This window comes from Sabulibacter ruber, assembly GCF_017355955.1.
GTDB lineage: Bacteria > Bacteroidota > Bacteroidia > Cytophagales > Hymenobacteraceae > Nibribacter > Nibribacter ruber_A.
In genome coordinates this window covers 1-115,343 of sequence record NZ_JAFFID010000002.1, presented here as the reverse complement: position 1 = coordinate 115,343, position 115,343 = coordinate 1, and the positions used below count along the sequence as shown (strand labels likewise).

General features: G+C 50.7%; 91 protein-coding genes and 1 tRNA gene (1 of these 92 running past the window's edge). 54 read left to right on the top strand and 38 right to left on the bottom strand.

The window, feature by feature from the left end; genetic code table 11:
- The 9 genes from JT719_RS11850 to JT719_RS11810 all read right to left on the bottom strand — a co-directional run.
- Positions 1-91: the beginning of a tetratricopeptide repeat-containing sensor histidine kinase gene (locus tag JT719_RS11850; RefSeq protein ID WP_207433522.1), read on the bottom strand. Its footprint begins 1,877 nt before the window's first position; the window shows 91 of its 1,968 coding nt (coding positions 1-91); it begins with the start codon at positions 89-91; its stop codon lies beyond the left edge, outside the window.
- 247 nt (positions 92-338) lie between these two features.
- A complete protein-coding gene (locus JT719_RS25525; protein WP_207433520.1) occupies positions 339-2,321 on the bottom strand; it encodes an OmpA family protein in 1,983 nt (660 codons plus the stop codon).
- A gap of 93 nt (positions 2,322-2,414) precedes the next feature.
- Positions 2,415-3,368, bottom strand: a complete 954-nt coding sequence (locus JT719_RS11840) for a PorP/SprF family type IX secretion system membrane protein (protein WP_207433518.1) — start codon at positions 3,366-3,368, stop codon at positions 2,415-2,417.
- A gap of 11 nt (positions 3,369-3,379) precedes the next feature.
- Positions 3,380-9,310 (bottom strand): ice-binding family protein, encoded by a 5,931-nt coding sequence (locus JT719_RS11835; protein ID WP_207433516.1) that lies wholly within the window; start codon positions 9,308-9,310, stop codon positions 3,380-3,382.
- Positions 9,311-10,158: 848 nt separating this feature from the next.
- Positions 10,159-11,178: a PorP/SprF family type IX secretion system membrane protein gene (locus JT719_RS11830; RefSeq protein WP_207433514.1), complete on the bottom strand. Its 1,020-nt coding sequence runs from the start codon at positions 11,176-11,178 to the stop codon at positions 10,159-10,161.
- A 10-nt stretch (positions 11,179-11,188) separates the two neighbouring features.
- The gene (locus tag JT719_RS11825) at positions 11,189-17,695 is read right to left on the bottom strand and encodes an Ig-like domain-containing protein (RefSeq protein WP_207433512.1); all 6,507 of its coding nucleotides are present in this window, start codon (positions 17,693-17,695) and stop codon (positions 11,189-11,191) included.
- Between the two features lie 829 nt (positions 17,696-18,524).
- On the bottom strand, positions 18,525-20,411 hold the full coding sequence (locus JT719_RS11820) for a gamma-glutamyltransferase family protein (protein WP_207433510.1): 1,887 nt from the start codon (positions 20,409-20,411) through the stop codon (positions 18,525-18,527).
- A gap of 225 nt (positions 20,412-20,636) precedes the next feature.
- Positions 20,637-20,709: transfer RNA gene (locus tag JT719_RS11815), tRNA-Met, on the bottom strand.
- A gap of 62 nt (positions 20,710-20,771) precedes the next feature.
- Entirely contained in the window at positions 20,772-22,565 is a 1,794-nt protein-coding gene (locus JT719_RS11810; RefSeq protein WP_207433508.1) for a BamA/OMP85 family outer membrane protein, read from the bottom strand.
- Positions 22,566-22,651: 86 nt separating this feature from the next.
- Here JT719_RS11810 and hemW point away from each other — a divergent pair, with 86 nt between their 5' ends.
- From hemW to JT719_RS11765, 9 genes are all read left to right on the top strand, one after another.
- A complete protein-coding gene (gene hemW, locus JT719_RS11805) occupies positions 22,652-23,791 on the top strand; it encodes a radical SAM family heme chaperone HemW (protein ID WP_207433506.1) in 1,140 nt (379 codons plus the stop codon).
- A 158-nt stretch (positions 23,792-23,949) separates the two neighbouring features.
- Positions 23,950-24,654, top strand: coding sequence for a hypothetical protein (locus JT719_RS11800; protein WP_207433504.1), 705 nt, complete (start codon positions 23,950-23,952; stop codon positions 24,652-24,654).
- A 176-nt stretch (positions 24,655-24,830) separates the two neighbouring features.
- Positions 24,831-25,952: an MBL fold metallo-hydrolase gene (locus tag JT719_RS11795; RefSeq protein WP_242693225.1), complete on the top strand. Its 1,122-nt coding sequence runs from the start codon at positions 24,831-24,833 to the stop codon at positions 25,950-25,952.
- A gap of 141 nt (positions 25,953-26,093) precedes the next feature.
- Positions 26,094-26,420 (top strand): hypothetical protein, encoded by a 327-nt coding sequence (locus tag JT719_RS11790; protein WP_207433501.1) that lies wholly within the window; start codon positions 26,094-26,096, stop codon positions 26,418-26,420.
- A 162-nt stretch (positions 26,421-26,582) separates the two neighbouring features.
- Positions 26,583-27,674 carry an SGNH/GDSL hydrolase family protein gene (locus tag JT719_RS11785; protein WP_207433499.1) on the top strand — a complete coding sequence of 364 codons (1,092 nt, stop codon included), beginning with the start codon at positions 26,583-26,585 and terminating at the stop codon, positions 27,672-27,674.
- A 128-nt stretch (positions 27,675-27,802) separates the two neighbouring features.
- Complete coding sequence (locus JT719_RS11780; protein ID WP_207433497.1) at positions 27,803-28,303, top strand: hypothetical protein; 501 nt, start codon at positions 27,803-27,805, stop codon at positions 28,301-28,303.
- A 69-nt stretch (positions 28,304-28,372) separates the two neighbouring features.
- On the top strand, positions 28,373-28,945 hold the full coding sequence (locus tag JT719_RS11775) for a pentapeptide repeat-containing protein (protein ID WP_207433495.1): 573 nt from the start codon (positions 28,373-28,375) through the stop codon (positions 28,943-28,945).
- 118 nt (positions 28,946-29,063) lie between these two features.
- A complete protein-coding gene (locus JT719_RS11770) occupies positions 29,064-29,747 on the top strand; it encodes a 2'-5' RNA ligase family protein (RefSeq protein WP_207433493.1) in 684 nt (227 codons plus the stop codon).
- Positions 29,748-29,809: 62 nt separating this feature from the next.
- Entirely contained in the window at positions 29,810-30,616 is an 807-nt protein-coding gene (locus tag JT719_RS11765) for a cyclase family protein (RefSeq protein ID WP_207433491.1), read from the top strand.
- Positions 30,617-31,263: 647 nt separating this feature from the next.
- On the opposite strand, the gene rpmA is transcribed toward JT719_RS11765, so the two are convergent.
- Together rpmA and rplU are read right to left on the bottom strand one after the other, a co-directional pair.
- Positions 31,264-31,542, bottom strand: a complete 279-nt coding sequence (rpmA, locus tag JT719_RS11760) for a 50S ribosomal protein L27 (protein WP_207433490.1) — start codon at positions 31,540-31,542, stop codon at positions 31,264-31,266.
- Positions 31,543-31,611: 69 nt separating this feature from the next.
- Positions 31,612-31,920, bottom strand: coding sequence for a 50S ribosomal protein L21 (rplU, locus tag JT719_RS11755; protein ID WP_207433489.1), 309 nt, complete (start codon positions 31,918-31,920; stop codon positions 31,612-31,614).
- A 953-nt stretch (positions 31,921-32,873) separates the two neighbouring features.
- On the opposite strand from rplU, the gene JT719_RS11750 reads away from it, so the two are divergent.
- The 4 genes from JT719_RS11750 (at position 32,874) to JT719_RS11735 (ending at position 38,510) form a co-directional block, all read left to right on the top strand.
- Entirely contained in the window at positions 32,874-33,833 is a 960-nt protein-coding gene (locus tag JT719_RS11750) for a ribonucleoside-diphosphate reductase small subunit (RefSeq protein WP_207433488.1), read from the top strand.
- Between the two features lie 292 nt (positions 33,834-34,125).
- Entirely contained in the window at positions 34,126-36,507 is a 2,382-nt protein-coding gene (locus JT719_RS11745; RefSeq protein WP_207433487.1) for a ribonucleoside-diphosphate reductase subunit alpha, read from the top strand.
- 98 nt (positions 36,508-36,605) lie between these two features.
- On the top strand, positions 36,606-37,406 hold the full coding sequence (locus JT719_RS11740) for a toxin-antitoxin system YwqK family antitoxin (RefSeq protein ID WP_207433486.1): 801 nt from the start codon (positions 36,606-36,608) through the stop codon (positions 37,404-37,406).
- Positions 37,407-37,658: 252 nt separating this feature from the next.
- Positions 37,659-38,510, top strand: coding sequence for a DUF3298 and DUF4163 domain-containing protein (locus JT719_RS11735; RefSeq protein ID WP_207433485.1), 852 nt, complete (start codon positions 37,659-37,661; stop codon positions 38,508-38,510).
- Between the two features lie 120 nt (positions 38,511-38,630).
- Here the strand turns inward: JT719_RS11735 and JT719_RS11730 are convergent, their stop codons facing one another.
- From JT719_RS11730 to JT719_RS11720, 3 genes are all read right to left on the bottom strand, one after another.
- Complete coding sequence (locus tag JT719_RS11730; protein WP_207433483.1) at positions 38,631-39,431, bottom strand: hypothetical protein; 801 nt, start codon at positions 39,429-39,431, stop codon at positions 38,631-38,633.
- Between the two features lie 362 nt (positions 39,432-39,793).
- A complete protein-coding gene (locus JT719_RS11725) occupies positions 39,794-40,141 on the bottom strand; it encodes a histidine kinase (protein WP_207433481.1) in 348 nt (115 codons plus the stop codon).
- 43 nt (positions 40,142-40,184) lie between these two features.
- Complete coding sequence (locus JT719_RS11720; RefSeq protein ID WP_207433479.1) at positions 40,185-41,444, bottom strand: PAS domain-containing protein; 1,260 nt, start codon at positions 41,442-41,444, stop codon at positions 40,185-40,187.
- Between the two features lie 303 nt (positions 41,445-41,747).
- Here JT719_RS11720 and JT719_RS11715 point away from each other — a divergent pair, with 303 nt between their 5' ends.
- Positions 41,748-42,218, top strand: a complete 471-nt coding sequence (locus JT719_RS11715; RefSeq protein ID WP_207433478.1) for a hypothetical protein — start codon at positions 41,748-41,750, stop codon at positions 42,216-42,218.
- 6 nt (positions 42,219-42,224) lie between these two features.
- On the opposite strand, the gene JT719_RS11710 is transcribed toward JT719_RS11715, so the two are convergent.
- The 3 genes from JT719_RS11710 to JT719_RS11700 all read right to left on the bottom strand — a co-directional run bounded on the left by JT719_RS11710 (position 42,225) and on the right by JT719_RS11700 (position 44,193).
- Entirely contained in the window at positions 42,225-42,734 is a 510-nt protein-coding gene (locus JT719_RS11710) for a DUF421 domain-containing protein (protein ID WP_242693224.1), read from the bottom strand.
- Positions 42,735-42,916: 182 nt separating this feature from the next.
- On the bottom strand, positions 42,917-43,333 hold the full coding sequence (locus JT719_RS11705) for a hypothetical protein (RefSeq protein WP_207433476.1): 417 nt from the start codon (positions 43,331-43,333) through the stop codon (positions 42,917-42,919).
- Positions 43,334-43,758: 425 nt separating this feature from the next.
- Positions 43,759-44,193, bottom strand: a complete 435-nt coding sequence (locus JT719_RS11700) for an STAS/SEC14 domain-containing protein (protein ID WP_207433474.1) — start codon at positions 44,191-44,193, stop codon at positions 43,759-43,761.
- Positions 44,194-44,783: 590 nt separating this feature from the next.
- On the opposite strand from JT719_RS11700, the gene JT719_RS11695 reads away from it, so the two are divergent.
- Together JT719_RS11695 and JT719_RS11690 are read left to right on the top strand one after the other, a co-directional pair.
- Positions 44,784-45,164, top strand: coding sequence for an Hsp20/alpha crystallin family protein (locus JT719_RS11695; protein ID WP_207433472.1), 381 nt, complete (start codon positions 44,784-44,786; stop codon positions 45,162-45,164).
- Positions 45,165-45,327: 163 nt separating this feature from the next.
- Positions 45,328-45,885 (top strand): Hsp20/alpha crystallin family protein, encoded by a 558-nt coding sequence (locus tag JT719_RS11690; protein ID WP_207433470.1) that lies wholly within the window; start codon positions 45,328-45,330, stop codon positions 45,883-45,885.
- 93 nt (positions 45,886-45,978) lie between these two features.
- Here the strand turns inward: JT719_RS11690 and JT719_RS11685 are convergent, their stop codons facing one another.
- On the bottom strand, positions 45,979-46,230 hold the full coding sequence (locus tag JT719_RS11685; protein ID WP_207433468.1) for a hypothetical protein: 252 nt from the start codon (positions 46,228-46,230) through the stop codon (positions 45,979-45,981).
- A 167-nt stretch (positions 46,231-46,397) separates the two neighbouring features.
- On the opposite strand from JT719_RS11685, the gene JT719_RS11680 reads away from it, so the two are divergent.
- Positions 46,398-47,168 (top strand): hypothetical protein, encoded by a 771-nt coding sequence (locus JT719_RS11680; protein WP_207433466.1) that lies wholly within the window; start codon positions 46,398-46,400, stop codon positions 47,166-47,168.
- A gap of 86 nt (positions 47,169-47,254) precedes the next feature.
- On the opposite strand, the gene JT719_RS11675 is transcribed toward JT719_RS11680, so the two are convergent.
- A complete protein-coding gene (locus tag JT719_RS11675; RefSeq protein ID WP_207433464.1) occupies positions 47,255-47,569 on the bottom strand; it encodes an SH3 domain-containing protein in 315 nt (104 codons plus the stop codon).
- Positions 47,570-48,330: 761 nt separating this feature from the next.
- Between JT719_RS11675 and JT719_RS11670 the strand changes: the two genes are divergently transcribed.
- The 3 genes from JT719_RS11670 (at position 48,331) to JT719_RS11660 (ending at position 49,957) form a co-directional block, all read left to right on the top strand.
- Positions 48,331-48,774, top strand: coding sequence for a GNAT family N-acetyltransferase (locus JT719_RS11670; protein WP_207433462.1), 444 nt, complete (start codon positions 48,331-48,333; stop codon positions 48,772-48,774).
- Between the two features lie 87 nt (positions 48,775-48,861).
- Positions 48,862-49,554, top strand: coding sequence for an alpha/beta fold hydrolase (locus JT719_RS11665; RefSeq protein WP_207433460.1), 693 nt, complete (start codon positions 48,862-48,864; stop codon positions 49,552-49,554).
- Positions 49,547-49,957, top strand: a complete 411-nt coding sequence (locus tag JT719_RS11660) for a septal ring lytic transglycosylase RlpA family protein (RefSeq protein ID WP_207433458.1) — start codon at positions 49,547-49,549, stop codon at positions 49,955-49,957. Before JT719_RS11665 ends, JT719_RS11660 begins: the two co-directional genes overlap by 8 nt.
- Before the next feature lie 593 nt (positions 49,958-50,550).
- Here the strand turns inward: JT719_RS11660 and JT719_RS11655 are convergent.
- The gene (locus JT719_RS11655) at positions 50,551-51,483 is read right to left on the bottom strand and encodes a 1-phosphofructokinase family hexose kinase (protein ID WP_207433456.1); all 933 of its coding nucleotides are present in this window, start codon (positions 51,481-51,483) and stop codon (positions 50,551-50,553) included.
- A 233-nt stretch (positions 51,484-51,716) separates the two neighbouring features.
- Here JT719_RS11655 and JT719_RS11650 point away from each other — a divergent pair, with 233 nt between their 5' ends.
- Both JT719_RS11650 and JT719_RS11645 read left to right on the top strand, forming a co-directional pair.
- Positions 51,717-52,313: an RNA polymerase sigma factor gene (locus JT719_RS11650; protein ID WP_207433454.1), complete on the top strand. Its 597-nt coding sequence runs from the start codon at positions 51,717-51,719 to the stop codon at positions 52,311-52,313.
- 11 nt (positions 52,314-52,324) lie between these two features.
- Positions 52,325-53,653 carry a T9SS type A sorting domain-containing protein gene (locus JT719_RS11645; RefSeq protein ID WP_207433452.1) on the top strand — a complete coding sequence of 443 codons (1,329 nt, stop codon included), beginning with the start codon at positions 52,325-52,327 and terminating at the stop codon, positions 53,651-53,653.
- 68 nt (positions 53,654-53,721) lie between these two features.
- Here the strand turns inward: JT719_RS11645 and nagA are convergent, their stop codons facing one another.
- From nagA to JT719_RS11595, 10 genes are all read right to left on the bottom strand, one after another.
- Positions 53,722-54,873 carry an N-acetylglucosamine-6-phosphate deacetylase gene (gene nagA / locus JT719_RS11640; RefSeq protein WP_207433450.1) on the bottom strand — a complete coding sequence of 384 codons (1,152 nt, stop codon included), beginning with the start codon at positions 54,871-54,873 and terminating at the stop codon, positions 53,722-53,724.
- A 201-nt stretch (positions 54,874-55,074) separates the two neighbouring features.
- On the bottom strand, positions 55,075-57,504 hold the full coding sequence (locus JT719_RS11635; protein WP_207433448.1) for a TonB-dependent receptor: 2,430 nt from the start codon (positions 57,502-57,504) through the stop codon (positions 55,075-55,077).
- Between the two features lie 481 nt (positions 57,505-57,985).
- On the bottom strand, positions 57,986-58,696 hold the full coding sequence (locus JT719_RS11630; protein ID WP_207433447.1) for a DUF4097 family beta strand repeat-containing protein: 711 nt from the start codon (positions 58,694-58,696) through the stop codon (positions 57,986-57,988).
- A gap of 29 nt (positions 58,697-58,725) precedes the next feature.
- A complete protein-coding gene (locus JT719_RS11625; RefSeq protein ID WP_242693223.1) occupies positions 58,726-59,598 on the bottom strand; it encodes a DUF4097 family beta strand repeat-containing protein in 873 nt (290 codons plus the stop codon).
- Between the two features lie 22 nt (positions 59,599-59,620).
- On the bottom strand, positions 59,621-60,583 hold the full coding sequence (locus JT719_RS11620) for a HEAT repeat domain-containing protein (RefSeq protein ID WP_207433444.1): 963 nt from the start codon (positions 60,581-60,583) through the stop codon (positions 59,621-59,623).
- Positions 60,573-61,082, bottom strand: a complete 510-nt coding sequence (locus JT719_RS11615) for an RNA polymerase sigma factor (RefSeq protein WP_207433441.1) — start codon at positions 61,080-61,082, stop codon at positions 60,573-60,575. The genes JT719_RS11620 and JT719_RS11615 overlap by 11 nt, the downstream gene beginning before the upstream one ends.
- Positions 61,083-61,344: 262 nt before the next feature.
- Positions 61,345-62,160, bottom strand: a complete 816-nt coding sequence (locus tag JT719_RS11610) for an EamA family transporter (RefSeq protein ID WP_341350761.1) — start codon at positions 62,158-62,160, stop codon at positions 61,345-61,347.
- Positions 62,161-62,362: 202 nt separating this feature from the next.
- Complete coding sequence (locus JT719_RS11605) at positions 62,363-62,695, bottom strand: hypothetical protein (protein ID WP_207433437.1); 333 nt, start codon at positions 62,693-62,695, stop codon at positions 62,363-62,365.
- A 4-nt stretch (positions 62,696-62,699) separates the two neighbouring features.
- Positions 62,700-65,108, bottom strand: a complete 2,409-nt coding sequence (locus tag JT719_RS11600) for a penicillin acylase family protein (RefSeq protein WP_207433435.1) — start codon at positions 65,106-65,108, stop codon at positions 62,700-62,702.
- A 197-nt stretch (positions 65,109-65,305) separates the two neighbouring features.
- On the bottom strand, positions 65,306-65,737 hold the full coding sequence (locus JT719_RS11595; RefSeq protein ID WP_207433433.1) for a hypothetical protein: 432 nt from the start codon (positions 65,735-65,737) through the stop codon (positions 65,306-65,308).
- A 213-nt stretch (positions 65,738-65,950) separates the two neighbouring features.
- Between JT719_RS11595 and JT719_RS11590 the strand changes: the two genes are divergently transcribed.
- The 9 genes from JT719_RS11590 (at position 65,951) to JT719_RS11550 (ending at position 79,248) form a co-directional block, all read left to right on the top strand.
- Complete coding sequence (locus JT719_RS11590; RefSeq protein ID WP_207433432.1) at positions 65,951-67,276, top strand: M16 family metallopeptidase; 1,326 nt, start codon at positions 65,951-65,953, stop codon at positions 67,274-67,276.
- Positions 67,277-67,309: 33 nt separating this feature from the next.
- On the top strand, positions 67,310-69,385 hold the full coding sequence (locus JT719_RS11585) for an insulinase family protein (protein ID WP_207433430.1): 2,076 nt from the start codon (positions 67,310-67,312) through the stop codon (positions 69,383-69,385).
- A 545-nt stretch (positions 69,386-69,930) separates the two neighbouring features.
- Positions 69,931-71,181, top strand: a complete 1,251-nt coding sequence (locus JT719_RS11580) for an efflux RND transporter periplasmic adaptor subunit (RefSeq protein WP_207433428.1) — start codon at positions 69,931-69,933, stop codon at positions 71,179-71,181.
- A gap of 12 nt (positions 71,182-71,193) precedes the next feature.
- A complete protein-coding gene (locus JT719_RS11575) occupies positions 71,194-72,678 on the top strand; it encodes a TolC family protein (protein ID WP_207433426.1) in 1,485 nt (494 codons plus the stop codon).
- Positions 72,679-73,054: 376 nt separating this feature from the next.
- Positions 73,055-73,747 carry an ABC transporter ATP-binding protein gene (locus JT719_RS11570; RefSeq protein WP_207433424.1) on the top strand — a complete coding sequence of 231 codons (693 nt, stop codon included), beginning with the start codon at positions 73,055-73,057 and terminating at the stop codon, positions 73,745-73,747.
- Positions 73,748-73,758: 11 nt separating this feature from the next.
- Positions 73,759-75,003, top strand: coding sequence for an ABC transporter permease (locus tag JT719_RS11565; protein WP_207433423.1), 1,245 nt, complete (start codon positions 73,759-73,761; stop codon positions 75,001-75,003).
- On the top strand, positions 75,000-76,181 hold the full coding sequence (locus JT719_RS11560; RefSeq protein WP_207433422.1) for an ABC transporter permease: 1,182 nt from the start codon (positions 75,000-75,002) through the stop codon (positions 76,179-76,181). The genes JT719_RS11565 and JT719_RS11560 overlap by 4 nt, the downstream gene beginning before the upstream one ends.
- 402 nt (positions 76,182-76,583) lie before the next feature.
- Complete coding sequence (locus JT719_RS11555; protein ID WP_207433421.1) at positions 76,584-77,966, top strand: sigma-54-dependent transcriptional regulator; 1,383 nt, start codon at positions 76,584-76,586, stop codon at positions 77,964-77,966.
- Positions 77,950-79,248 (top strand): sensor histidine kinase, encoded by a 1,299-nt coding sequence (locus JT719_RS11550; protein WP_207433420.1) that lies wholly within the window; start codon positions 77,950-77,952, stop codon positions 79,246-79,248. Before JT719_RS11555 ends, JT719_RS11550 begins: the two co-directional genes overlap by 17 nt.
- 363 nt (positions 79,249-79,611) lie before the next feature.
- Here the strand turns inward: JT719_RS11550 and JT719_RS11545 are convergent, their stop codons facing one another.
- Both JT719_RS11545 and JT719_RS11540 read right to left on the bottom strand, forming a co-directional pair.
- Entirely contained in the window at positions 79,612-81,162 is a 1,551-nt protein-coding gene (locus JT719_RS11545; protein ID WP_207433419.1) for a tetratricopeptide repeat protein, read from the bottom strand.
- A gap of 111 nt (positions 81,163-81,273) precedes the next feature.
- On the bottom strand, positions 81,274-82,182 hold the full coding sequence (locus JT719_RS11540; RefSeq protein WP_207433417.1) for a DUF72 domain-containing protein: 909 nt from the start codon (positions 82,180-82,182) through the stop codon (positions 81,274-81,276).
- A 421-nt stretch (positions 82,183-82,603) separates the two neighbouring features.
- Between JT719_RS11540 and JT719_RS25420 the strand changes: the two genes are divergently transcribed.
- Positions 82,604-83,455, top strand: a complete 852-nt coding sequence (locus tag JT719_RS25420) for a septal ring lytic transglycosylase RlpA family protein (protein ID WP_207433415.1) — start codon at positions 82,604-82,606, stop codon at positions 83,453-83,455.
- A gap of 239 nt (positions 83,456-83,694) precedes the next feature.
- On the top strand, positions 83,695-84,612 hold the full coding sequence (locus JT719_RS11530; protein WP_207433413.1) for a toxin-antitoxin system YwqK family antitoxin: 918 nt from the start codon (positions 83,695-83,697) through the stop codon (positions 84,610-84,612).
- A 111-nt stretch (positions 84,613-84,723) separates the two neighbouring features.
- Here the strand turns inward: JT719_RS11530 and JT719_RS11525 are convergent, their stop codons facing one another.
- A complete protein-coding gene (locus JT719_RS11525) occupies positions 84,724-85,077 on the bottom strand; it encodes a YraN family protein (RefSeq protein ID WP_207433412.1) in 354 nt (117 codons plus the stop codon).
- Positions 85,078-85,230: 153 nt separating this feature from the next.
- Here JT719_RS11525 and lipB point away from each other — a divergent pair, with 153 nt between their 5' ends.
- From lipB to porN, 10 genes are all read left to right on the top strand, one after another.
- Positions 85,231-85,965, top strand: a complete 735-nt coding sequence (gene lipB, locus JT719_RS11520) for a lipoyl(octanoyl) transferase LipB (protein ID WP_207433411.1) — start codon at positions 85,231-85,233, stop codon at positions 85,963-85,965.
- A complete protein-coding gene (locus tag JT719_RS11515; RefSeq protein WP_207433410.1) occupies positions 85,949-86,353 on the top strand; it encodes a hypothetical protein in 405 nt (134 codons plus the stop codon). Before lipB ends, JT719_RS11515 begins: the two co-directional genes overlap by 17 nt.
- A gap of 70 nt (positions 86,354-86,423) precedes the next feature.
- On the top strand, positions 86,424-87,458 hold the full coding sequence (locus JT719_RS11510; RefSeq protein WP_207433409.1) for a glycosyltransferase family 4 protein: 1,035 nt from the start codon (positions 86,424-86,426) through the stop codon (positions 87,456-87,458).
- Between the two features lie 6 nt (positions 87,459-87,464).
- A complete protein-coding gene (locus JT719_RS11505; RefSeq protein WP_207433408.1) occupies positions 87,465-88,592 on the top strand; it encodes a DUF4271 domain-containing protein in 1,128 nt (375 codons plus the stop codon).
- Between the two features lie 64 nt (positions 88,593-88,656).
- The gene (locus JT719_RS11500; protein WP_207433407.1) at positions 88,657-89,448 is read left to right on the top strand and encodes a uroporphyrinogen-III synthase; all 792 of its coding nucleotides are present in this window, start codon (positions 88,657-88,659) and stop codon (positions 89,446-89,448) included.
- Positions 89,449-89,576: 128 nt separating this feature from the next.
- Positions 89,577-90,554, top strand: coding sequence for a PorP/SprF family type IX secretion system membrane protein (locus JT719_RS11495; protein WP_242693222.1), 978 nt, complete (start codon positions 89,577-89,579; stop codon positions 90,552-90,554).
- Between the two features lie 199 nt (positions 90,555-90,753).
- Entirely contained in the window at positions 90,754-91,776 is a 1,023-nt protein-coding gene (porK, locus tag JT719_RS11490) for a T9SS ring complex lipoprotein PorK/GldK (RefSeq protein ID WP_207433406.1), read from the top strand.
- A 72-nt stretch (positions 91,777-91,848) separates the two neighbouring features.
- Complete coding sequence (gene porL / locus JT719_RS11485; protein WP_207433403.1) at positions 91,849-92,646, top strand: type IX secretion system motor protein PorL/GldL; 798 nt, start codon at positions 91,849-91,851, stop codon at positions 92,644-92,646.
- A 65-nt stretch (positions 92,647-92,711) separates the two neighbouring features.
- A complete protein-coding gene (gene porM / locus JT719_RS11480) occupies positions 92,712-94,307 on the top strand; it encodes a type IX secretion system motor protein PorM/GldM (protein WP_207433402.1) in 1,596 nt (531 codons plus the stop codon).
- Positions 94,308-94,322: 15 nt separating this feature from the next.
- Entirely contained in the window at positions 94,323-95,381 is a 1,059-nt protein-coding gene (gene porN, locus JT719_RS11475) for a type IX secretion system ring subunit PorN/GldN (protein ID WP_242693221.1), read from the top strand.
- A gap of 200 nt (positions 95,382-95,581) precedes the next feature.
- Here porN and uvrC read toward each other — a convergent pair whose 3' ends face one another.
- The 3 genes from uvrC to porW are packed head-to-tail and all read right to left on the bottom strand — an operon-like array spanning position 95,582 to position 102,295.
- Entirely contained in the window at positions 95,582-97,387 is a 1,806-nt protein-coding gene (uvrC, locus tag JT719_RS11470; RefSeq protein WP_207433401.1) for an excinuclease ABC subunit UvrC, read from the bottom strand.
- Between the two features lie 20 nt (positions 97,388-97,407).
- Complete coding sequence (locus JT719_RS11465) at positions 97,408-99,699, bottom strand: penicillin-binding protein 1A (protein WP_242693220.1); 2,292 nt, start codon at positions 99,697-99,699, stop codon at positions 97,408-97,410.
- A 10-nt stretch (positions 99,700-99,709) separates the two neighbouring features.
- The gene (porW, locus tag JT719_RS11460) at positions 99,710-102,295 is read right to left on the bottom strand and encodes a type IX secretion system periplasmic lipoprotein PorW/SprE (RefSeq protein WP_479725265.1); all 2,586 of its coding nucleotides are present in this window, start codon (positions 102,293-102,295) and stop codon (positions 99,710-99,712) included.
- A 327-nt stretch (positions 102,296-102,622) separates the two neighbouring features.
- On the opposite strand from porW, the gene JT719_RS11455 reads away from it, so the two are divergent.
- The 11 genes from JT719_RS11455 (at position 102,623) to JT719_RS11405 (ending at position 111,968) form a co-directional block, all read left to right on the top strand.
- A complete protein-coding gene (locus JT719_RS11455) occupies positions 102,623-102,859 on the top strand; it encodes an AtpZ/AtpI family protein (protein ID WP_207433399.1) in 237 nt (78 codons plus the stop codon).
- 30 nt (positions 102,860-102,889) lie between these two features.
- The gene (locus tag JT719_RS11450; RefSeq protein WP_242693219.1) at positions 102,890-103,249 is read left to right on the top strand and encodes a hypothetical protein; all 360 of its coding nucleotides are present in this window, start codon (positions 102,890-102,892) and stop codon (positions 103,247-103,249) included.
- Positions 103,250-103,293: 44 nt separating this feature from the next.
- Positions 103,294-104,379: a F0F1 ATP synthase subunit A gene (gene atpB, locus JT719_RS11445; protein WP_207433395.1), complete on the top strand. Its 1,086-nt coding sequence runs from the start codon at positions 103,294-103,296 to the stop codon at positions 104,377-104,379.
- A 38-nt stretch (positions 104,380-104,417) separates the two neighbouring features.
- Complete coding sequence (gene atpE, locus JT719_RS11440; RefSeq protein WP_207433393.1) at positions 104,418-104,678, top strand: ATP synthase F0 subunit C; 261 nt, start codon at positions 104,418-104,420, stop codon at positions 104,676-104,678.
- A 119-nt stretch (positions 104,679-104,797) separates the two neighbouring features.
- Entirely contained in the window at positions 104,798-105,295 is a 498-nt protein-coding gene (locus JT719_RS11435) for a F0F1 ATP synthase subunit B (RefSeq protein WP_207433391.1), read from the top strand.
- 68 nt (positions 105,296-105,363) lie between these two features.
- Positions 105,364-105,921 (top strand): ATP synthase F1 subunit delta, encoded by a 558-nt coding sequence (atpH, locus tag JT719_RS11430; protein ID WP_207433389.1) that lies wholly within the window; start codon positions 105,364-105,366, stop codon positions 105,919-105,921.
- Positions 105,922-105,923: 2 nt separating this feature from the next.
- Complete coding sequence (atpA, locus tag JT719_RS11425) at positions 105,924-107,504, top strand: F0F1 ATP synthase subunit alpha (protein ID WP_207433387.1); 1,581 nt, start codon at positions 105,924-105,926, stop codon at positions 107,502-107,504.
- Between the two features lie 76 nt (positions 107,505-107,580).
- Entirely contained in the window at positions 107,581-108,471 is an 891-nt protein-coding gene (atpG, locus tag JT719_RS11420) for an ATP synthase F1 subunit gamma (RefSeq protein ID WP_207433385.1), read from the top strand.
- Between the two features lie 195 nt (positions 108,472-108,666).
- On the top strand, positions 108,667-110,334 hold the full coding sequence (gene pafA, locus JT719_RS11415; RefSeq protein WP_207433383.1) for an alkaline phosphatase PafA: 1,668 nt from the start codon (positions 108,667-108,669) through the stop codon (positions 110,332-110,334).
- A 42-nt stretch (positions 110,335-110,376) separates the two neighbouring features.
- On the top strand, positions 110,377-110,940 hold the full coding sequence (locus tag JT719_RS11410; RefSeq protein WP_207433381.1) for an inorganic diphosphatase: 564 nt from the start codon (positions 110,377-110,379) through the stop codon (positions 110,938-110,940).
- A 179-nt stretch (positions 110,941-111,119) separates the two neighbouring features.
- Positions 111,120-111,968 (top strand): UbiA family prenyltransferase, encoded by an 849-nt coding sequence (locus tag JT719_RS11405; RefSeq protein ID WP_207433379.1) that lies wholly within the window; start codon positions 111,120-111,122, stop codon positions 111,966-111,968.
- Between the two features lie 104 nt (positions 111,969-112,072).
- Here JT719_RS11405 and JT719_RS11400 read toward each other — a convergent pair whose 3' ends face one another.
- Together JT719_RS11400 and JT719_RS11395 are read right to left on the bottom strand one after the other, a co-directional pair.
- On the bottom strand, positions 112,073-113,581 hold the full coding sequence (locus JT719_RS11400; RefSeq protein ID WP_207433377.1) for an NAD(P)H-hydrate dehydratase: 1,509 nt from the start codon (positions 113,579-113,581) through the stop codon (positions 112,073-112,075).
- Between the two features lie 137 nt (positions 113,582-113,718).
- Complete coding sequence (locus JT719_RS11395) at positions 113,719-114,315, bottom strand: phosphatase PAP2 family protein (protein WP_242693218.1); 597 nt, start codon at positions 114,313-114,315, stop codon at positions 113,719-113,721.
- Between the last annotated feature and the right edge of the window lie 1,028 nt (positions 114,316-115,343).

The following is a 115,343-nucleotide window of genomic DNA, read 5'->3' as shown; positions in this document are numbered from 1 at the left end:
CAGCTAAGAGTTGCATCTGGGCCTGCGCCTGTAACGTGCCGGCCAGCCACAGGAAAAACGCACAAAGAAGACGGAAGATGTTTATCTGCATCCAGAGTGGGGTTTAGCAAAGAAAGCGAACGGTAAAGAGCTGGGTATAAAAATCCTATAATTTAGAAGAATAAACAAATAGAATTCTCCTAATGCTGAGTCAGGAAATCTGATGCGCTCTCCACTACTCGTTTCGCCACTTTGAGCAGAGCCATACTAAGCAACCGTAACAGAAATGCCATCCTGATTTTGGGCTGTTTTAAGTAAAACAGCCCAAAATCAGGATGGCTCCAAAGGAAAGCGGGTGATTATTTGATGATCTTGAACTCAGTGCGGCGGTTGAGCTGGTGGTCTTCCTCAGAGCACGGTACGCCATCTTTGCAGCGGTTCAGGAGCCGGGTTTCGCCGTAACCTTTGGCCACCACGCGTTTAGAGTCCACGCCTTTGGAAAGAATGTAGAGCACCGCTGTAGACGCCCGCAGTTGCGAAAGCATCTGGTTGTAGCGGTACGTCTGGCGGCTGTCTGTGTGGGAGCTGAGTTCAATCCTAATCTCGGGGTTATCGCGCAGCATGTCCACCACTTTGTTTAGTTCTTCCTTGGCCTCGGGCCGAAGGTCGTGCTTGTCCAGGTCGTAGTAGATGTTCTCCAGCACAATGGCCTGGTCCTGGATGTTGCGGTCCAGGACCATCTCAATGTGAACCGTGTCTGTTACCTTGCGGCAGTCTGGCGCCACCTGAATGGTTTTGGTAAGATAACCTTTTTTGCTGCCTTTGATGGTGTACGTCTGATTGGCTTTGGCGATGAACAGGAACTGTCCGTCCTCGTTGGAAATAATCCGGAAGGTGCTGTTGGGGTCTCCGTTGGTAGTCACATCCAGATTCACGGCCTCTACGGGCACTTTCACAAACCGGCCTTTGGTACGGGTGGGCACCCGCGCAAACGTGGCTCCCGCCAACTGGCAAGGCGTGGTAGACGGACCTACCCGGTAGATATCATCTGAATTGCCGTCGCCGCCCCGGTTAGAAGACAAGAACCCGTTTTTGCTGTCCTTTTCGAAAATCAGGCCGAAATCATCCCTTGGCGAGTTGTACGGGTAGTACAGGTTTTTCACTTCCACCCAGGCATCACCGTTGCCGGTTGCCGAGAAGATGTCCAGGCCGCCCATGCCCAGGTGCCCGTCTGAGGAGAAGAAAAGCCGGCCGTCTGGCTGCACCACCGGAAACACCTCTTTGCCCGGCGTGTTGATGGTGGGGCCGGCATTGATAGGCACTGACCAGTCTCCGGGCCCTTGCCGCACGCTGTAGTAGATATCGGTCTGGCCGTAGCCGCCGGGCATGTCTGAGGCAAAGTACAGAATGGTGCCATCTGGCGAGAGCGCCGGGTGCCCTACCGAGTAGGACTCGCCTTTGCTGTGCGGGAACAGCTTCACTTCTTTCCACTTTCCTTTTTCCTGAACGGCCGTGTAGATCTCCAGCCGGTCAATGAAGTCCTCGGTTTTAGAGTAGCGTTGCCAGTTAAATTCCTCGGCCAGTTCCTGGGGCAGCACGCGTTTCTTAACCCTTTTGGTGCGGGTGAAGAATATCTCCTCAAAGCTGGGGGAGAACGTGGCCGTGGCGTTGTGGAACTGGGTGTTAATGCTTTTCTCCAACGGTTTTATATCGCCCCAGGTGTTGTTGCTTTGCCGTTGGGCCTGGTAGAGCTGCAGGAAAGGTGCGCCGGTCCAGCCGTAAACTTTCTTGCTTTTGGAAGTCTGGCCCCGGTCAGAGGAAAAGACCAGGTTTTCTTTATAAAACGTGGGGCTGAAATCTGAGAACTTTGAGCTTAGCGTGCTGTCAACGGTTACATCCACCGGCAGAGGGCGATTAATCCAGCTCATGGCCATGTCACAGGCCTGAACCAGTTGCTGCGCCTCGGTTCTGCGCGAAGGATCACGCTGGGCAAAGAGCTGATAGGCTTGCTTGGCTTCCTGGTACTTCCCGTTCTGGCGGCAGGCGTTGGCAAAATAGTACAGATTGCCAGGAGCCGAGGTAGGGAAAAGCAGGGTTTGCCGGTACCAGAACTCAGCCGCCCCGGGCTGATTGATGAGGCGGTAGCAGTGCGCAATCCGCTCAGTGATGTGCAAGGTAGGCTGGCCTTTGTCCAGAAGTTTGAGGTACTCTTCCAGCGCGAGCGCGTAATCAAAGTTACTGTAGTGCTTGTCTGCCTTGGTTTGGTTTGCCTGTGCCTGCAAGGCGGCCGGCTGAAAGCAATACGTGAGACAAACTACAAGTAAAAGGTAAATAATCTTCACAATTCCAGTTCTTGCACCAAGCGGTGCGCTAAAAAATCAGTTTTGCTGTCCTTTTGCCAAAACGGCCCTAAAACAGCTTAAGCGGTTGCTTCCTCAAAAATAACGCGGCGTTAGCATACGGCCATATTTCTTTTTCAGGAAGTTGTATCCCAGAGAAAGCTCGTGGCTGGAGTAGCTGCGCAGCTGGTTCAGGGAGAAATCATACGAATACCCCACCCGCAGCACCGGTGATGGGTGCAACTCCAGCAATACCGCCAAAGCATTTCCTATGCGGGTAGACGTGGCAAAAGACCGGTTGTTGAAAATGTTGAGGGTAGTACGGAAAGAGGTACCCAGCCAGATCTGCTCATTAAACAACAGGAACGTGTTCAGATCAAGCGCCGCCGGGCCGTTGAAATCTTCTTTCAGCAAGATGCTGGGCCTGAATTTCATTTTCCGGCTGATGTCAAACACACCGCCCGAGGTAAGAAACAAGTGAGGCTTGGGATCTGTGGGCAGGCCATCCTGAAAGAAAACCATGTTGCCTAACGAGACCCCGGTGTAAAACCGGTTGTTATACAGGTAAGCGCCCACTTTGGCGCTCGGTTTCACGGCCCTTTCTATGGTCTGCGGAATGGCGTTATCGTTTTGTTCATCGGGTTTGAGCATGGTGCCATCCAGCGTCTGCTGGGTTACTCCTAAGGCAATACCTACCGCCAGCTTAGTGGCATGAGACAGAGAGATGCGCACCGCCGAGTTCACCGATACCTCTGTGAAGCGCTGGGCCCCCAGGCGGTCATTGGTGATGATGACGCCTCCGGCCAGTTTGCGGTTCAGGTTCCCGTCCAGGCTCAAGGTCTGGCTCAAGGGGGCACCCTCCAACCCGGTCCACTGGCTTCTGTGTGATCCGCTCACGCTGGTGAATCCCTTGCTGCCGGCGTAGGCCGGGTTCAGCAACAGACCGTTGAACATGTACTGCGTGAACTGCGGGTCTTGTTGCGCCAGGCTTATCCTGGGCATGCAAAGCCACGCCGCCAACGCTATTACTCCTAGTATCCTTCTCTTCATCCCTCTTGGTTTTAGCGCATCACGGTTACGTAACCCTTGTAAGTTTTCTCCTCGTTATCGCAGAGGCGCACGCGCAACACATAATAATAAGTACCCTCGGCCAGGCCGCTGCCATCCCAGTTGTTGCGGTATTTCTTCATGCGGTACACCTCGCTGCCCCAGCGGTTCAACACCACCAGTTCATTTTCTGGGTATTCCAGTAGATTGCGCACTACCCAAAGATCGTTCTGGCCGTCATGGTTAGGCGAGAACACGTTAGGGATATTCAGTTCCGGCGCCAGGTATCTTGGGGTAATGTCAAAGCTGCCCGAAGATACCGAGCAGTTTCCGTTGCTGGCTACTACCGAGATTCTGGCCGGAGACAGAGAGGCATTAGCGGGAGCAAGCACGGTCACTCTGCTGGTACCCTGACCAGAAGCGATAGACCAATCTTTATCGTCGGTGAGGATGGTCCAAGTATAGGTGAGGCCCGGCTGACCGGCCACTGAGAACTGGTTGCCCACGCACGGAGAGCTTTCATCTATGATGGACAGAGCTTTTTCCAGCGGCGGGGCCACCGATACCGGCAAGTTAGCCACTACGCTGCTGCACCCGTTGGCGGCTCTCACGCTTATTTCCCCATCGCCCGCTTTAGAAATGACCTTGATGCTGGTAGAGCCTTGCCCACTGATGATTTCCCACCCTATTGGCACATTCCAAACATAGGAGGAAGCGCCGGTCACTTCAGGGATTCTGTAGGTTTGCTGTTCGCCGGTTACACAGAAGGTGGTTGGGCCATCTATATGGGTGGGGCTTAGTAAACTGGTAGCGCTTGGCATTACACTTAGGCTTTTCTCTGTTCCTACTCCGCAGGTATTAGTAGCTTTTACTTTGATGGTGCCGCTGTTAGTAGAAGGAATTACGGTGATGGCGGTAGTGTTCTGACCCGATACCAAAGTCCAGCCAGAAGGGATGGTCCAGGTATACTGGTCTGCCCCGGTGGCTCCACTAATGCTGTAGATCACTGATCCGCCGTTGGCGCAGACCATGGAATTGCCGTTGATGTCGCCGTTGATCACCGGAACCCCGTTGCTTGGCGTTACTGCTACCGTGCGGCTCTCGCTCTGTCCGCAGGCGTTCTTTGCCACTACGCTTACCATCCCCGCAGAACTTCCGGCAGTTACGGTAATAGTGGTAGTGCCCTGACCCGATTCGACTTTCCAATCGGCCGGGAAAGTCCATGCATAGGAAGTGGCCCCGGCTACAGCATCAATCCGGAACACCAGGCCTTTTTGTCCTGCGCAAGGTTTCAGGGCCGATGCCGCAACTACAATAGGGTTTGGCTTAAGCAGTAAAGTGCTTTGAATCTGTACCGGTAAAGAACTTGGAGTAGATTTAAGCCCACATCCGTTCACTCCTGTCACGCTAATGGTTCCGCCGGTGCTCCCTGAAACAACGGTGATGGTGTTAGTGCCCTGCCCAGCCTCAATGGTCCAGCCGTTTGGCACGATCCAGGTGTAGATATTCACCCCGGCTACAGCCGCCACGGTGTAAGTGCCGCGAGCATTACCGCAAGCACCGGTCTGGCCGGTAATAGCGCCCAGAACAGGAGCAGAGCTTGGAGAAACGCTAACGGCCAGAGCGGTGGCGGTGCTGGTGCTACAAGCGTTCTTTGAAGCTACTGTCACCTGACCAGAGGCAGAACCCGCCTGAACAGTAATAGTAGTAGTTCCCTGGCCGGAGGTAATGGTCCATCCCGCTGGCACTTTCCACTCATAAGAAGTAGCACCCGCTACTGGCTGAACGGAATACGTAATCTGGTTCGCCTGCGCACAAACTCCGCTGTTGCCTGTGATGGCCAAAGGGGCAGACAGGTTGTTTGATCCTGCCGTTACGCTCAGTGTTCTTCTGGTTCCGGTGCCGCAGGTATATTGGGTTGTAACCGCTATTTCTCCTGATCCTGATCCTACTCTTACCTGAATCTCACGGCTACCCTGACCGCTGACGATGGTCCAGCCGGTGGGTACTTGCCACTGGTAGCTAGTTACACCAGCCAAAGCCGCCACTGAATACGTCTGCACCGTGGTAGCGCAAAGAGCAGTAGAGCCCTGGATGGGATCAGTGGCTGGCGTGATGGTGGTTGGGGCTACTACTAATACCTGCGCTGCGCTGCTTCCACAAGCATTGCTGGCTTTTACGGTAAGGTTTCCGGCGGCATTCCCAACTTTTACTATTAACGTACTGGTGTTCTGGCCTGAAACGATGGTCCAGCCTGTTGGCAGGGTCCAGGTATAGGAAACTCCCGCTACCGGATTCTTGATGGTATAGGTTTGCTCTGTTCCGCCTCCGCAAGGCATTGCTTCGCCAATGATTCCGGCTGGCAAGATAGGGGCGCTAACTGGGGCCACCTCTAACCGAACAGCGGCGCTGGCGCCACAGGCATTGGCGGCTGCCACGGTGATAGCTCCTGCGGCTGGTCCTGCTTTAACCTGAATGGAATTGGTGCCTTGCCCGCCTACAATCACCCAGCCGGCCGGAACTGACCAGGTGTATTGGGTTGCTCCTGAAACGGCCTCAACTGAGTAGGTAAGAGCCGCGTCAGATACGCAGGGGGCTGTAACTCCTTTGATTGCCGTTGGGGTGGCAGACAACGGTTGAGAAATGGAGATGTTGGTAGAGTCTGCCCGGGTTCCGCAGTAGTTAGCGGCCACCACTTTCACGTATCCGCCGGTATTGCCTGGTTTTACGCTGATGGTTCGGGTGCCTTGGCCTGACACAATGCTCCAACCAGCCGGTACCGACCAGGTGTAGGTTTTAGTGCCTTCCACTTCGGCTACAGAATACGTGCGTGGAGCTGTAGACACGCAAAAGGCTTTGTCACCAGCTATCGCGCCTATGGCTGCCGGAGCTGAGCCAGACATGTTCACGTTGAGCGCCGAGGCAGTGCTGGTACCGCAGGCATTAGAGGCAGTTACGCTTACTTGTGCCGTAGACCCACCCACGCGTACCACCAAGGAAGTGGTGCCCTGACCGCGTACAATGGTCCAGCCAGTTGGTACCGCCCAGGTGTAGGAGGTAGCGCCGGCTACGGCAGCAATGGAGTAGGTAACTTCGCCTTGGTTCGCGCAAAGGTTTGCGGGACCTGTGATTTTGGCCGGAGTTGGCGGAATTGCGCCAGAAACAGAAACCGCCAGGCTGCGCGAAGTGCTTTGGCCGCAGCCATTCTTCGCTGATACCTGGATAGTTCCGCTGTTACTGCCTGCCTTCACGGTTATTTGGTTTGTTCCCTGACCGGAAGTGATAACCCAGCCGGCAGGCACCTGCCAGGTGAAGGAAGAAGCGGCGTTGGTAGAAGAAATGCTGTAGGTGAGTTGATCTGTGTTGGCACAAACAGCTGCTTGCCCTTGAATAGTGGCGGTTAACGCCGGGATTCCGGTGGTGGGGCTAACGGTTAGTTCAGTGGCCGTGCTCTGACCGCACGCATTGCTGGCGGTAACTTTTACCTGGCCTCCATTGTTGCCTGCTTTCACGGTTACGCTGGCAGTACCCTGGCCAGAGACAATGCTCCATCCTGCTGGTAGTACCCAGGAATAAGAAAGACCAGCCACTGGATTGCTGATGGTGTAGGTTGCCTGGCCACCCACGCAAGGGGCTGTTTCACCTGAAATGGCAACCGGGGCTACGGGCAGAATAGTAACAGGTGCTACTGGCAGAAGCTTGACAGGGCTGGTGCCGCAGTCATTGTTGGCAGACACCGAGATGTTACCAGCGTTTTTCCCCGCTTTTACTGTGATAGAAGCGGTTCCTTGCCCTGAAACAATGGCCCATCCTTCGGGCACCGACCAGTTGTAGCCAGTTGGTCCGTTGGTTGCAGTCACAGAGTAGGTAAGGTTTTCCTGTGAAAAACATGGGGCGGTAGGTCCTGAGATTACTCCGGTGATGGTTGGCACGTTGGTGCTAACCGATACTCTTAGCTTCACCGTGGCACCTTCGCCGCAGGGGTTGGTAGCAATCAGTTTCACCTCACCGGTAGATCCTACTTTCACGTTGAGCCGCCGGGAACCTTGCCCGGAAAGAATGCGCCAATCAGCAGGAACGCTCCAGGTATAGGTGACGCCCGGCGTGTCTTCCACGGAGTACGTTTGCTCCGCATTTGAGAAACAGATGGAGGTATTGCCAGAGATAGCGCCAACCGTAGGAACACCCGTGAAGATTGAGGCTCTGAGAGACGTTTCAGGGCTGGTTCCGCAAATGTTTCCCGCTTTTACGCTGACCTGGCCGCCTGTACTGCCAGCACGCACCACCAGAGTGGCGGTGCCCTGACCACTAATGATGCTCCATCCGGCAGGTATGGTCCAGGTGTAGTTGGTGGCGTTGGCTACCGCTGCCACCTGATAGGTGATTCTGTCTGTGTTGGCGCAGACCTGCTCCGGTCCGGAGATTAGCCCGGGCTTTTGAGGGGCCGAGGGCGATATGTTCACCTGTACTTCACTGCTGGCACTCTTGCCGCAGCTGTTCTCGGCGGTCACTTTCACTTTGCCGCCTGTTGTGCCGGTGTTCACCGTTACAGAAGTGGTTCCCTGTCCGCGCACCACGGTCCAGCCAGCAGGCAGCTCCCACTGGTAGGAGATGGCCCCTGCCACCGGATTGATGGCGTACGTGATTTCTCTTTGGCCTGCACATATTTCCTTAGGACCGGCAATGGTAGAAGGCATGGGCGGCGGGGAGGAAATTGTGCTTACCGGCAGGGTGCTTTCCGGGCCTTCGCCGCAGGCATTGACCGCCCGTACAGAGATGGTGCCTTGCGTCTCGGTGCCTCCGGTAGAAACCGTGATGGTATTGGATTCGCCTCCAGACACAACAGACCAGCCGGCAGGAAGGGTCCAGGCGTATTTGCGGGCTCCTGAAACTGCCGGTACGGTGAACGTGCTGGTGGTATTGATACAAAGCGCTGTTTTCCCGCTGATCTCGTCCAGTTTGGAAGGGGTGGCGCAGATAGATAGCTCAGAGGAGTTGTTCTTGATGTTAGGGTCGGTGCCGTCTCCGGTGACAGTAGCTACCGTGGTGGAAAACTCGGTCTTCAGAATGCTGGCTTTCACTACCATGGTAGCGGAGGCTCCGCTGGGAAACTTCTGGATGAGCCACTCTCTCCGGATTGGGTCAAACAAAGAACCCAGCGAGGTAACGGCGCTTAGGTAAAGGAGACCAGAAGGTGTTTCAAAGTTTACCACCACATTGGTTTCGGGGTCTGGGCCCAGGTTCTTCAGGGTGATGGTGTACGTCACAAGCAGGCCTACTCCAAAGGGGCCTTCGCTTACCACGTGCTTAATCTCCAGATCAGAGACGTTGTCTGAGCCCAGTTCGGTCACATCGGTTTTGGAAACCGTCACGCTGCCGCTCTTGCTCAGCAGTTTTCCCTGTACCGAGGTATTGGTTGCTGTGATGTTGCCCTCAGATAGAATTGTTCCTTTGAATGCGCTCTCGGGTGCCAAGGTCACGTTTCCTGTTACTTGCCAGAAAACATTTTTGGCGCGTACGCCCTGGCGCAACTCAATCTTCACGTGGGGATCTACCTGCAGATTGCCGTCTATTTGAAATACAAAAACGGCGTTAGGGTGCTTGCTTCCTAACAGCTCAATGGATTTCCGGAGGTGGGCGTTCCCTTTCACCCGGTACACGCCTGGCTGCAGCTTGCCACCCGACAGCGCTTCGCTTGACAGTGTGGTGGTAGGCTGTTGTTTCTGCAATTCTGCATACACTCTGTCCAAGTCTGAGCTTACCTCAGAGTTCCTGGAAACAGCCGGGAGAATGCCTTTTGCTATTTTGCTGTTGCCCGTGTTTTTAACGCCAGCGCCACCTATTACAGACAGCCGTTGTAAAGACTTTAAAGCGGGAGATTTTTGTGCAATCGCTTCAGATACAAATAGAAACGAAAATATAATTAGCAGTAAACGTATTTTCATGTAACTCCTCCGGGCAATCTAAAGAATCACTCCTTGAACTATTAGTCCAATTAAGTTTATTAAATATATAGCGTATTTTATATTATACATAATGTTATGTTAACCCTAGAGGAAAATAGTTTCTAAGCAAAATGAATAAGAGAATTCCATTTCGGTTAAATGTCTTTCTGCTTTTTTTAATGCTTAGGTAAATTGATATAGTACAAGATTCTGTGCTTGCACAAATTTATTAAATAAAATGTGATATCTGAGGGATTTAGTAAGATTGTTTTGCTGTGGCCCTAAGGGAGCCACATAAAGTAGTTGGCTGATTTTGAAGAATATACTTGCTTGTGGAAGTCTGTAGGGTGGTAGATAAGGTTCATTCTCAAGAAAAGCTTCTACAGGAGTGCCTTTCCAGAAAGGGAATAAGAAGAATCAAGGAGCGTTTTTTGCTTCTTTTAGCGAAATCAGACCTAAAACTCAGGCACAGGTTCTGCCCCTGCTTCAAGGAATGCAATTCTCACGGTTAAACAAGATTCTGGCAGGAGAGCTTGAAGCACCTGCAGTCGCCTTTCCGGAACCCGAAATAGAGGTGCTCAAATGCTAGGTAGATTCGTCTTTTTAAACTGTGGACAACCTGCGATTTAAGCCTATTTTCCTTAAAACAAGCCTAAAATAAATCGGTTCAGGTGAGCCGTTCTGCTTTGCTGTTGAAGGAAGTGCCGGGCTTCCCTGGCAAGCACTAAGCTTAGACATAAAAGGCCAGCTAACTTCTGAATAAGAGTCAGCTGGCCTTTTATGTTTTCGTTCTATCCCAGAATGTGAACTGTAGTGTGAGTACCGATTATGCCATGCAGGAAGACAGCTTACCAGATCCAGCGCGGGCAGAGGACCTTAAGTTTGTTGTTTAGTTTGAATCCCACCATGAATTCATGGGAGCCCGCACTGTTCTCACTTTGCCCCGAGGTGGTGAGGTCATAAGAGTACCCAAAGTCTAGCACATGGCTTACGTACAGGCCAAACAGAAAAGAAACGGCATCTTTGTCGCGGTAAGAGGCGCCTATCCAAACCCGCTCATCATACATGGCTTTCACATTCAGGTCAATGGCTCCGGGGCTTGGGCCTGCCTTTTTGTACAGCACCGAAGGCGTGATCATCAGGTCATGCACGCTAAAGCGGTACCCAGCGGTGACAAAGTAGTGCGGGATCAAACGAGCCGATATGCTAAGGTCCAGCGGGGTTTTGAAGTCGCTTTTGCTGTTGAGCAACTGCGCCCCAGAAATCCCCAGAAAAGCTTTGGGCGTGTAGAGCCAGGTGCCAACGCTTACATCGGCTTTCGTCAGGTTCACCTGGTCTCCCAGCAAAGCGGCATCTGACGGATTAATGGCCCGTGCCCTGTTGGTGTTGAAACTGTTCTTCAACACCCCGGCCGAGATGCCGGTAGAAAGGTTGATACTCTTCGTCAAGGGAATATGGAAGGCGTACATCAGGTTCACAGAACTGGTTCTAAGCAAACCCGCCTGGTCTACCTGCACCATGGCACCCACCCCGTGATGCGGATTTACCCGATGGAATTTGTTGTTCCGGTTCACATGGCTTTTGGAGGTTCGGTACTGAAATTTTCCCCGGCCCTGCGCATTGCGGTCATTCTTGCCAATGGAGGCGTGTGCACTGGTGTAGAAAGTGGTAGGGGCGCCCTCAATTCCTATCCATTGCTTCCGGAACGAAGACCGCACATCCATGTAATTCTCTATGCCCACCACCGCCGGATTGATCACCAGGCTGTTGGTCATGTACTGGCTGAACTGGGGCATCTGCTGCCCTGCTGCGGAAAAGGAAGCCATCCAAAACAATGTCAGGCTCACTAAAACTAAACTCTTCTTCATATTCATGGCCTTACTTGATGATGGTGATGCTTCCTGAAATAGGTTCTTCGTCTTTGTCTAGGTGGATGATGTAGTAATAGGCGGCAACTGGCAGAGGCTGGCCCTGGTAAGTGCCATCCCACCGGGTTTTGTACCCTTGCGAAGAGAAGAGCTTAGTGCCCCAACGGTTGAACACTTCCACTCTGCAGTTAGGGTAATTCTCAATGTTCTGGATTTCCCAGTCGTCATTGATCCCGTCTTTGTTAATGGTGAGCACATTGGGGATGTTGATTTGAGGCAATACCGTCACGGTTACTTCATCTCTGGAGGTGCAGCCTTCCGCGGAGGTGACGGTTACCGTGTAAGTGGTGGTTTCTTTTGGAGTAGCCGTGGTGGAAGCTGTATTGGTAGAAGAAAGCCCCGTAGCTGGCGACCACTCATAGGTTACCCCGCCCGTAGCAATCAGCTGAGTAGATCGTCCGGCAATGATGGTCACATCGGGGCCGGCGTTGGCTGCAGGCGGCACCACTTCTACTTTCACCGGGGTTCTGGTGCTGCTGAAGCAACCTTCGCGGGAAACTGATTGGACGTAATAGGTAGTGGTTTGCGTAAGGGCAGGAGTTGGGAAGGTAACGCCCCCGTAAATAAAGGAACCTCCCTGCGGCTGATCATACCATTCCACCCCAAAGGCTGGGTTGGTAACCGTCACATTGGTTCTTTCTCCCGGACAAACCTTTGGGTTGACCGTCACTAGCGCAGGTGGCGCAGGCAGCGGATTCACTTTGATGCGGATGGCGTTACTTGCCTGGTTTTGGCAAGGAGCCGAAAGAATGACTCTTCTGAACCATGAAGTCTGGCTAAGAGCCGCCGGCTGGTAACTGATGCCCGTATTGTTACCCGGAGCCGGGCTGAAGGTTCCGGCAGGGCCATCGGTGCTAACTTCCCACTGATACGTAACGTTAGGGCCACCTCCGGTAGGCACTGAGCCTCGTAATAAGACTGGAGTTACGCCGGCGCAAATCTCCTGCTCTGCGCTGATGAGGTTGTTGGTGATAGGCGGAATAACAGTGATCTTAATTGGTGCGCTCTTGCTTTCAAAACAAGGGAATGAAGTAACGGAGCGTCTGTACCAGGTGGTGACTTTAACTGCTCCGGGAGCATATGTAGCCTTTTTATTATCGCCAGGGGCAGGAGTAAACAACACGCCATCGGTGCTGCTTTCCCATAGGTAGGTGTAGGTGCCACTTCCGCCGGTTGGGGAGGAGCCGGTAAGCGGTTGGGCCATATCGCCCTGGCAGATCGTCTGATCAGCGGTGATGTCATTATTACTCACCAGCGGCACCACCGTTACCTGTACCACGGCAGAAGTGATGGAGCATCCGCCGGATAAAACAGTTCTTCTGAACCAGGTGGTTTGGGTAAGGTTCGCAGGCTGATAGTTTCTCTCCTGAAAGTTGCCACTGGCCGAGGTGAACCCGCTGGTAGAGCCTGTAGTGCTGCTTTCCCAGATATAGGTGTACGTGCCATCGCCGCCCTGTGGTTGAGAGCCGGTCAACGGAGCCGGCCGGCTGCCCGCGCAGATAGCCTGCGGAATGGAAATCTGGTTATTAGTGATAACAGGACTGATGGCAATACGCACGGCGGCGCTGATGTTGGGCGCGCAAGGCCCTGCAGTTACTGTTCGTCTGAACCAGGTAGGAGCTGTAATATTGGTAGGCATGTAATCCATGCCGGTGTTGTTTCCAGGAGCAGGGCTAAACCCAGCAGTTGGCCCCTGGGTACTTCTTTCCCAAAGGTAGGTATAGGTTCCGCTTCCTCCGGTTGGAGTAGAGCCCGTCAGAAGGCTTGGGCTGGAGCCTGCGCACAATGCCTGGTCTGAAGAAACGATGTTATTGGCTATGTTCTGGTTTACGGTTACCTGAACGGCTGTTCGGGGGCTTATACAACCTTTGGCATCAGTGATCTGAACGTAGTAAGTTGTGGTAGCTGTGAGAACCGGGGTGGTAAAGGCAGCCCCTTGCCCCAGGGCGGTTCCGCCGGTCTCTACATCAAACCACTGGTAGGTTCCCGCTCCGGAGCTTGTCACGGCTAACGTTGCTTTGCTGTTTTCGCAGATTACCTGCGCGCCTACCGCTGGAGAAGCTGGCAAAGGCTCTACGGTGATCTTTATTGCCGCCGAAGCGCTGGTACAGCCTCCAGTGGAAACCACTCTCCTGAACCAGGTAGTTTGCGTAAGATTGCCGGGAGCGTAGTCTATTTCTTCTGCACCAGAGATCACCGTAAAGTCTGTGGCCGTAGCAGAGGTGGTGCTGCTTTCCCATCTGTACGTAAATACCGCTCCGGAGCCGCTGGCTGGAACCGAACCTGTCAGTTTTGCAGGAACTGTATTGCTGCAAATAGTTTGCGAAGCACTAACGGTATTGTTTGTGATAGGTGCGGTTACGGTAACCTTGATGACGTTGCTGAAACTGGGTGCGCAGGGGCCGCCTTGCACCCTTCTTCTAAACCAACTAGTTTCAGTTAGCCCAACAGGAGCATAGTTTTCCTGGGTGGCGCTAGCTATTGGAGTAAACGTGGTACCATCGGTGCTGGACTCCCATTGGTAACTGTAAGTGCCGGAGCCTCCACTAGGTTGTGAACCGGTCAAGGTCTGTGCGGCAGAACCTGCGCAGATGGTCTGTTCTCCGGTGATGGTATTGTCAGCAATAGGCTGCTGTACCTCTATTTTTACGGCCGGACTGGTAGACGTACAGGTTCTGGAGATTACTTTTCTTCTGTACCAGGTGTCCTGCGTAAGTGCGGTAGGAGCATAGTTTTTTTCGGTTGCGCCAGAGATATCAGCGTAGGTGGTGCCGTCAGTGCTTTGCTCCCACTGGTAGGTAAAGATGTTGTCTCCTCCGGTAGGCTGCGCGCCTAATAACAAAGCAGGAGTAGAGCCTGTACAGATAGCCTGGGTTTGGCTATTCGTGATAATGTTATTCTCCAGAGCAGGGCTTACAGTGATCTGCACCACGTTACTTACGCTTGGCGCACACGCTCCTGCGGTAACAACACGTCTGAACCAGGTAGTGGCAGTGAGCGTTCTGGGATCCAGATTCCTGGCATCGGCATTCGGAATTGCACTGAAGCCGGCAGTAGCAGACGTGGTGCTTTGTTCCCAGACGTAGGTATAGGAGCCGCTGCCTCCGGTAGGGTCTGCTCCCGCAAGAACTTGCGTTAATTCTCCTGCACAAATAGTCTGATCTGCGGAGATAGAGTTATTGGCAATAGGTTGCTGTACCTCCACCAGCATAGCAGCGCTTTCACTTCTTTGGCAAGCCCCCGATTCCACCACGCGTCTGTACCAGGTATTCTGAGTAACCGCCTCAGTGGGAGTATAGTCTTTGGTGGTGGCTCCTGCAATTGGGCTAAAACCAGTAGTGGCAGAAGTTGTGCTGATTTCCCATTGATAAGTGTAGGTGTTGTTGCCTCCTACCGGCTGCGAACCAGTGAAAGCCGCAGGGGTGCTACCTACACAGACTGTCTGGTTAGAAGAAATCGTGTTGCCGGTGATTTCAGGACGTACCGTAATCTCTATGGCTCCGCTGGTGGTAACACAGCCGGCAGAGCTAACCACCCGGCGGAACCAGGTAGTGGTAGTAAGGGCCGCCGGCGAGTAGTCTTTGGTGTTAGAATTAGGAATAGGGGCAAAGCCGGAGGTCCCAGAGGTTGTGCTGCTCTCCCAGGCATAAGCAAAGGTGCCGTTTCCTCCCGTTGGCTGGGAGCCTGTGAGTACGCTTGGGGTTTGGCCGGTGCAAATGTCCTGGCTACCGAGCAGGGTATTATCCGCAATGGCAGGCGCTACTTTAACCCGAATCTCAGTGCGAGTGGCGCTTACGCAGTTGTTGCCGTTTATCGCCTCCACATAATACACCGTGTCACGGCTCAGGACAGCTGTTTTGAACGACTCTCCAGTAGCTACTGCGGTCCCTCCGGTGCTGGCGGTAAACCATCTGTAGGTGAAACCCGGTTGCGCATTCACCACTAGGGTTGCCTGCTGTCCTTGGCAGATAGCCATTTCGGACTGGGCAGTTGGGGCTGCCGGAGTGGGGCTAAAGGTGAAGGCCACCGCGTTACTCTCATGCGCCGGACAGCTTTGCGATACAATTGTTCTCCGGAACCAGGTGTCCCGGGAAATAGTGCCTGGCGTATAGTTCTGCTCCGTATTGATGCCCGGAGCATCTGTAAACGTTACCCCATCTGTACTGATCTGCCATTTATACTGGAAAGGACCGCCGTCTCCGCCAGTTGGTAGGGATCCATTTATGGTTTTGATCGCTTCTCCTTCGCAGACGGAAGTAGGGGCCTGTGCCGTAATGCTGTTATTGGTAATCCCTTTGATAACCGATACGGTGACAGGGGTTTTGGTAGCGCTCACGCAGCTAAAGCCGCTCACAGTTTCCACATAAAAGGTGGTAGTGGTAGTTAGGGCCGAGGACGGAGTGAAGCTTTCGCCAGTAAACAAGGGGTTTCCTCCCGTGGCAGCAGCGTACCAACGGTAAGTATACCCGGCAGCAGCATCGCTTACAGTAAGCGTGGTGGGTTGTCCCTCGCAAATGGTAAGGCCCGCTACTGTTGGAGGCAAAGGCAGGTCTCTGATGGTGATTTCCTGCGAGGCGGTAGTTGAGGTGCCGCATTCATTTGTGGCGGTAACGGTAACCAGATACGTCCCTTTGCCCGGAAAATTGATGCTGGGGTATTGAGAATTCTCAGAGGTGCCAGCTACAAAGGTAGCGCCCGGTGTTCCTGTGATGGTCCAGTTATAGGCTGAGATGGTGCCAAAGTTGGCCTCGTACACCGGGAAGTGAGCTGTATTAGAGGCTGAGAAGGAAATTGCCTGTGGTTCGCAGTATTCCCGTGCGCTTGGTAAGGTAACGGTAGGGGCAGCATTCACCTTCACCTGGGTACTACTGGTAGAGGTTCCGCAGGGGTTTACAGTTTCCAAGGTGAGGGTGTAAGTCCCGGCGGCAGTAAAGTTGAAAACAGGATCTTTACTGGCGAGAGACCCAGACGTGATGGTATAGCCGCTGTTGGGAGAAACCGTCCAGTTGTAAGAAAGCTGTTCGCCGACAGAAGTGTTATTGGTGGCTACCTCCAGGTTGGTACAGCCGGTAGTAGGGTTCAGGCTGGTTGTGAAGCTGGAAGCCGGTGCATCAAGGATGGTGAAGACCTGTGTGGTGTCATGCTGGTTACAGCTGTTGCTTACTTTGAGTTTGATGCTGTAGCTTCCTTTGGCCGTAAATTGAATAACCGGACTAGCCGAGGAAAGCGTGCCAGAGGTAAGTGACCAGCCGGTAGCGGGGCTTATCTCCCATTGGTAGTTGGCATTGGTGTTACATCTGCCAATGCCCAGCATGTTGGCCCCGGGGTCTGAAGTGTTTTTGAGGGTATAAGGTGTATTAAGACATCCAACCGGGCTTTTGGGCTCTATTTCAAACTTCGCTTTAGGCGTGGCCGCAATGTTGATAGAACTTACGGATACATTGGTAATACCACAGGGGTTGGAAGCAATGGCCGTTAAAGTAAAGGAGTCTCTATTGTTGTTGTTGCACGAACTCTTTCTGAACGTATGGGAAAGGCTGGAAGGCACATTGTCCTGCGTGAAAGTGTACGCTGGCGTTCCATCATCAAATTGGAACGTGTAGGTAGTAGAGGGGCTGTTATTGGCCACGCCCGTGATAGGGAAGGTGTAAGTAACGGGCGCGCAACCAACCGTGTTTCCGGGGCTACCTACCGAAAGGCTGGGATTGCTTCCGTTGAAGACCAGTATATTTCTGGTGGTGGTGCAGCCGTTTGGCCCCGCAATGATGAATTTGAGGTTAAAAGCACCCTGGCCCGTGTACGTGTGCTCGGCTTCTTCAAAGGAGGCCGGAAAATTCTCCACTTTTCCATCGCCCCAATCTATGGTATAGGCTCTGTTGGTGCTCTTGGTAGAAGAGGTATTCCTGACTTTCAGCAGATAATTGGAGGCAACAGGGGAACAGTTGGTGAAGGGTAAGGTGAAGTTTTGGGTAGCCAGCACGTCTTCCAGCGATGGATCTGCCCGCTGTATAATGGTGATATCCTTTTTGATTTCACTTGTACAGCCCCCTGCGTTGGTGACTTTCAATGTAACCGTGTAGCTAGTGGTGCCAGTGCCGTTTGAGATAAACGTGTGGCTAGGTTCAGCGGCAGTGCTGGTGTTGTTATTCCCGGCGGTTGGATCGCCAAAGTCCCATTCATATTTGAAGCCTGTACCAGCCGGAGCGCCCGAGAACTTGACGCTGTTGCCGGAACAGACATTGTTTGCAAAGGTGAAATCTGCCACCGGATTCTGGCTTGTAGCTACAGAGAAAGGCGAAGAAACCTTTTCTGTGCACGAACTGCCTTTGACCAGGACAGTGTAATCGCCCGGAGAGGTTACGGTTAACCGGTTGGTTGTTTGCCCGGCAAGGTTAGCTCCATCCTTTTGCCACTGGTAAGTGGCGCCGCTGTTTGTAGAGGAAGCTTCTAGAACCACCTGCCCACCTGGGCAGAGCGCATTAGGTCCTACTGCTGCTATTGAAACCTCGCATTCCTCTGCAAACCCCTGTGCACTCAGGAAAATAAAGAAAACAAAAGATAGTATGTGGCTACGGTAGAACTGTGCCATAGAATAAAATAAAATGATAGAATGTAGTATTTACCTTTATGAGAGAGGGGGTATTCTCAGTATATGTGACAATACAAGTAATAAATAGCATTAGTTCCTGAAGCAGAGCTGAGTTAAGAATATTTTAAATTGGAATAGTTATATATAATACATCATTATGGAGATTTTAAGGCGCTGAGTGTAGGAGGAAATATGAATAGTAGCTACGGAAAATTTTAATTCAAGAGAAGGTAAATATTATTCAATGAATGAATGAGAATAATCTAATAATACGAATTAATAACAAAAGTAAAGGCACGTGTCACATTTGTTTGTGGTGATGTGAAAAGCAGAACCTTAATAAATGGCTGAATTTTATGTTTTAAGCCTATTTTTCTAAAATGAGACTCAAAGTAGTTGCTTCAGTAATAACGAGTTGGGATTTAGCCGAGCAGCCGAGCTAAATATAAAGATAGTAATACAAAGGATGAAGCCATTTTGATTCAGAAGGTTCTATTTGGCTTGCCTCCCTGACAGGAAAGACACAGGCTACTTAGAAAAAGTAATAAACTACAATGGTGTTAATGAAAACGGAGGCTGCTAATAAAAAGCAGCCTCCGTTTTCATATTTATGCTGTAAGATGATTGAAAAAACTCACAAGCTCACTCCCAAAATTAGGTAAGCTTAAGCAAGATGCAGCATCAGGCTGATATCAGATCACCATCCAATGCCATAGTCCTCCCCGTGGTTACTAGAGCCGCCCCAGAAAGTGCCGTGTTTCCAATCAAAATAAATGGCGTTGATGGGCCCGCTGGTTCGGTCATCAAAACTTAGGATGTAGCCCATCTTTTTCAACTGGGCGCGTACTGCCTCCGGAGTGCTGTCATGCAATAGAATCTGTCCTGGTTTTGGTTGCCGGTCCTCGGTTTTGGTGCCGCCAAGTGACAGCCAAAGTTGGTTTGTGTTGAAGTTAGCCGCCTCAGACGCTTGCTGCACACTCATGCCAAATTCGGCTACGTTCAAAAAGAACTGAAGCAGGTTCTGGTCTTGTGTGTCGCCGCCCTGTACCGCGAAGGACAGGAAGGGTTTTCCGTCTCTCAGGGCCATGGAGGGCGTTAACGTAACCCTGGGCCTTTTACCCGGTTCCACCACGTTGAACGGGTTCAGCGCAGCGTCCAGCACAAAACTTTGCATGCGCTGGCTCATGCCAATGCCGGTATTCCCGGCGATGCACGCCGGGTTCCAGCCGCCGCTGGGCGTAATAGAGACTACCCAGCCTTCTTTGTCGGCGGCTTCAACGGTAGTGGTGCCCAGCCATAGTCTTTGCTGATAGTCTACCATGGAAGAGCCGTTCCGGATATCGTGGGTAGGTGCGAAGTTGCGCTTGGTGGTATCCATTTCATAGCCTCTTTCCTTCAGGAGCTTCAGATACGGGTTTTTGGCCCCTTTTCCTTCAAACGGGTAAGGATCACCGGGGCCGATGCCAGGGTTGTTTTTATCAAATTGGATGAGTGCGGCCCTTTGTTTCGCATATTCCTTGCTCAGCAACCCTTTGATAGGTTCCTGCGGCCCGAAGGCAGGGTCTCCGTAATAGAAATCCCGATCGGCGAAGGTGAGGTTCATGGTCTGGTAAAGCGTGTGGATGTATTGGGCGCTGTTGTGGCCCATGCTCTTCAGATCGAAGTTCTCCAGGATGTTCAGCGCCTGCAGCATTACCGGGCCTTGCGTCCATTGCTTTAATTTGTAAACGTCTACACCTTTGTATTTGACACTAAGAGGCTCCTCCTCCAGGGGTTTCCATTTAGCCAGGTCCTGCATGGTAATCAGGCCGCCTTGCTCCTGACAGCCGCGTACAAATTCTTTCGCGATGTCACCGGTATAGAACCTATCATACGCCGCCATGATGGCTTCTTTACGGCTCTTCCCTTTTTTGAGAGCTGCTTTCTCGGCCTCCACCAGTTTGGTAAGGGTAGCCAGCAGGTCTTTCTGCACAAAGATTTCGCCGGCTTCGGGGGCTTCCCGCTTCTCGCCCAGGTGCGTCAGGAACACTTTCTTGCTGTAAGGCCATTGCTTCAGGCGCTCTTTCTCCCGTTCAAAGCTGTTAGCAGTTTGCGCTTCTATGGGGTAACCCGCGGCCATTTCCATGGCTGGGGCCAATACTTGCTCCAAACTCAACGTGCCGTAGTTGGCCAGCATGTGCAAAAGTCCGCCGGGAGTTCCGGGCGTAGTAGCGGCCAAAGGACCGTATTCGGGCGGGAAATGATAACCTTTGCTTTTGAAGAATTCTACAGTGGCACCTGTGGGAGCCACGCCCATGGCATTAATGGCTATGACTTTCTTGGTTTTGGGATTGTAGATCAGGGCCTGGGTTTCACCGCCCCAGCTCAGGACATCCCACATGGTACAGGTGGCGGCCAACATGGCGCAGGCGGCATCCACGGCATTACCTCCTTTCTGGAAGATCATGGACCCGGCAGTGGCGGCCAAGGGTTTTCCGGTGATGGCCATCCAGTTCTTGCCGTGTAAAGGAGGTTTTTGCGTCTGCTGCGCTGTAGCCGTTAACATAGAGCTAACGCAGAGGAAAAGAGTTAAAAGGCGCTTCATTGCTTAAGTACTTAGATGACTTAAGTTAAGTAAAAAAGCGCAGAACGGCTGAGAAGTTGAGGTTTCCTGGGATGAGATTTGCGCCAGGTGCTTCAGAGAAGCTTGCTGTTTAGGAAAAACGAAGCCCTTGCAAGACAGAAAACGTTTATGCTTTCTACCTGATTTCAAGAAAATGGCCCAAAAACGAAAAAGCCTTGCAAGTTTCCTTACAAGGCTTTTCTGAGGTAGCGGGAACAGGACTCGAACCTGTGACCTTTGGGTTATGAGCCCAACGAGCTACCAACTGCTCCATCCCGCACTGTTTGTAATACAAATGTAGGGGCTTTTTCAATACGCTCCAAATAGTTTGTGAAAGTTTTTCTAAAAACGGCCCGTAATCCCGAAGTGAATCTTGCCTCTGGAGAGGCTGAAACCCTCTTGCGAGGTCCTTCCCACGGAGTAAACTAGCTGAAACACACCGGCTCCCGTGGAAAAGCTGATGCCGCCGCCCACGCCACTGGCCCACTGAATATTTTTTTCATTTTTCAGGTCGCGGCGAAGATATCCCTGGTCATATAACAGGAAAACGTACGAGTCTTGCCCGGTGTAGAGGCGGTACTCCAGCGTGCTGATGGCATACGAAGAGGCATAAAACGCGTAATCGTCAAAGCCGCGGAGCGAGTTCAGGCCCCCTAAGCGGTACAGCTCGTTCAGGTACAGACGCTGGTTCACCAAGACCTCAGACCGAAGTCTTGTCAGCACCACTCCGTTTTTAGAGATGGGCCAGTAGCGCTCCACCCGACCCGCCAGCGAGAGTTGGGTGGTTTTCATCTGCAGCGTGTCATAGTAACTGGCTTCTACGCGGGCGTTCCGCTGCACCCGTTTGTTGCCCACCGCTCCCTGGAAATACGCCTGCGCTCCCCGGCGCGGGAAGAACAGATCGTCCAGGTTGCCCCAGGTATAGGCCAGGCCATATGAGGTGAAGTTGGCGTCAATGGCCGAGGAATCTGAGGTACGCTGCCGAAGCGCCTCGGGGGAGAGCAGCTGGGAGCTGAGGACTTCGGCAAAGAACGTAACCCGACTGGTGGTGGAAAGCGGATAGGCAATCTCCAGCCTCGGCCGTAGGTTCAGAAAAGAAGTATCCTGTTTATAAAGGTGAAACAAACCCGCCACTTCAAACGGCGAGTTGAAAAAGTGCGGGTGCCGGTATTCTATATCCAGAATCTGGGAGTTGCGCTCCACCTTGCGCCAGTGCAGGCCAATCTGTTTGCCACTGCCGCGCAGGTTGCGCACCTGCAGGTTTACCTCGCCGGTAATCAGCAGTTTGTTCGCGGATGAGTTGGGATCAGGCAGGAAGCCGATGATGCCGTCAAACTGGTTCGCTTTCTTCTCGTCCAGAAAGAAATACACGCGCGCCTGGTTTTTCGCGAACAGGACCTGGGGTTCGCCGGTAATCCGTACGAAGGGTAATTGCCGAAGCGCCCGCATGGCCGCCTCCACGCGCTGCTGGGAGAACGGTTGCCCCGGCGCCAGTTGGGTGTAACGGTAGAGCGTGCGCAGCTGCATGCGGCTACTGCCCACAATCTGCACCGAGTCAATGAGCATGAGAGGCCCGCGTTTAACCCGCAAAACCCCGCTGATGGAATCATTGTAAAGCCGCAAGGAGTCAATGTTGACGGATGCGTAAGGAAAACCGCTGTTCTCGGCTTCTCGCAGGACCGCCTGCTGCAGTTGGGCAAACTCGGCGGGCCGGAAAGGCTGTCCGCTGTACAGTTTCTCTCTAAAACCTACTTTCTCCAGCAAACCTTCGCCCACGTTGCCGTTTTTGAGCGAGGCCCACTTGTAGGGTCTGCCCACATACACATGCACCCACAAAGAATCATGCCGCTGCTGCACGCTGTCAATGGAGGCGGTGAGGTACCCTTCTTCCTGCACGCGGGTGAGCCAAGCGCGTAACTCCTGCTGCACTCCCAGTGAATCACGGGAAGAGAGCTTGGGCTGGAGTTGCTGCCAGATTTTCACGGCCTCGGGATCAGGGGAGAGCACTTTCACTACGCGGCGGTCCTGCGCCTGCCCCACACCGCTGCACAGCCACAAACCCAGGAGAAGCCCCAGAAATGCGTATCTTTGCAGGATATTCTTTTGGTACAGACGGGAACTAGACCTCCTCTTCATTGTTTCTAAAGGTACGGCTTGCACCGCAAAGGTAACGCACCGCCGATTTTCATTATACTAAACGTTTTTCCAAGCCCTATCCTATTTTGGCCGGAATTTATCTTCATATCCCTTTCTGCAAACAGGCCTGTCACTACTGCGATTTCCATTTCAGTACGTCTATGGGGCTCAAGGAGCAGGTCTTGCAGGCCATGCACCAAGAGCTGGCCTTGCAGCAGCAGTACCTTAACGGTGAAACCATCAATACCATCTACTTTGGGGGTGGTACGCCGTCTATTTTATCCGTGGCCGAGCTGAACGGTCTTTTAGAGGCGATTTACCGAAAACACCCCGTAAACCCAGCCGCCGAGATAACCTTGGAAGCCAACCCCGATGACCTTACCCCGGAGAAGCTACAGGCCTTACGGCAAACGCCTATTAACCGGTTGAGCGTGGGCGTGCAGTCGTTCCATGATCCGCATCTGCAGCTGATGAACCGTCCGCATACCGCCTTGGAGGCCGCTGATTCCATCAAACAGGCCCAGGATCAGGGTTTTGATAACATTTCGCTGGATCTCATCTACGGCATTCCGGCCGAGGATCCCAAGCTGTGGGAAGAGGACCTGGCCAAAGCCTTCGCCCTGCAGGTGCAGCACCTCTCCTGCTACGCCCTCACCATTGAGCCTAACACCGTCTTCGGGCACCGGGTTCGGAAAGGCAAGTTTTCGCCCGCCGATGAAGAGCGCGTGGCCCATCAGTTTGAGCTGCTCATGACCCAGGCCGCCGATCACGGTTTCCTGCACTACGAGATCTCCAACTTCTGCCAGCCCGGTTTTGAGAGCAAGCACAACAGCAGCTACTGGAAGCAGGTGCCGTACCTGGGCCTGGGACCCAGCGCGCACTCCTTCAACGGCGTGAGCCGACAGTTCAACGTAGCGAACAACCCTAAATACGTACAGGCCCTGGAAGGTGGCCAGCTGCCCTGCACCGTGGAAGAGCTCTCCGTGGAAGACCGCGTGAACGAGTACGTTATGACTACCCTGCGCACCAGTTGGGGCTGTGACACGGCCTACATCCGGGAGAAATGGGGCATCGATCTCAAAGCCTTGCACGCGGCGTATCTCCAGAAAATTGAGGCGAAGGGCCTGCTGCGCCAGGAAGGAGACGTGCTCCTCTTAACCGAAGCCGGCAAACTCCTCGCCGATGAGATTGCGCTGGATCTATTCCTGCTGGAGGAAGAAGCGTAAAGGGCATCCGTTTTCGGGCTGTTTTCTTAGAACCGGCTTGAAAACGGAGGCTTTTAGGCTTTTGTGGGAGTGGCACGGCGGCCTCTTTTGCCTGGTAACTTTTCTGGCCGTTTGGAGTAGAAGACTAAGTATATCCATTTCTAACTTTCCCCTTCCTCATGAAAAAGCTTACCCTTTCTTTCAGACTGTTGACGTTGCTTCTGTGCAGTTTCCTGGCTGTTTCCTGCGGCGATGACGACGATGAGGAGCAGATAGCTCCCCTATCCAATCAGATAGAGTACAACAATACCCGGTATAATGCTGATCTGGCTCTTTCCTGGGATTTCGGCCCTATTGGCTTCTCTGAAGACGTTGAAACGCATTACGCGCAGGAATTTGCCTTGCTGGACACTGTAACCAAGACGCTGTCAGTGAAGGCTGCCTTGGATATGTTCTTGTTATCCTCGGGGACTACCACCTTCAAGACCGGTACTTTTGACTACGTTAATCTGGATGATGAAATTGATTTTGAAGATGAAGAGAGCGTAGCGGCGGCAACGGCAAAGTATAGAGATAAGAACCTCATCCTGCAGACCGCGTTCCTCTTAGACTCCAATAACGATGAAGAGTTTGACGAAGACACCGAGGTTTTTGAGGTAACCGGCGGCTCTATCACGGTATCTGGAACTGCTCCTAATTACACTATTGAGTGTGATGTGCAACTGCAGAATAACAACGGACTGAAAGCGCATTATTCAGGGGAGGTGCTTGCTCAGCCGGTAGATCCAGATGAGGAAGAGGAGGATACTACGGCTAACATGAGAAAGGCACCCAAAGCAACGTCGTTCAAACGGGATATCCCCGCATTGTTAAAGGCGAGATAAGGTAGTTTACGGCTCATTGTAGCTGTCTCTCATTTCAGGTATCCTGTGTTTTGCGGCTGATTTTAAGAAAACAGCCGCAAAACACAGGATATTCTTTTTCTTTGGGGGCGTTCAGGCAAAATCTCCTCTAAACCTTTTCGTTTCCGGGAGGTATTGCCAAAAACCGAAAAATGACAATGAAAAAGTTTATGTATACACTGCTCTCCGTAATTGTGGTGCTGGTAGGTGGAGGCATGCTGTTTATGGCGTTCGCTCCGCAGTTTGGGGCCGCGGCGCAAGGACAAAGCCTGGAGCGTATCCAGAAATCGAAACAGTACCGCGACGGTAAATTCCAGAATACTTCCCCCACGCCCATGATGGATGAGGCTCCGTTCCTGGACAAGGTAAAGATCTTCGCTAAGTTCATTGGCGGCACCGAGGGCGCCAAACCCGCTGAGGAACTTCCTATGATGACACTTCGGAAAGAAGATTTCGAGGCGGCCGGTGCCGGAGTGAAGGTGACGTGGTTTGGGCACTCAGCGGTATTGCTGGAGATTAACGGCAAACGCATCTTCGCAGATCCTATGCTGGGGCAGCGGGCCTCACCGGTGTCGTTTATTGGCAGCAAGCGGTTTAATGAGAAACTGCCCATTGCCATTGAAGACCTGCCGCCGCTGGATGTGGTGTTGCTCTCCCATGACCACTACGACCACCTGGACCACGGCTCCATCCTGAAGCTGAAGGCCAAAACCAAGCATTTCTTCGTGCCTCTGGGAGTAAGCGCCCACCTGGTGTGGTGGGGCGTTCCGGCCGATAAGATCACGGAACTGGACTGGTGGGAAACCGCCACCTTTGAAGGACTGTTCCTGGCCGCCACTCCGGCCCGGCATTTTTCCGGCCGAGGGCTCAAAGACCGTGACCAGACGCTGTGGTGCTCCTGGGTGCTGAAAAGCGGGGCGCAGTCCATTTACTTCGGTGGTGATTCTGGCTATGATACGCACTTTAAGCAGATAGGCGAGAAATATGGCCCGTTTGATTTAACCATGCTGGAGTGCGGGCAGTACAACGAGGCCTGGAGATACATCCATATGATGCCTGAGCAGACCGCCCAGGCGCACGTAGACCTGCGCGGCAAGGTATTGATGCCCACGCACTGGGGCGCTTTCTCCCTGGCCCTGCACCACTGGAAAGACCCCATCCAACGCCTCTCCAAAGCCGCCCCGCAGCACAATATTCAACTGGCTACGCCGCTCATTGGGCAGCGCTGGAGCCTGGAAGCCGAACTGCCGAAAAAGCAATGGTGGGCGAACGTGGAGTAGAAAGCCCGTACAGACAACATCCAGAGGTGCCTGACCGTAAATTATGGGTAGAAATTTCATTGTAAGAGAAGCGTTTGTTTCTGGTCGTTTTATGAAAAACAGGCCTGAAACACATCTTAGGAGAAACTAACTTTTCTAACTATGGAAACACTAACCAAACCCAACCTCTTTGGGCCTGCTCCTGTTGGAAAGGGAAACCGATCCACTTTCTTCGGGGCTGTTTTCGCCGGCTTGCTCGTCCTGTTCCTTGCAGGAGCTCTGTACTTCTTCCATTTAACCGATTTCTCTTCTCCGCAGGTGGCACCTGCCCAGGGAATTGAGAATCCGGTTACAACAGGACAAGGTACAAGAGTTGGCGAACCCGTGGCAGGTCCTTCTATTGGAACCACCGCCGACATGGCCAGTCACGCCATGTTTGCTCCGCTTCAGGAGCGACAAGCAAATGCTGTCCCCTTGATTTTAAGATAGGGAGTAATGAAACTATAGTGACGCGCTTACCTGCCTAACGTTTTGTTTACCCAAAGGCTGAAGGGTGGCAAGCAGGTTTTCTTCAAGGATGTACTTTGAAACAATCTTGGTTCTCAGCATCTTTGCCAGCACCTGTTTCTACCCTTCAACCCTCTTGGTTTCATGCGAACAAGCGCCATCACCCGCTTCTCTTCTTTTCTTCTGGTACTGCTTTTAGCTGGCTGTGCCACTCAAAAAAATAGTTCTGTTGCCCCGCAAGACAATCACCTGTCTTACATGGGGCGGGTAGGAAAGCCTTCTCCGGATGAAACAGCGTTGTATTGGTCAGGCACCTCGGTGAAGATGAACTTTGAGGGAGATGCAGTAAAAGCCCGCCTGCAAGACAATACCGGCAAAAGTTACTACAATGTGCTGCTAGACGGCCAGCAACTCTCCATTCTGCAGCCAGACACCTCTGCCAGACTTTACACCTTAGCCGAAGGGTTAAAGTCCGGTCCGCACACCATAGAACTCTTTAAGCGCACCGAGTGGGACAAAGGCACTACCACTTTCTATGGATTTGAGCTGGAAGGAGGCAAAACCCTACCGGTTTCAGCACCTAAAACCCGCACGATTGAGTTCTACGGCAACTCCATCACGGCCGGCTACGCCGCCGAGGATTACTCGGGCAAAGATTCCCCGGAGGGTACCAACACCAACAACTACGTAAGTTACGCCGCCTTAACCGCCCGGCATTTTGACGCCGATTATACCTGCATCTGCAAAAGCGGCATCGGGATTACCGTAAGCTGGGAAGCCAACATCATGCCCGATATCTACGACCGGCTTAACCCATCAGACCCCGCCAGTAAGTGGGACTTTTCCCAAAAGCAACCCGATGTGGTGTTAGTCAACCTGTTCCAGAACGATTCCTGGATTGTGAACCTGCCCAACAACGAGCAGTTTAAGCGCCGGTTCGGGACCACCAAGCCTACGGAGGAGTTCCTGATCAACGCCTACCAGAACTTTGTGCGCAGCATCAGAAGCAAATACCCCAACGCGCACATTATTGCCATGCTGGGCAACATGGACATCACCCGCGCCGGATCACCGTGGCCGGGCTATGTGGAGAAAGCCGTGACGGGCCTGCAGGATCCTAAAATTCACACGTTGTTCGCGCCGTACAAGAACACCCCCGGCCACCCGCGGGTAGAAGAGCAAAAAGCCATGGCTGATCTGCTGATTGCGTTTATTCAGAAAAAGTTGAACTGGTAATGCGGGTCCATATGAAAACACCCGGAATAGCCCTGCTCTTCGCCTTACTTTCTCTGGTAAGCTACGGACAAAGTTCTGGGGCCTCTGAAAAGTTCGAAGCCAATCTGCTGCCCAGCAAAACCGGCGCCTTGCTCACCTATAACGGGCAGAAGCATGCTTTTACCGTTACGATGGACGCTGATAGTGTCAGGCCTTCAGAGCACCCCGGATGGGTGTATGTAAACGGGCAGATTGTTCAAGCCAGCACGGTTCCGGTTCCCGAGCATCTTTATCAAGATACTCTCTCAGAGAAAAGACAGCAGGAAATCCTTCTGGGGTATATCAACTATGAGATGGAATACTTCAAGAAAGAACTGAAAATAAAATACAAAGATTTAGATATACATCCCGGTACTCTTGAAGGCGCACCAGTGGTGTTTTGGTTGTTCTCAATGCCCAAAGGTGATGATATAAGAAAGCAAATATATGTCACCCGCCTTTGTTTCAACCAGGCTCTAAGCTTGAACATCCCTCTCAGGCAGGAGGAGGATATGAAGGAATCTCTAAGGTTACTAACCAACCTGATGAAGACAGTCAAAGTATATGACCAACCTCTGGATTTGAACCAGTTGTACAAAGAGCTCAATTAGGTTTTAATTTAAGCCTGTTTCCCAAAAATCAGGCGCAAAGAGCCATTCCTTTGTGCCGTCTACTTAAATATGCAAGAAGCGCTGCACCAGAACAAGACGTTTGAGGGCATCAACTACACCGGGCAGCGCGTGGCTGGCCGCGAGTTTGACGACTGCAATTTCCGGAACTGTGACTTCTCCAATAACGATTTCTCTAACTCCAGCTTCACCGATTGTCGGTTCGAGGCCTGCAATCTGAGTCTGGTAAAACTGAACTACGCCAAACTGCAGGACGTGACGTTTACCGACTGCAAACTGGTGGGCGTGGATTTCAGCGGGTGTAATGATTTTCTGTTCGCGGTTCGGTTCAAAGGCTGCTCCCTGGATTACACCTATTTTGCCAAAAAGAACCTCAAAAAGACCATTTTTGAAAGCTGTAGCATTAAGGAAGCCAACTTCACCGATGCGGATTTAACCCAGGCCGCTTTCCTGGACTGTGACCTGACCCGAACCATCTTCCAGCGCAGCAACCTGGAGAAAGCCGATTTTCGGACGGCCTACAACTACACATTTGATCCCGAGCTGAACCGAATCAGGAAGGCGAAGTTCTCGGCGCAGGGTGCCCTGGGCTTGCTGGCCAAGTATGACATTGATGTGAAGTAGCGCTGAAACTGCGTTGTTCCACGGGGAAAAGAAGAGGCCACTTGTGTTGCATTTACTTGTTTTTGCCCTACTTTAGCAGAAACAGCTCTAAAACGAATATCCGTCAACCTCTACCCCCATGGAGTTAAGAGCCCATTACACCCAACTCTGGGAAAGCACCGAGGCCAGATTCAAGGAAAACCAATACGAGTTTGATGCCCTGCTTGACTCCCCAACCGATACCCGCCTGGGCATTACTCTGCTGGCTCGTCCCCAGGGAGAAGCGCTGGAGAACATATTAAGTTTTGTGCAGGAAATGGCCTCCCTAGAACCAGAACAATATTATTACCCAGCCTCAGACGTGCACATCACATTGTTAAGCATCATCAGCTGTTACCCGGGCTTTAAGGTAGACCAGATTGAGTTGCAGCAATACATTGATTTAGTGAAAGAGGCGCTGGTTTCCATTAAACCGTTCAACGTAGAGTTCAAGGGCATTACCGCGTCGCCCTCCTGCGTCATGGTCCAGGGGTTTCCGCAGGGCGATGATCTGCAGAACCTGCGGGACAACCTACGAACCGTTTTCCGGAACTCGGGGTTGCAGCAGTCCATTGACCAACGTTACGCCATTTCCACCGCCCATAGCACCGTTATCAGGTTCCGGAAACCGCTGCAACGGCCACAAGCCTTTCTGCAAAAACTACAAACCTGCCGGGAGCACGATTTCGGGACAGCCCTCATCAAGCAAGTGGAATTGGTGAGCAATGACTGGTACCAGCGCAAGGAGAACACCCAGTTGCTGGCCACTTTCCCGTTGACGTAAATTCCCCGCCTGATATCCTGATTCTAAGTTACTTTCGTAAAAACAGGTCTAAAACACTGCCCATGCTTTCCTCTGCTTCTATCACCTTCCGGAACCGTACGTACCAGTTCAATCCGCTGCAGCCCCTTGATATTTCCTTGCGTTTAGCACCTGGACCTGAAAACGTGAACTGCTTCTGGGCCGAGCCGGTGCAGGTAGAAACCATCACGGTAGGCAGCTTTGTGGGCAGTGTGGCCTTGGGCGGCTCCACCAATTACCAGCGCGTACACCTCACTCCACACGGCAACGGCACCCACACTGAATGTTACGGGCATATCTCTCCAGACCCAGCCGCTAAGTTAGACAATTGCCTGCACCGGTTCCTGTTTGTGGCCCAGTTAGTCTCGGTGACGCCTAAGCAGCAAGCTACTGGTGATTGGGTAGTGATGGCGCAGGATGTGCTCTCGCAACTCCCGGAAGAAAATCTGCCCGAAGCGTTGGTTTTGCGCACTCTCCCCAACTTGGAAAGCAAGCGCACCGCCCAGTACTCCGGTACCAACCCCACGTATATTGAACCCGCTTTAGCCGTATACTTAGCCCAACGTGGCGTAGAGCACCTGCTTCTGGACCTGCCCTCCGTGGACCGCGAGGAAGACGGCGGCGCTTTGCTCGCGCACCGGGCATTCTGGCAATATCCTGATTCGGTCAGAAAGAATGCCACCATTACGGAGTTGATCTTTGTGCCGGATGCCGTAGCGGACGGGCTGTATTTGCTGAACCTGCAAGTCACCAGTCTGGTGCTGGATGCCAGTCCTAGTAAGCCGGTGTTGTATGCGTTAATGCCTGTGGCGGAGGAAGGAGCTGTTTCTTTTGTGGAGGCACCGCACTAAGAGGTGTTTAGTTTAATCTGCTAACGCTGGCGAATTCCCGCTTGTCTATGGGTTTATGAGCGCTTCTTTGCATAGCTGGCGATATGCGCTCACGGCCGCGGGGCACCGTCTTCCCGCCTCGCGCTGTACCAGCTCCCTTTGCTCCCGTGGGGTCGCAATGCCTGGCGGCACCGGAACCTGCTAAGGCGCTCAACGGAAAGACTGGAATTGGTTCCTTCCTGTTGGTGCCTTGTTTAGCAGAGCAGGTGATTTTGGATCTTTTCTCTATTGTTTTCCATGGTTCAAATCTGTGACTTGGACCTACCATGATGGCAGTTTGCAACTGCCGTGAGGCATTAGCCACAAAGAAACGATTGCTGATCCGCTGGCGCGAGCCTCCGGCTCGTGTCCGCACGCATTCCAGAAAAGCTTTCCTCTGTGTCCTGGCCTTGTTACCAATAACCCCAACGGCATCACCATCCTTTTTCTTGCCAGCCACACTGCCTTTGAGGAGACAAGGAGATGATGTTTGGCGTAAAAGAGAAAAGCCTGTTTCAAGCCGGTTTCCCAAAAAACGGCCCAAAAACGTACAATAAGCAGCCAACAAAAAAGGCTGCCTGGTAGGGCAGCCTTTTGGAGATTTTCATCGGCGTGAGCCGAAAGAAAACTTATGCTTGAGCTTCAGTAGTCTCAGCAACTGGGATAACTGAAACGTAAGAGCGGTTTTTAGCACCTTTTCTGAAAGATACTACACCGTCAGTCAAAGCGAACAAAGTATGGTCTTTCCCGATACCTACGTTCTGACCTGGGTGGTGAGCAGTACCGCGCTGACGCACGATGATGTTACCAGCAATGATAGGCTGGCCACCGAAGATTTTAACACCTAGTCTCTTGGAATGTGATTCACGGCCGTTGTTAGAACTACCTACACCTTTTTTGTGTGCCATTTCTGTATTTCTATTAATTCTGGGCTTACGCCCAAGATTGGTTCAACAATTAGTTTCTGTCTCTAAAAATTAGCCAATAGTGTTGATCAACACTTTGGTGTATTGTTGACGGTGACCGTTTTTCTTCTTGTAACCTTTTCTTCTTTTCTTCTTGAAAACGATCACTTTGTCACCTTTAGCGTGGCCCTGGATAGTTCCAGTTACCTTCACACCTTCTACAAAAGGAGCACCAACAGTTAAAGTTCCGTTGTCATCAGTTAAAAGAACATTGGCGAACTCTACGGCGTCACCCTCATTGCCGGAAAGCTTGTTAGTGTAGAAGAACTTACCGCTCTCTACTTTCGTCTGGATACCAGCGATTTCTACAATTGCGTACATCAGCTTACGATAGTTTTTAAAAATGAACCGCAAAGGTAAGACTATCAACCGGTATATCCAAGTTTCCTTTCTTTAATTTTCCTCCTAATCAGTTGAGTACTTCCCTGACTTCTAACAAGTTGTGAGTTTTCCCCAGAAATGTGGATAACTCAAGTGGATAAACCAAATTTGTAATGATAGTCAAGTAGTTACGTGTGGGAAAACTCGCAGGAAAAGAAACAAGCCCGTGGAAATTGGTGGAAAACGGGCCTTAAAACCGCTGTGCAGTGGCGGTGTTTCCTAGTTTTAGAGGTAAATGAAAGTACGTTGTTTTTGCGCTAAATCCAAGAAAAACAGCGGGTTTCTTGACTAAAGGTGTTTCTGTGTTCCTGAGCGGCTTTGGCGTAGGCGGTGTTCATTGCCTGTGGATATCTGTGGGTAAAAAAAAAATCTGGAGTTTGTCTGAGTAGAACTGGCAACAGAGGTTCAGGAGGCTGAAGTGGTGTGGCAAGTATTCACGCGATTGGCCGGATCTGATTGAAGCGCAGCGCAGCGGCTGTGGTTGGAGGTGCTTTCTGCGTTTTGGGTGCCTGTGGTCTGCTTAAAACTTCTGCTTTCCTCTTCTTGTATTTTCCGTTTTCAAGGCGGTAAGCTTCTCTTTCTGTGGGTGTATTGCTATCCTTTGAGATACCAGTCTGCAGCTATAGAATTAAGCCTATATTTAGGGTTTCTAATTTTGATAAAATTTTAAGATACTGATTAACAGGACGTTATAATGTGGATAACCGCTGTATAAGAATTGGATAAATTAGGCGGTTCAGAACGGGCAAACAACGTATTTGTCCCTATATTTGAAATCTCAAGCCAAAGCAATTGCCTCCTGGGCCACCGGTTCAGGGGCTGTGGCGGCCGAGGTGTAACGCCCGCGCACCGTTATCCTCCCTTATTATTAAGAGCAATTAACCGTATAGTTTATGGAGCCCATTTTACAAGAGAACCCGAATCGCTTTGTCCTGTTCCCCATCCAAAACGATGCCGTGTGGCAGATGTATAAGAAAGCAGAGGCTAGCTTCTGGACGGCCGAAGAAATCGACTTGTCGCCGGACTTGAAAGATTGGGAAAAACTGAACGACGGCGAGCGCCACTTCATTTCCCACGTGCTGGCTTTCTTTGCCGCTTCAGACGGAATCGTGAACGAGAACCTGGCCATCAACTTCATGCAAGAAGTGCAGATGCCAGAAGCCCGTTGTTTCTATGGTTTCCAGATTATGATGGAAAACATCCACTCTGAAACCTATTCGCTGTTGATTGACACTTATATTAAAGACCCGCAGGAGAAAGACCGCCTGTTCAACGCGCTGGAGACAGTTCCTTGCGTGCAGAAAAAAGGCGAGTGGGCGCTGAAGTGGATCAACTCTGAGAACTTCACTGAAAGACTGATTGCCTTTGCCGCGGTAGAGGGTATCTTCTTCTCTGGTTCTTTCTGTTCTATTTTCTGGTTGAAGAAGCGCGGCTTGATGCCAGGCCTTACCTTCTCCAACGAGCTGATCTCCCGTGACGAGGGGCTGCACACAGATTTTGCGTGCCTGCTTTACTCTATGTTAGTGAACAAGTTGCCAGAAGAGCGCGTACATACCATCATCCGCGACGCGGTGAGCATTGAGCAGGAATTTGTGACCGATGCCCTGCCCGTGGACCTCATAGGGATGAACGCAAAACTCATGACACAATACATTGAGTTTGTAGCAGACCGCCTGTTAGTGGCGCTGGGCTACACCAAAATCTACAATGCTACCAATCCTTTTGACTTCATGGAGATGATCTCCCTGCAAGGCAAAACCAACTTCTTTGAGAAACGCGTGGGTGAATATCAGAAAGCCGGTGTAATGGCCGACCGCAATGATAACGTGTTCTCTCTGGACGAAGATTTCTAGTCATTAACCCAAGGGCAATGCCGCTCTGTTTTGGAGCTGTTTTCCCTTAAACACGGCAGAAACATCCAGCAGCCGGTTGGGTTATTCTACTTCTTAAAAATCAGAACCATAGCCTGTTTTTGCCTCCTTCCGGAGGTGAACAGGTAAAGTACGGCCTTCTGTCACGTAATCTGCCTCAGAAACAAGGCAGAAGGGCGTAGCCTAGTGTCTCCTTGTGGAAAGCGGGCGAATACATACGTAGTTAAAACAGGCCTTTCCAGCCTGCGAGTACCTTTATAAAAACAGGAAAGATATGTTAGTTGTAAAAAGAGATGGCCGCCGGGAGTCGGTCAAATTTGATAAGATCACGGCCCGCATAGAGAAACTATGCTATGGCCTGAACATGACGTTCGTAAGCCCCATTGAGGTCGCCAAGAAGGTGATTGACGGGATCTACGATGGCGTAACCACGGTAGAACTGGATAACCTGGCGGCGGAAACATCGGCGTCTTTGACCACCAAGCACCCCGATTACGCCATTCTGGCGGCGCGCATTGCCATCTCCAGCCTGCACAAGGTGACGCAGAAATCGTTCTTCAACACCATGAAGCAGCTCTACACCTACGTAGACCCCAAAACCGGGGAAAACGCTTCTCTGATTGCGAAGGACGTATTTGATGTGATCAAGAAACACGCGGCCGTGCTGGATTCCAGCATCATCTATGACCGCGACTACAACTATGATTACTTCGGGTACAAAACCCTGGAGCGCTCGTACCTGCTGCGCGTGAACGGCAAAGTGGTGGAGCGTCCGCAGCACATGCTCATGCGCGTGGCCGTGGGTATCCATAAGAACGACATTGACGCGGCTATTGAGACCTACAACCTCATGTCTGAGAAGTGGTTCACGCATGCTACACCAACCTTGTTCAACGCCGGTACGCCTAAACCTCAGTTGTCTTCCTGCTTCCTGTTAACCATGAAGGAAGACAGCATTCCGGGCATTTATGACACGCTTAAAAACTGCGCGCTTATCTCCCAGAGCGCCGGTGGTATTGGCCTGGCGGTGCACAACATCAGAGCCACGGGTTCTTACATCAAAGGCACCAACGGTACGTCTAACGGCTTGGTACCAATGTTGAAAGTGTTCAATGACACGGCCCGTTACGTAGACCAGGGCGGCGGAAAGCGCAAAGGCGCGTTTGCCATTTACCTGGAGCCATGGCACTCAGACATCTTTGAGTTCCTGGATCTGCGCAAGAACCACGGGAAAGAAGAGATGCGTACCCGTGACCTGTTCTTAGCGTTATGGACGCCAGACCTGTTCATGAAGCGCGTAGAGGCCAACGGCGACTGGAGCCTGATGTGCCCTAATGAGTGCCCTGGCTTGTCTGAAACCTGGGGGAAAGACTTTGAGCGCCTGTATGAGAAATACGAGCGCGAAGGCAAAGCCCGCAAAACCATCAAAGCGCAGGAACTGTGGTTCGCTATTCTGGAAGCCCAGACCGAGACCGGTACGCCGTACATGCTGTTCAAAGACCACGCCAACGGCAAGTCTAACCAGCAGAACCTGGGTACCATCAAGAGCTCTAACCTCTGCACCGAGATCATTGAGTACACCGATGCCGATGAGATTGCCGTGTGTAACCTGGCCTCTCTGGCCTTGCCACGCTTTATCAAAGAAGAAGGCGGCCGTAAGTTCTTTGACCACCAGAAGCTGTACGACGTAACCTACACCGTTACCAAGAACCTGAACAAGGTAATTGACATCAACTACTACCCGGTACCAGAGGCCAAGAAGTCTAACCTGCGTCACCGCCCAATAGGCTTAGGGGTGCAAGGCTTAGCCGATGCCTTCCTGAAACTGCGCATGCCGTTTGACAGCGAAGAAGCCGCTCGCCTGAACAAAGACATCTTTGAGACCATTTACTTCGCGGCCATGACGGCCTCTAAGGACCTGGCGAAAAAGAACGGACCATACGAGACCTTTGAAGGCTCGCCTATCAGCCGGGGTATCTTCCAGTTTGATATGTGGGGCGTGAAGCCAGAGAGCGGCCGTTGGGACTGGGAAGCGCTTCGTCAGGAAGTGGTAGAGCATGGCGTACGCAACTCTCTGTTGGTAGCGCCCATGCCAACCGCTTCTACCTCGCAGATTCTGGGGAACAACGAAGGGTTTGAGCCTTACACCTCTAACATCTACGTGCGCCGCGTGTTGAGCGGGGAGTTCATGGTGGTGAACAAGCACTTGTTGCAGGATCTGATTGACCTTAACCTGTGGAACGACCAGATGAAGAATGCCATCATTGCCGCCAATGGCTCGGTGCAGGGTATTCCTAACATTCCGCAGCACATCAAAGACCTGTACAAGACCGTGTGGGAGATCAGCCAGCGGACCATCATTGACATGTCTGCCGACCGCGGAGCGTACATCTGCCAGAGCCAAAGCCTGAACCTGCACGTGTCTAACGTGAACTTCGGGAAACTGACCTCTATGCACTTCCACTCCTGGAAGAAAGGCTTGAAAACCGGTATGTACTACCTGCGCACCAAAGCCGCCGCAGACGCCATCAAGTTCACCGTAGAGAAACAGGCCGCCGAAACCCTGGCCCCGATGTACAGCTCGGTAGAACAAAACCAAAGCGACATGGCCTGCTCCCTGGATAACCCAGACGCTTGCGAGGCTTGCGGTAGCTAAGAATTAGTTTTGCTTATAAATAGAAAAAGGAGGCCCGAAACGGCCTCCTTTTCCTATTTATAAGCTACTTTAGTGGAATAGCCAAGCCTCTTTCTTGAATGATTTTACTTCGCATCTTAATTACTTTACTAACCCTAACTTTGCTGTGTTCCTCCTGTGCCAAAAAGATTGAAGAAGAATATTATCCAAATGGCAAACTCAAGATGAAAGTTGAGTTAAAAGATGGCAAGCGTCATGGAGTAGCGTTCAAGTACGATTCAACGGGAACGTTGCAAATAAAGTCACATTGGGAAAATGGAATAGAAAATGGACCTGTTTTCTTCTATTACCCTAACGGAAAAGTGGAACAAGAAACTGTATTTAAGAACGGTAAACCACATGGGCAGCTAAGGGCATATGCTGAAAATGGTAAATTAGACTACATTGCAGATTATTGCGAAGGCACTCTTTGTGGTGATGAAATTAAGTACTACTACGGAACAGGTATAAAAGCTGAGCTAAACCGGTTTGATAGAAAGGGGGAGCAATTCTATGCTGAAAGATATGACACTACTGGCAAAACAGAAATGGTGTATTACATTCCAGATTTAATAGGCCGCCAATCTCCTTTGAAACTGAACAAAGCACACGACTTCACTATTGCATTTGCTGAACCTATCAGAGGAAAGATATATGCGGTGATAGGGGAATCAGACCAATACCGGAACAAACACCCAAAAATTACAACAGTAATTGACACGCTCTATTCAAAAGACAACAGAACTTTCCCATTCAAATTTGTCCCCACAAAGCTTGGTATGCACTATTTGACGGGCATTGTTTACCATGAACCTCTTGAGGGAGACTCTCTCTGGGTCAATGGTACATCAGTTAAATATGCTTTTGAAGTAGTTGAGTAATTATTCTGTTTTCGCCAATGTTGGTGTTATCACCAACATTCTAAACAGCGGCCCCTACGCGGCACCCGAATCTGCTTGTTGGTGATAACACCAACAAGGGAGAAAAAACAGTTCAAAGAAGAATTGCACTGTCAAGTGCAGAAAAAGCCGATTACACGCTAAGGACCTTCCTTTTTGAACCTGTTTTCCCAAAAACAGGCTCAAAAGGAGTGAGCATCCGTATAACTACGGTGTTACCCAATTCAGCTTTCCATGCACAAGTATTCTATAGCGCTGCTGGCGCTGGTGAGCAGCATTCTGTTCTCCTGCCGCCAATCTTCGCCAGAAACCACTAAGCCAACCACTAAAGCAGAGGAAACTTCAGCGGGCAGGGAGCAGGCGCTAACGCTTCGGTCGCAGCGCTTGCAGCGGCAGTATGATTTTTGCAAGGCAGATACCTGCGCCAAAGTGGAATTCCAGTATTTCATGGCCCAGGGCGGTCCCGCACCCCAGCGCGATTCTTTGAACCAGTACATCCGGCGGTACCTGCTTCGGCAGCAACTCACCAATAACCCAGACGCAGACCTTACCAAACAAGGCAACGCCGCAGAGATTACAGCTGAAGAGTTTCTGAAGCAGTACGCCCAGAGCAGAAAGGAATTCCCGGGGGCGGCTACCAATATTGGCTGGCAACTGACCATTTCGTCTGAAGTGCTGTACCAAACGCCAGTGCTGGTTTCTTTGAAGATGAACGCCGTGGGCTATAGCGGCGGGGCGCACGGCTATGACGTTACCACCCTGCAAAGCTTTGACAGTACGGGGCACACCCTCCGGCTTACAGACATGGTCACAGACACGGTTGAACTCAGGAACCTGATAGAGCAGGAGTTCAGAAAAGTACGGAAACTGAGTGCTAAGTCATTTGAACAGCAGGGTTTCTACACGCAGGCCGGCAAGCTGCCTTTTCCGGAGAACCTTGCGCTCACAAAGGAAGGGCTGCGGCTGTACTATAATGCTTATGAAGTGAATGCCTATGCCTTTGGCCCTACAGAATTGCTGTTGCCGTATGCGCAGATCAAAAGCCATCTGAAACCAGCGTACTTGCCTAAGGCTGGTAACCGATAGTACAGGGGAATCTGTTAATTCACGCTTAGCTAGCTTACAAAAGAAGAGTCCTCGTTTTAGGGCTGAATTCTAATATCCAGGGCTAAAACGGGGACTCTCCTGTTTATTGGCTTACCAAAATTACATTTGGTACGTGTACATGGTGTCAAACGCGTTGCCGGTAGATGGGGTGGTGGTCTTCTTCACGGGCAGATTCTGTTCATTGTACTGGTACGTGAACGTGGTAACGCGCTGCTCTCCGCTGGCCAGGGTAGTGGTCACTTTGCCCGGATTGTTTTTGTGCAGGATAATGCTGGGCGTGAACAGGAAATCGGTGAGGTGCTCTACCGCTATCTTGGCGTCATAGTTCTCATACTTTCTGGTGTGTACCAACTGCCAGGGCTGGGCAGGAGCGGCTCTGTGGTGCAGGGTTTCTTCGCTCACGTTGCCGTTGGTGTCATACGTGTAAGACAACTTATTGGCGGCGCTGGGGGCATCTGTAGTGGCCGTTTTGTAGAAGCTGGTGCGTACCGCCAGCTTTCCGTTGTTGCCGTACTCAAACGTGTGGTAACTCTCCAGCTGATCATTGATAAGCTCGTCTATCTTATAGAGCTTGTTGTCTGAGGTGTAGTAGTAAGCGTTCTCGGTGTCAATGTCTGGTCCCTCGGTTAGGACGTAGGCAATCCGGCCCCAGTTGTCATAAATCACATCGCTCTCAGAGTCTTCGTTTTCGTTCAGGGCCAGGAAGCCATGCCCCACAATACCTGTAAGCCAGCCACCGGCCGTGTACAGGAACTCCCGCTGGTCGCCTTGGGAGGTGGTCACTTTCTTGAGTAAAACAGGCGAAGGCCCCGAGTTGGGCTGAGGATCATCTAAGCTACAACCCGCCAGCAGAAGGGTGGTGGCCAGGGCAAAAGCAAGCTTGCTTAAAAAGGTTTTCATACGATAGATGCGTGTGCTAAATAGTAGGTAACAGTGATATAGGAGAGAGTCTCGCAAGCCCAAGAAGGTTGCACCGCCCCAAGAGATTTTCATTAGAGAACCGGGCAGGTTTTGCCGTGTTGCTTAACTGCTGGTAAAGCCGGGAAAAAGCTAGGTTTGATTAGGCTGATAGAGAGGAGAGTACCAATGGTTGCTGTAAAGAAATGACTGTTTCTGATGTGAGCGCGGCATGTTCCACCTGAAACCTGGTGGGCAGAACATCTGGTTGTTGCAGCAAGCGGGTACAGTTGCCTTTTGAAAGCAAGAAGGCGAAGGCAGGAGAAAAAGAAAACCGGCAGGGCGGTTAAGCCTCTGCCGGTTGCCTATACTAGTTTTTCCTCCAGAGCGGAAAGGTGTTTGTTTAGTTGCTCAGACAACTTTTCTACGTCTCGGAGGCCATCATGAGCCTCTTCAATCTTGCCGGAGCGGTATAGGTTGATTAATTGAGAAGCCGTAGCCACCAGCTCTTTGTACAGCCGGGACATGGCGGTAAATTCTGGGGCACTTGCGTACTGCGTAGCGCCAACGGTCTGGAACCACTGGTTCACGGGACCACTGGAAGAGAAGAACTCCAGGTCTGGGTTGCCGCCGTACACGGCAGAGCGCACCTTTGACTTGAAAAGAATCAGCTTTATCCTGAGCTGCTGGAAGTCACTTTGTACAGCGTTCATGTAAAGCTATGGTAAGAGGTTAATGTGATGGGTATCTGGCATCTTAGCTTTCCTGCTGAAGACTTTCCCTCAGTTTTACATGTTCTGTTATCTCGTACCCAAACACCAGAATACCAATAACGGTCATATTCTCTCCGTAAACAGGTTGGTAATTGAGGGTGAGGTACACATCTTCTACTGCGCCCGTGTCTTGCCGTTTCCGCTGAAACAGGATCTCATTGGCCGAGAAAGGCGTGCCGGTGCTGTACACATTATCCAGTAAAGCCACAAAGCCTTGCTCCACCGCCTCCGGAATTGCTTCCTGCACTGTTTTGCCCTGTAACTCACGGTCTGGGAAAAGCGCTTGGTAATAGGGGTTAATCAAGTCAAACCGGTGCTCAGGGCCTTTGAACGTGCAGAAGATAGCCGGGGCGTTCATGATCATGTTCACCAGCGTCTTGCGCTCAGACTCGGCTCTCTGCAGGGCGGCATGCACCTGGTCAGACAAGAGAGCCATCTGTTCGTTGCTTTCCAGTAACTCCTGCACCATCTGCTTGGTGGAGTGGATGTCTGTGGCGCTGCCTACCCACCGGGCGACCTTGCCTTCTGCATTGATCACCGGCGAGCATTTCTTCACAAACCACCGGTAGTTCCCGTTTTTATCGCGCAGCCGTACCTCTACCTGAAACTCTGCATTGTTCGTGAAGCTGTCTTTGGCCCTGCTGAGCAGTAGTTCTTTGTCCTCGGGGTGAATGATGCTTAGGAAACCCTCGGGTGAGGTGGTGGCTTCCTCAAAGCTCAGGCCTGTGTACCGGGTCCATTTTTCGTTCACGTAAGACACCTGGCCGTCTGGGTTTACCATGTAAATAAGCTGCGGCACCGTATCGGTCATGATCCTGAACTTATTCTCGCTCTCCTGGTGGGCTTGTTTGGCCAGCTCGCGTTCGGTAACATCGGTGGTTTTCTGGATCACAAATTCCACGTTGCCCGCATCGTCCAGCACCGGGGTGTGAGAGGCTTCCCAATAGCTCTCATAGTAGCCACCGCCTTCAGCGGCCGGGCGCGCAATGTGGTAGTGCACCAGGTCCATGTAATCTACCTGTTTTGTCTCCAGTACTTTGGCAATGGATTTGCGCACGGGGTTTTCCTCAAAAGAATAGTTCTTGTCTGGGTACGCCTCCAACAACAAATGCAGGCCCACCACATCCTCCAGGCGGCGCATGGTAGTACGCAGGTAAGCGTCTGTGGCGGTCACAATCTTAAAGTCAGGAGAAATCACCACCATGTTGTCTGGGGCGTGCTTGAAGAGTTTTGAAAAATCCATTTTCAGGGAGGGTTACGGTAGCGGAGCAAAAGTAAGGAACCAGCCAGGAAGTGCCAACTGCCTGCTCTGAGTTTAAACAACTTAAGCATGGCAAAACCTGTGCAGGAACATGTACTACGTAGGTAAGGTAGGCAAGACCAGTTAAAACCAGGGTTTATTCTGGCAAGAGAGAATTATATTTTCATCTAGTGCCCGGTAAAGCGCCTACCCATGTAGCCTCGCAAGGGGGAAAGGGACCGGAGCCCTTGAATAAAACCTCTGTCTTTTGGATATTAGAAGTATCAGAAGAGAACCTAGAAACCTATGAAAACCGCAAGGCTTTTACTGCTGCTTCTTTTGAGTTGCTACGTTTGGGGCTGCAACAACGATGATGAGGAGGACACTGCCGATCTGTTACAGACCCAGTGGGACTGGTATTCTAACAAAGTTTTGGTGTTAGGCGGCGAAGAAGCCTGTGCTTACCAAACCAAACCCTCTGATATGTATTTCAGGCCGTCTAACCCTACCTGCGAAGATGACGATGTCTATGATTTCAGAAGCGGCAGTGAGTTGATTGTTTCCACCGGCAGCCGTAAATGCGGTATAACCGAGGCCGCCACCCAAACCAAAGCGTACCAGCGGCAGGGCAACAAACTCACCATTGACGGCCAGGAATACTCTATTGTGATGCTCACCAAAGACACGCTTATTCTGGATACCTGCATGCCGCTGGGTTTAGGCGAATGGAACAGATCTCATGGTAAGCTGGGGATTAAGCTGGTGAGAAAGCAATAACCGGTTTTAGCTCTCTTTTTTATAAACTACGCTAATACTGCCGCTCCGCTCCAGGCAGGCGGTTTCTATTTTCTCAACCTCTACCGGACCGCCCTTGGTGCGCAACGCTTCCATGATGTCATTCTTGGTGACGTTGTGGGCGCGCAAGGCATCTTCCAGAAACTTACCGTCCTGCACCAGGGTGGCAGTTTTCCCCTTCAGGAAATTACTAAGGGATTCATGGTGCTGCGTTCCGGCAGCAAGGGAGGCCAGCATGCGGTGCAACACAATAAGCACCAAACCGGCCGCCAGCGTGGGGATAAACGGCGAGGTACCCGTAATGGCACGGCTCATAACCGAGCCGTACATTACCCCCAGCACAATATCAAAGGCGCTGTGCCGGCCAAAAATGCGTTTGTTGGCAATGCGTACGTACACCAAAGAAATAAAAAAGACCACCACTGCCCTGATGGACATCTGCCACCAGTTGAGGTCCTGCTGCCCAATCCCGAAGACATATTCAAGCGTTTCCATCATCAAAAGCAAACGACAGAACCAAACCAGAGTTACGCTTCTGGTGAGATAGCCTTTGCCACCCGCTTCTTCTAAAAGTAAAAAGGCCTGATGGTTTAGGGCTGAAAACCTGAAAACAGGCCAAAAACGTGGTTAGACTTAAAGGTTCTTCCTGTGGTGGTGGATAATAAGAGCGGAAAGCAATTCTAGAGCTCTCTCATGAGCCATTGAAGGGCCTCGTCTTCGTCAAAGAAACTCTTTATGATAAAATCGCCCAGATCACCGGCGCGCTGGATGAGATGCTCAATTGCTTCTACCTGCTCCTCGTCTTCTGAGGGAAGAATGGCCATGCGGCGCAAAGGACCTGCAATCATAGAGGGAGCCACATTCTCAGCAATCCATTTTTTGTCTTCTTCTGTAAACCCCTTCATTTTGCGGTCATCGGCGAGCCAGCGACTAAGGTTAAACTTATCCACCACATAGGAGCATATCAGAAACGCTTCCTGTAAGTCTGCACTGGGCAGTCTTCCCTGCCAGACAGCCATTCCTAAAGAACGGTCCAGGTCATATGAAACAGTAAAGGCATGGCTTTCATAGTAAACAGAAGGTAGTTTTAAGGGCATGAAATATTGTATAAGTTTTACGTATATATTAATTTTTTACTATGCCAACGATGGTTCCTAATATATTATTTCACAAATATATTAATTAAAATACTCTGCATGTAGCAGTAGTTTGCTCATGCCAGCTACTCACAGATGCCCGGAAAGGGTACTTTCCACAAAAGGAAGCAGGTGTTTCTGGTTCAGCGTCAGTTTTGGCCTATTATGATTAGGCTGTTCTGATTTCCGAGCAGGTAAAATCTTTACCTCTCTCAGAGAAAGTGTAGAGGCAAACTGGCGTGGGGGAAAAGCCCGTTTTAGCCCTACATTCAGAAAAACAGTGCCAAAACAGGCAAGCACTTGGTTGAGGAAAACCCTCTTACGGGTAAGCAAAGAAGAAATGCCAGGTCTTAGAAGGCCCGGGGAGTAACTTTTAGTACCGGAACTTAGCCTTTGTCTTGGTTAATTGCGTTTTCAGAGTGGGGAGCCATAAGCCAGGTCATGGCTGAGGCCTCATCTTCAAAGTCGTGCATGGCAAGGTGACCCAGGCTGCCCACACGCTGCATCAATTGCTCTACCGCCAGTTTGTTGAAGAAGTCTTCAGACACCAAAGTAGCCATGCGGCGGACGGAGCTTCTCAGGATGCGCGGGATGATCTGCTCCTGAAACCAGATCTGATCGGCTTTGCGCATCACCTTCATCTTCCGATTGTCTGCCAGCCATCTAACAATACCCTTTTCCTCCATCAGCTCAACGCATTTGGTTACGGCTTCGCGGAACTCCTGGGTAGATAAGAAACCATTCCAAACGGCATAAGCCGTTTTCTGATCCTCGTCATACGTGAGGTCTAAGTTGGCGGAATGGAAGTAACTTTTTCTCATGGAGACAATCGTACTAGTATTTACTCAGTTGAAGAACACTGTAGGTAAGACAGGCACTTCTATAGATACCACTATTCAAAATTATAAATAATTATGTTATCCTTCTATGTCTGTTTTTGCTTTCAAATTGGATAATCTGAGCATTTTCAGAGATAAGACGGAACAAGGCGCTGGGTTTAAGAAAGTTAACGTTTCTCTTGGGTTTGGCTTTTTTTCTCTGTAGTTCAATGTTTATAGGCCCTGAGGCAGCAGCAGCTAAGTAGTACTTTTCATAAGCCTTCTGTTGTACATAATACCAGTTGCCGCTGATTCTTGCAGCTGTTTAAGCATGTTCCTGCTTATACGTAGCCGGCACAGGAAAGTAGTTTGCCCGGTGTAATAAACAACATCTTTTTTACGGGTTAAACGCAAGCGATCAGGGCTAAGCTATGCCTATAGGGTGGCTGTCAAAATAGCTGTCATAATGCCACGTTTGTGTCTGCGGTGGGTTGACAAACTGTCTTAAATGCGGCGTAAAAAGGGCATTTCAGGGCTTGGTATGCCGTTTGCAAATGTCCTTCATGAAATAAGACAGGAAGAGGAGAAGAGCCATGAAACTCATTAAAGATAAAAAGTTCTTACAAAATATAGCGCACTATATAGACTTAGCCAACACGGTAGGCGGTGGGGTTGTCCAGCCGCAGGTGAACGTGCTAAAGCGTAAAAAAGACCTGGTGCTGAGAATCATGTTGCCGGGGGTTGCCCCTGAGCAATGCCAGGTGGTGCTGGATAAAAACCAACTTACCATCATGGCCCTGCACCAGAGCGAACAAAACCAGGACATGCAGATCCCTTTGTTCCACCAGAATATGCTGTTGCCCCCGTACGCAGACCTAAGCGCGCTGCGGGTGGTGCATGAAGGAAACGAGCTGCGGGTGCAGATCCCATATCTGCCACAAGGCCCCCGGTTTTTGGAAATTGAGCAACTCTAATATAAATAAGAAGACGGAGCGCCTGAGATACCGGTTGAACGTGTTTTAGGGCTCCTTTTCAGAAACAAGGCTTAAAAACGGCCCTTGTGTCAATTGGCAATGTTGTAAAGGCAGGAACAGCCTGCCAGATGTTTCATTTCACAATTTAAAAAAGATTAAAGCTATGGCTATCCAACGTTTAGGAAGCGGCTTTGACGAATTCATGCCGCAATCTTTCAGCAGCATGCTGGATCGTTTCTTTAATGAATCTGTGAACACCCGGGAGCGCTTGAGCAAGTTCAGCCCTCTGGTAGACACCTGCGAAACCGAGCAAGGGTATGAAATTGAGGTGGCATTGCCCGGTCTTAAAAAAGAAGACATCCAGATTGACTTTCAGCAAGGACGTCTTACCATCTCGGGTGAGCGCCGCTTCAGCAATGAGCAAAAAGACAAGCGCTATCACCTGGTTGAAAGCCAGTACGGTTCTTTCAGCCGTTCATTCCAGTTCCCAGATACGGTAAAGGCCGATGGCATTGAGGCGGTATTTGAAAACGGGGTTCTGCATGTACGGGTACCTAAAGACGAGCAGAAAACCGCCAAACACCGCATTGAGGTACGTGAGGGCAGCGCAAACCCTATCCAGATAGAGGCTACCAACAACAACAACGCTGATGCCAACAAGGCCAGTACCTCTTCAAAGAAGAAACAACCCGCCATGTCCAATGAAAACGGAAACCATTGAGGTAATGGCTGAGAGGTAAGATAAAGAGAAGGGCACCACTACTGTGGTGCCCTTCTCTTTATCTCTTATTTTTGTTTTATAGCTGCAAAGGCATTAGCCTTGCATACCGGTGCTCATAGCCGCATTACCATTCCCCATGTTGTTTCCGTTGCCGTCTGGAATGCTGCCTGGGTTATGGGAAACTCTGGAGGTTTGCCCGGGAGTAGCCGGTGCGTTAGGACCACCACCAGAAATACGGGTAGTGCTTCCCATTGGAGAAGAAGAAGTACCTGCCTTGTTAGCTCTCACGTAATACACGGTAACAAACAACGCAATAATCAATAAAATACACAGTGCAATGAACATGATCTAGTTTAGGTTAGGTGGAACAAATTGCCTCTTTCCCTCTCTTTTACTAAGCTTTATCTTTGTCTGTTGCGCTTATCTGGCTCATATTCAAGATTTCACGTGAGGTTCTTCTTTTTTTATATAGATTTATCATAGAGATCCTACTTTTTCGTTTTCCTTTTGCTATGATGAAAAAATTATACTTTCTGGTTTTCTTCTGCTGGGCGGCAGTTGAATGTGCCTGGAGCCAAGGTGTCTCCACTGGCCAACCATATTTTATAGAATTGCACAACGGGCAGCGCGTGTACGCCAGCAAGTTGCAATTTAAAAGCCCGGTCTTTAAGCAGAACTTCTTCCTACTGGATGATTCCCTTAAATACGCCCCTGATGCCGTGAAAGTCTTCCAAAGCCAGGAAGGATACTTTGCCCGTGTAAATGCCGGACGCCGGTTCAGTGATTTTGCGCAGCGCGAGTCTGTTGGCCGCGTATCTACCTACTTTGTGTACCGTACTGATTATAATTCGTACGCGCCGGGCATTGGAATAGGCATGGGCGGCTACGGTGGTTATGGCTACGGCATGGGCGGTTACGGTGGGTACGGGTATGGCTATCCTACCCAACGCCGGGTGTATTACTTCTCCAAAGACAACGGGCCGCTAGAGCCGCTTACCTACAAAAACCTGAGAGCCGCTTTGTCTGATAACCCGGGTAGTGTGGAAAGTCTCCAGAACTACAAGAGAGGCCAGAACATCCAGACGGGGATGTACATTGCCGGGGCGGGCTTAATGTTGGCAGGTGTTCAGCAGCAGTTTAGAGGTGGTTCATCCGGGGGCAGTGTGTCTCCGTTGCTGTTGGTAGGAGCCGGTATTACGTTGCTGCCGCAGATCATTAGGCTGGTGAAGAAAGACAAGCTTTCAGAAGCCATAGAACTCTACAACTACACTCCTAAACAATAAAAAGGAGTTTCTCTAAAAGCAGAGGGCCCGCTCTTATAAGAGCGGGCCCTCTGCTTTATAAAGCTACCAAGTGCAGCTTTTTCTCCTTATAATTTTGCGCTTTTATTAGAGGGTTCCACTTGTTTGGAGGCGGTGGCTTTTTTAGCTTTTTTGGCTTTCAGGTAAGAAGTAAGCACATAACCGGCTTCTCCGTCAATCTGCACAAGGGTCCACTCGTGGTTTTGTTTGCGCATCACAATAATTTCATCTTCAGGGCTCAACAGGCGCATCACTTCTGTGCCAATGGCAGGCTGACGATACATTTTTACTTTTTCAGTGTTTACTCTGCTGGTTGGACCTTGTGCGAAAGCAGTTAATACTTGAACACAAACTAGGGCGAAAATTAATAATGCTCTTTTCATAATTGTAATGTTTTTTTGTGGGTTGATGACGTAAAAAGACTTCTTTTTATTTCTTAATTAAGGAATATAAGCGCCTCTAATTAACTTAAAGGTAAAGTGGTTCCAGGGCAGGTATTTTGCCTGTTATTTATTATTTGTTTTTCTTTTCTGAAGTGCTTTCATTTTAATAGATGCAGAAATTAGAAGAAGGTTGCTTATGTGTTTAAAATTTTTTTAGATTTTTTTATACCTCAGCAAAAGTGTTCTTTTAAACTTCCCATCTGCTCCAAACTGCCTCTTTAGCTGTTGTTCAATTGTATAGTTGCAAGCGGTGTGCCATAGAATCAAATTGTTGATTATTAGGCAATTATGAGTTTTGTGTCTTTTCTGTACGTTCATTACCGAACACCTTATAATTCAGAATCGAACATTTTAGCAAGTGGCCTTCATTTTACATTACTGGTGACTGGTAGATCAGCTTTTAACTTTCAATAGAACTCCCAGAAACAGCTTGCCTCCTGGCGGCATTCCTGCGCCGCTTAGTTGGTTGATCCTGTTCCCTTATAAGTAGCTACATGCTTTTGAAAGTAAGTTCTAATCCGTTCTTTTTGTCTTCTAATGGATCAAATATAGAAGGGCTTTTTTCGCTAAACTAGGTGTGAAATGTTAATTAACAGATATTTAACGTTCCTCTTTTATGCGGCCTTTTTTTTAACATTTTGTTAGCATTTGTTTCGCAGCAATCTTTAGCTTCCTAGCTTTGTGGCCCAATTTCTACTTTTATGACATTACCATTTCAGATAAGGGAAATAACCGAGATGCCCGAGATGCTACAGCAACTTCATCTGATTCAGTGCCTGAACCCCAATATGGAAGCTGAGCGCTATGAAACGCTGTTGCGGCAGATGCTCCCCATTAAGTACCGCATGGTGGGCGTCTTTGATGGAGCCACTTGCCTGGGGCTGTCGGGTTTCTGGATTGGCACCAAACTGTACAGCGGCAAGTACCTGGAGGTAGACAACTTTGTGGTAGATGAGCAGTACCGCTCTCATGGCATAGGAAAACGCCTGCTGGACTGGCTCACCCAGGAAGCCCAGCAAAACCAATGCGAAACCATGATGCTGGATGCCTACGTGGTGAACAATGCCGCCCACAAATTCTACCTGCGCGAAGGATTTGCCATCAAGGGCTTCCACTTCCTGAAAAAACTGAACGAAGGCGGCTGATGCTGTGTCTGTTTTAGGTGCGGTTTCAGAAATGTGGCCCTAAAACAACGCGTTTGGGTTGTCTGCAAAAGAAGCTTAACTTCCCGTATGGAACCATTGCTGCTGCTACACGGTGCGCTGGGCGCTAAGACTCAGTTCAAACCGCTTTTGTCGTTGCTGCCTCCCAAGTTGCCAGTGTATTCTTTCAATCTGGCCGGGCATGGCGGAGAGGCTTTCCCCGAGGAGCCTTTCCGCATAGACTTTTTTGTGGACCAGCTACTGCACTGGCTTAAAGAACAGCAGTTGCCCAAGGTGCGGGTTTTTGGCTATAGCATGGGAGGCTATATTGCGTTAGAGGCAGCCCGCCAGCAGCCCAGCCGTTTTTCCAAAATCTTCACGCTGGCCACCAAGTTTAACTGGACTCCAGAGGTGGCCCAGACCGAGGTTGCGAAACTGCGGCCCGAAGTGCTTGCCGAAAAAGTGCCCGTTTTTGCCCAAACCCTTAAAACCAGGCATGCGCCCCAGGATTGGGTAGAAGTAGTGCGCCGCACCGCCGACCTGATGCGCCAATTGGGTGAGCAGCCTGTTCTGCCGGCCTCCAAGCTGGCTCAGGTTTCCGTCCCGGTCCGGATTGCGGTGGGCGACAAAGACCAGATGGTTTCCGTAGAAGAATCCCTGGCCGCCTACCGGCAATTGCCGCAGGGGCAGTTTCAAGTTTTACCTAATACCAAACACCCCCTGGAGCAACTGGACTGGCCCCTGCTGGCCCATGCCTTGCTTCACTTTTTTGATTATGCGTAAACGTTTCTTTCTGTTCCATTGGGAACTGCTCTGTCTTGCCCTGCTTGCCTTTTTGCACACCCAATGTACCACCAGCGCACCAGCCTTTGGGGAGCGTGGCTACGCTGAAAAAGGCAAAGCTTCTTTCTACGCCGATAAGTTCAGGGGACGCAAGATGGCCAACGGTGAGAAATACCGCCCCGGCAAACGTACCGCCGCCCACAAGAAACTTCCCTTCGGTACCAAGGTGAAAGTCACCAATCCGCAGAACGGCCGCTCCGTGAAAGTGCGCATCACCGATAGAGGTCCGTTCACCCCCGGCCGCATTCTGGATCTGTCTAAATCAGCCGCCCGCAAGCTGGATATGGAGAAAAGCGGGGTAGTGCCGGTGCAGATGAAAGTAGTTAAGGAAGGAAGGAAATAAGGTGTTTGTTTGCAGCGGAGGGTAAAGATGATGGTAACAAGGCTTGTAGCCTGCTGATGCTGGCGATGTGACCGCTGATCCAGGGACTCATGAGCTTGGTTGTTTCATAGGTAGCGGTATGCGCTCACGGCCGCGAGGCCCCGTCTTCCGCGCTCGCGCTGTACCAGCTTCCTTTGCTCCTTATCAGTCGCAATGCCTGCGGCACCGGAACCTGCTAAGGCGCTCGCCCGAAAGACTGGAATCGGGGAAAGAGGCAGAAGTGGCAAAAGCGATGACGATGTTGGGTCTCGTGGCCTCGTAGAGACAAGGCACTGCCTTGTCTCTACGAGGCCTTTCCTTTCCATGGTTCAAGTCTGTGACTTGGACCTACCATGATGGCAGTTTGCAACTGCCGTGAGGCGCTAGCCTCAAAACACGATTGCTGATCCGCTGGCGCGAGCGTCCCGCTCGTGTCCCCACGTATTGGGAAATATCTTACTAAGAAAACCCTATCAATCCTAAGAAATGGCTTAGCTCTACTGCAATACCAAGAAACCATGTTTCAGGGCTGATTTAAGTAAATCAGCCCTGAAACATGGTTCCAATGTTAAAGCTTACCGGCGGGCTTTGAGCCATTCGTAGATGCTGTCTACATCGGGTTTGCGGCAGAGTTCTGAGCCGGGTGTCATGGTGGCGGCGGTACCGGCGGCTACACCATAGCGGACTACATCAGACAAAGGCCAGCCTTCCTGTAGTTTCAGAACCATGGCGCCTACCATGCTGTCGCCGGCGCCTACGGCGCTTTCCTGCTTCACGGTGGGCGGTACCACGTATTCAAATCCGTCCTTAGAGGCCAGCATGGCGCCCCGTGGACCTAAGGAGACGACCAGCACATGGCTTTTACCGTCGGCGAGGACTTTGGTGGCCAGGTCTTCCTGTTCCTGCGAGGAAATCACTTCTTTATCGGCTAAGGCGGCCAGCTCGTTCAGGTTGGGCTTGAGCAGGTAAATGCCTTTGCCGGCGGCTTTCATAAGGGCTTCGCCCGAGGTGTCTACCACCAGTTTAAAGCCTTTGCGGCAGGCCATTTCCGCAATGCGGGCGTAGAAATCATCGGGGACACCGGGCGGGTTGCTGCCGCTGGCAATCACAAAGTCCGGGGCTTCCTCCAGGTCTTCCAGGGCTTGCAGCATCTGTTGCCACTCCGTTTCCCTTACCTGCGGACCGGGCATGCCAAACCGATATTCCTGCCGGGTAGATTTCTCAAACACCACCAGGTTCTCGCGGGTAGATTCCTGGCAATCGAACTTCCTGAACTGCACGCCTTCTTCCTGCAACAGGTGCCCCAGTTTCTCCCCGGTATGTCCGCCCGACAGGAACCAGGCGCAGGATTCGCCGCCCAGTTTCTTAATGGCGCGGGAAACGTTAATGCCGCCGCCGCCCGGTTCAAAGACGGGTTTTTCGCAGCGCAATTTCTTTTCGGGGGCTACAGATTCTACCCGGGTGCTCTTGTCCAGGGCGGGGTTTACGGTGATGGTAATGATTTTCATAGTTCAGGTGGTAAAGGCTCAAGCGGTCAAGAACTGCTCCCGAGGTGCTCTTCAGGAAAGATAGCCATCAGAATGGAGAAAGCCTGTTTTACGGCTTCTTTTTGAAAAACAGTTCTAAATCATCTTTTACAGGTGTATTCGCTTATCTTCAATGAAAAGTTAAAAATTTTCCTCCCCGCTGCGACTTTTAAGCCCGGCTGTGCCACTTACCGTCAAAACCAGAGGAGTACGATATGTCCCAACCGCAAGAACATACCGCCAAGCAGCAGGCGTTTCTGGCGCTTTATGAGCCGGTGCACGCGCCGTTCGCCCGGTTCTGCCAGGCCCGGGTGTTTCATAGCGCAGACGCCAAAGACCTCATCAGCGAGACGGTGCTGCAAGCCTATGAGCATTTTGATTCGCTTCGGCACAAAGAGGCGTTTCTGCATTTCCTCTTCGGGATCGCGACGCGCATTCTGCGGAACAAGAGCCGCCGCCGCAAGTTCTGGGGCATCTTTAGCGCACCCGAGGCCGAGGAGAAACACCAGGACACGCAGAATGCGGAAGTGAGTGCCGATGTGCGGTTGCTGTACGAGGCCCTGGCCAAACTCCCTGAGGAGCAGCGCGAAGCCATCATTCTGTTTGAGATTTCAGGCTTCGCCCTGAAGGAGGTGCAGGCCATCCAGGGGTGCAGCCTCTCGGCGGTGAAATCAAGGGTGGTACGCGGCAAGAAACGACTGGCCCGCCTGCTCAACGACCAGGAAACCCTGCGGGTACTGGAAAGCGAAACCACGGAGGAAGCGCAGTTTGAGAAAATCAGTTCACGGGCCCAGGTCAGCCTCACTTTTTAACCAGCAGCATCATGTCACACGCACATAAAAACCTGAACCATTACTTTGAGGCTGCCAAGGCCCAGGAACCCGTGGTGCCCTTGAGCGAGCTGAAAGAAGCCATAGGCCAACTGCCCGCCAGTAACCAACCCAATGGGAAGGCATCGGGCACAGGCAACAGCAAAACTGCCCTCTGGACCTTGGGCGGACTGGGAACCCTATTAATTTCTGTTCTGCTTTGGCTGGGTTTAAACGAAAATACCCCCAAAACAGCCCCTACCCAGATGATGGGCAAAGCTGTTGCCGGAAACGAGCAAGCGGTTTCACAGGGAACAAACAGTGAAATTCAACCTAAGACATCTTCACCTGTTCCTACATCTAAAGAAGTAACCGCGCCAAGGCAACAAACACTTCAGAAACCAACTGCCACCAGCAGAACTACTTCTTTACAAGGCAAAGAGATCAGCGCCCGAGAGACAAGCCCCGCAGAAATAGATGCAAAGGAAGGCGAGAAAGTATTCGGGAAGATCACGTTGCTGGAACTGCCCCGCGAGGCGGAGCGCAAACTGGGCATTGAGGTGAACGACCGAGGCATTATGTACCTGCGCATTTTCCAGGACAAAGACGGCAGCAACGTGCGGCTGGAGTTCACCATCTACAGCGGAGGGCACTCTGTGAATATTTTCAAGGGCTTGAAACCTGAAGAAGACAGCAGCAAAGTTGCGATGCCCGTTCCTAACCTTCACCCGCTGTACGTCTCTAACCGGGAAGGGGAACAGCGGGTGAAGTACATGATGGACACTGAAGACGAACAGAAACTGGAGCCCTCGTACTTCACTGAGATTGTGAACACTTTGATTCCGGTGCTGGTGCGGGCCAACAACAAAGCCAAAGACGAAGCCATTTTCTGGTTTGCCGCCACCCCCGAGTTCTTAAACCAACTGCCGCAGGCGCTACAGCAGGAAATCACCCGCGAGTACAAGCTATTGGCGCAGCAGAAAACCCCTGAAACCAGTGCCGCCCCGGGGCAGGCAGCGAAACCAAACGGTGCCTCTACCCAACTCAAGTACTTTGAATCCAGCCCCGGTAGTTTGTCTTCTATTCAGTACGCGGTGGTGTTCCCCAACCCCAGCGCGGAGTGGCTGAACCTTTCCATGAGTTTGAAGCGGGAGGAAGAAATGCGGGTGAGTCTGGTGGATATCAACGGGAATCTGGTGAAAACCCTTTCGCCGTTCAGGCAGTACGCGGCCGGAGCCGTCACGGAGAAGTTCAGGGTCAAAGGCGAGGCCAGCGGGCTCTACCTACTGTTAGTCGAAACCAAATCGGGCCACCAGCATACCCAGCGGATTATCATTGAGTAAGGGGAGAAGCTAGCTTGATTAAAGCGATTCGGGCCTGTTTTCCAGAAAACAGGCCCGAATCGCTTTTTTTAGTTCTTGTTCAACGTCACCTCGGCTCCATCTACCCACACCTGTTGCAGTTGCAATTCCTTGTCCAGCACCACCAGGTTGGCAGCGGCCCCGGGAACCAGTTGGCCTACTTTGTCTTCCAGTTTCAAAACCTGCGCCGGGTACAGCGTCGCCATTCTAATGGCTTCGTCCAGTTCCAGGCCTACCAGGTTCACAGTATTCTGTACGGCTTGCAGCATGGTTAAAGCAGAACCGGCCAGGCGACCGTCTTCGGTCTCGCAGCGGCCGTTGCGGTAATAGGCTTTGAAGTTGCCAAAATCGGTGAATTCAATGTCAGAACCCACGCAGGCGGCGCAGTCTGAGATGAGCAGCAGTTTCTCGGCCAGCATCTTTTTGGCCAGGCGCACGGCGTAGGGGTGGCAGTGTTCGCCGTCTACAATGATGCCGGTCCAGGTCTGGCCGTAATCCAGGGCGGCGGCGGCCAGGCCGGGTTGTTTGGTGTCTAAGCCGCTCATGGCGTTGTACAGGTGCGTGATGGCGTTGATTCCGTTTTGGAAGAAGTGCATGGCCTGGTCATAGGTGGCCAGGCTGTGTCCGGCGGAGAGCACGATGCCGCTTTGGGCCAGCCGTTGCAGGATGCTTGCTTCCACGCACTCGGGCGCCAGGGTGAGATAGGTAATCACGTCTTTGCCCGCTTCCAGCAGCACATCCAGTTCCTCGTGCGTGGCTTTCCGGATGCAGGCCGGATCATGGGCGCCCGCTTTCCCGGGGTTGAAATACGGTCCTTCCAGGTGCATGCCCAGAAACGAGCTGGGTGACTGTTGCATGGCCTGGCGCACCGCGGAAATGGTTTCCAGGATCTTGTCCTGAAACGCCGAGATCACCGTGGGCAGAAAGCTGGTGGTGCCAAACTGCAGGTGTGCATCTCTGATGGTGTTGAGGCTTTCCAGCGTAGGATATTGGGTGAAGTACACGCCTCCGCCGCCGTTCACCTGCAAATCCACAAAGCCGGGGCAAATGATGCTGCCTTGAACATCCAGCACGGTGGTGCCTTCGGGGATTTCATTTGTTTGGATCAGGTCCAGGATCTTTCCGTCTTCAAACAAGACCGCGTAGCCTTGGGCGGTGGTGTAGCCGGAGTAGATGGTGCCGTTGGTGAGAGCGTAGCGCATGAGGAATGTGGAGTTCGTTTCGAGGCGAATTTCCAGAAAACAGACGGAAATCGCTACTCAGGGAAAGACAGAGTTGAAGAGGAACAAAGCGAAACCTGACCCTCGCCTTGTTTTAAGGCCGTTTTTCAGAAATCGGCTTAAAAACAAACGCACGGCCCAGAAGAGGAACCGTGCGCTGTCCATTCACAAACAAACCTAATCTTAGCTGCCTTCGCCCTGTTTGGCGTCATCGTTACGGATGGCTTTTTTCTTGCGGGTGGTTTTGCTCGCATCCAGTTGCCCAAACTTATAATCAAACCCAATCCGGAAGCTGCGCTGGAAATTGAGGAAGTTGTTGGTCTGGGTGAAGGCCGGAGTGCTCACCCGCGAGCCGTAGTTGATAGACTCAGAAAGCGGGTTATTGATGCCCAGCGTCACACTGGCTTTCTTCTCCAGAAACTCCTTTTTCACCGAGAAGCTGGTGTAGTGCCAGGCAAAGTTCCGGCCCTGCAGCGTCACCGAGGGAGCGTTGTAGCCCGCGTACACCTGCGCCGTGAACCCTTTCCCGAATTCGTAGCCCGAGTTCACGTTCAGGTTGTACTGCCAGGCATCATTACTGCCCAACTCACTTTGCAGACGCGAGCGGTACGCGTTCAGGCTCCCGTTGATGTTCCACTTGGGCACCGGCTTGGTAGACCCAGATACGCTCACGCCATAAGACGTCAATTGGGCCAGGTTCTCAAACGTGCGGATGGTGGCCTTGCCTTCCACCCGGTTAATGGCCTGGATGGCGTTATCGGTTTGGCGCAGGTAAAACGCCACGTTTACTGAGCTGGTCTTGAAAAACGTGCTGTAGCCCAGTTCATAGGCGTGCGTGACCTCGGCATCCAGCGTGGGGTTTCCCACAAAAATGAAGGTGGGGTCGCGCTCATCTCGGTACGGGTTCAGGTAGAAGATGAGCGGCCGCTGGATGCGCTGCGTGTAGCTGGCTTTCACGGTGTGGTTTTCCTTGAGCGTGCGCGACAGCGTGATGTTGGGAATGAAGTTGCCGTAATCGTCTTCAAAGGTTTTGCTCTGGCTGAGGAGGTTGCCCTTGATGCGGGTTTGTTCATAGCGCACGCCGGCTTTCAGGTTGTAGTTTTTAAGCAGCGGCAAGCCATAAGACACGTAGCCGCCCCACACTTCCTGGTCATAATGGAAGATGTTGTCAGAAAGGGTGCGCTGGTCCTGCAGGGGCAAGGTAATGTCATAGGCGGCATCGCTGTTCGCTTTCCGGAAGATGGTTTTCGCGCCCACCTCCAGCGTGGTTTTGTTCCCGAACGGATGCGTGTAATCGGTCTGCAGGGTGATCTCGCGGTTCATGCCTTCATTGGCGTTACGTTGCAGATAGAACAGCTGCTCATCCTGGTTCAGGCGGTCCTGGTCTGCCGAACTGTTGAGATCGGTCTCGCTGTACTGGGTTAAAATGGAGAGTTCCTGCTGTGGCCTGAAGATGTGGGTGTAGTCCAGGTTCAGGTCCTTGCTCAGGCGGCGCTGCCGGTTGTGGGTAAAGCTGTTGGTGAGTTCGTCGGGCAGAATGGTTTGTTGGGAGCCACGCCCTCTGAAATTACCGCCGTTGATCCGCAGCCCCGCCGAGAAGGTGTTCATGGAATCAAGGTCAAAATCTAAGCCCAGCTGTGCATAGGTTCCGCCGCCCCGCATCCGCATCTTCCCGCTCTGGCGGGTGACCCGGGTGCCGCCTTCTGTGTACTCTGTGCGCTCCAAAGACGTCTCATTGGGGATGTAGAACTCAAATCGGCTCAGGCTCATGTTCACGCCCAGCTTGCCTTTGCGCACGTTCAGGTTGCTCCAGCCGTTGCTGTTGCGCGTGCCCACCGAGAGTCCCACGTTGCCGTTGGTGCCCTCCAGACTGTTCTTTTTGGTGATGATGTTGATGATGCCCGCGCTGCCCTCAGCATCGTACTTAGCCGAGGGACTGGTGATCACCTCCACGCTCTTGATCATGTCTGATGGAATTTGCTTGAGTGCATCGGCCACGCTGGACGCCATGATGGTAGACGGTTTGTTGTTGATGAGCACCCGCACGTTAGAAGAGCCCCGCAACTGCACGTTCCCGTCTACGTCCACGGAGAGAGAAGGCACTTTCTTGAGCACATCGGCGGCGTTGCCCCCGGAGTTGGAGATGTCCTGCTCGGCGTTGTACACCAGGCGGTCTACTTTGTCTTCAATCAAAGGCTTCTGCCCTACCACTGTCACTTCCTGCAGCTTGGTGGCCGCGGAGTTCAGTTTGACGTTGCCCACCACCACTTCGGGGTCTTTCTCGGTGATAGAGATCTGCCGGATGGTTTTGGCCTGGTACCCGATAAAGCTGAAATTCAGTTCATACTCGCCTTTGGCCAGCCTTGAGAAGCTGAATTTGCCGTGCGCATCAGATAAGGTGCCGTCCACAGATTTTCCGTTCTGCAGCAGCGCCACGGTCACAAATTCCACGGGCTTGCCGGTGAGGGAATCGGTGAGAACGCCGGAGATTTTTCCGTTGCCTTTTGGTTCAGCCAAGGCGAGCTGTGAAGAGGTGTTCTGTGCCTGGCTCTGCGTGAAAACCGAAAGGCAAAGGCATAGCAGTCCCAGCAAAAAGAGGGCTCTTTTTTTCATAGCAGTAGAGAATGTGATTTTTAATAGATGGGTTGGACCAACTGATGCACCCTAAAGACTCACCGGCCCCAGAACCGTTGCACGTATCCGGGAAAATATTTCAGGGAAGAGCCGGTGAGAGTGGGAAGAAGGGTTGATTTGAGCTTGTTTTTTGGAAACTAGGCTTAATTCAGGAGAGAAGTTTTACCCTCGCTCGCCTCCGGCGAGTGTGCGTTATCTGGTGGCCTCTGGCCACCGGGAACCGTTTTGCAGTAACGGTATAGTGTTTTGGGCATAGCGGCGAGACGCCGCCCGGTTTCTCACACTCGCCGGAGGCGAGCGAGGGGAGTGGGGTGTTTTGGCTATTGTAATGAAAGAGTTGCCTGAATAACCGCATTTGTGTTATTCTCCTAGCCCTTCAAAGGGGATAATCTGGTCTTGCTCCGTAGCTCTGCGATTACTCTGATTCAGGGCTGTTTTGCGGAAAACGGCCCCGAAACGCTTACTTCTTCTTCCGGAAGTAGATGTTGTTGCTGATGGACTCCAGGTGAATGGCCGAGCCGCCTCCGTTTACTTTGCCACTGACGGCTGAGCCTATGACGGGGGCTTCCTGCTGTTTCTCAGCATAGGTGAGAGAAACGTCTGAGAAAACTTCACCGGTGATGGTTTTGAGGGAAACGGCGGCGCCTTGCTGGCTGGGCCAGTCCATGTCTACAAAACCGCTGATGGATTTGGCGTTGATAGGGCCGGTGAAGCCGCGCAGTTCCACGTCGCCGTTGATGGTTTCCAGGGTGAGGCGGGCGTCGCGGGGCAGGAAGATCTCGTAGTCAATGCGGGTGCAGGCGCCTTTATTGATTTTGCCGTTTTTGTAGCTGGCGAAGGTGCGGCCTTGCCCATCGGGGCAGTCGCCCTCCACGTTGCTGTTCTTGAGCAGTTCATGGTCCAGATCGGCGGTGACCTTTAGCTGGTCATTGCCCGGCGTGAAGTTAAGTTGAAACGCCTGGTTGAGTTTGCCGCCGTTGATCTCATACGTCACCTTCACGTAGGCGTCTTTCTTGTCCCAGGCGGTTACCTTCACCTCGTTCCCGAACTTCAGGTTCAGGTTCACTTTTTTGGAGGCGGGCACAGCCAAGGTTTTTTCCACCGTTTTTTTCTGGGCATGGAGGTTCCCTATACCCCACAGTAGTAGGGCTACCACTAATAACTTTTTCATGTGCGTTGGGCTTTAGAAGAGCTGGGAGATTATTTCTTTTTCCGGATGAAAATGTCGCTGGAGATGGATTGCACGCTTACTTCCACGCCGCCGCCGTTTATTTTGCCGGCAATGTCGCCGCCACCGCCTACTAAGGCCAACTCGCCATCTTCGTTCTTTTCCCGCTGCATCTCTATATTGAAGTCGGTGTAGATTTCACCCTGCATGGATTTGAGCTTGAAGTTGGCTTTGTCTTTGGCCGGCAGAGAAATGTCAATATCACCGGAAACCGTGGAGATGGAGCTGGGTTTGGCTTGGTCTAAGGAAGAGAAGATAACCTTGATAGAGCCATTGGTGTTGTTGGCCACCACCGGCCCCGATACGTTGTTCAAGGTTGCCTCTGTGTTGTTGAGCTTCAGTTCAATTTCCCCGTTCATGTCTGAAATGGAGAGATCTCCGCCTTCCCAACTGGTCTCTTTGAAGGTCACAGACGCGCTTCTGGGAATTCTGATCACATACGTAGAGCTATTGCGGGTGGCTTGCTTGATGGAGAGAGTATTATTGTTTTTAGTCACCGATAAGCCCAGATTGGTATTGTCCTCGGTCTGGTTGTAGAGCGGCTTCAGACCCTCGGCGCGTTTAGGCGGTGCGCTGAAGTCTTTGGTTTCAATAATGACTTCGTCGCCGTTGTGACCTACAATCTGCGCATTGCTGTTAGACATGGCAATCTGCACCAATCTGTCTTTGCCGGAGCCTAGTTTCACCTTGTAGGTGCGTAGTGCGCCCTCCTGGGTTGAATCCTGGTGCGCTGCGGGTTTCTGGGGCTGGGAAGTCTGGAAGTTAGCAGCCGTCGCGTTTTCTGAGACAAGGCAGTTCCCGGTAAGCATGAGGAACGCCCATGCCAGTATCAATGGTTTTTTCATGGAAATAGAGATTTATCAGTGACTAGATGAGGGTTGCCAGACCCTCTTGGGCTTTGTATTTTACTATGGGTAATAAGTTGTCTCGGTGCATGATGTCCTGCAGTTGCGGCACCGCGGAGGCTTCTTTTATTTTCACCACCATCTCAATGAGGGTGAGTTGCATGAGCGGATCGGTCTGCGTGCCCAGGGCATGGATGAACGCTTTGCGTACCTCGGGGTAATCTTTGAACTGGTAGAGGGCCTCGCAGGCGGCCAGGCGCACGTTCAGGTTGCTGTCCTGGTTCATGATCTTCACCAGCAGTTTAATGGCTTTTTTGTTTTCGGCCTGGCTAAGCCCTTCGGCTCTGAGGCTTTGGTTCACCAACTGCAGCCGGTCGCTGGCCGAGGTTCTTGCCGCCGATGCGCTGGAGGCCAGCACCTGCTTCACCTGTCTGGGTTTGGTAGGAATAAAACGCTCCGTTCTTTGCTCCGTTGGCTCCGGTTCAGTTGCGGCAACTGATTCCAGGGGAGCTGTAGCGTTGTTTTCCGCCGGAGCAGCGGATTCAGTTTCTGTTTCCGTTTCTAGCCTGTTTTCCGGCATTTGCTTCTGTTCCAGCGCTACCACTTCAGAACTGCCGGTAGCTACCTCTGTTGATTGCTTAAAGTAATTGCCTGCCCAAAACGCGATAATGAGTAAACTGATGCTGGCGGCTATCTGCCAGGAGTACGTCCTGAAGAAACTGGTGCTTGTGGGTTTCTCGGCCACCGGAGCCGCTGAAAGCGCCGGGTTCTCGATCTTCTCAAACAGCCAGTCATCGGAAAGGAATTTGTCTACCTGCACGTCCTGCTCCTGGGTGTAGAACTGAAACTGCACGGCGTGGGGTTTCAGGCTGTCGGGCAGGAGTTTGGTGCGCCGGAAGAACTCTTTCAGTTTCTCTTCCTCTTCCAAAGACGTCTCGCCGCTGTAGTATTTCTCCAGTAAGGTTTCTATCTGCTCAAACTGCATAGTTTTCCATCTTTAAAAGTCCGTCGCGTACACTTTTGCGGGCCCGGGACAGCGCCACCCTGATGGCGTTGACGTTGATGCCTGTGATCTGCTCAATCTCGGGGTAGTCATAGCCTTCCACATCGCGCAGGTGCAGAATCAGGCGCTGCTGCTCGGGCAGAAGCTTCAGGAGTTCCTGCACCTTGTTCACCTGGTCAGAAAGTTCGTAGCGCTGGTAGGGGTTCACCTCGCCCGAACCTAGTTCCAGGTCCACCACGTCTACCATGTGCTTGTTCTTGCGGCCTTTGAGCTTGTCAAGGCACAGGTTTTTGGTGATGCTCATGGCAAACGCCTCAATGCTGGCGTAAGCGTGCAACTTGTGTTTGTTGGACCAGAGTTTCAGGAAAACATCCTGCAAGATATCCTCAGCCTCCTCCTTGTTCTGCAACAGGAAAAGCGCCATTCTGTACAGCTTCTGTTTGGCCGGGAGTACCTTGGTTTTAAACTCTTGTAAGTCCATTCAATAACAGAGACGACCGAGGTGAAAGATCATTACAGCGGATTTCAGATTTTTTTTCAAAAAATCTGAAATAGTTCTGAGTCTTGAGTTCTGAGTCCTGAGTTAAGTAGGGAACAGGTGTTTTGGGGCTGATTTCGGGAAAACAGGACAAATACGCCAAGACGTACGAGGGGTAATTCAATGTAGCAAAAATGACTCAGAACTCAGGACTTTCTACAAATGACTCAGGACTCTAGACTCAGAACTCAGAACTAGTTCAAGTTTACTTGAACAGTATAATGAGCACTGAGCCCGCCACCATGATCAAAGCCCCCACGGTTTTCTTGAGGATGTCTGTTTCCTGGAAGAAGCGGTAGCCCAGCCCAATGCTCACCAGCGTGGAAAGCTGGAACAGCGAAAGTGCGTAGCCCACCGGCATGTGCTCAAAGGCGTAGTTGGTGGTGAACTGCATCACACCAATGCAAATAACCAGGAACAGGTACTTCTTGAGTTTATCAGAAGCCTGCTCCAGCCTGAAAAGCCCTCGGTTGGCCGGAGTAGCGAACGTGATGAACGCCGAGAAAAAAGCCCCAAACCAGCACCAGCTGATGAACGAAATGCCCGGCGAAGAGTACAGAATGGTTTTCTTGATGAACACGGCCTCAATGGCGGCCAGCACCATGGCCCAGATGCGGAACTGAATACCTGCTTGCTTCAAGATTTGCCAGGAGAACTTTTCCTGCGTGGTGTCCAGCACAAAATAGCTGCCGGCAACAATGAGCACAATCCCGAGGGCTCCCCAAATGTTGGGAAACTCCCGCAGCAGCACCATACCCGCCAACACCCCAATCACCGATTTGTACGCATTAATAGGCCCTAGCACCGACAAATCACCAGACTGCAGGGCTCTGACCAGAAATCCGTTGCCCAACGCCCCAAAAAGGCCCACCGCTACCGAGTAAAGCCAGAACTCAACCGGCAATTCCAACCAGTTGATGCCCACCGCCGGAACCAAACAGAACAAACTCAGCAGCAGGTACGAGTTGAAGTTGACCAGCAACGGAGGACTGCCCGAGGCCGTGAGCAGCTTCTGGAACACATTGGCTAGCGGGTTGGAAAGGATTCTGAGAAAAACGGCAAGAAAAACCAAAGGACTAGAAAGACAGGCAAGGTCTGTTGGTGCTACCGTTGCAAATTAGAAGTAAATGGGTGGTATGAAAGTTAATTGGCTTTTATTTCCTGCTTCCTTGGCAATTGCTTCCGTTTTGAGCATGTTTCCTGTGAAACAGTCCTGAAACAGCCTAAGCAAAAACCCGCCGCACATAAAAGCCAGACAGGGCGCTGATCCCTCCTACCACACCGGCCACCAGCACGGTAGCTGCCATCAACAACCACGGCGAGTTGATGGTGAGCATGGTCGCCACGCGGGTACTTAAAAGACCATCGGTGACCAAGTGCCAGAACAGCGCTGCCCCCAGCCAGGTCACCCCTATGGCCAGAAAGCCCGCCAGGAACGCCTGCCCTCCCCGGGTTGCCCTTAGGAACGCCACCCCGAAACAAACCACGGCAATGCTCCACCACGGCAGGAAGAACTGAGCAAGAAGGCTGAGAAGAAGAATGAGGAGGAAGAGCATAGGATTAGTTTTGCTTTAAAGTCCATTGAACAGAAGTACTGCTAGGTCTGTCCATGGCCGAACGCAGGAACAGCAGCTGGTGCAGTTTCCCGCTTTGCCAGTCGTTGAGCAGGTTGTCATAGAACCGACTGCCGGGATTGCCGCTTTGGCCGCCGGGGTACACGCCCCAGGCCTGTACCTGCGGACCCATCTGTACCACCATGCGCCAGGAAGGCCCGTGGCTGCCGTTAAGGGCATTGATGGAGTTGGCGCTTCCGCCGGAGAACAGCTTTTCCCCAAAGCCCGGTAGCTGCGCCATGTGCCGGATGTTGGAGTTCTTGGCGGTGCCCCATTTCAGTTGATCGCCCTCGGTGCCCAGACTGTCGGCTATTTGTTTGAAGGTGCGGTTGACCAGCAGGGGCAGCGTTTCTTTCTGCGGGGTGGTTACATCATCGTACCAGCGGGCATTGGGTTCTGCCAGAATCATCTGCACCAGACGGTCCCGGGTGGGAGCTTTGAATTTGTCCTGCGGGAAATCGTCTACCCAGATTGCGCGGGCCAGCCGTTGCCACCATTCCTCAAAGAGCGAAGGCGCAGTTTTATCGGCATCAAACTGGTAGTTCCAGGAAGCCAAAGTTTGATAGACTTTCTGCTGCTTCTCTGAGAGTGCCGGCTGGTCTAGTAACTTCAGCATGGTGGGCAGCACATTCCTGGGCACAAAGCTGTAGTTGTCCATCTGCATCAGCCTGAAAGAATCTGGCGTAGCCTGGGTCATGGCAGCTAGCCGCTGGTTAATGCGGGCACTGCGCTCATACCCGGCAAAACTGGAGCCCAGGTAATACGGGTAATCTTTGGGGCTGACCGGCGTCTGGTTGGCAGAACTCACAAAACCACGTTGCGGATTGAGCACCTGCGGCACCTGGTCCATGGGAATCCAGCCGTGCCAGTCGTGGGCGGGGTTGGAGCCGTCCAGCAGGAACTTGCCTTGCTCCTGCCATTTCAGCGGGAACAGTCCGTTGGAGACAATGGCAATGTTCCGGGCATCGGCGAAGACGAAATTAAAGGCAGGAGCCGCCCAGGTGGTGAGCGCTTTCCTGAAATCCTGGTAATTGGCGGCCCGGTTTACCAGAATAAGGGTTTTTAACTCGTTTTGGGTATCATGAGCGGTCCAGCGCAGGGCATGGCCGGTAGGCGTGTTGCCGCTACGTAAAGGTTCTTCGTTGGGCAGATAGGCTACCGGTCCGTGGTGCGTGTACAGCACCGTGTCAAGAAGGGTTTCGCCGCCTTTTACGTTGATTTTCTCTACCACGCGGCGAACGGGCTTCCATTGGTTGTCATGCCAGTACTCCTGCCGTTTCTGGTCTTTAAATCTGATTTCGTACCAATCCAGAACATCGGCGCCCACGTTGGTCATGCCCCAGGCAATACGCTCATTGAACCCGATGCCTACGCCCGGCGCACCCGGAATAATAACGCCGTACGTGTTGATGCCCGGCGCATGCAACTGCACCACGTGCCAGATAGAAGGCAGACTGAGGTTCAGGTGCGGATCTGAGGCCAGCAGCGGATAGCCGTTGGCAGTGCGGGCACCCGTAATAGCCCAGTTGTTGCTGCCCAGGTTCTCGGGCTTCTGGCGCTCCAGGGTATGAGAAGCTACTCCGGCCATAAACTCTGCGGGTGTAGGCGGAATGGGCAGCGGGGTAAAATTGGTTGGCGTGCCCGCCGGTACAATGGGTTCTTCGCGGAAAGGATAGTTGGGGAAAAGGTCTTTCACCACGCCGGGGCCGTACTTGCGCAGGTTGTTGGTCATGCGCAGGTCATCTGAGTAGCCGGTCATGTCCTGGGCCAGCATCTTAAGCAGCAGCGCAATCTTCAGGGTAGTCCAGGGCTCCGGGGCGTAATGCAGCAACTTGTATTCAAAGGGATAGTCGCGCGGCGAGAGTTGATCTATGTAGGCATTCACCCCGGCGGTATAGGCATTCATCACGGCTTTGCTCTGCGGGTCAGCCTGCATCTTCTCCAGCGATTTTCTGGCCGAAGCCACCATGCCTATCCGGCGCTGATAGCGGTCCATCTCCAGGGTTTGGTCTCCAATGAGCTCAGACAATCGGCCCGCGGCCGCGTGCGTCATAAACTCCATCTGCCATAACCGGTCTTTGGCGGTTAAATATCCTTGAGCGAAGTACAGGTCATGGTCGTTCTGCGCGAAGATGTGCGGCACCCGCAAAGAATCGAACCGGACCTGTACCGGAGCCTTCAGCCCGGCTAAGGTTAATTCCTCAGAAGTGAAATCATCATCAGAGCCGCTGCGCCAGAACCCTTCATAGGGGCTCAGGAATGGCCCCAGGGCCGGTACAATCCCGAAGGTTCGGTTCAGAGCATAAACCAGTGCAAGTGTCAGCAGTGTGGCAAGAATGGCGCGGACCCATTTCATAGAGGAGCAGGCAAGGTGTGGAAACTGTTTGAAAGATAGTTTCTTCTCCAGGCAATGGCAAGGGGCAGGATGGAGGGAATGTGTCTATCTGCAGGCGCGGAGACAAGTCAGTTCCTTGTTTCTACAGAACATTCCATAAAAGGCACAAAAAAAGCCGGAGTACTTCTCCGGCTTTCCTGTTTTTAACAGCGCAAATATTATAAATCACCGGGAGTACGGCGCTGACCACTTTGGCGAGGGCCACGCTGGCCTTGTCCTTGTCTTCCCTCCAGTTGTTCGGCCAGAATCTGGGCGAATTTCTCTTGCTGGGCAGGAGTCAGGAGAGCGTTGATTTCCTGGGCGCGTTTCTGCGCCTCAGCTTGCATGGCGGCTCGGTCAGGGCGACTGCCGGCAGCCCGCTGTTTGTCCATCTCCTGCGCTGATGCCAGCACAATGGCCTTGATTTTAGTGGCTTGGTCTGGGGTTAAATTCAGTTGGCTTTGGTAGCGCTCCAGTTGTCTCAGGGCACGCTCCTCGGTGGTGAGCCTGGCTCCTTGCGGTCTTTGGGTTTGCTGAGCGAAGGCAGAGGTGCCTGCCAACAAGGCCACAAACAGGAAGGCTACTTTGGTAAGGTTTTTCAGGATTCTCATACTAACAGGTTTACTTATGGGGTTTATGGATTAGAGCTTTTTGGCTGCCTGAGGTTTAATCAGAAAGAAAAAATATAGACTATCTGCAAGGCTGTCAACCGGATGGAACAGTATTAAGAAAAATTGACTTAATTTTAAGGACGTTTTACGGAAAACAACCAAAAAACGCTCCAGACCTAACAAACGACCCTTTTTATTTTTAACGCTTTTTGAATGAAACGAAAATTGTTAAGTATCCTATTGCTGGGTGCCAGCCTGTTGGCGAACGCGCAAAGCAATAAAATTGAGTTTACGGAGTACGACCTGCCCAACGGGTTGCACGTGATTCTGCACCAGGACAAAACCACGCCTACCGTAGCGGTGACCATGATGTACCACGTGGGCTCCAAGAACGAGAACGCAGACCGCACAGGTTTCGCGCATTTCTTTGAGCATTTAATGTTTGAAGGCTCAGAGAACGTAGAGCGCGGCAAGTACATTAACATGATTCAGAGTGCCGGTGGGGCCGTAAACGCCAACACCTCTTTTGACCGCACTTACTACTACCAGATACTGCCGTCAAACCAACTGGCCTTGGGCCTCTGGATGGAAGCCGACCGCATGCGGGCCGCCAAGATTGACCAGCAGGGCGTAGAAACGCAGCGCCAGGTAGTAAAGGAAGAGAAAAAGCAGCGCATTGATAACCAGCCCTACGGCTCGTTGCTGGAGAACACCTTTGCTACGGCGTACTCGGTGCATCCGTACCGTTGGGTGCCAATTGGCTCGGCGCAGTACATAGACAAAGCGTCTCTGCCTGAGTTCATGCAATTCTACAAAACCTTCTATGTGCCCAACAACGCTACCTTGACCATTGCCGGCGACCTGGACATTAACCAGACCAAGCAATGGGTGGAGCAGTACTTTGCCAACATCCCGAAAGGGGCCGGCGCAATTCCGCGCCCAACCGTGGAAGAGCCTGCCCAAGTAGAAGAAGCCCGTAAAGTGGTGTTTGACAACATTCAGTTACCAGCCGTAATTCAGGCCTACCACATTCCGGCGCAAGGCACCGAGGATTCTTACGCCATCAACATGCTTACTACCTTGCTGGCCGGTGGGCAGAGCTCCCGCCTGAACAAAGCCTTGGTAGACAAGCAGCAGAAAGCCGTAACAGTGGCTTCTATTCCGTTGTCCATGGAAGATCCTGGCTTGTTTATCAACCTGGCTATTGCCAACATGGGCGTGGACGTGCATGACCTGGAGCGGGCCATGGATGCTGAGATTGAGCGCGTGAAAAACGAGACCATCACTGACCAGGAGTTCCAGAAGCTGCGCAACCAGATGGAAACCGACTACATCAACGGTCTGGCCACGCTGGAAGGCCGCACCGAGAAACTGGCTTCTTACCACGCGCTGTACGGCAATACCAACCTCATCAACACCGAGCTGGATAAGATCCTGGCTGTGACCAAAGATGACTTAATGCGGGTAGCCAAAAAGTACCTAACCAAAGAGAACCGCGCTGTGTTGCACTATTTGCCTAAAGCCGCGCAAGCCAGATAAGCCTTGGTTCCTTTTTCTTATTGACTGAATTCCATGAAAAAATATATTTCAATTTTCTTCTTGTCGCTGGCTGTCTCGTTTGGCAGTGCGGCGCAGACCACCAAACAAACGCCTCCGCCTGCGGGCCCGGCGCCTACCATTGAACTGGGTAAGTATGAGTTCTTTGAGCTGTCTAACGGCCTGAAGGTGTACGTGGTAGAGAACCACAAACTGCCTACCGTGGCTATGAGCCTGGTGCTGGACCGCAACCCCGTGCTGGAAGGCGAGAAAGCCGGTTTAACCGGAGCCGCCGGGTACATGATGCGCACCGGCACCAAGACCCGCAGCAAAGACCAACTAGACGAGCAGATTGACTTTATTGGCGCTTCCCTGAACACTTCTTCTTCTGGGTTCTCGGCCTCGGGCTTGAAGAAACATTTCCCTAAGCTGTTGGAACTGGCTTCTGATGTGGTTCTGAATCCGCAGTTCAAGCAAGAAGAGCTGGACAAGTTCAAGAAGCAGATGGCATCTAACCTGGCTTCTTCCAAAGATGATCCGGCTACTATTGAGGCCAACGTGCAGCAGGCCTTGCTGTATGGCAAGAACCATCCGTACGGAGAGGTACTCACTGAGAAAACCATTGAGAACATCACCCTGCCCGATGTGCAGCAATACTATAACACGTACTATAAACCAAACATCGGGTACCTGGCCATTGTGGGCGACATTACGCCAAAAGAAGCCAAAAAACTGGTGAAAGAGTACTTTGGGAAGTGGAAGAAAGCAGAGGTGAAACAGGCTAGTTATCCGGCTCCGGCTCCTTTGGCTGGTACGCAGGTGGCTATTGTGGACCGGCCTAACTCAGTGCAGTCTAACATCTCTGTGACGTACGCCGTGGACCTGAAGCCCGGCAGCCCAGACGCTATTGCTGCCAGCTTGATGAACAACATCCTGGGTGGTTCTTTTGCCCGCTTGGATGCTAACCTGCGCGAGAAACATGCCTACACCTACGGCTCTAATTCTTCGCTCTCAACGGATCGTTTATCTGGTCGGTTTGCCGCGTATGCCAGCGTGCGGAACAACGTAACCGACAGCGCCTTCACCCAGATCATCTACGAGATGGACCGCCTGCGCAAAGAGCCGGTGCCTGCTGAGGAACTGCAGAAAGTGAAGAATATGGTGACTGGTTCCTTCGCCCGTTCTCTGGAGAATCCCTTGACCGTGGCCATGTTCGCCGTGAATACAGCCCGCTACAACCTGCCCAAAGACTATTACGCCAACTACCTGAAGAACGTAGCCGCTGTAACGCCCGCCGACATCCAACGTGTGGCCCAGCAGTACCTGCAGCCAGCCAAAGCGTACCTGATTGCCGTGGGTAACGCCCGCGAGATTGCCGATAAGCTGAAACGCTTCAACTCAAATCAGCCGATTGGCTATTACAACGCCTTCGGGGAGAAAACCGATGCGCCACTGATGTCCTTGCCTGCCGGCGTGAACGTGCAGACCGTATTGGCCGCGTATATGAATGCGCTGGGCGGAAAAGCCAATTTGGAGAAGGTGAAAGACCTCACCATCAAGCGGACCATGAACGTGCCGGGTGCTCAGTTGGCGGTATTGCAGCAGCAAAAAGGCGTAGATAAGTCTCTGTTAACGATTACATTTGGCTCCAATGAAATCAACCGCGTAACCATCAACGGTCCTAAAGGCAGCATCAACAGCCAGGGCCAGATCAAAGAGTTGACCGGCGCTGAACTGCAGGACCAGAAACTGGAAAACTGGATGTTCAGCTTCCTGAACTACGACCAACTAGGCGTGAAACTAGCGCTTAACCAGATGGAGAAAGTAGAGGGCCGCGAGGCGTACAAACTGGAACTGACCTTACCCAGCGGTAAAAAGTCCTACCACTACTTTGACAAGGAAACCGGCCTGAAAATCCGCGAGGTAGCCACCGAGCAAACCGCCGTAGGAACCGCCAGCCAAACCACCGACATCAAAGACTACCGCGAAGTAAACGGCATCAAGTTCCCGCACCAGATTGACCTGCACATCGGTAACCAGGTGATTTCCTCTACCGTGAACAGCGTGGAAATCAACAAAAACCTGAAAGACGATATCTTCAAGTTGAAGTAATCTCTTTTCGCTTTCTTGATCCGCCCCGTTTCAGGCCTGCTTTCCAGAAAACAGGCCCGAAACGGGGCGGGTTTTTTGAGCAGGATTTTCAGGATTGAGGGAATGGGCAGGATTAAAAAAGAAGATGGTACTGGCGCGAGTCTCCAGACTCGTGCCTACAGATGAGAGTAAGTCTCTGACTTGCTTCAAGCCAGCGGCTTGACCCTTTGCTTGTATAGCTGAACATTTTGCAGGCTGTTAGCAGAAAACGATCAGCCGTCCCGGTTTCGCTGCGGGGCAGCGAGGGTAGTCAGGAGGCTACCCGCCACCCGTAGGCACGAGTCTGGAGACTCGCGCCAGAATCTTTTTACTTTTTAATCCTGCCCATCCTATCAATCCTGAAAATCCTGCTTCTAAAAAGGGGTTAAAAACCTGACCACAACCGGAATCACTGTCCAGAACTGGACACTTTTGTTTTGAGTCCAATGAAATAAGTATCTGTAAATCAATAATATATAAGTTGGCACAACGCTTGGATAGCAGAGGCTATCAAACCTGTGTCAATCATGGATAGAGAAATACCCCAAGCCCTAGTACAGAAATCCAAGCGCCGCCGCTTCTGGCAGGTGGGTGCCCTGGTGGTGGCCGTGCTGTTGGGGGTGCTGGCGTTCCGGTCAGTGCTTCAAACCAGAGTAGCCAAATCTGAGCTGCGCGTGGCTACGGTAGAAGTAGGCGCCGTAGAAGCCTCCCTCACCGCTACCGGCGTGGTGGTACCCGAGAACGAAGAAGTTATTGCCAGTCCTATCCTGGCCAAGATTGAGCGCGTGCTGCACACCCCCGGCGACCGCGTATCGGCTAACGAGCCGCTGTTGCAGCTGGACAAGCAAACCTCCCAAACCGCCTTTGATAAACTCAGTGACGAGCGCCAGCTGAAACAGAACAAAACCGCCGAGCTAGAGAACACGCTGCAGAAGAATGTAAACCAACTGCGCTCCCGCTACGCGGTGCAGGAAGTGAAAGTGAAAAGCCTGCAAGCCGCCCTGGACGATGAAAAGTACCTGCTCTCCATTGGCGGCGGCACCCAGGAAAACGTGAAGAAAGCCGAGCTGGACCTGAAAGTGGCCACCCTGGAACTAACCCAACTGCAGCGCCAGATCCAGGACGAGCAGGCCACCGCCAAGATAGGTATGAAAGCCGTGGGCTTTGAACTGGAAATGCAGAGCCGCGACATAGGGCAACTGCAGCGCCAACTGGCCCAGGCCGATATCAAAGCGCCCCATTCTGGCGTGGTAACCTGGGTGAATGAGGAAGTAGGCGCCACCGTGAATGCCGGTGAGCCCGTGGCCCGCGTGGCCGACCTGAGCAGCTTCAAAATCAAAGCCACCATTCCAGACACCTACGCCGAGCAAGTGAAAGTAGGCGGCCCCGTAAAGGTGCGCATCAACGAGACCGATCTACGCGGCGAGATCGCCAACGTGCAGCCCAAAGTGGAAAACGGCATCATCACTTTTTACGTGCGGCTGCAGGAGAAAAACCACCAGGCGCTACGCTCCAACCTACGGGTAGAGGTGTTTGTCCTCACCGATTTCCGGCCGAACGTGTTGCGCGTGAAAAACGGTCCTTTCTTCACGGGCACCCCAGAGCAGGCGGTGTTTGTGATGCAGGGCGATAAAGCCGTCCGCCGGATGCTGCGCACTGGCGCCAACAACCTGGATTTTGTGGAACTGCAGGGTGACATCGCCGCCGGCGAAAAGGTCATCATCTCCAACACCAAGGAGTACGCGCACCTGAAAGAACTGCACCTCACCAATGATTAACGGCCTCCGATCATGAAAACCACTTTATTATATATAGTGTTCCTGAATATTCTGCTGGGAACGGTAGCGCAGGCCCAAACCCAGCCTTCATCTGCTCTGGAGCCCGCCCGCCGATTGACCTTACAGGAAACCATTGACCTGGCCCTCGGCTCCTCCATCGCCAGCAAGCAGGCGGCCACTAACAAAACCAGCAGCTATTGGGAGTACCGCACCTTTAGAGCAGATTATCGTCCGCACTTGACCTTGAGCGGTACCCTGCCCGATTTCTCCCGCAGCATCATCCCCGTGATTCAACCTGATGGCACCACTGATTTCCGGGCCGTTTCCATCAGCAACTCAGATTTGTCTTTGTCCCTGAGTCAATCAGTGGGGTTAACGGGCGGGCAGTTCTTTGTGTCTTCGCAGAGCCAGCGGTTCGATGACTTCAACCAGGGAATACGGCGCTACAATTCTTTTCCGGCCATCATCGGGTTCAGGCAGCCCATCTTTGGGTACAACCGACTGGCTTGGGACAAGAAGATTGAACCGCTGCGCTACCGCGAGTCTGAGCGCCAATTCATTGAAGACCGCGAGACCGTGGCCACCACGGCTACCCAGCGTTTCTTTGAGGTGCTGCTGCAGCAGGTGAACTACGAAATAGCCACCAAAAACGTGGAGAACAACCAGACGCTGTTTAAGGTAGCGGAGGAAAAACATCGGCTGGGCCGCTTGTCCAGAAACGAGCTGCTGCAATTGAAGCTGAGCCTCATGAACGCACAATTGGCCCAGGCACAGGCTGCCACTGAGTTGAAAACCGTAGCCATACAATTCTCAGCGTACGTGGGGTTGCTGCGCGGTGAGAAAGTAGCGGTGGAGGCTCCCAACGTGGTGCCGGCACTGCAGGTAGAAGAACAGGTTGCACTAGAACAAGCCCGCCTGAACCGGAAAGAGCGGTTCCAGTTTGAGCGCCGGGTGTTACAGGCCCAGCAACAAGTCGCAGAGGCCCGCGGCAAAGGCGGTTTCAACGCCGATCTGTACGCCACCTTTGGTTTGACCAAAAGCGCTAATAAGTTCGCCGAGAGTTATGCCCAACCTGAGAACCAGCAACAGGTAACGTTAGGCTTCAGTGTCCCTATTGTGGACTGGGGGCGGCAGAAAGCCAGCGTGAAAACCGCCGAGGCCAAGTTGCAACTCACTCAATACACCGTGGAGCAGGAGCAGACCAACTTTGAGCAGAACGTCTACACGCAGGTGAACCAGATTGAGCTCCTGAAAGAGCGCCTCAAGATCACCGCCTCGGCAGACTCCATCGCGCAGGAACGCTACGACATCACCAAAGCCACGTTCCTGGTGGGCCGCATCAGCATCACCGACCTCAACATCGCCTTGCAGGAAAAAGATCAGGCCCGTCGGGCCTACATCACCGCCCTTCAGGATTTCTGGGTTGCTTACTATAGACTTCGGGCGCTTACCTTATATGACTTTGAACGCGGCCAACCACTGCTCGCCGAGAAGTAGCAAGCTGTTTTAGGGCTCTTTTCAGGAAAACAGGCCCGAGACTCTCCCCTTGAGGGGAGATAAAGAGGGGTGTTTACAAAGGAGAAAACTCACTGTTTACTATGGCGCGGAAGTTACGTCCGTGACTTGTGAAATACTTACTTAAAAAGACACGGAAGTAACTTCCGCGCCATAGTTGAAAAATAAATCTAAATACAATTATCAGAAGAGTACATCATCCCCCTACCCCCTTCAAAGGGGGACGAAAAAGAACCAATAGTTTAGGACTTGTTTTCCGGAAAACAGGCGCTAAACAGAAAAGACAGACTACGCTTTCTGAAATAACACATTAGCACATTACCTCATCAGCACATTAACGCATTAGCACATTATAACTATGATACAGTTAATCGACATCGAAAAAGTCTACCGCACCAAGACCATTGAAACGGTAGCCCTCAATCGCGTGAACCTGCAGGTGGAGCGCGGTGAATTTGTCTCCATCATGGGGCCATCTGGTTGTGGGAAATCCACGCTGCTCAACATCATGGGCCTGCTGGATGAGCCCACCGCCGGGTACGTGGCCATTGACGGCCAGCCGGTGAAAACGCATTCAGACAGCAAGCTGGCCAAGCTGCGCAACGAGAAGATTGGGTTCGTGTTCCAGAGCTATCATCTCATTCATGACCTGAGTGTGGTGGATAACGTGGAACTGCCGCTGCTGTACCGCAACGTATCCGGTGGTGAGCGGCGGAAGCGAGCCTTGGAAGCTTTGGAGAAAGTAGGTCTGAGCGCCCGCACTAAACACTTCCCTAGCCAGCTTTCTGGTGGGCAGCGGCAACGGGTGGCCATTGCCCGGGCTTTGGCCGGAAATCCGGAGATTATCTTAGCCGATGAGCCTACCGGAAACCTGGACAGCGTGATGGGTGACGAGATCATGGATATTCTGCTGCGCCTGAACCAGGAAGAAGGCACCACCATTGTGATGGTGACGCACGACGAGAACATGGCCCTGAAAACCAACCGCCTCATCCGGTTCTTTGACGGGCAGCAAGTGGCAGATTCCAGAGTACTAGAAGCCCAGATTTAACCAGTACGGCCATGTTAAGAAATTATCTGAAAATTGCCTGGGCGGTGCTGCAACGCCGCAAGTTCTTCACCTTTATCAGCCTCTTCGGGATCAGTTTCACGTTGATGGTGCTCATGGTGGTGACCTCGCTCTACGACCATGCCTTCGGGCCGCAGATGCCGGAGCGGGAATCTGACAAGCTTCTTTTTGTGAACAACATGCGGGAGCAGTTCAAAGAAGGCTATACCAACAGCAGTCCGCCCAGCTACTATTTCCTGAACCGCTACGTGCGGCCGCTGAAAACCCCCGAGAACGTTTCCATCAACTCGGTCTTTATGCCGGTGAACAGCTACGTGAACAACAAGAAACTGACCCTGGACCAGAAACACACCGATGCCGCCTTCTGGGACATCTTGGATTTCAATTTCATAGAAGGCAGGCCGTTCAGTGCGCAGGAAGTAGCCAATGCCACTCGCGTGGCGGTCATCAACCAGAATACCCGCAAAAACTACTTCGGGGACAAAGAAGCGATAGGCCAGACTATTGAGGTAGACCAGGTGAAATACAAAGTAGTGGGCGTGGTGGAAGACGTACCGGTGCTGCGCCTGCATTCCTACGCCGATGTCTGGGTACCTATTACCCTCAAAAGCCAGGATTTCAAGCGCACCGATCTGAAAGGAACCTACTTTGCCACCATCAAGGCCAAGCAGGCCAGCGATGTGCCCAAGATCAAGGATGAGTTCGCTTCCATGATGCTGCAGGTGAACAAGAACAGCAAGCCGGAGGGAGTGCAGGAGGTGTTTTCTTTCGCCGATGACATCTTCGGGACCTTTGCCCGCAGCCTCATGGGCGGCGGAAAAACCGATAAATCAGCTATGCTGTATGGCATTCTTGCCTTTGCGGCCTTCCTGTTCATGCTGCTGCCCACCATCAACCTGGTGAACATCAACATCAGCCGCATCATGGAACGGTCTTCTGAAATTGGTGTACGCAAAGCATTTGGGGCTTCTTCCAAAACCATCATCGGGCAGTTCGTGGTGGAGAATATCTTCCTCACGCTGCTGGGCGGCATGTTGGGCTTCCTGATCTCAGCGGGTGTGTTGGAGATGATCAATGACAGCGGCATCATTGCTTACGCCTCTTTGGGGCTGAACCTGCGGGTATTTGCCTGGGGATTGCTACTCTGCCTTGTGTTCGGGTTGGTTTCCGGGGTGTACCCCGCTTTTAAAATGTCACGCTTAAACGCCGTTGAGGCACTGAAAGGAGGCTCCAAATGATACGCCATCTGTTTAAACTGATCTGGAATCAGAAGAAAAGCAATTTCCTCTTGATCACCGAAATCTTCTTTTCCTTCCTGGTGCTCTTTGCGGTACTCAGCTTCATCTTCTACAATTACCACAACTACACCAAACCGCTGGGCTTCAAGTATGACAACGTGTGGCAATTGTGGCTGAACCCCAATACTGATTCATCGGCGCATAACCTGGCCGTTCAGCAGCAGTTGATACAGCGGGTGCGCAGTTTCCCCGAGGTAGAATATGCCTCGCTCTCCAATTCCAACACTCCCTTTGCGTTTAGCATGATGCGCAATGGCCTGTCTTACGGCGGCAAGAAAGACGTGGAAACCAACGTCTTTGACGTGCAGGATGATTACAAGAATGTCTTAGGCATGGAAGTGAGCCAGGGGCGGTGGTTCGGGCCGCAGGACAATGGTGCTCTGCATGATCCCATCGTGATCAACAAAAAACTGCAGGAAGAGTTGTTTGGCGATGAACCAGCTCTTGGGAAACTGATCCGGATCAATGATTCTACCCAGTATGCCGTGATTGGGGTAGTAGACTATTACCGTTCTTACAGCGAGTTTGACCCCGAGGAAGCGGCGTATTTCCACCGCATCAACCTGGACAAAAACACAAACTCCATCTGGAACGGATTGGTCATCAAAGTAAAACCCGGCGCCGGCGTGGCCTTTGAGGAGAAAATGGTGCGGGAATTGTCGCGCATTGCCAAAGACTGGACCATTGAGGTGACCACCCAGGAGAAAATGCGCCAAAGCAAAGCCAAAGTGACCACGGTGCCGATGGTGGCTCTGGGCTTGGTGTGCGGGTTCCTGGTGTTCAACGTGGCCTTGGGCTTGTTTGGAGTGCTGTGGTACAACATCAACCGCCGCTACGCCGAGATTGGCCTGCGAAGAGCCATTGGGGCTTCGTCTAAGCAGATTCGGAACCAGTTTGTGGGCGAAGTGCTTGTGATTGCCACCTTCGGGTTGCTGCTGGGTTTGGTGCTGGCGGTGCAGTTCCCGCTGCTGCAAGTGTTTCAGCTTTCCGCCTCCATTTACTGGGAAAGCATTGGCGCTGCCGCCTTCCTGATCTTCCTGCTGGCCACTATTTGCGCGGTGTATCCTAGCTATCAAGCTTCCAAGATCTTCCCGGCTGTGGCCTTGCATGAGGAATAGGATTGCTTTAACATTCACAGCGCTTTGGGCCTGTTTTCTGGAAAACAGGCCCAAAGCGCTATGGGTATAACTGGCGCGAGTTTATAACTCGTGCCTTAGGATGAAGCGAGTCTCCAGACTCGCCGGGAATCATAAATAGGTAATGGTATTACAAATCACGGAAGTAAATCCGCGCCATAGTAAATCAGCCGTCCCAGTTTCGCTGCGGTACAGCGAGGGTAGTCAGGAGACTACCCAACATCTTTAGGCACGAGTCTGGAGACTCGCGCCAGTGAAATCTCAAACGGTAAAAGACCTCGTAGTGTGCGCAGCTCCTACGAGTGTCTCTGCCCAATCCATTTCTCGCTTTATTTTTCAAAAACAGCCTAAAAACACTACCTTCACTTACTGCTTCAAGAACCCATGATCCTGATTATTGACGATGACGTAGCCGTACGGGCTTCTTTAAGTTTGTTGCTCAAACAAGCCGGCTACGCTACGGCCCAGGCCGCCGGACCCGAGGAGGCGCTGCAAGTGGCGGCTAAACAAATGCCGCAACTGGCCCTCATGGACATGAACTTCTCCATGGAAACTACCGGTGAAGATGGCTTGCGTCTATTAAGTCAATTGAAGCAGCTGTACCCCGCCGTGCCGGTGATCTTGATTACGGGTTGGGGTTCCATTAACCTAGCGGTGGAAGGCCTCAAAGGCGGTGCCGCCGATTTCATAACCAAACCTTGGAACAACGAGGCGCTGCTGCAATCCATTAAAACGGCGCTGGAACTGGCCAAGCCTTCGGCCGAAGGCTCCAACGGCAAACTCACCCGCAAACAGCTGGAAGAGCAGTACGATTTCTCCATGATTGTGGGCGAAGACCCGGGACTGTTACAAGTGCTGCGCAACATCGGGCAGATCAGCGCTACGGATGCCTCTGTTTTGATTGAAGGTGACAGTGGGACGGGCAAGGAACTTATTGCCGAGGCTATCCACCGGAACAGCCACCGCAAGAAAGCGCCGTTTGTGAAGGTGAACCTGGGCGGCATCTCGGCGAGCTTGTTTGAGAGCGAGATGTTCGGGCACCGTCGTGGCGCGTTCACCGATGCCAAAACCGACCGCGTAGGCCGTTTTGAGATGGCGAACAAAGGCACCATTTTCCTGGACGAGATCGGGGAGCTGGACCTGAGCAGCCAGGTGAAACTCTTGCGCGTGTTGCAGGACCGCACCTATGAAGTCCTCGGCGACAGTCGTTCCAAGAATCTGGACATCCGCGTGATCTGTGCCACTAACCGCAACCTGCAGGAAATGGTAGCCGAGGGCAAGTTCCGCGAGGACTTGTATTACCGTATCAACCTGATTACGGTGAAATTGCCGGCTTTGCGCGAGCGTCCGCAGGACATTCCGCTGCTGGTGCAGCATTTCGTGAATAACCTCAAGCACACCTACCACAAACAGGCGCTGCAGGTAAGCAACAAAGCCCTGAAATGGCTACGCGAACAGCCGCTGCCGGGCAACATCCGGGAGTTGAAGAACTTGGTGGAGCGCACGGTGCTGGTGAGCGGCAAGAGCCTGCTGGATGTGGAAGATTTCCAAAATCAGTTACAGGCCAGTTCCAAAAAACTGGACGAGAAACTGCTGCCCTCCGTAGGCGCTATGACCCTAGATGAACTAGAGGCCGGTATGATTAAGAAATCTATGGCCTACTACAACAACAATGTGAGCAAAGTGGCCAAGGCCCTGGGCGTGAGTCGGGGTTCTTTGTACCGTCGTCTGGAGAAGTTCAACATTCCGTATGACGCTGCGGAATAAGTTTATTCTGGCGGCGGTCTTGTTGCACGTGGCGCTGGTGGTGCTGGCCTGGCAACTGTTGGACTACAACAAATGGCTGTTTGTGGCCGCCGAGGTGCTCATTGCCTCCAGCATTTTTCTCACCTCCAAGCTGTACACTTCTTTCGTGCGGCCGCTCAACCTCATCGCGGCGGGCATTGAATCCATCAAGGACCGTGATTTTTCCATCAAATTCATGGAAACAGGCCAGAAAGAGGTGGACCAACTCATCAGTGTGTACAATCAGATGATGGACGAACTGCGCCAGGAGCGGGTGGTGCAAACCGAGAAACATTTCCTGCTGGAACGCCTGATTGAGGCCTCTCCTTCCGGCATCATCCTGCTGGACACCCACGACCGCGTCGCCGGGCTGAACCCCGCTGCGGCATTGCTGCTGCAGACCTCTGGAAAAGACGTGGTGGGCAAACCACTGGGCGAGCTGCCGCGCCACTGGGGAAATTCTCTAAGCAAACTTCCCAAAGACGGATTGGTAATTATCCGGCCGAACGGCATCCAGACGTACCGCTGCCGCAAAATCCGCTTCCTGGACCGGGGCTATCACCGCTACTTCATCTTGGTGGAGGAACTCACGCAGGAGTTGCTGGAGAAAGAGCGCAATGCCTATGAAAAGCTGATCAGGATGATGTCGCACGAGATCAACAACTCCATTGGGGCGGTTAATTCTATCCTGAATTCCTTCTCCTATTTCGCGCCACAACTAAACGAAGACACCCGTCCTGACTTTGACGAAGCGCTACAGGTCTGCATTACCCGTAACCAGAACCTGGCGGGTTTTATGGCCAATTTCGCTAACGTGGTCCGTATTCCGCCGCCTACCAAGCACGAAACTGATCTGCACCAGTTGCTGCAAAGCATCCACCGGCTCATGCTACCCAGTTTTGAGCGAAAACAGGTCTGCTGGCAGTGGGATTTGGCCGAAGCCGTTACGCCTATCGCTATGGATATGCAACAGATGGAGCAGGTGCTCATCAACGTGGTGAAGAACGCGTTGGAAGCCACGGAGCCGGAGGGCTGGGTAAAAGTGCAGACCATCGCGTCACCGCCTCAATTGTTAATTCAGGATAACGGGCAAGCCATTTCCCCCGAGGTGCAGGAAAAGTTGTTCTCTCCCTTCTTCAGCACCAAAGCCAATGGGCAAGGCATCGGGCTCACCATGGTGCGGGAGATCCTATTGCACCACGGCTTCCGGTTTACCCTGCAAACCGGCGCTGATGGGATAACTACGTTTCATATTCAGTTTTAAGGATTGCCCTCAGTTCCTCCAGTACTTGCCATGGCGCGGAAGTTACTTCCGTGACTAAAGATCAAATGTCACGGAAGTAACTTCCGCGCCATAGTGTGATTTTTAGCCTGTTTCACAGAAAAGAAACCAAAAGCACCTGCTCAAAAGACCTCGTAGTGTACAGCGGACCTACGGGTGTCTGTGTCAATGACCGCTCGTGCCCAATCCTGAAAATCAGATCCATCCTGAGAATCCTGCTCAACAAATAAAGAGACCTCACAGGTTTTCAAAACCTGTGAGGTCTCAACGGCGGCTTCTATTTTAAGCTTGTTTTCAGGAGAACCGGCTCAAAACAGTAGTTTGTATTTTCTGAAGGAACTGCAGTTAAAGCTTCGTGAACTTATCGGCGTAGCCGCTTTGCTCAAAGAAGGCTTTAGGGTCTTTGATCTCTAAGATGTCTTTCACTGCCTGTTTCTTGTCCGTGGCCTTGTTGTAGTAGGCTTCGCAGATTTTGTAGCCCATGTAATAACCCAGGTCAGCGGGCCAGTCGGGGCGCTCCTGGCCGCCGTTGGCAATCCAGTTGTTGTAGCGGTTCAGGTACATCTCGGCTTTGAACTTCTCCCAGATCTCTTTTTCTCTGGGATTGGCGAAGTCATGGATGCGTTTGTTTGTGTTTACACCTGAGATCAACTCCCCAATAAAATCAGCCATGCCTTCGGTGAGGGCACTGGCCAGCAGCGTAGTGTCTGATTTGTTTGTCTGGATGAAGTGAATGAGCTCATGCGCAATCAGCGGCGGCACGTTGCGCACGTAATTGTAGTTGTTGCGCTCCCAGAGGTTCAGCTCATGCAGCGGCACATCGTTAGATTTTGAGAACTGGTCAATGCCAATCAGCAGTCCGTTGTCTGAGGCGGTGCCCGCCGAGTTGTAACGCCCGATCACAAAGTACACGTTGGGGAACGTAGAGGCCGGATATAGTTCCTTCATCTTATGGAAGCTCTTGTAGATATCGGCTTTCAGGCCGTCTACCTGCAGGGTGTTCTTCCGGATGGCCGGAAAGAAGGCCGTCTTGTTGTTGAGGTTGTTTAGGAACAGCTCTAGAGAACCGATTTTAAACTCAAAGTAGTCCTGTAACCCCACCGATGCTTTCCCGAAGTACTCCTTCTCAAACACCTCCTGCTGACGGGCCGGGTCTTTGGCGGCCAGGTCATAGGCTTTCCAGAAGTTGTGCACATCAGTGGTTACCAGCTGCACATTGTCTGGGTTGCCTAAGTGGGCTTGCTGTTTCTCCAGTTGCTTTTCCAGCTTCAGGTACCTTTTGTCCTTTTTTAGGATTTCCAGGTCAGAATCGCGCCGCATGTTAGACAGGTTCTTGTAACCGGCGGCTACGGCTTTCTCCAGGTTCTGCAGGGCTTGCTCTTTCTGGCCCATAAGAGCATAATCACAGGCAATGTTGTAGTAGGTATTTCGTACGTGGGCACCCTTCGGCTCAGCCGCCAACGCCTGTTGGTACAGGTTGATAGATTCTTGGTAATTCTTCTTATGGTACTGCTCAGTGGCTTTCTTGTTCAGTTCTGAATAGGCGGGCGGCGTGAAATAAGAAAACACCAGGCTAATGGTGTCTTTGCCGTTGGTGACTCTGAGCCGCTCCCGCAGGTTGTTCTGGTATTTCACCGCCAGGCTGTCTTGGCCGGTGTTCACGTGCATGAGGTTAGGCCGGTTGTTGGGGCTGATGCGTACCAGTTTCTCCCGGCCCGCTTCGCTTACCTTAAAGGTATGCTTGTACTTGGTCTCTTTTATAGTGAGTACTACGGTGTCTTTGGGGGCGTGCAGCAACGGTGCCTTGGTTTGGGCAAACACGGTGGCAGGGACAAGCAACCCTAGAAGAAGGCCGCTTTTGGTTAGCAGGTTCCTGAGGGGTAAGGTTGGTTTCATAGTAGATAGGGCTTAGTGGACTATTTCTGTCAGAGAGTCCCACAAAATGCGCATGGTTGCATCTCTCCTTCTTCTTTTTTCACGTGTAAGCCGAAGGCTCTGAGTGCCAGTTCAAAAAAGTTGCCCCTGGATGTATTGCTGCACCTTTGTGGGCCGCTGTAAAGCCAAACCGGTGCTTTTCTCCAGTTTATCCATCAGGTGCACCAAGGCGGGCGGGGCATCCATAATCTCTTTCTGATGCATAAAAAAGTAGACGGTGTGCAGCCCCTGTTCCAGCCACTGGTGCAACCGGTCGGCCCAGGCATCCAGGCGGGTGTAATCAGTAGGGTGCAGGGCGTGACCGTTGAACCGTACCATGGCTACGGGCGTGGTGAGGCGCATGTGCAGCACATCTCTTCTACCGGCTACATCGGTGATCACCGTAGTAATCTGCCGTTCCTCTAACGTCTGGAAGGCCCGTTGCGTCACGGCTGATTCTTTGAACCAGTTCTCGTGCCGAAACTCCACTGCTAAAGGTACTTCTGGCGGAAAGTTCATAAGGTACTGTTCCAGGATAGGCCAATCTTCAGGCCCAAAGAAAGGCGGCAACTGCAGAAAGGCCATGCCCAGGCTTTCACCTAACCCTAAAATGGCATCGCAGAAAAGCTTGGTGGGTTCCCCGGCATTCTGAAGGAGTTGATCATGGCTGATGACCTGGGGCAGCTTGGGACAAAACACGAACCCCGGAGGCACAGCCTGTTTCCATCTATGAATAGCGGTAGCATCAGGAATGCGGTAGTGCGTGGTGTTCATTTCCAGTGTGTTGAATTGCCGGGCGTACCAATAGAGTAGTTGGGCATCCTGGGCTCCGGCCGGATAGTACGTGCCTATCCAGGGTTTGTTGGTCCAGGTAGGGCAACCAAGATACAGGCTCGGGCGGGTAGGTCGCTGCGACCGAGCTAACACCTGGGCGGTAGCCGGGTGGTCTGGGGGCAGCGTGAAGTCTACTTTGCTGATGTCTGGCAAGCGTCCGAAATCCATGGTTTTAAATATTGAGTTTTCTATATATAACTGCTAAATTCGTAGGCAATTGCCTAAGTTTTTGAGGCTTCGGCTAAATTTTTCAGAAAAAATAGATTTTTATTTTTCGGTTTCTATTTTTCTAAGGATTTAGCTTGAAAGCGGGCGTATCATTTTAATTCAATTTAGGCAAGAAAAATCGCTTTTAATGCCTGTATTCGCAGAAAATTTACTCTGAGTTAGTGAGAAATATGGCATACCATGAATTGTAAAATAAGTTATATTATGGATTTGTGATTTTGGATATTAATTTAAAATTATATTACTTTAATAAGTTTGTTTAACTTGGAAACCATGTGCTCAACGGCAGGCGGCTTGATTTAAGGGATTTAACTCCTAATTTTGTCGCCTTGAAATTGATGTTCCACCAACAAAACCTAAAATGGGGAAACTGAAAATTTACAATGCGCTTACCGTTCTTTTCATTTTTTTCATCAGCTTTGCGCCAGCCGCCTTTGGGCAGGAAATAGGCGATAAGCAAAACGGTCTGGCCTCCTGGTATGGGGCCAAATATCATGGCCGGCCTACTACCAGCGGCGAGATTTACAATCGCCACAAGCTTACGGCCGCGCACAATCAACTTCCTTTAGGCAGTAAAGTCAAAGTCACTAATGTTGCTACCGGCGAGAGCGTGGTGGTGAGAATTAATGACCGTGGTCCTTTCAGAGGCGCCCGTATCATAGACCTTTCAGAAGCCGCTGCCCGCAAAATCCATTACCGCAATGATGGCTTAGCCGAAGTCACTGTAGAGGTGGTGGAGTTGCCAGAGGCTTTCCTGGCCAGCAGAGAAAAGGCAGAGACTCCTTCTGAGGAAAAAGAAGAGCTTTCTGCTGCTAAGACCGAGACCGCTGTTGCAGCGGTTACGCCAGCCACTCCGGTCTCGACTCCTATTACGTTGACCTCATCCCCGGCGGGAGCTAACCCAACAGATGCCAAAGCCATTCCGGCAGTGCCAACCTTGGCGCAGTCTCAGGTGTACGTGGTTCAGGCAGGTTCTTTCGGGAATGTTGCCAATGCTACGGCTCAGGTAGAGAAACTGAAGAAGCTCTACCAGAAAATGCCTATTGCGCTGGTTGAGGAGACGGTGAACGGGCAAAAAGTCCACCGCATATTGGCGGGGCGTTTTGTCTCTAAAACCGTGGCGGAGCAGGCGCGGCAGGATTTAGCAAAGAAAGGCTTTCAGGGATTGGTGCGGATGGCGGCTGAACCAGCACCGCTAGCTAGTTCTCTGTAGCGCTTCTGTTGTTCCTACCTTTCTGCCAGGTCTGCTGCAACGGGCCTGACTTTCGGGTTTCAAGCTTGTTTTCAGAAAAACAGGGTAAAAACAGGTTATTCTGAATTTTATTTAGCGTGATTTGTTATCTGCGGTAAACAACACTTGGTATGCTGTTCTTCGTACAGGTGCGGTATACAATTTACAGGTTGAAGAACGTTATAGGCAAAGTTCAGAAGGTGAAGTCCGTTATGGGAGAAATGAGAATTTGGGTAAAGGTGCTGTTCTTCAGTGCAGCATTCATCTGGGGCCTACATCAGGAGGCACAGGCTCAGATTATTGGCAAGGAGAAGAAAAAGCTGCTTTTCTGGCAGAAGAAAGATGCTCTTGTTGATGCGAGCCCCATAGACACCACCGTCCTGACTGACTCCCTGTCCAAGCCATCTTTGGCTACGGCTGCCACCGATAGTGCGCAGGCAGCCAAGGAAGACAAATCCAAAAAGGAAAAGAAAAAGGAGCCCAAGAAGAAGAAAACCTATTTTGGGTATCGGGTGAAAAAAGGATTTGCCCGCCAAGGCAAAGGAAACAACCAGGTTGTAGAGACCTTCTATTACCTGCGGGACTACAAAGACCCTAACCCGTACGTGCGTGACAAGCATTTCTTTGACGTTAAGAAACGTAGAATCTTCAGGGCGCCCACGCTTGATCCTTCCAAACGGCAGATATTGATTTTGCACGGCCCGTATACCAAAAAGCGGGGCGATGTTATCATAGAGCAGGGCTACTTTTATGTAGGCGCCAAACACCTCCGGTGGGAGACCTTCAGACCAGACAGCACGCTCACCCAGAAAGTTCACTATGAAAAAGGCTTCCTGCGCGATGCCGTAATCACTTACTATGATGCGGCTAAGACCAAGATAAAAGAAGTTATTCCTTATCAGTACGGCCAGGTGCAGGGCGAATACTACAAGTTCTACGAGAACGGCCAATTAGAATGGCAAGGAACCTATGACAAAGGCCGTAAGGTTGGTACCTGGATCAACTTCTATGATTTCAGGGGCCGCCGCCAGTTTGAGTTTCAGTACGCTGAGTCCGGCTTTGATCCTCCTATTGAGCCAACCCTGGTGAAACAATATGACCGGCACGGCACCTTGGTATTTGAGAAAAAGGATAAATAAACTCCTTATAAGTAGATGAACCCCGTTTCAGGGCTGATTTCAGGAAATCAGCCCTGAAACGGGGTTCCGCTTTTTGTAACCAGTTGAAAGAAGATAGGCCTTGCGCCTGGCTCAGTGGAAAGCATCTTCAATGTGCATAATCTCAGGTTGGCCGCTGCGCCACAAAATGGAAATCACATCAAACCTGACATCGTGCTGCCATTGCCGCTGCTCTATATAATAGTCTGCCGCCAACTGCAGCATTGCTTCTTTTCTGGTAGAAACAGCTTCTTCCGGGAAACCAAAGGCGTTGGTGCTTCTAGTTTTTACTTCTACCAGCACCAGTACCTTGTCTTTTGTAACGATCAGGTCAACTTCGGCACGTTTATAGCGGTAATTTTTCTCTAATACCAGGTAGCCATTCTGCGCCAGATACGCTTCTGCGGCCTGTTCGCCCAATTGGCCTAAGTGAGTATTATGCGCCATTTTTGGTAGGTGCTGGTTAAATGAGTAATTTGCACTGTTTTATCTTTGCAACGCATTCTATACGTGAAGCATAGATGGAATGGGTAATGAAAGAGGAAGCTGTGCTGAAAGGTGGGAATATGATTAATAATAGAAGAAGGAAGCTACAGGGCCATGAAACAGAATAGAGAAATCGTTTTTGAGAAATTGGGCCTGATGGATTATCAGCAGGCCTGGGATTACCAGGAGCAGCTCCTGAAGGAGATTGTGGACCTAAAATCGCAGAACAGGTCCCTGCCTGAAGAGGAGCGACTTTCTACGCCCAACTATCTTTTGCTTTGCCAGCATCCGCACGTGTACACCTTAGGCAAAAGTGGCCATGAAGCGCATTTGCTTCTAGATGAGAAAGGGCTGGCGGAGAAGCATGCTTCTTTTTATAAGATCAACAGAGGCGGGGATATTACGTATCATGGTCCCGGCCAGTTGGTAGCCTACCCTATTCTGGATTTGGAAAATTTCTTTACCGATATCCACCAGTACTTACGGCTTTTAGAAGAAGCGGTCATTCAGACGCTGGCCGAATACGATCTGAAAGCCGGTAGAATAGTAGGACTAACCGGAGTTTGGCTGGACTTTGAGGAGCAGCGCAACCCCAGAAAGATTTGTGCCATGGGCGTGAAGTGCAGCCGGTGGGTAACCATGCACGGGTTGGCGTTAAACGTGAATACAGATCTTGCGTACTTCGGCAATATTGTGCCGTGTGGCATCTCAGATAAGGCGGTAACCTCTCTGGAGAAAGAGATAGGCAGAGTAGTGCCACTGGCTGAAGTGGAGGAAAAGCTGCTGCGCCATTTTGAACAATTATTTGAAGCTAAGATGTTGATGCATCACTATGAAGAAAGACATTGATTTTCACCAGGTAGAGGGAGTGTCCGTTGCTATTGTGAGAGACCTGGATGCTCTGGGGCAAGAGGAGTGGAATGTGTACTTCATCAACAACAATGATATTTACTTAGACAACGTGCTGATCTCCTCCAAAGGGTATGGCGAGCATGAGGGTCAAGAGGTAAAAACCTCCGTGTTGCGCCATATGTATGAGCAGGTTGGTCCTAAAAGTGCCGTACAGATAGAACCCATTGACCCCGCTTTGTTCAACATCACGAATGAATACTGGGTAAGCTATTACATTGGCCGAAATATCCATGACAAACGGTTCTTATTTGTGCCGGGTAGCGTGGTTGAAGAGAATATTATTCACATCTCAATCCTGGAAAAAGAAGGGGTTTTGCATTCCTAAGGGGCATTCCGGAGTTCCGGAACTGCCACTGGCATAGACTACCTGTGATACAATCAAACCAAGACATGGCATGAAATTTTTTACATACCTACTTTCCTTTAGCTGGTCTTTTTTCATTACGCTTTTTGCCATTCCCTCTATTGTGTATGTGGCACACCTGAAGAATATTCTGGATCAGCCCAATAAACGGACGGTGCACGTCTCGCTTACGCCCCGGTTGGGTGGCTTGGGTGTTTTTGCCGGGTTCATGTCAGCGCTTACCATTTTTGGAGATTTGTCTAATGGCGTGCAGCAGGTGCTGGCAGGATGTATCATTCTCTTCTTCGGAGGCTTGAAAGATGACCTGGTTACTATTTCCGCTTTCAAGAAGTTCTTCATGCAGGTGTTGGCAACGGGTGTGGTAATGTTTATTGCTGACATCAGAGTCACTAGTTTTCAGGGTATTTTTGGAATTCATGAACTACCCGATGGCTTAAGCTATGGATTCACCTTTTTCACCATAGTGGGGATTACCAATGCTATTAACCTGATAGACGGTCTGGACGGTTTGGCGGGTACCATTGTCACCATTGTGGTATCTACTTTCGGGTTCTTTTTCTGGTATTCGCACCTGGACCAGTATTCAAACTACGCGGGAGTGGCCGTTTGCTTAATTGGCGGGTTGCTGGGTTTCCTGAGATATAACTTCTACAAGGCCCGAATCTTTATGGGGGATACCGGCTCTCTGCTGTGTGGCTTTGTGGTTTCCATAATGGCTATTCAATTCATAGAGATGCGGTTTGTGCCTTCTTCGCCGGTGGTAGCGTTGGGGGTGTTGTTTGTGCCGTTGTTTGATACCATCAGAGTTTCTCTTATCAGGGTTTTAAACGGGGTGTCTCCTTTTGCGCCGGACAAGAACCATATCCACCACCGTATTCTGGCCATGGGATTCAGCCAGGTGTCTACGGTTGCTATTTTAGGACTGCTGAACCTGTTAGTGATTCTGTTTGTCTTCAACTTCTCTCATTGGGGTAACCTCAATCTGTTGCTTTGCCTTATAGGGTTCTCCGTAGTGCTCAGTGCGGTATTGGGGCAGTACTCACCTAAACCTACTATTAGTAGATAAAAGTTAATGCGTTTTTGGTGGGTAGTAATAGGTTTGTGGTTTTGGTGCGGACTTGCTTTAGGGCAGTCGGTACCATTAAAACCATTGCTATCCTCAGATTGGATGATTTATCAGGCGCACCGGAACCAGTTGGTGCCGTACTTGCCTGAATTCCATGATGAGCACCAGGCGCTTTATCAATGGGTAACTCTAGACAAATTCACAAACCCCAAGATTGAATTTGCTGCCCGGAAAGAACTTTGCGTGTTTTTGGATAATCAGCTCATTTTCGTGGCAGATTCCACAGCGCGTTACACCTTGGATCTATCAGAGTTCCTGACACCTGGTAAGAAGTATCTCCTGTCTGTCTGGCACCCAGATCAGCAGCCTAATTATCCTTCTTTCAAAGTGCCCCAAGAGCCTTTGGCTTCCCTTAGCGCAAAGCCTAACCTCAAGTATCGGCCTCTTCCAAAGCAACCTGATATGCACAGAAGTGCTTTGATCTTTTTCATGGTGGTAGTTGGTCTGATTTATGGCGCACTTAGGATGACATTCTATTCAGACTTTGCCAGTATCTTCAGGTGGAGCAATTTCACCAAGCTTTCTACCCTGGAGGAGGGCTTGCTGGCCAAGCCCATTGGGAACTGGTCTAGTATCTTATTTGTGCTGGCATTTGCCATGTCGTTCGCGCTGTTGATTGTAGCCATCCATACTAACCTGGAAGACCTGGCTTTGTTGAATCAATTGTTCACGGCTACCCAGGCAGATCTTATCTCAAAGATTTTGCTTTATTCCTTGATTATCTTTCTGTTCGTGATCTTTAAATACCTCTTTCTGCGCTTAATGGGATTCATCTTTGGGGTAGGAGAAATGGTGTTGCCTCAGTACCGGGAGTTTCTGCGAACACTGCTTGGAATGGGGATTTTCCTTCCCTTTATATTGCTCCTGTATCTTGGGTTATGGTCCTCTATACCTGACGTAATTTACTGGATTGCCAACCTTGTAATTACGACGCTTTTGGTGTTTACCATGTTAAGGACTTTTCATACAGTTAGTAAAAAATATTCCCTTAAAAATCTACATTTATTTTCCTACCTTTGCGCCACAGAAGTTATTCCCCTGATGATATTGCTTAAGCTCATTGTTTTTGTATAGCTTTGTTGCAGGCAGGAAAACAAACATATCCTAGATTACAGTTGCTAAAAACTACCTTCTAAACATGGCTGACGGTAAAGAATTGTTGGGTGCGGATAGACATTCAAAGAAAATCTCTAGTATTCTAGTCACGCAGCCAAAGCCCGCTAACGATAACTCTCCGTACCTGAGCATTGCTGAAAAATACGGGATTAAAGTAGATTTTAGGGCTTTTATTGAAATTGAGCCCGTTTCTTACAAAGAGTTCCGCAAGGATAAGGTCAATATTCTGGATCATACGGCCGTTATCTTCACAAGCCGTAATGCGGTTGACCACTTCTTTAGAATCTGCGCCGAAGGTAAGATAGAGGTGCCTGCTGAGATGAAATATTTCTGTATCTCTGATCAGACAGCGTACTATCTGCAAAAGTACATCGTTCTAAGAAAGCGGAAATTGTTTATCGGGGGTAAGACAGCTTCTGATCTTTTTGATGTGTTGAAGAAGCACAAGAATGAAAAATTCTTGTACCCATGCTCTAACATCAGGAAGGAAGATATCCCGGAATTTATGCGGGCTAATAACTTCAATTTCACAGAAGCGACCATGTATAAAACCGTGGCATCAGACTTGTCTGATTTGGCAGAGGTGAAATATGACTGCATTGCTTTCTTTAGCCCATCAGGAGTGCACTCTTTGTTTGTGAACTTTCCTGATTTTAAGCAGAACAATACCCGGATTGCCGCTTTTGGTCCTACAACAGCCCAGGCTGTGCGTGATGCTGGTTTAGAGCTGGATATTGAAGCTCCAATGCCTAATGCTCCTTCCATGACGGGCGCTATTGAGGTTTATATCCAACAACATTCCGGGAAAAAGTAAAAGAGCTGTTACTTTTCTTTTATTTGTGCGTAGCATGGCTAGGGCTCGTAATTGGGGTTGACTTTTGGAGGTTAATAGACAATTCACTAGCTTTTGCCAAATAGCTCTTGTCTAAGCAAGGGTGTTATATGCTGATAAAGATGCACAGATTTAGCCGCCTGGTATTCCTAGTAGTGTTTCTATTCCCCCTGTTGGTAGAAGCGCAGCAATTGCCTCAGTTCAGTCATTATGGTTTTAATGGCCAATTTATTAGTCCGGGTTACGCGGGCGTGAAAGGACAGACTGAACTTAATGTGCTCTATAGGTACCAATGGCTGGGGTATGACGGCACTTTTGATACAGGCGGTTCTCCCAGAACAGCCTTGTTCAGTGTCTCTGCTCCTATCTCTGCCCTTAAAAGTGGAATAGGGTTGGTGGTGATGAAAGATGAGATTGGGGCAGTGGATGTTTTCTATACTCAGTTAGCATATTCTTATCACCTCAATTTAGGAGGCGGCACTTTGGGCATAGGCGTGCAAGGTGGGTTTACTAACATGAGCAAGGGAGGATACCGTGCCAATGACATAGGTGACACCCGGGTACCCTTTAACAGTTCTGACCGCAAATTTGATATGGGAGCCGGATTGTGGTTCCAGCATGAGAATTGGTATGCTGGCGCTGGCATTACAAACCTGCTTGGTTCTGTTTACGAGTTTGAAAATGAGGATCGTACTGGTGCTATGGGAACTGTTACTGGTGAAAAACACCTTATGGTGACAGGTGGCTATGAGCTGGAACTTTCTGATATGATAGACGTAACTCCAACGGTATTGCTTAAACAAGACATCAACGCCGGAGTGACTTCGTTAGAAACCGGAGCAAGGGCAACCTTTAATGATAAGTTCTGGGGTGGGGTTGGGTACAGGTTTGGAGAAGCCATTACTGGATTATTAGGTGTTTATCTTTTAAAGGATAATGCATTGAGCTTTGGATACGCATTTGATTATACCGCCGTAGGCACAGATGCTAAAAGCGCTACTTCGCATGAGGTAATGCTTGGCTACAGGCTTCCAAAGCCTAGAAATAATACAAAACCCCCAATTAGGACCCCACGCTATTTCTTTTAACTACTCACTTTTCAGTAAAATGCATACTGCTAATGATGAGGGAATTATTTATTAGATAAAATAATATTTTCTTTGCGTCGTTAGCGTATTGTACTTCAAGAAAAAACACTAGTTTTGTTTTTTAATATAGGGATTTATATTTGCTATCTTCAAAATCATACAAGCTAAGCGGGAACGCTATTTTTTCAAGTCCAAGAATATGATTAAGTTTTTACAGTTTTCTGCCATTGCTTTAAGCGTAGTCTTAATGGCAGGTTGTGGTATGGGGAGAGACTCACAGGGTGATGTGATCGGGGCAGAAGACCGCCCAGAATTTAATCCACAGGAGGTTCCTTACGGAATGGTGGCTTGCCCAGGTGGTACTTTTCATATGGGACAAACTGATCAGGATATTGCCGCCAGTATGTCTAATATGAACAAGCAGGTAACCATTGGCGGTTTCTACATGGATGAGACAGAAATCACAAATAATGAGTACCGTCAGTTCATGGACGCTATCCGTCAGGATTCACTGGATGTTCTTGGAGAAGAGTTTGTCATGACTCAATTGTATCCAGACACAACCGTATGGGTGAAAGACTTCACCTACCATATGGGTGACCCATTGATGGAGTATTACTATTCACACCCGGCCTTTGATGACTATCCGGTGGTAGGGGTAGACTGGTTTGCCGCTAAATACTTCAACAGCTGGAGAACCAAGCACAAAAACAACTACAACGTAGAAAGCGGTATGGCGCCAATGCCAAGCTTCCGTCTGCCGTCTGAGGCTGAGTGGGAGTATGCAGCTCGTGGTGGCCGTGACTTAGCTACCTATCCTTGGGGTGGTCCTTACCTGCGTAACGCCAAAGGTTGTATGCTGGCTAACTTCAAACCTGGCCGCGGCGATTACTACAGCGATGGCTTTACATATACTGCGCCAGTAGGACAATATTATCCGAACGATTTTGGTTTATATGATATGTCAGGTAACGTAGCTGAGTGGTGCGAAGATGCTTATTCTGAGGCTACTGTGCCAATTGTTTGGGATTTGAACCCAACTTACTATGATGACAACGAACCACGTAAAATTGTGCGTGGAGGTTCTTGGAAAGATATAGCTCATTTCCTGGAGACAGGTGTTCGTAACTTTGAATACCAGGATTCTGCGCGTTCTTACATCGGTTTCCGGAGCGCAATGATCTATATCGGACGTTCTTCAGACTTTGATCTGGGTAGATAGGCTCCCGCCCCAAATTTTTATAAGTAAATTAATTCTGAACCAATAACTCTTACAATCTAAATCAGTCTAACAATGAGCAAAGCAAAAGGCAACTTTCTTTGGGATGTTTTGATGCCCAAAATTTATGGTATTGGTGCCGCAGTAGTAATTCTTGGAGCGTTATTCAAAATCTTGCACATAGGACCAGCCGACATCATGCTGATGGTAGGTCTAGGTACTGAGGCTTTCATATTCTTCCTGAGTGCGTTCCAGCCACAGGCTCATGAGCCAGAGTGGGAGCGTGTTTACCCACAATTGCGTGATGATTATGATGGTCCGCTTCCAACGGTAGCTGCTGCTGCTCCAGCTGGTCCGTCTATCACTGGTGACTTGGATAAAATGCTGCGTGATGCTAATGTAACTCCTGCTACAATCAGTTCTTTAGGCCAAGGCCTGACAAGATTATCTGAGACAACTGCCCAGATCTCAGATTTGACAGATGCTACTGTTGCTACTAAAGAGTATGCGACCCGTGTAAGAACAGCTACTGGCTCTTTGGATAAAATCAACGAGGCTTATGGTGCTACTCTGCAAGCTGTAACTCAAATGGCTAATGCTACAGCAGATACCCAGGCTTACAATGCTCAGGTACAGCAAGTGACCAAAAACCTGGGTGCTTTGAACGCTGTGTATGAAATGGAGCTTCAGGATGCCAACAACCACCTGAAATCTATTAACAAGTTCTACGGTAGCATCACTAATGCTATGGAGAACCTGACCCAGGCTAGCCGTGAAACTGAGCAGTTCAAAGAAGAGGTTACTAACCTGACCAAGAACTTGCATTCATTGAATAACGTGTATGGCAACATGTTAAATGCCATGAGAGGGTAATCTCTGCCATTCCTATTTACGAACCCATTCGTTTAACTTTAAATTAGAAAGCTAGACCAGGAAATATGGCTGGAGGAAAAGAAACGCCACGGCAGAAGATGATCGGGATGATGTATCTCGTGCTTACTGCAATGTTGGCCTTGAACGTAAGCTCTGCAATTCTCCTAAAGTTTCAGTTTATTGATGACAGCTTAAGCACTGTTAACAACAAAACAAACAAGGATAACAGCGGAGTTTTAAGCGGAATTAAAGCTACAGTAGAAGAGTCTGGGAACCGCTCCCAAGACGTGCGTGTAGTAGAAAGCGCAGAAGCTGTAAGAAAGCAAACTTCTGAAATGGTTGCGTACATCCACGGATTACGTGAGCAACTGGTGAAAGAAGCCGGAGGACAGGATCCTGAGACAGGAGGTTACAAAAACCCTGAGAACAATGAGCGTGTGAACATGCTGATGATTGGCGGACCTGGCAAAGGAGGGAAAGCATATGAGTTAGAGAAAAAGCTGAACACCTATGCCTCTTTCTTGCGCCAGTATAACCCAAATGCTCCTGCTAAACTTGCTTTGAGCGGTGAAGAAGACGTGAGAGTTCAAAAGAATAAAGCTCAGCGTAAGAAAGATTTCGCCGAAATCAACTTTGAGGAAACTCCAATAGTAGCAGCTTTGGCTACATTGGCCCAAATGGAGTCTGAGGTTCTGAAATACGAAGCAGAAACTCTTTCTCAGTTGGCGCAGAAAGTTGGAGCAGATATCATCAAGTTTGAGAACATTTTTGCAATGGCCAGTGCTGAGTCTAAAACAGTAGCTGCTGGTACTAAATACAAAGCTGAAATGTTCCTGGCTGCTTCTTCTGATGCAGTAACCCCAACTATGTCAGTAGACGGTAGATCCATTCCGGTGAAAGGTGGTAAAGGTCAGATTGAGTTCACTGCCACTGCTGGTAACTACGATGCAGAAGGTAACGCTAAGAAGACCTGGAGAGGTCAGGTACGTTTCCGTCAGGCAAACGGCCGTGACACAGTGTTCCAGGTTACTCAGGAGTACGTAGTTGCTAAGCCAGTGATGCAAATCCAGTCTGCTTCTATCAACTCATTGTACTTCAACTGCGGTAACGAGCTGAACATCCAAGTGCCTGCTTTGGGTGCTAACTATGATCCGTCTTTCTCTGCAAGCGGTGCAACAGTAGTAAAAGGAGCTAAGAAAGGATTCTTAACCCTGATTCCTACCTCAAGACAAGTGAAACTGAACGTAAGCAGCGGCGGAAATGCTATTGGTTCACAGGATTTCACCGTGAAACTGGTACCAAGACCAAGAGTAGTTGCTTCTGCCAACGGTCGTCCAGTGGATGTGGTGAAAGGTATGCCAGCTCCGGGTCCACGTTCATTGACCGTGCAAGCTATCCCAGACGAAAGCTTCAAGAACCAATTGCCTAAAGATGCCCGTTACAGAGTTACTCAGTACACAGTGTACCTGGTGCGTGGCGCTCGTCCGGTTGGCTCGGTGCAAGGAACTGGTCCTAACGTGAGCTTAGGTAGCCTTGCGGGTCAAGCCCGTCCTGGCGATAGAATTGCCATTGACGTAAGAGAAATTCGTAGAATGAACTATCGTGATCAGCAGGAAGTTGTTCCTTCTGATAACTCAAGTATTACTTTCCAGCTTAACTAGTAAGTTTTTAGTATCATGAAGAAGTTAATTGTGTTGGGGTTAGCGGGATTGCTTAGCATTCCAGTTGTTAGTACGGCGCAAAAACGCACTACTAAAAAGTCAACCACATCTGCGCAGAAAGCTCAGCAAAGTGCTGCTGCCCAAGCTGCGGCTGAAAAAGCCCGTCAGGAAGAGTTGGCTCGCCAGCAGGAAATGCAACGGCAAGCAGAATTGGCGAAAGCCAGAATGGATAGCTCTTTGGCTGCTCCTGCTTCTGCCAGACCAATTCCGCCCTCTGACGTAATGTTCAAGAAAACAGTGTGGAGAGCGGTAGATCTTCGTGAGAAACAAAACCGTCCTATGTTTTCCCCTGGAAGGCAAATCACTAAGTTGATCACAGATGCAGTAAGACGTGGAGAATTACAGGCGTACAGATCTGATACCCTCAACACTCCTATCTCTGCACAAGAGTTCATGACAAACCTTACGCCGTCTTCTTCTGCGGCTGGTGGTTTGACCGAGGCTGAAAAAGCCGCCGGTTTTGACCAGCCTGCTGCCGCTGATGATGGATGGGGAAACGATGACGGCTGGGGAACTCCTGCTCCAAAGAAGAATACTGCCAAGAAAACCGATACTAAAAAAGCCGCTGCTGCTCCTGAAGCCGCTGTTGCAACCGGTAATGAGTTGCTTCCTAATGAGCTTTACAAGTTAGAAATCAAGGAAGATGCAGTATTTGACAAGAAGCGCTCAAGATTGTACCATGACATTCAGGCAATCACTTTGATTATGCCTGCTAAGTACAACAGCCTGGGCTTTGAGAAACCAATCGCCTCGTTCAAATACAGTGACTTGGTGAGAGTATTCAAAGCTCATCCAGATGAAGCGCTTTGGTTCAATGCACAGAACGATGCGCAGCACAAGAACCTGGCAGATGCATTTGATCTGTGGTTATTCAGCTCTTACATCACCAAAGTTTCTAACGTAAATGATGAGCGTTTAGAAGAGGTGTATGGCGCTGGTAAGAAAGGTCTGTTGGCTGCTCAGCAAGCCATGGAAGAGCTGATTGAGTTTGAGTACAGCTTGTGGAGCTACTAAAAACTAGTTTAAGCTTAATATAAAAAAAGGAGGCCAGAAACGGTCTCCTTTTTTTATGCCCTTACCAATTTAGGTGTTTGATTAAATTTGGTTGAATTTAGCGTTAGTTGCAGGTAAGGGAACGGGATAAGTACAGAATGCTCTTCTTCCCTGTTCCATTTTAGACCTGTTTCCCTGAAAATAGGCTCAAAATGGGTAGGCTAAACTTTCGCGTTAGAGAAATAATCAACCAAAATCTTGGCTTTGCTTTTGCCTACTTCAGACTCCAATTCCTGCTGTGAGAGCTCAGAAATCTTCTTCACTGATTTGAATTTGCTTAAAAGCTTTTCAGCGGTGGCAGGGCCAAGTCCTTTGATGGTGGTTAACTCAGTTTTCAAGGTACTGGCATCTCGTAGGGAGCGGTGAAAAGTGATCCCGAAGCGGTGCGCTTCGTTTCTGAGGCGCTGGATCAGCTTCAGCGTTTCTGATTTCTTATCAATGTACAGCGGCAGCGAATCACCGGGATAGAAGATCTCTTCCAGTCGTTTCGCAATACTCACAATGGCTACCTGGCCGTAGATGCCCAAATCCTTCAGGGCTTTCACAGCCATTCCTAATTGGCCTTTACCCCCATCAATAATGATGAGCTGAGGCAAAGAAGCCCCTTCATCCAATAACCGGCGGTAGCGGCGGGTGACTACTTCGTACATGGACGCAAAGTCATCCGGACCAACCACCGTTTTGATATGGAAGTGCCGGTAATCTTTTTTGGATGGTTTAGCGTTCCGGAAACACACCATGGATGCCACCGGGTTATCGCCCTGGAAATTGGAGTTATCAAAACACTCAATGTGCTTGGGGAGCTCGGTAAGCCGAAGATCTCGCTTCATGGTCTCCATAATGCGTACCTCGTTGCTGTCCTTTGATTTATCTTGCATGCTCTCCTTTTCCTTGCGGAGATACATAGCATTCTTCAGGGAAAGGTTTAACAACTTACGCTTATCTCCAATCTGCGGAACCGTTACAGTAACTCCTTCCAGCGGTAAAACCAAATCATCAATATTCACCAGAATCTCCTTGGCGGTGCTCTCAAAATCCGACCGGAGCTGCATGATCATGGACGCTAGAATATCCTGGTCACTTTCCTCCAGTTTCTTCTGCAATTCCAAGGATTGAGTCCCAATGATGGAGCCATTCATTACTTTGAGGTAGTTAATGAAGGCGCATTTTTCATTTGAGGAAATGGTAAAGACGTCAATATTGGTGAGCGTATGGCTAACCACAGTTGACTTAGCCTGAAAATCATCTAGCAAGTCAAGCTTCTGTTTATACTGGTGCGCCAATTCAAATTGCAGATCTGCGGCTGCGGTAGACATCGCCTCTTTGAAATAATTCTTTGCCACGGTTAAGTTACCGGAAAGAATATTCCTGATCTGTTGGATGTGCTGGTTATACTCCGTCTCCTCATAGAGCCCTTCACAAGGGCCTTTACAGTTCCCGATGTGGTATTCCAGACACACCTTGAATTTGCCGGCCTCAATGTTGGCAGGACTAAGATTGTAGCTGCAGGTGCGGAGCGGATACAGTGTCCTGATCAGTTCCAGCAGCACGTTCATGCTGGTTACGCTAGGGTAAGGACCGAAATAACGGGAACCATCATTGAGCTTGTTACGGGTGCTTAAAACCCTTGGGAAACGCTCATTGGTAATGCAGAGGTAAGGATAGGTTTTCCCGTCCTTGAGCAGAATGTTGTATTTAGGCTGATGCTGTTTTATCAGGTTGTTTTCTAACAAAAACGCATCAGCCTCACTGTCTACAATGGTGAACTCAACCCGTTTGATCTGGGAGATGAGTTTAAGAGTCTTTTTGTTGTGCTGCGTGGAACGATTGAAGTAGCTACTTACTCTTTTGCGGATGTCTACAGCTTTGCCTACATAGATGATCCCGTTGTCATCATAAAACTTGTAGATGCCCGGCCGATGCGGCAAATGCTTCAGTTGCTCTTTTATGGTTTCCTCCACAGCCATACATATTCCTTCCTTATTCCTTAAAACCGATTCTCAACCTCTGTTGGTTCGTTCTGAGGTAGCGTTTGCTCTTGTTTTACGGAATCAACCACGGTTGGTGGCTTACTATAGCCACAGTTAATTTGCATGGACAGCGGCTGCGTTGGTTTAGGGAACGGCGCTTTAGACACATTCAAGGATTTATCAGCGTACACTTTCTTCAGGAAGATGGCGTAGATAGGCATCGCTAACTTGTTTCCTTGCCCAAAATTAGGATTGGTGAAGTGGATGCTTCTGTCTTCGCCGCCTACCCACACACCTGCTGCCAGGTCTGGCGTGATTCCCATAAACCAGGCATCTGAGTAGTTTGAGGTGGTTCCGGTTTTAGCCCCAATTTCATTCTTTAAACCATAGCGGTGACGCAAGCCATAATAGGCGGTACCACCCCGGGTATCGGCGGAGCCTTGCAGCATGTGCACCATTAGGTAAGCAGTTTCCTCGCTCAGGGCGTCTACCGTCTTAGGCACGAACTCATGCAGCAGGTTTCCGTTCTTGTCTTCAATGCGAACTAGGTACTGAGGTTGGTTCCACACTCCTTTGTTCACGAAGGTACTATAGGCACCTACCATATCATACAAAGTCACATCGCTGGAACCTAGAGCCAAAGACGGAACCGGATCTAGCGGAGTTGTGATTCCGAGGCGTTTTGCCGTTTGTACCACCAATTCAGGGCCTAATTTTTTCATCAGGTAGGTAGTGATACTGTTCACAGAAAGCGCCAATGCCTCGCGTAAGGTCATTCTACGGCCAGAGTACCTTCCTTCGCTGTTTTTAGGAGTCCAAGGCTTGCCGTCTGGGTTGATGATGGTGACAGGGGCATCGGTCACGGTATAGCAAGGAGAGTAGCCGTTCTCAATAGCGGCAGTATAAACAAAGGGCTTAAACGTAGAACCCGGTTGTCTGGCGCCTTGCTTAACGTGGTCGTATTTGAAGTACTTGTAGTTGGTACCACCTACCCAAGCTTTCACTTTACCGGTGAGGGGGTCCATGGCCATGAAGCCAGCTTGTAGATAATGTTTGTAATGGCGCAGAGAATCCATTGGGCTCATGACCACATCCTTCTCGCCTTCCCAAGTGAAAATACGCATGGGTACTTTCTGATTGAGATGATACTTGATAGAATCTTCGTTGTCCCCGTATTGCTCTACCAGGCTCTTGTAGCGGGCGGTGCGTTTCATTTGCTCGGCTAAGAACCCTTTGATTTCGCGGCCGTTTTCGTCAATCCAGGGGTTTCTGCCTTTCCACTGCTTGAAAAATTCTTTCTGCATCACCTTCATGTGCTGCTCCACGGCAGCCTCAGCGTGCTGTTGCATGCGGGAATCAATGGTGGTGTAAATCTTCAAACCATCTGCGTACAGGTCAAAGCCGTTTTCGCGGCACCATTGTGCCAGCGTTTTCCCAATCTCAGTGCGGAAGTAAGGCGCCAGGCCTTTGTTCTGGTTCTCTACGTTGAAGTCCAGCTTAATAGGCTTCACACTGGCCGTTTTGTAGGTAGGATCGTCAATGTAGTTGTACTTGAGCATCTGGTCCAGAACGGTGTTGCGTCTGTTCAAAGAGCGCTCAGGGCGGGTAACGGGGCTGTAGTAAGACGGACCTTTCAGTACTCCAATCAAAGTAGCAGCTTCCTCTAAGGTCAATTGCTCAGGCTCTTTGTTGAAGAAGGTCTTGGCGGCCACTTTGATACCATAGGCGTTGCTACCAAAGTCTACCGTGTTCAGGTACATGAGCATAATCTCCTTCTTGGTATAGGAGCGCTCCAGTTTCACAGACATGATCCATTCTTTGGTCTTGATGATGAGCATTCGCAAACCGGGCACATCGCTGAGCAGACCATTATTCAAATCGTCACGGGTACGGAACAGGTTACGGGCTAACTGCTGGGTAAGGGTACTAGAGCCGCGGTCTTGTTTACCAGTTAGTTTGTAGTACGGCACTGCCAGCGTGCCTTTGAAATCTATCCCGGAGTGTTCTTCAAAACGGATGTCCTCGGTGGCGATCAGGGCGTCTACCAGGTGCTTTGGTAATTGCTCATAAGTGACAGGGCTGCGGTTCTCCCGGAAATATTTACCCAATAACTGGCCGTCTTCTGAGTAGACTTCAGAAGCGAGCTCGCTTTTAGGGTTTTCCAGCGTTTTCAGGTCTGGAAGATCGCCAAAGAGGTTCAGGAAATTGATACTTACGGCAAAAACGTAGAGGAGGAAGAATACAAACCCTCCCGCAAAGAACAGCCAAAGTCCCGAAATGATATTCCGGTACTTCCTATTGGCAGGCATAGACGACATGCTATTGGTAATTTTTTTCAAAGAAAGCTACATACTCCGCGATATCACCCAGCTTTCTCAGTAAAGCCAGGTTCGCTTCAGTTATCACAAAGGTAGCAAATTTCGGGCCTTTTAAATTGGCCAAAGGAGAACTGCGTGCAGCTTGTAATCTGGCGTACTGTTCCGCTGCTTTAAAATCGGCTAAAGGCCGGATGACCACCAAAGTAGTGCTGTCAGAAAACGGCACAGACTCTGCGGTTAACTGCTTTTTAGGATGAAAACGGTTGTTGTAAGTGCCGTAAGCAGTGATGAGTTGTTGCCGCGCTAAACTGTCGCCGGTATGCACAATCACAAAATAGTGCGGAAGGCTGCGTTCAGTTTTATAGGTAGGTACTTCTTCCTTAGGCACCGGCGGGGCGCTGACCACCGGTGGCTTCGCTAATTCCCCTGATTCATAACGGGTGTACAGGTTCATGAACTCGCGGGCTTGGGGTAACAGCGGGCTCTCAGGATAATGGATAATGAATTGCTCCATGGCGTTCCGGAACGTGACCGCGGGTTGCGTACGGCCAGTTACCATGGCCCGCAAGAACGCAATTTTGTCAGGAATATCGTTTTGAGGGTATTTCTCAGAAAGAGAGGCTAAAACAGTAAGTGTCTCAGGAAACTTCTCTTTTTCATACAAGGCAAAGGCCGAGTCATACAGCGTGTGCGCGGCCAGGTTCTCGGCAGAGTAGGTGCGCAGGAAATCGGGCTGGTCTATGAGCCTGCTGTACTTTGATGTAGGAAATTTATCCTTCAGGGCCCGGGCGTATTGAGCGGCTTTTTCGGGTTGCTGTGCCCCTTGGGCAATCACGTACAAGCTGTAATAAGCTTCAGACGCATGAGAAGAGGTTGGGAACCGCTCTAACAGCTTTTGGAAGGTTTGGCTGGCTTTTTCGGGTTCTCTCAAGCGTTGTTGGTAGATGTTGCCTAAGGTAAACAAGGCTTCTTCTACCCGCTTCTCAGCAGCCTGGCGTTGTTCAGCCGTAACCGGAATAGCAGCCAGGTAGGCTTCTTGTTTCTGAGCCGCTGCGGCCGCCAGGGCGGTGCTGTCTACGGCAGTGCTGGTTACAGGGCCAGCCGCATTGCCTGCCCCTCCAGAAACAGCCGTGATGCGCCGCCAGTTGTCTTGCAAAGGACGATCGCCCCACGTGCGCAGGAAGTCATTGCGGGCACCGGCCAAAGCTACAGGGTTGTCAAAATACCAGGTGCTACCTTGTGTTCCGGCCCCGCCGATGGGCAGCGTAGCTGTCTGGGTGGTAGGGGCTGGTCTGGCGTTAGCGGCAGCTAAAGCAGTAGCGGCGGCCTGTTGCTGTTCCCGCTCTCTGGTGATCTGGTCGGCTACCCGCTGGGCCCGGTCAGTGGCGCTTAGCTGCCCTAAAGCCAGCAAACTATCTTCTCTGCGGATAATCTCTAACTGCTCAGTAAAAGCGGTAAGAACGGTACGTCTGTCTGATAGCTCTTCGTAGCCAAGCGTGGTGGGGGGAAGCAACTGCAGGGTACTGTCATAGTAGGCCTGAGCCAAGCCATACTGCTGCAGGTTCTCATAATAAATCTGCCCAGACAAAAGATAGGAGTAAGCTTTCTGGACGGTATTGGTGGTAGAGGCTGCCGTAGATTGGCCTAAAAGCCCTAAAGCCTCTGGATATTTTTTCTGCCGAAGTTCCAGCTTTGCCAGGTCATAGTAAATCTTATCCTGATACTCTTTGTTTTTCTGGTCTTTGGCCAGCTTGTGCAGGAAATCCTTGATCTTGTCTTGGTCTGTAACATCCTTCAACTCGGTAACTTGGGCAAGATTGAGGCTGGAATAGAAGCCCAATTCGTACGGCGGCCGCTTCTTCAAGACCTTGGCAAATTGCTCATAGGCTTTCGCGTCTTGGTTAGTGGCCTGGTACAACTGGCCCAAGATAAACCGAAGCCGCGCCTCCTGGTCTCTTTTCTTCGCATAGGGCATGGCTTTCTCCAGGTTCTCAATCATGAGCGGCAAGTTGTTCTGGATGCTGGCCATCTGGGCCCTGGTCAGGAGAAGTTCCCTTCCGTTGTCTTCGTTCATGCGCTCTTTCCGGAACTGCTCTGAGATGGAGGTTACGTTATCATAGTCTTTCTGGCGCATGTAAAGCCGCATCATCCAGATCATGGCTTCATGGCGGGCATGGCGGTCTGGGCTGGTGGTCTGCACAAACCGGAACGTCTTCATGGCCTCAGTGTCTTCGCCCTGGTAATAGCGGGCTTTCCCGATCAGAATATAACAATCGTCAATCCACCGGGATTTTGGGTGGCGCACAATGGGGAAAGAAGCACGCTTAATGACCTCATCCAGATCCGGGGCCAGGGTCTTCAGAATGGTGGTATCGGCTTGGGGTAAAACCTGCAAAATGCGGTTATAGTCATTCACCACGGCAGCATCCAGGCGGGCTTCCACCGCATCCAGTTTCTGCCGGGCCAGGAAATACCCGTTGAAACGGGCATTGATGTTACGGTACAGTTTGCCCACAGGCTTATCTGAAGAGCAGCCCGCCAGGGTGCCCAGTAAAAGGAATAGAAGAAGAAAACGTGTTAGTTTCAACGTTACGTCAGATGATGGAATACTAGTAGAACTACGCAGAGCCGGTTTTTATTTTATGTCTGTTTTGCCAAAAAAAGCCCAGAAACGGAGGGAGAGGTAATGCTAATTCGTTAATGGGCAGTCATAAAGACAAACTTACATTTTTTTAGGTTCATGTTTCGCTACTACGCAAGAACATGGCGTAGAGGTAAACGAATGAAATCCAATTTAGTGCGAACCTTCCCCGTTTTTGAGATGTTTTTCTGTAAAGCCCGTAAAACCAAGGGAAAATCTTTCTGTAAAACCCCAGTCTGCATTTAGTACCTTTACGGCAACAGAAGCAAACCCATGAATCCACAACAGCAGCCTACCGGCCCCAAGCGGAAATCAGATGTGAAGCCTTACCTGCGGTATTCTGGGTTGGCGTTCCAGATGATCGCGATCATGGCCATAGCCGCGCTGGGTGGCCGGAAACTGGATGAGCATTTCCAGAACAAAACACCTTGGTGGACTTTTGGGTTACTGATTGTGGCGGTGTTTGCCTGTATGTATTCTGTTATTGTATCTCTTACCCGTAAGGATTAACGCTTAGTGAATTTTCTGAGAGGCCTTCTCTTGCTCACCGGTTTGCTGGTTCTGGTGATTACCGGACTGCAGTTCTATACCGGCGCCGGATTGATTCATTCCTATATCTGGTACATGGTTCCATTCTTTGTCTTCGTGACTGGGTTTGCCCATTATGTGGCACTCCTTGGTTTAAAGCACGATGCCACGAACCTGCATGCCTATTATTACACCTCCATGGGGGTGCGAATGGTGTTTGCCATAATAGCAATTTTCGTATATAGATATTTTCACGAAGAACAGATAGTGCAGTTCGTCTTAAACTTTTTCGTGCTTTATTTTATTTATACCGGATTTGAAATCTACGCTTTGTTGAGTAACTTGCGCCGAAATTCAAAAAAGCAAGCCTAGAGTAATGCGTTTACGTAGAATGTGTTGCTTTTAATCCGCTCTGAATGAAGAAGATACTTGTAATTCTGCTTTCTATTCTTACTTTCTCAGCCCAAGCGGCAGAATCTGCCGAAGGTGAGAAGTTTAGCCCCGGTGACATGATCATGCACCACGTGGGAGATGATTATGTGTGGGAGTTTGCGCATGGCTTGACCATTCCTCTTCCGGTTATATTATACGGAGAGAACGGGTTAGACATTTTCCTGTCTAGCAAGTTCTACAATGAGCACCATGAATTGCAGCCTTACAAAGGCTACGTAATGGAGCATGGGCATATCTATTATGCCAATGAAGAAGGTGAGCCAAAAACCGTAACCGGTGAAAACGGAGAAGAGAAGCACGTAGGGCCGCTGGATCTGTCTATCACCAAAAACGTGGCTTCCATGTTTGTGAGTGTGTTCCTGCTGTTTGTGGTGTTCCTGTCTATTGCGTCTGCTTACAACAAGCGCAGAGGAAAAGCGCCAAGAGGGCTGCAGTCATTCTTTGAGCCAATCATTGTTTTTGTGCGGGATGATATCGCCAAAACCAACATCGGTCCAAAATATGAGCGCTACATGCCTTACCTGCTGACCATCTTCTTCTTTATCTGGTTCAATAACCTGCTGGGTTTGATCCCAGGTGGTGCAAACCTTACCGGTAACATTGCGGTGACTTTGACGTTAGCAGTGTTGACCTTGATTATCACAGTGTTCAGTGGTAACAAGTCTTACTGGGGGCACATCTTCAACACGCCTGGAGTTCCATGGTGGTTGAAGTGGGGTATTCCAATTATGCCACTGGTAGAGGTGATTGGTATCTTCACCAAGCCATTCTCCTTGATGGTTCGTCTTTTCGCTAACATCACGGCGGGGCACATCATCATCCTGAGTTTGTTTAGCTTGATCTTTATTTTTGAAAGCGTTGCCATTGGTCCGGTAAGTGTGGCGTTTGCCACCTTCATGAACTTCCTTGAGTTGTTCGTGGCGCTGCTTCAAGCATACATCTTCACCTTGTTGTCTGCCATGTACTTTGGCGGCGCAGTGGAAGAGCACGATCACCACGATGACCTGGGGCACGGCGATGCTCCTCATCTGGCGGGTGCGCATCATTAATCTGAATTTCTTTTTTTAACTATATATATACTACTTCTATGTTGTTAGCATTATTGCTTCAAGCGTTTTCTGTAGGCGCAGGTTACGCCATTATGGGTGCCGGTATCGGTGCTGGTTTAGTGGCTCTTGGTGCCGGTTTAGGTATTGGTAGAATCGGTGGCTCTGCCATGGAATCTATCGCTAGACAACCAGAGGCTGGTGGACAAATCCAGACTGCGATGATTATCGCTTCTGCCCTTATCGAGGGTGTTGCCCTGTTCGGGGTGGTAGTTTGCCTTCTGATTTCGTTCATTCGCTAAGAATGCATTTGTTGCGTCTCCCGTCCTGACGATTGGTCAGGAACGGGAGACGTCAATAAAGGAGTAGTAGATTTAAAAGTTGAGAGAAGGCTTTTCTCTAGAAAAATAAACATTGTAAGATGAATCCATTAGTAACCCCTAGTATCGGATTACTTTTCTGGCAAGTGGTCACCTTCTTATTGGTGCTTTTCTTGTTATCAAAGTTTGCCTGGAAGCCTATCATGAAGGCTCTGCGTGAACGTGAGCAGAACATTGACAATGCCTTGAGCATGGCTGAGAAAGCCAAACTGGAGATGCAGTCTCTGAGAGCTGACAATGAGCGGTTGCTGAACGAGGCCCGTGCTGAGCGTGAGCGTATCCTGAAAGAGGCCACTGACGCGGCTACCGCCTTGGTAGAAGGAGCCCGTACCAGAGCCAACGAGGAAGGTGCCCGCATGATTGAGCAAGCTCGTGTATCTATTGAGAACGAGAAAAAAGCTGCTTTGACTGAGGTGAAGAACCTGGCGGCTACGTTGTCAATTGATATAGCTGAGAAACTGATCAAGCGTGAGTTGCAGGATGAGCAGGCACAACGTGCCCTGGTTCAAAGTTACCTGAGAGATACTCCCCTGAGCTAAAGTAAGCCCGGCGAGCTGTTTCCCGCCTAGAAAGAGGAAACTAATCGTTAAACACGCAAGAGAAAGAAATGTCAGAAGAAAGAGTTGCCTCCAGATACGCTAAGTCTCTGCTAGAGCTTTCCCAGGAGAAAGGTTCTTTGGAGCAAGTGTATGAAGATATGCGCTATTTCTCCAAAACCCTGGAGAGCAGCCGTGACTTACGCCTGGTACTACGCAACCCGATTATAAAGCATGATAAGAAACTCGCTATCCTGAACAGCCTTTTTGGCGCTAAAGTAAGCGAGTTAACCAATGCCTTTTTCAGAATCATTACCCAGAAAAACCGTGAGGAGATTCTGGAGTCTGTAGCCACAGAGTTTGTGAAGCAGTACAATGAACTGAAAGGCATTCAGAAAGCAACGGTAACCACTGCCGTGCCGCTTACCCCCGATTTACGGGCTACTTTCCAGCAAATGGTGGTAGACCGTACCGGAAAAACAGTAGAGCTGCAAGAAGTGGTAGACCCGTCTGTAGTAGGTGGGTACGTACTGCGCATTGGCGACCAGCAGATTGATAACACGGTGCGGAGCAATGTGCAGAGATTGAAAAATAAGTTTAAAGAAAATCCATACATTACTAAACTATAATCATGGCAGAAGTTAGACCTGATGAAGTATCAGCGATTTTAAGAGAACAGCTGTCAAACTTCAGAACAGAAGCTGAACTAGAAGAAGTTGGTACGGTTCTGCAAGTAGGTGACGGTGTTGCTCGTATCTACGGCTTATCCAAGGCGCAGTCTGGTGAGTTGTTAGAGTTCGAAAATGGTCTGCAAGCCCTTGTTCTTAACCTTGAAGAGGACAACGTGGGTGCGGTATTGTTGGGTGACTGGAGCGACATCAAAGAAGGCGATACAGTTAAGAAAACAAATAAAATTGCCTCCGTTCGCGTAGGTGATGGCATGGTAGGCCGCGTGGTAAACACCCTTGGTCAGCCAATAGACGGCAAAGGCCCATTAGTGGGTGAGCTGTACGAAATGCCAATTGAAAGAAAAGCACCAGGCGTTATTTTCCGTCAGCCGGTAAATGAGCCTATGCAAACCGGTATCAAAGCAATTGACTCAATGATTCCGATTGGCCGTGGCCAGCGGGAGTTGATCATTGGTGACCGCCAGACTGGTAAGACTGCGGTAGCTATTGATACCATCATCAACCAGGGTGAGTTCTTTGACCGTGGTGAGCCTGTGTTCTGTATCTACGTAGCTATTGGCCAGAAAGCCTCTACCGTAGCGCAGATCGTAAACGCTTTGGAATCTGGTGGAGCTATGCGTTACACCGTGGTAGTAGCCGCTCCGGCTGCAGACCCTGCTCCAATGCAGTTCTACGCGCCATTTACCGGTGCTGCCATCGGGGAGTTCTTCCGTGACACCGGACGTCCAGCGCTGGTAGTGTACGATGACTTGTCTAAGCAAGCTGTGGCGTACCGTGAAGTGTCTCTGTTGTTGCGTCGTCCTCCAGGACGTGAGGCGTATCCAGGTGACGTATTCTATCTGCACTCTCGCTTATTGGAGCGTGCCGCTAAGGTGAACGCTTCTGATGAGATTGCCCGTAACATGAACGACTTGCCAGAGTCTATCCGTCATTTAGTGAAAGGTGGTGGTTCTTTGACTGCCCTTCCAATCATTGAGACGCAAGCGGGTGACGTTTCTGCGTACATCCCAACCAACGTGATCTCTATCACAGACGGTCAGATCTTCCTGGAAACTAACTTGTTCAACTCTGGTATCCGTCCGGCTATCAACGTAGGTATCTCGGTATCTCGCGTGGGTGGTTCTGCTCAGATCAAGTCGATGAAGAAAGTGGCTGGTACCTTGAAACTGGATCAGGCGCAGTTCCGTGAATTGGAAGCCTTCGCAAAGTTCGGTTCTGACCTGGATGCTGCTACTAAACTGACCATTGAGCGTGGCCGCAGAAACCTTGAGGTTCTGAAGCAGCCTCAGTTCTCTCCGGTAGCGGTAGAGGATCAGGTAGCGATGATCTACTGCTGTACCAATGGTCTGATTGATGACGTTCCGGTTAACCAGGTGCGTCAGTTTGAGAAAGACTTCACCATGACGTTGAACGCGCAGCACCGTCCGGTTCTGGATGCGTTGAGAGCTGGTAAGATTGATGATACCGTGACTGACACGCTGAAGCAAGTAGCGCGTGAGCTCACAGCCAGATATCGTAAATAATTAAAATCAACAGAAGAAGAGCAGCGCGGGTAACCGTGTGCTCTTCTTTCTCTGTTCATACTTGACTAACTATTAAATGGCTAGTTTAAAAGAAGTACGCAACCGGATTGTTTCTGTCAGCTCTACGCAGCAGATCACCAAGGCCATGAAAATGGTGGCGGCGGCTAAATTGCGCCGGGCCCAGGACAACATCATGCGCATGCGTCCCTATGCTCAACGCCTGAACAACATCCTTTCTAATCTCTCTCAGGTAAACGGAGAGGGTGGCGAGAATGTGTATGCCCGCAAACGCGATGTGCAACGGGTGCTGATCATTGCCGTTACCTCAGACCGTGGTTTGTGCGGTGCTTTCAACTCTAACGTGATGAAAGCCGTGAACAACCTGATCAACGATCGTTACAGAGCCCAGCAAGTTGCCGGTAACGTAGAGATCATGGCCATCGGGAAAAAAGGCCACGAGTACTTTGACAAGCGTAACTTCCCTTTGGCGGGTGACTATACTACTGTGTTCGGGAATCTTTCCTTTGAAACGGTAAGAGTAGCTGCTGAACGAGCCATGGAAGGTTTCCGCAACGGGTACTATGACCACGTTGAATTGGTATACAATGAATTCAAGAACGTAGCTACCCAGATCATCCGGACGGAGCAGTTCCTGCCTATTCAGGAGAACACCGAGAACCAAGGCAACACCAACGCCAACCTGGACTACATCTTTGAGCCTTCTAAAGAGGAGATTGTGGAGCAGTTGATTCCTAAGTCTCTGAAGATTCAGGTGTACAAAGCAGTATTGGAGTCTAATGCCTCTGAGCACGGTGCCCGTATGACCGCCATGGACAAAGCCACTGACAACGCCGGTGAGTTGCTGAAGCAATTGAAACTAACGTATAACCGTACTAGGCAGGCTGCCATTACCACCGAGATCCTGGAGATTGTGGGTGGTGCCGAGGCGCTTGCAGCCGGTAGATAAGCTTTCTGACATATCCCATAGAGCAGCGCCCATTGAAAAATGGGCGTTTTGCTTTTTAGGGGGTATGTTACCTATAGGTTAATTTCTGAGCGCTTCCAGCAAAAAGGATAGTCAGGAAAGCTTGTCCTGATATCTTTACGTTTTTAAGCTGGTTTCAAGAAATCGGCTCAGAAACAGAATCGTAAGACAAACCCAATGAAGAAAAGAGTAATCCGCCTTTGGGCGGTAATGCTGCTGTTGCTTGTAAGCATATCCCCCGCAGCAGCGCAAAAGAAGAAATCTAAAGGGAAATTACCTGCTAAACCAAAGCTGGTAGTGGGCATTGTAGTTGACCAGATGCGCTACGATTACCTGTACCGTTTTTGGGATAAATATTCCAAAGAAGGCTTTAAACGCTTAATGGGAGAAGGGTTCAACTTCCGGAACAACCATTACAACTACGTACCTACCTACACCGGCCCTGGCCATGCCTCTATCTATACCGGTACTACGCCGGCCATGCACGGCATTGTGGGCAATGACTGGTACAACCGGGCCACCGGCCGTAACATCTACTGTGCCGAGGATAAGTCTGTGAAAACGGTGGGGAGTAATTCTACTGCCGGAGAGATGTCGCCGGTGAACATGATTTCCACCACCATCACCGATGAACTGAAACTAGCCACCAACCAGCAGAGCAAAGTCATTGGGCTGAGTCTGAAAGACCGCGGTTCCATTCTGCCGGCCGGCCACGCCGCCAATGCCGCGTACTGGTACGATGGCAGCAACGGCAACATGATCACCAGTACCTATTACATGCAGGAGCTTCCAGCGTGGGTGCAGGCTTTCAACAACCGCAAACTGCCGGACCAATACCTGAGCCAGCCCTGGACCACCTTGCTGCCAATAGACCAGTACACCGAGAGCGCCGCTGATGACCAGCCGTTTGAGGGTACTTTCTCCGGGGAGCAGAAACCGGTGTTCCCGCACAACATACCGGCTTACAGAGGCAAAACCTTTGACCTTCTGCGCGCCATTCCGGCCGGAAATACTTACACCAAGGAATTTGCCATTGAAGCCATCAAAGCAGAGAACCTAGGAAAAGGCCAGTTCACCGATTTTCTGGCAGTAAGCTTCTCTACACCAGATTACATAGGGCACCAGTTTGGGCCTAATTCCATTGAAGTAGAAGATAATTACCTGCGCCTGGACCGTGATCTGGCAGATTTGCTCAAGTTCCTGGACACCCAATTAGGCAAAGAAAACGTATTGATTTTCCTAACCGCCGATCACGGTGCCGCTCACAATCCTAATTACCTGAAACAGTTAAGAATACCGGCGGGTAATACCAACAACGGCATCATGACAGACTCCCTGAAGAAGCACCTGAATACTAAATTCGGGAATGCCGAGTGGGTAAGCTCCTTCATGAACCAACAGATTTACCTCAACCATGCGGTAATTGAAAGCAAAAAGGTTAATTTGGTGGAAATACAGGAAGAGGTTGCCAGATTTATGCAGCGTTTTCCGGGTGTTTTACGTTCCTTCACTGCCGATGCGCTCATGAAATCGCATTGGGAACGAGGGTTAGGCATGCTGGTGGAAAACGGGTATATGCCGTTCCGTTCCGGTGACGTATTGCTCACCTATCAGCCTGGTTGGTACGAGAACTATGGTCGCGGCATGGCCAAGGGAACTACCCACGGCAGTACCTGGGCGTATGACACTCACATTCCGCTGCTATGGTACGGGTGGCAGGTTCCGGCGGGGGAATCTACCGTGCACACCGAGATTATTGACATTGCCCCAACCCTGGCAGCCTGGCTGCGCATCCAGGAACCTAACGGAACCATGGGCCGGTCTTTATTGGAACACGTGCGGTAACAGCTAAGCCGCTGAATTTTAAAACAGATAGAAATAATTAGTATGTCAGAAACTACAACTCAGAAAACATCTAATCCTTGGCATGAAGTAAGCTACGGCGAAGAGGCTCCTAAAATCGTGACCGGTATCATTGAGATTCCGAAGGGATCAAAAGCCAAATATGAATTAGATAAAGACAGCGGTATGCTTAAACTGGACCGCGTTCTTTTCTCAGCGGTGCACTACCCAGCTAACTACGGCTTTATTCCCCAGACCTACTGCGATGACAAAGACCCTCTGGATATCCTGGTGCTTTGCTCTATTGACGTAGCTCCTATGTGCTTGATAGATGCCAAAGTAATTGGGGTGATGCAGATGATTGACAACAACGAGGAAGACGATAAAATCATTGCCGTAGCTGCCAACGACATGTCTGTGAAGCACATCAATGATATTTCTGAGTTGCCGCCGCATACCCTTCTTGAGATTCAGCGCTTCTTTGAAGACTATAAGAAACTGGAAAACAAAGAAGTGATTGTGGAGAACTTCCTGGGCCGTGAAGACGCGTACAGAATCATTGAGCAAAGCATTGAGCTGTACAACACTACTTTCAGAGGCAATAGCTAAGAAGACCCAAAAACATTCAATAGAAAAGCGCCGCTTTCCGTATAGGGAAGCGGCGCTTCTTCTTTCAGAGCATTGACAAGCCAGGTACTGTTGTCTCTGCATATTTTAGGTTTGCACCGCAGGTAACTGCAAACGTACTTTGCCAGCGCAATGGGTAAGAAGCCGTTGATTCAACCAGTATGAGGATCCCCCTGAAAGTCCTGAACTTTATTCTGTACAGCAACCTGTTTATTTCTCTTTGCGCTGCCGTGCTGGTGTGGGAGACATATCTGCTGAGCGGAATACCTATTTCTCTTCGGTTAGGGGGAATCGTCTTCTTTGCAACGCTTTTCGTGTACAATGCAGACAGTTTGGTGCCCTACAAGTTCAACCAGGAGGTGGGCATGTCTGCCCGTACTGAGTGGATCCAAAAGTACAGACAGGAGCTTATTTTCATGTGCGTGGCTAGTGCGCTGTGCGTGGTTTATCTTTACTGGACTGCCCTTTTTGAGTTAAGCTTCTGGTTTTTGCTCCACCTCATAGTGGTAGCTGGGCTATACTCGGTAGCCGTGATCCCGGAAGGAGACCGGTACATTCCCCTGCGTGATATTCCTTTCCTGAAAGTGTTTCTGATTGCCTATGTCTGGTCAGCCATAACGGTGCAGTTGCCGTTGATGGAAGTAGACCGGGATCTATTTGACACGCCCAACCTTATTCTGTTTTTGCGCCGTTTTCTGTTTATCTTCTCTTTAACGCTGGTCTTTGATATCCGGGATGTGAACAAGGATAAGCAGACCGAAACGGTAACGTTCCCCACCAAGTGGGGCGTGCAAAATACCAAGAAGCTGGCATTGGCGGCTTTGTTCGTTTTTGCCCTGCTGCTTCCGGCCGGAACGGCCATGCACGTACGCATAGCCTTAGGATTATCTGCAATAGGCGCTGCCATGGTGATCTGGAATGCCCACGAAAACCGTTCCCAATACTACTTCCTGATCTTAGCCGATGGAATGATGCTGGTTCAGTTTCTCCTGGTCTGGTTCCTGCTATAAGGTTGTCAGAGACTTCAAAGGAGCTTGGCTCCACTACTTCCTGCAAAGAAGGCTAGTATTTTCAGCCCATTTTCCACAAAGCTGGCCAAAAACAGAAGTTGCCGCTATTGTTTCAATTTAAGAAACGCCGCTCCCAAGTATTTGTAAAGGTCTGAAGCAATGAGAGAGGTTTCTCCCTCTGCCGCTGCCGCCAAGTCACCTGCCAGCCCGTGGAGGTAAACGCCAATCTGGCAAGTTTCCAATGGTGAATACCCCTGAGCCCGTAAGCCGGTCAGAATACCGGTAAGCACATCACCACTGCCGCCGGTTGCCATTCCTGGGTTCCCGGTGGTGTTGAAGTAAAGTTCGCCGGATGGAGTGCCGATGCAGGAGTGAGCTCCTTTGAGGATGACGTAGCAGCTATGTTCTGCGCAAAAGTTCTGGAGTAACTCTAGGCGATGGAAGTCGTTGGTGGCGGGGCCGGTGAGCCGCTCAAATTCTTTAGGGTGAGGCGTCAGAATGCTGTCGGCAGGTAATTGTTGGCGCAGCAGTCGGTCGGCGGCCAAAAGGTTGAGCGCATCCGCATCTAAGACCAAAGGAGGCAACTTCTGGCGGAACATCCGTTCTAAGGCCAATCTGGAGTCTTCGGCCTGTCCAAGCCCCGGACCTATGCCAATGCACTGGTATTTGGTTACATCGGTGGGAGGTGTGGTAAGGTGATGTTCATGCTCATCGGTCAGAACCATTGCTTCGGGCACAGAGGTCTGCAGAATGTCATACCCTACCCGGGGTACCTGAACCGTCAGTAAACCAACTCCTGATCTTAGAGCCGCATGGGCACTCATCGTGATAGCCCCCATCTTGCCATAACTCCCGCCCACCAGCAAAGCATGCCCAAAAGTGCCTTTGTGGGAGAACTTGGACCGAGGGCGAGCAAGCGACTTGATAGTTTCCGGTACTAATAATTGGTGCGGAGATTCCACCTGGTTTAAGAATTCCTGGTGAAGCCCGATAGGTAAAACGTGCCAATCGCCGGCAAAAGCACCTGAGGTTGGTAATAAGAATGCCAGTTTAGGCCGCTCAAAGGTAAGGGTGATGTCTGCCTGTATTACCGCAGTTCCTTCTGGGGTCGGGCCATCAGTGAACAGGCCTGAGGGAATGTCAATGGAGATAACCTGAGCCTCGAGTTGATTGATATAAGAAACGGCCTCGGCATACAAGCCCTCCAAAGGCCGGGACAAACCTGACCCGAAAAGGCCATCCAATATGACTGCGCTTGAAGGCAAATCCCTTGGGAAATCTTGCAGGAAGTGCGCTTTGAGAAGCGGAATGGCCTTTGGCAGTCTGCTCAGGTTCTGCGCGAGATCAGTTGAATAGTTTTTGTTTGTTGCTACTAAGATCACCTGCACATCGTAGCCATCGTGGTGGAGTAAACGTGCTACCGCCAATCCATCGCCTCCGTTATTCCCAGGTCCGCAGAAGACATAGAAAGGAATCTCTGGAGAATACCTCTGCTCCAGCCATTTCACCAACGCCCCAGAAGCCCGTTCCATCAGGTCTAAAGACGAGATAGGCTCATGGGCAATAGTGTACGCATCTGCTTCTCGGGTTTGGGAGGCGCTAAGGATTTTCATGGCTTTCTTGTTAATTGCTGATTGTTCTCAAAATAGATAAGGGCTTCCTATATCTGTGCTTCCCTTTACGCTGTTTTCCGGCCATTTTATTCAAAACAATCAACAATCAACAATCAACAATCAACAATCAACAATCCTCAGAACTGAAGCGCCATGCCCAGCCCCATCTTGCCGTTGGGTAAAACAGTTGGCATAATGCTGCTATTTAACCCCTTGTTGCGCATGATGCGGTCATGAATAAAATAAACCGTATTCACGGAGAGGATACCCACACCGGCACCGGCTAGTACATCGGCCATCCAGTGCTCATTGTTCAGCACGCGCATCACACCTGTAGCCGAGGCGATGGTGTAACTCCCTATGCTGATCCACTTGCTTTTACCTCTAAACTCTTTGTCTACAATGGCAGCAATTGTAAAAGCGTATGCTGTGTGACCTGAAGGGAAGGCCCTTGGCTCTCCGTTGGGCCGCTCCTGCGCTGTCAGGAATTTAGTAGGATACACTACAAGGGTAGTCAGCACTCCAGAAGCCAGCAACAAACCGGTTTGCCGCCTTATGTCGTGCTTGTTCTGTGATGAGAACAGGTTAAAACCATACAAGCCTACTATTGGAACGAAGAACAGATAATCATCAACGGTGGTGCTGAAGTTCGGGAATGCTTTGCGAGCATCTCTGCTGGCGTCATAGCTACTGTAGAAACCATTTCCCTTGATGGTAGAGATACCTGCCGCCATAAGTATAGCAGAAGGTAATACCGCTCTTTTAAGATAGCGACTCGTTTTCGGTTTGCCTTCTTCAGGCGAGACCTGCAAGGAGGAAATAACCGGTTGAACAGCAACGGTAGTGTCTGCTGCTGGAGACTGGGCTATAACTCTAGCGGAAAAGGAAATCCACAGGAGTGAGGTGGTCAGAAAGGTTTTGAGGTTCAAGGTGTGTAGAAGTTTATGGAATAGAAAACAAGTTAAAGTGGTACAAGTAGTCAAATGCTGCCCTTGGACGAAAAAGGACACTTTGCGCATCACACCTGTTTAAGAAGGTGTTTTGGCAAAGTAAGCTTAAAACGGATGCCATAACCAGAAGTTTTAGCAGGAGGGGATGCTCCATATCTAATGAAGTATTGCAAACAAGGAGTAAACCGCTTCCATATAAGCAGGACAGAATCTGACCTTCAGGTGTGAAAACGGGACTACCCGCCTTGCCTGAGGAAAGCGGTTTTAGTCAGTTCTAAGCAAAGCAGGCTAGAAATAGAGAAAGCAGTATACAGGTGGGGCAAGTAGATTTGATTGGTGAGACAGAAGGTAAGAGAAGAAATTCAAGTTGCTTGGAACCAACCAGCATCATTCTTGGTTCCCGTCTAGGCTCCGGTCGGGAGCTTTGTGGCTTGCAGAGGTCAACAGAAAAAACTTAAGTGCCTCGGAACTTCTGAGCACCTATTCTTGGTTCTGCCTAAGCGTCCAGCAGGGAAGCAGCCAAAAGGAAACGGCAAGGAGAAAAAACCTCCTCTTACCGGGAACCAATCGCCACCTAATGTTGGTTCTCCCTTAGGCTCCGGTCGGGAACCTTTTCCTAAGGGAAGCAAAGAAAAACTTTCCTTCCCCGCTTGCAAACTAAAGGATTCTGCTTACCTTTGCAGCCCCTTCGGGACCGGAGGGACCCCGAGGCCAGCCGGGCGGAGAGGGAAGGAGAAAAAAAGATTGCCGAAGCGCTTGCAAAGAGGGAAGTTCTGCTTACCTTTGCAGCCCCTTCCGGAAGGAAGGTCCCC

Coding starts and splice junctions, on each gene's coding strand:
- JT719_RS11725 (WP_207433481.1), bottom strand. CDS start 40,141: ATGAACGCTGTACAAAGTGACTTCCAGCAGCTCAGGATAAAGCTGATT.
- JT719_RS11820 (WP_207433510.1), bottom strand. CDS start 20,411: ATGAAGCGCCTTTTAACTCTTTTCCTCTGCGTTAGCTCTATGTTAACG.
- uvrC (WP_207433401.1), bottom strand. CDS start 97,387: ATGGCTGTGGAGGAAACCATAAAAGAGCAACTGAAGCATTTGCCGCAT.
- JT719_RS11530 (WP_207433413.1), top strand. CDS start 83,695: ATGAGAATTTGGGTAAAGGTGCTGTTCTTCAGTGCAGCATTCATCTGG.
- JT719_RS11585 (WP_207433430.1), top strand. CDS start 67,310: ATGAAAAAATATATTTCAATTTTCTTCTTGTCGCTGGCTGTCTCGTTT.
- JT719_RS11645 (WP_207433452.1), top strand. CDS start 52,325: ATGTCACACGCACATAAAAACCTGAACCATTACTTTGAGGCTGCCAAG.
- atpA (WP_207433387.1), top strand. CDS start 105,924: ATGGCAGAAGTTAGACCTGATGAAGTATCAGCGATTTTAAGAGAACAG.
- JT719_RS11505 (WP_207433408.1), top strand. CDS start 87,465: ATGCGTTTTTGGTGGGTAGTAATAGGTTTGTGGTTTTGGTGCGGACTT.
- JT719_RS11690 (WP_207433470.1), top strand. CDS start 45,328: ATGGCTATCCAACGTTTAGGAAGCGGCTTTGACGAATTCATGCCGCAA.
- JT719_RS11790 (WP_207433501.1), top strand. CDS start 26,094: ATGGAAACACTAACCAAACCCAACCTCTTTGGGCCTGCTCCTGTTGGA.
- JT719_RS11715 (WP_207433478.1), top strand. CDS start 41,748: ATGAAAACCGCAAGGCTTTTACTGCTGCTTCTTTTGAGTTGCTACGTT.
- lipB (WP_207433411.1), top strand. CDS start 85,231: ATGAAACAGAATAGAGAAATCGTTTTTGAGAAATTGGGCCTGATGGAT.
- JT719_RS11730 (WP_207433483.1), bottom strand. CDS start 39,431: ATGAAAACCTTTTTAAGCAAGCTTGCTTTTGCCCTGGCCACCACCCTT.
- JT719_RS11770 (WP_207433493.1), top strand. CDS start 29,064: ATGGAGTTAAGAGCCCATTACACCCAACTCTGGGAAAGCACCGAGGCC.
- rplU (WP_207433489.1), bottom strand. CDS start 31,920: ATGTACGCAATTGTAGAAATCGCTGGTATCCAGACGAAAGTAGAGAGC.
- porL (WP_207433403.1), top strand. CDS start 91,849: ATGAGCAAAGCAAAAGGCAACTTTCTTTGGGATGTTTTGATGCCCAAA.
- JT719_RS11650 (WP_207433454.1), top strand. CDS start 51,717: ATGTCCCAACCGCAAGAACATACCGCCAAGCAGCAGGCGTTTCTGGCG.
- JT719_RS25420 (WP_207433415.1), top strand. CDS start 82,604: ATGGGGAAACTGAAAATTTACAATGCGCTTACCGTTCTTTTCATTTTT.
- JT719_RS11710 (WP_242693224.1), bottom strand. CDS start 42,734: ATGATGGAAACGCTTGAATATGTCTTCGGGATTGGGCAGCAGGACCTC.
- JT719_RS11500 (WP_207433407.1), top strand. CDS start 88,657: ATGGCTGACGGTAAAGAATTGTTGGGTGCGGATAGACATTCAAAGAAA.
- JT719_RS11550 (WP_207433420.1), top strand. CDS start 77,950: ATGACGCTGCGGAATAAGTTTATTCTGGCGGCGGTCTTGTTGCACGTG.
- JT719_RS11455 (WP_207433399.1), top strand. CDS start 102,623: ATGAATCCACAACAGCAGCCTACCGGCCCCAAGCGGAAATCAGATGTG.
- atpG (WP_207433385.1), top strand. CDS start 107,581: ATGGCTAGTTTAAAAGAAGTACGCAACCGGATTGTTTCTGTCAGCTCT.
- JT719_RS11595 (WP_207433433.1), bottom strand. CDS start 65,737: ATGAGAATCCTGAAAAACCTTACCAAAGTAGCCTTCCTGTTTGTGGCC.
- JT719_RS11605 (WP_207433437.1), bottom strand. CDS start 62,695: ATGCTCTTCCTCCTCATTCTTCTTCTCAGCCTTCTTGCTCAGTTCTTC.
- JT719_RS11665 (WP_207433460.1), top strand. CDS start 48,862: ATGGAACCATTGCTGCTGCTACACGGTGCGCTGGGCGCTAAGACTCAG.
- JT719_RS11400 (WP_207433377.1), bottom strand. CDS start 113,581: ATGAAAATCCTTAGCGCCTCCCAAACCCGAGAAGCAGATGCGTACACT.
- JT719_RS11840 (WP_207433518.1), bottom strand. CDS start 3,368: ATGAAGAGAAGGATACTAGGAGTAATAGCGTTGGCGGCGTGGCTTTGC.
- JT719_RS11410 (WP_207433381.1), top strand. CDS start 110,377: ATGTCAGAAACTACAACTCAGAAAACATCTAATCCTTGGCATGAAGTA.
- JT719_RS11515 (WP_207433410.1), top strand. CDS start 85,949: ATGAAGAAAGACATTGATTTTCACCAGGTAGAGGGAGTGTCCGTTGCT.
- JT719_RS11660 (WP_207433458.1), top strand. CDS start 49,547: ATGCGTAAACGTTTCTTTCTGTTCCATTGGGAACTGCTCTGTCTTGCC.
- JT719_RS11830 (WP_207433514.1), bottom strand. CDS start 11,178: ATGAAGAAGAGTTTAGTTTTAGTGAGCCTGACATTGTTTTGGATGGCT.
- JT719_RS11545 (WP_207433419.1), bottom strand. CDS start 81,162: ATGAAACCAACCTTACCCCTCAGGAACCTGCTAACCAAAAGCGGCCTT.
- JT719_RS11580 (WP_207433428.1), top strand. CDS start 69,931: ATGGATAGAGAAATACCCCAAGCCCTAGTACAGAAATCCAAGCGCCGC.
- JT719_RS11560 (WP_207433422.1), top strand. CDS start 75,000: ATGATACGCCATCTGTTTAAACTGATCTGGAATCAGAAGAAAAGCAAT.
- JT719_RS11700 (WP_207433474.1), bottom strand. CDS start 44,193: ATGAGAAAAAGTTACTTCCATTCCGCCAACTTAGACCTCACGTATGAC.
- JT719_RS11695 (WP_207433472.1), top strand. CDS start 44,784: ATGAAACTCATTAAAGATAAAAAGTTCTTACAAAATATAGCGCACTAT.
- JT719_RS11745 (WP_207433487.1), top strand. CDS start 34,126: ATGTTAGTTGTAAAAAGAGATGGCCGCCGGGAGTCGGTCAAATTTGAT.
- pafA (WP_207433383.1), top strand. CDS start 108,667: ATGAAGAAAAGAGTAATCCGCCTTTGGGCGGTAATGCTGCTGTTGCTT.
- JT719_RS11405 (WP_207433379.1), top strand. CDS start 111,120: ATGAGGATCCCCCTGAAAGTCCTGAACTTTATTCTGTACAGCAACCTG.
- JT719_RS11525 (WP_207433412.1), bottom strand. CDS start 85,077: ATGGCGCATAATACTCACTTAGGCCAATTGGGCGAACAGGCCGCAGAA.
- JT719_RS11625 (WP_242693223.1), bottom strand. CDS start 59,598: ATGAAAAAACCATTGATACTGGCATGGGCGTTCCTCATGCTTACCGGG.
- porM (WP_207433402.1), top strand. CDS start 92,712: ATGGCTGGAGGAAAAGAAACGCCACGGCAGAAGATGATCGGGATGATG.
- JT719_RS11800 (WP_207433504.1), top strand. CDS start 23,950: ATGAAAAAGCTTACCCTTTCTTTCAGACTGTTGACGTTGCTTCTGTGC.
- JT719_RS11540 (WP_207433417.1), bottom strand. CDS start 82,182: ATGGATTTCGGACGCTTGCCAGACATCAGCAAAGTAGACTTCACGCTG.
- JT719_RS11720 (WP_207433479.1), bottom strand. CDS start 41,444: ATGGATTTTTCAAAACTCTTCAAGCACGCCCCAGACAACATGGTGGTG.
- JT719_RS11575 (WP_207433426.1), top strand. CDS start 71,194: ATGAAAACCACTTTATTATATATAGTGTTCCTGAATATTCTGCTGGGA.
- JT719_RS11435 (WP_207433391.1), top strand. CDS start 104,798: ATGAATCCATTAGTAACCCCTAGTATCGGATTACTTTTCTGGCAAGTG.
- JT719_RS11630 (WP_207433447.1), bottom strand. CDS start 58,696: ATGAAAAAGTTATTAGTGGTAGCCCTACTACTGTGGGGTATAGGGAAC.
- atpE (WP_207433393.1), top strand. CDS start 104,418: ATGTTGTTAGCATTATTGCTTCAAGCGTTTTCTGTAGGCGCAGGTTAC.
- JT719_RS11835 (WP_207433516.1), bottom strand. CDS start 9,310: ATGAAAATACGTTTACTGCTAATTATATTTTCGTTTCTATTTGTATCT.
- JT719_RS11785 (WP_207433499.1), top strand. CDS start 26,583: ATGCGAACAAGCGCCATCACCCGCTTCTCTTCTTTTCTTCTGGTACTG.
- JT719_RS11740 (WP_207433486.1), top strand. CDS start 36,606: ATGATTTTACTTCGCATCTTAATTACTTTACTAACCCTAACTTTGCTG.
- JT719_RS11810 (WP_207433508.1), bottom strand. CDS start 22,565: ATGAAGAGGAGGTCTAGTTCCCGTCTGTACCAAAAGAATATCCTGCAA.
- JT719_RS11555 (WP_207433421.1), top strand. CDS start 76,584: ATGATCCTGATTATTGACGATGACGTAGCCGTACGGGCTTCTTTAAGT.
- JT719_RS11680 (WP_207433466.1), top strand. CDS start 46,398: ATGATGAAAAAATTATACTTTCTGGTTTTCTTCTGCTGGGCGGCAGTT.
- JT719_RS11765 (WP_207433491.1), top strand. CDS start 29,810: ATGCTTTCCTCTGCTTCTATCACCTTCCGGAACCGTACGTACCAGTTC.
- porK (WP_207433406.1), top strand. CDS start 90,754: ATGATTAAGTTTTTACAGTTTTCTGCCATTGCTTTAAGCGTAGTCTTA.
- JT719_RS11615 (WP_207433441.1), bottom strand. CDS start 61,082: ATGGACTTACAAGAGTTTAAAACCAAGGTACTCCCGGCCAAACAGAAG.
- JT719_RS11685 (WP_207433468.1), bottom strand. CDS start 46,230: ATGTTCATTGCACTGTGTATTTTATTGATTATTGCGTTGTTTGTTACC.
- JT719_RS11655 (WP_207433456.1), bottom strand. CDS start 51,483: ATGAAAATCATTACCATCACCGTAAACCCCGCCCTGGACAAGAGCACC.
- JT719_RS11590 (WP_207433432.1), top strand. CDS start 65,951: ATGAAACGAAAATTGTTAAGTATCCTATTGCTGGGTGCCAGCCTGTTG.
- JT719_RS11635 (WP_207433448.1), bottom strand. CDS start 57,504: ATGAAAAAAAGAGCCCTCTTTTTGCTGGGACTGCTATGCCTTTGCCTT.
- JT719_RS11750 (WP_207433488.1), top strand. CDS start 32,874: ATGGAGCCCATTTTACAAGAGAACCCGAATCGCTTTGTCCTGTTCCCC.
- JT719_RS11510 (WP_207433409.1), top strand. CDS start 86,424: ATGAAATTTTTTACATACCTACTTTCCTTTAGCTGGTCTTTTTTCATT.
- JT719_RS11675 (WP_207433464.1), bottom strand. CDS start 47,569: ATGAAAAGAGCATTATTAATTTTCGCCCTAGTTTGTGTTCAAGTATTA.
- JT719_RS11565 (WP_207433423.1), top strand. CDS start 73,759: ATGTTAAGAAATTATCTGAAAATTGCCTGGGCGGTGCTGCAACGCCGC.
- JT719_RS11395 (WP_242693218.1), bottom strand. CDS start 114,315: ATGGCGGCAGGTATCTCTACCATCAAGGGAAATGGTTTCTACAGTAGC.
- JT719_RS11670 (WP_207433462.1), top strand. CDS start 48,331: ATGACATTACCATTTCAGATAAGGGAAATAACCGAGATGCCCGAGATG.
- JT719_RS11570 (WP_207433424.1), top strand. CDS start 73,055: ATGATACAGTTAATCGACATCGAAAAAGTCTACCGCACCAAGACCATT.
- nagA (WP_207433450.1), bottom strand. CDS start 54,873: ATGCGCTACGCTCTCACCAACGGCACCATCTACTCCGGCTACACCACC.
- porN (WP_242693221.1), top strand. CDS start 94,323: ATGAAGAAGTTAATTGTGTTGGGGTTAGCGGGATTGCTTAGCATTCCA.
- atpH (WP_207433389.1), top strand. CDS start 105,364: ATGTCAGAAGAAAGAGTTGCCTCCAGATACGCTAAGTCTCTGCTAGAG.
- JT719_RS11620 (WP_207433444.1), bottom strand. CDS start 60,583: ATGCAGTTTGAGCAGATAGAAACCTTACTGGAGAAATACTACAGCGGC.
- JT719_RS11600 (WP_207433435.1), bottom strand. CDS start 65,108: ATGAAATGGGTCCGCGCCATTCTTGCCACACTGCTGACACTTGCACTG.
- JT719_RS11795 (WP_242693225.1), top strand. CDS start 24,831: ATGAAAAAGTTTATGTATACACTGCTCTCCGTAATTGTGGTGCTGGTA.
- JT719_RS11705 (WP_207433476.1), bottom strand. CDS start 43,333: ATGCCCTTAAAACTACCTTCTGTTTACTATGAAAGCCATGCCTTTACT.
- JT719_RS11775 (WP_207433495.1), top strand. CDS start 28,373: ATGCAAGAAGCGCTGCACCAGAACAAGACGTTTGAGGGCATCAACTAC.
- atpB (WP_207433395.1), top strand. CDS start 103,294: ATGAAGAAGATACTTGTAATTCTGCTTTCTATTCTTACTTTCTCAGCC.
- JT719_RS11495 (WP_242693222.1), top strand. CDS start 89,577: ATGCTGATAAAGATGCACAGATTTAGCCGCCTGGTATTCCTAGTAGTG.
- rpmA (WP_207433490.1), bottom strand. CDS start 31,542: ATGGCACACAAAAAAGGTGTAGGTAGTTCTAACAACGGCCGTGAATCA.
- JT719_RS11465 (WP_242693220.1), bottom strand. CDS start 99,699: ATGCCTGCCAATAGGAAGTACCGGAATATCATTTCGGGACTTTGGCTG.
- JT719_RS11735 (WP_207433485.1), top strand. CDS start 37,659: ATGCACAAGTATTCTATAGCGCTGCTGGCGCTGGTGAGCAGCATTCTG.